The organism is Azohydromonas lata, from assembly GCF_034427735.1.
Lineage (GTDB): Bacteria > Pseudomonadota > Gammaproteobacteria > Burkholderiales > Burkholderiaceae_C > Azohydromonas > Azohydromonas lata.
In genome coordinates this window covers 1-109465 of the sequence record NZ_JAXOJX010000003.1, presented here as the reverse complement: position 1 = coordinate 109465, position 109465 = coordinate 1, and the positions used below count along the sequence as shown (strand labels likewise).

At 67.0% G+C, this 109465-nt stretch carries 116 protein-coding genes and 2 pseudogenes (1 of these 118 cut by a window edge); 53 read left to right on the top strand and 65 right to left on the bottom strand.

All coding sequences use genetic code 11. The features are described from left to right. Positions 1 to 1234, top strand: partial view of a heavy metal translocating P-type ATPase gene (locus tag SM757_RS04010; protein WP_084151202.1) — the 3' portion only. The gene continues 1154 nt to the left of window position 1, outside the view; only the last 1234 of its 2388 coding nucleotides appear in the window; its start codon lies off the left edge, out of view; the stop codon is at positions 1232 to 1234. Between the two features lies 1 nt (position 1235). After that, positions 1236 to 1721: an SRPBCC family protein gene (locus SM757_RS04005; protein WP_238446931.1), complete on the top strand. Its 486-nt coding sequence runs from the start codon at positions 1236 to 1238 to the stop codon at positions 1719 to 1721. Positions 1722 to 1742: 21 nt separating this feature from the next. Here SM757_RS04005 and ftsH (SM757_RS04000) read toward each other — a convergent pair whose 3' ends face one another. From ftsH (SM757_RS04000) to SM757_RS03930, 15 genes and pseudogenes are all read right to left on the bottom strand, one after another. Then, positions 1743 to 3644: an ATP-dependent zinc metalloprotease FtsH gene (gene ftsH / locus SM757_RS04000; RefSeq protein WP_051244362.1), complete on the bottom strand. Its 1902-nt coding sequence runs from the start codon at positions 3642 to 3644 to the stop codon at positions 1743 to 1745. A gap of 99 nt (positions 3645 to 3743) precedes the next feature. Continuing rightward, on the bottom strand, positions 3744 to 4088 hold the full coding sequence (locus tag SM757_RS03995) for a YHS domain-containing protein (protein WP_043461588.1): 345 nt from the start codon (positions 4086 to 4088) through the stop codon (positions 3744 to 3746). Positions 4089 to 4158: 70 nt separating this feature from the next. Continuing rightward, positions 4159 to 4809 carry a DUF6629 family protein gene (locus SM757_RS03990; protein ID WP_066342598.1) on the bottom strand — a complete coding sequence of 217 codons (651 nt, stop codon included), beginning with the start codon at positions 4807 to 4809 and terminating at the stop codon, positions 4159 to 4161. 45 nt (positions 4810 to 4854) lie between these two features. Next, entirely contained in the window at positions 4855 to 5082 is a 228-nt protein-coding gene (locus tag SM757_RS03985; protein ID WP_066342595.1) for a DUF2933 domain-containing protein, read from the bottom strand. 66 nt (positions 5083 to 5148) lie between these two features. Beyond that, positions 5149 to 6509, bottom strand: a pseudogene (locus SM757_RS03980) (MBL fold metallo-hydrolase RNA specificity domain-containing protein). Between the two features lie 20 nt (positions 6510 to 6529). Beyond that, the gene (locus tag SM757_RS03975; RefSeq protein WP_043461583.1) at positions 6530 to 7201 is read right to left on the bottom strand and encodes a methyltransferase family protein; all 672 of its coding nucleotides are present in this window, start codon (positions 7199 to 7201) and stop codon (positions 6530 to 6532) included. Between the two features lie 27 nt (positions 7202 to 7228). Continuing rightward, on the bottom strand, positions 7229 to 9043 hold the full coding sequence (locus SM757_RS03970; protein ID WP_238455988.1) for a DUF3141 domain-containing protein: 1815 nt from the start codon (positions 9041 to 9043) through the stop codon (positions 7229 to 7231). 139 nt (positions 9044 to 9182) lie between these two features. Further along, positions 9183 to 9473 (bottom strand): hypothetical protein, encoded by a 291-nt coding sequence (locus SM757_RS03965; RefSeq protein ID WP_156902151.1) that lies wholly within the window; start codon positions 9471 to 9473, stop codon positions 9183 to 9185. 160 nt (positions 9474 to 9633) lie between these two features. Next, entirely contained in the window at positions 9634 to 10053 is a 420-nt protein-coding gene (locus SM757_RS03960; protein ID WP_156902150.1) for a hypothetical protein, read from the bottom strand. Between the two features lie 927 nt (positions 10054 to 10980). Then, positions 10981 to 11148: a hypothetical protein gene (locus tag SM757_RS03955; protein ID WP_169517159.1), complete on the bottom strand. Its 168-nt coding sequence runs from the start codon at positions 11146 to 11148 to the stop codon at positions 10981 to 10983. A 36-nt stretch (positions 11149 to 11184) separates the two neighbouring features. Continuing rightward, complete coding sequence (gene arsB / locus SM757_RS03950) at positions 11185 to 12258, bottom strand: ACR3 family arsenite efflux transporter (RefSeq protein WP_029001677.1); 1074 nt, start codon at positions 12256 to 12258, stop codon at positions 11185 to 11187. A 19-nt stretch (positions 12259 to 12277) separates the two neighbouring features. Beyond that, positions 12278 to 12781: an arsenate reductase ArsC gene (locus tag SM757_RS03945; protein ID WP_029001676.1), complete on the bottom strand. Its 504-nt coding sequence runs from the start codon at positions 12779 to 12781 to the stop codon at positions 12278 to 12280. 80 nt (positions 12782 to 12861) lie between these two features. Beyond that, on the bottom strand, positions 12862 to 13365 hold the full coding sequence (locus SM757_RS03940) for an arsenate reductase ArsC (protein ID WP_029001675.1): 504 nt from the start codon (positions 13363 to 13365) through the stop codon (positions 12862 to 12864). 11 nt (positions 13366 to 13376) lie between these two features. Then, complete coding sequence (locus SM757_RS03935) at positions 13377 to 13886, bottom strand: ArsI/CadI family heavy metal resistance metalloenzyme (RefSeq protein WP_029001674.1); 510 nt, start codon at positions 13884 to 13886, stop codon at positions 13377 to 13379. A 25-nt stretch (positions 13887 to 13911) separates the two neighbouring features. After that, a complete protein-coding gene (locus SM757_RS03930; protein ID WP_029001673.1) occupies positions 13912 to 14235 on the bottom strand; it encodes an ArsR/SmtB family transcription factor in 324 nt (107 codons plus the stop codon). Between the two features lie 374 nt (positions 14236 to 14609). Here SM757_RS03930 and SM757_RS03925 point away from each other — a divergent pair, with 374 nt between their 5' ends. Next, positions 14610 to 15872: a hypothetical protein gene (locus tag SM757_RS03925; protein WP_029001672.1), complete on the top strand. Its 1263-nt coding sequence runs from the start codon at positions 14610 to 14612 to the stop codon at positions 15870 to 15872. Between the two features lie 22 nt (positions 15873 to 15894). Here SM757_RS03925 and SM757_RS03920 read toward each other — a convergent pair whose 3' ends face one another. Continuing rightward, positions 15895 to 16140, bottom strand: coding sequence for a heavy-metal-associated domain-containing protein (locus SM757_RS03920; protein ID WP_051244359.1), 246 nt, complete (start codon positions 16138 to 16140; stop codon positions 15895 to 15897). A gap of 239 nt (positions 16141 to 16379) precedes the next feature. Between SM757_RS03920 and cueR (SM757_RS03915) the strand changes: the two genes are divergently transcribed. Then, the gene (gene cueR / locus SM757_RS03915) at positions 16380 to 16805 is read left to right on the top strand and encodes a Cu(I)-responsive transcriptional regulator (RefSeq protein WP_169517157.1); all 426 of its coding nucleotides are present in this window, start codon (positions 16380 to 16382) and stop codon (positions 16803 to 16805) included. 32 nt (positions 16806 to 16837) lie between these two features. Here the strand turns inward: cueR (SM757_RS03915) and SM757_RS03910 are convergent, their stop codons facing one another. Continuing rightward, complete coding sequence (locus tag SM757_RS03910) at positions 16838 to 17236, bottom strand: DUF305 domain-containing protein (RefSeq protein WP_064736106.1); 399 nt, start codon at positions 17234 to 17236, stop codon at positions 16838 to 16840. Positions 17237 to 17359: 123 nt separating this feature from the next. Here SM757_RS03910 and SM757_RS03905 point away from each other — a divergent pair, with 123 nt between their 5' ends. From SM757_RS03905 to SM757_RS03880, 6 genes are all read left to right on the top strand, one after another. Further along, on the top strand, positions 17360 to 17770 hold the full coding sequence (locus SM757_RS03905) for a hypothetical protein (protein WP_029001670.1): 411 nt from the start codon (positions 17360 to 17362) through the stop codon (positions 17768 to 17770). 94 nt (positions 17771 to 17864) lie between these two features. Then, positions 17865 to 19157: a TolC family protein gene (locus SM757_RS03900; RefSeq protein WP_029001669.1), complete on the top strand. Its 1293-nt coding sequence runs from the start codon at positions 17865 to 17867 to the stop codon at positions 19155 to 19157. A gap of 5 nt (positions 19158 to 19162) precedes the next feature. Further along, complete coding sequence (locus SM757_RS03895; protein WP_029001668.1) at positions 19163 to 20842, top strand: efflux RND transporter periplasmic adaptor subunit; 1680 nt, start codon at positions 19163 to 19165, stop codon at positions 20840 to 20842. Beyond that, complete coding sequence (locus SM757_RS03890) at positions 20839 to 23988, top strand: efflux RND transporter permease subunit (protein ID WP_029001667.1); 3150 nt, start codon at positions 20839 to 20841, stop codon at positions 23986 to 23988. Before SM757_RS03895 ends, SM757_RS03890 begins: the two co-directional genes overlap by 4 nt. Positions 23989 to 23998: 10 nt before the next feature. Next, the gene (locus tag SM757_RS03885) at positions 23999 to 24622 is read left to right on the top strand and encodes a YqaA family protein (protein ID WP_238446929.1); all 624 of its coding nucleotides are present in this window, start codon (positions 23999 to 24001) and stop codon (positions 24620 to 24622) included. 2 nt (positions 24623 to 24624) lie between these two features. Next, on the top strand, positions 24625 to 25008 hold the full coding sequence (locus SM757_RS03880; RefSeq protein ID WP_043461577.1) for a copper-binding protein: 384 nt from the start codon (positions 24625 to 24627) through the stop codon (positions 25006 to 25008). A 41-nt stretch (positions 25009 to 25049) separates the two neighbouring features. Here SM757_RS03880 and cadR (SM757_RS03875) read toward each other — a convergent pair whose 3' ends face one another. After that, a complete protein-coding gene (gene cadR, locus SM757_RS03875; protein WP_043461575.1) occupies positions 25050 to 25499 on the bottom strand; it encodes a Cd(II)/Pb(II)-responsive transcriptional regulator in 450 nt (149 codons plus the stop codon). A gap of 96 nt (positions 25500 to 25595) precedes the next feature. Between cadR (SM757_RS03875) and SM757_RS03870 the strand changes: the two genes are divergently transcribed. Next, on the top strand, positions 25596 to 27539 hold the full coding sequence (locus SM757_RS03870; RefSeq protein ID WP_084151200.1) for an FTR1 family protein: 1944 nt from the start codon (positions 25596 to 25598) through the stop codon (positions 27537 to 27539). 86 nt (positions 27540 to 27625) lie between these two features. Here the strand turns inward: SM757_RS03870 and SM757_RS03865 are convergent, their stop codons facing one another. Next, a complete protein-coding gene (locus tag SM757_RS03865; protein WP_029001665.1) occupies positions 27626 to 28159 on the bottom strand; it encodes a hypothetical protein in 534 nt (177 codons plus the stop codon). Between the two features lie 192 nt (positions 28160 to 28351). Further along, a complete protein-coding gene (locus tag SM757_RS03860; RefSeq protein ID WP_064736104.1) occupies positions 28352 to 30823 on the bottom strand; it encodes a heavy metal translocating P-type ATPase in 2472 nt (823 codons plus the stop codon). 85 nt (positions 30824 to 30908) lie between these two features. Here SM757_RS03860 and SM757_RS03855 point away from each other — a divergent pair, with 85 nt between their 5' ends. Then, positions 30909 to 31187 (top strand): YnfA family protein, encoded by a 279-nt coding sequence (locus tag SM757_RS03855; RefSeq protein WP_051244348.1) that lies wholly within the window; start codon positions 30909 to 30911, stop codon positions 31185 to 31187. A gap of 151 nt (positions 31188 to 31338) precedes the next feature. On the opposite strand, the gene SM757_RS03850 is transcribed toward SM757_RS03855, so the two are convergent. Both SM757_RS03850 and SM757_RS03845 read right to left on the bottom strand, forming a co-directional pair. Further along, complete coding sequence (locus SM757_RS03850; RefSeq protein WP_029001664.1) at positions 31339 to 32697, bottom strand: heavy metal sensor histidine kinase; 1359 nt, start codon at positions 32695 to 32697, stop codon at positions 31339 to 31341. Further along, positions 32694 to 33380: a heavy metal response regulator transcription factor gene (locus SM757_RS03845; protein ID WP_029001663.1), complete on the bottom strand. Its 687-nt coding sequence runs from the start codon at positions 33378 to 33380 to the stop codon at positions 32694 to 32696. The genes SM757_RS03850 and SM757_RS03845 overlap by 4 nt, the downstream gene beginning before the upstream one ends. Positions 33381 to 33572: 192 nt before the next feature. Here SM757_RS03845 and SM757_RS03840 point away from each other — a divergent pair, with 192 nt between their 5' ends. Further along, positions 33573 to 33887 (top strand): zinc ribbon domain-containing protein, encoded by a 315-nt coding sequence (locus SM757_RS03840; RefSeq protein ID WP_029001662.1) that lies wholly within the window; start codon positions 33573 to 33575, stop codon positions 33885 to 33887. Between the two features lie 304 nt (positions 33888 to 34191). Here the strand turns inward: SM757_RS03840 and SM757_RS03835 are convergent, their stop codons facing one another. Then, a complete protein-coding gene (locus SM757_RS03835; protein WP_169517155.1) occupies positions 34192 to 34536 on the bottom strand; it encodes a CzcE family metal-binding protein in 345 nt (114 codons plus the stop codon). Between the two features lie 308 nt (positions 34537 to 34844). On the opposite strand from SM757_RS03835, the gene SM757_RS03830 reads away from it, so the two are divergent. The 9 genes from SM757_RS03830 (at position 34845) to SM757_RS03790 (ending at position 43389) form a co-directional block, all read left to right on the top strand. Further along, positions 34845 to 35147 (top strand): hypothetical protein, encoded by a 303-nt coding sequence (locus SM757_RS03830; RefSeq protein ID WP_029001661.1) that lies wholly within the window; start codon positions 34845 to 34847, stop codon positions 35145 to 35147. 54 nt (positions 35148 to 35201) lie between these two features. Continuing rightward, positions 35202 to 35540 (top strand): DUF4148 domain-containing protein, encoded by a 339-nt coding sequence (locus SM757_RS03825; RefSeq protein ID WP_064736103.1) that lies wholly within the window; start codon positions 35202 to 35204, stop codon positions 35538 to 35540. A 66-nt stretch (positions 35541 to 35606) separates the two neighbouring features. After that, on the top strand, positions 35607 to 35966 hold the full coding sequence (locus tag SM757_RS03820) for a hypothetical protein (protein ID WP_051244343.1): 360 nt from the start codon (positions 35607 to 35609) through the stop codon (positions 35964 to 35966). A gap of 127 nt (positions 35967 to 36093) precedes the next feature. Further along, positions 36094 to 37350 carry a TolC family protein gene (locus SM757_RS03815; RefSeq protein ID WP_051244338.1) on the top strand — a complete coding sequence of 419 codons (1257 nt, stop codon included), beginning with the start codon at positions 36094 to 36096 and terminating at the stop codon, positions 37348 to 37350. Positions 37351 to 37427: 77 nt separating this feature from the next. Beyond that, a complete protein-coding gene (locus SM757_RS03810; RefSeq protein WP_043461569.1) occupies positions 37428 to 37991 on the top strand; it encodes a hypothetical protein in 564 nt (187 codons plus the stop codon). Next, positions 37988 to 39103, top strand: coding sequence for an efflux RND transporter periplasmic adaptor subunit (locus SM757_RS03805; protein WP_029001659.1), 1116 nt, complete (start codon positions 37988 to 37990; stop codon positions 39101 to 39103). The genes SM757_RS03810 and SM757_RS03805 overlap by 4 nt, the downstream gene beginning before the upstream one ends. Positions 39104 to 39116: 13 nt before the next feature. Further along, positions 39117 to 42236, top strand: a complete 3120-nt coding sequence (locus SM757_RS03800) for an efflux RND transporter permease subunit (RefSeq protein WP_029001658.1) — start codon at positions 39117 to 39119, stop codon at positions 42234 to 42236. 51 nt (positions 42237 to 42287) lie between these two features. Beyond that, on the top strand, positions 42288 to 42680 hold the full coding sequence (locus SM757_RS03795) for a hypothetical protein (protein ID WP_029001657.1): 393 nt from the start codon (positions 42288 to 42290) through the stop codon (positions 42678 to 42680). Between the two features lie 166 nt (positions 42681 to 42846). Next, positions 42847 to 43389 carry a hypothetical protein gene (locus tag SM757_RS03790; protein ID WP_156902147.1) on the top strand — a complete coding sequence of 181 codons (543 nt, stop codon included), beginning with the start codon at positions 42847 to 42849 and terminating at the stop codon, positions 43387 to 43389. A gap of 352 nt (positions 43390 to 43741) precedes the next feature. Here the strand turns inward: SM757_RS03790 and cadR (SM757_RS03785) are convergent, their stop codons facing one another. Further along, positions 43742 to 44206 carry a Cd(II)/Pb(II)-responsive transcriptional regulator gene (cadR, locus tag SM757_RS03785; RefSeq protein WP_051244335.1) on the bottom strand — a complete coding sequence of 155 codons (465 nt, stop codon included), beginning with the start codon at positions 44204 to 44206 and terminating at the stop codon, positions 43742 to 43744. A gap of 188 nt (positions 44207 to 44394) precedes the next feature. Between cadR (SM757_RS03785) and czcI the strand changes: the two genes are divergently transcribed. The 9 genes from czcI to SM757_RS03740 all read left to right on the top strand — a co-directional run bounded on the left by czcI (position 44395) and on the right by SM757_RS03740 (position 55192). Beyond that, entirely contained in the window at positions 44395 to 44748 is a 354-nt protein-coding gene (czcI, locus tag SM757_RS03780; protein ID WP_029001655.1) for a cation efflux protein, CzcI family, read from the top strand. A 110-nt stretch (positions 44749 to 44858) separates the two neighbouring features. Then, the gene (locus tag SM757_RS03775; RefSeq protein WP_051244333.1) at positions 44859 to 46139 is read left to right on the top strand and encodes a TolC family protein; all 1281 of its coding nucleotides are present in this window, start codon (positions 44859 to 44861) and stop codon (positions 46137 to 46139) included. Beyond that, positions 46136 to 47329, top strand: coding sequence for an efflux RND transporter periplasmic adaptor subunit (locus SM757_RS03770; protein ID WP_322464430.1), 1194 nt, complete (start codon positions 46136 to 46138; stop codon positions 47327 to 47329). The genes SM757_RS03775 and SM757_RS03770 overlap by 4 nt, the downstream gene beginning before the upstream one ends. 15 nt (positions 47330 to 47344) lie before the next feature. Continuing rightward, positions 47345 to 50467, top strand: a complete 3123-nt coding sequence (locus tag SM757_RS03765; protein WP_029001653.1) for an efflux RND transporter permease subunit — start codon at positions 47345 to 47347, stop codon at positions 50465 to 50467. Beyond that, entirely contained in the window at positions 50464 to 50799 is a 336-nt protein-coding gene (locus tag SM757_RS03760) for a P-II family nitrogen regulator (RefSeq protein ID WP_029001652.1), read from the top strand. The genes SM757_RS03765 and SM757_RS03760 overlap by 4 nt, the downstream gene beginning before the upstream one ends. A gap of 3 nt (positions 50800 to 50802) precedes the next feature. Further along, a complete protein-coding gene (locus SM757_RS03755) occupies positions 50803 to 51525 on the top strand; it encodes a ZIP family metal transporter (protein WP_029001651.1) in 723 nt (240 codons plus the stop codon). Positions 51526 to 51621: 96 nt separating this feature from the next. Next, positions 51622 to 54267, top strand: a complete 2646-nt coding sequence (locus tag SM757_RS03750) for a heavy metal translocating P-type ATPase (protein WP_084268086.1) — start codon at positions 51622 to 51624, stop codon at positions 54265 to 54267. 31 nt (positions 54268 to 54298) lie between these two features. Then, positions 54299 to 54664, top strand: coding sequence for a hypothetical protein (locus SM757_RS03745; RefSeq protein WP_029001650.1), 366 nt, complete (start codon positions 54299 to 54301; stop codon positions 54662 to 54664). Positions 54665 to 54820: 156 nt separating this feature from the next. Then, positions 54821 to 55192 carry a hypothetical protein gene (locus SM757_RS03740; protein WP_156902146.1) on the top strand — a complete coding sequence of 124 codons (372 nt, stop codon included), beginning with the start codon at positions 54821 to 54823 and terminating at the stop codon, positions 55190 to 55192. 146 nt (positions 55193 to 55338) lie between these two features. Here the strand turns inward: SM757_RS03740 and SM757_RS03735 are convergent, their stop codons facing one another. Beyond that, on the bottom strand, positions 55339 to 55548 hold the full coding sequence (locus SM757_RS03735) for a hypothetical protein (protein ID WP_029001648.1): 210 nt from the start codon (positions 55546 to 55548) through the stop codon (positions 55339 to 55341). On the opposite strand from SM757_RS03735, the gene SM757_RS03730 reads away from it, so the two are divergent. The 4 genes from SM757_RS03730 (at position 55534) to SM757_RS03715 (ending at position 59686) form a co-directional block, all read left to right on the top strand. Further along, positions 55534 to 56331: a hypothetical protein gene (locus SM757_RS03730; protein ID WP_322464429.1), complete on the top strand. Its 798-nt coding sequence runs from the start codon at positions 55534 to 55536 to the stop codon at positions 56329 to 56331. The two genes, SM757_RS03735 and SM757_RS03730, sit on opposite strands and share 15 nt — an antisense overlap. 72 nt (positions 56332 to 56403) lie before the next feature. Continuing rightward, positions 56404 to 58107 carry a site-specific integrase gene (locus tag SM757_RS03725; protein ID WP_028999031.1) on the top strand — a complete coding sequence of 568 codons (1704 nt, stop codon included), beginning with the start codon at positions 56404 to 56406 and terminating at the stop codon, positions 58105 to 58107. A gap of 109 nt (positions 58108 to 58216) precedes the next feature. Then, entirely contained in the window at positions 58217 to 58702 is a 486-nt protein-coding gene (locus SM757_RS03720) for an SDR family NAD(P)-dependent oxidoreductase (protein ID WP_322464428.1), read from the top strand. Positions 58703 to 58729: 27 nt separating this feature from the next. After that, positions 58730 to 59686, top strand: coding sequence for a zinc-binding dehydrogenase (locus SM757_RS03715; protein ID WP_322464427.1), 957 nt, complete (start codon positions 58730 to 58732; stop codon positions 59684 to 59686). Positions 59687 to 59865: 179 nt separating this feature from the next. On the opposite strand, the gene SM757_RS03710 is transcribed toward SM757_RS03715, so the two are convergent. The 4 genes and pseudogenes from SM757_RS03710 to SM757_RS03690 all read right to left on the bottom strand — a co-directional run bounded on the left by SM757_RS03710 (position 59866) and on the right by SM757_RS03690 (position 61919). Further along, entirely contained in the window at positions 59866 to 60084 is a 219-nt protein-coding gene (locus SM757_RS03710) for an OB-fold nucleic acid binding domain-containing protein (protein WP_322464426.1), read from the bottom strand. A 230-nt stretch (positions 60085 to 60314) separates the two neighbouring features. Next, positions 60315 to 61048: pseudogene (locus SM757_RS35515) on the bottom strand (DUF6920 family protein). Positions 61049 to 61377: 329 nt separating this feature from the next. Further along, positions 61378 to 61521, bottom strand: coding sequence for a hypothetical protein (locus SM757_RS03695; RefSeq protein WP_322464425.1), 144 nt, complete (start codon positions 61519 to 61521; stop codon positions 61378 to 61380). A gap of 53 nt (positions 61522 to 61574) precedes the next feature. Continuing rightward, on the bottom strand, positions 61575 to 61919 hold the full coding sequence (locus tag SM757_RS03690; protein WP_322464424.1) for a hypothetical protein: 345 nt from the start codon (positions 61917 to 61919) through the stop codon (positions 61575 to 61577). A 114-nt stretch (positions 61920 to 62033) separates the two neighbouring features. Between SM757_RS03690 and SM757_RS03685 the strand changes: the two genes are divergently transcribed. Then, positions 62034 to 62441 carry a hypothetical protein gene (locus tag SM757_RS03685; RefSeq protein WP_322464423.1) on the top strand — a complete coding sequence of 136 codons (408 nt, stop codon included), beginning with the start codon at positions 62034 to 62036 and terminating at the stop codon, positions 62439 to 62441. On the opposite strand, the gene SM757_RS03680 is transcribed toward SM757_RS03685, so the two are convergent. Both SM757_RS03680 and SM757_RS03675 read right to left on the bottom strand, forming a co-directional pair. Next, the gene (locus SM757_RS03680) at positions 62390 to 62941 is read right to left on the bottom strand and encodes a putative molybdenum carrier protein (protein WP_322464422.1); all 552 of its coding nucleotides are present in this window, start codon (positions 62939 to 62941) and stop codon (positions 62390 to 62392) included. The genes SM757_RS03685 and SM757_RS03680 overlap by 52 nt on opposite strands. 30 nt (positions 62942 to 62971) lie before the next feature. Continuing rightward, positions 62972 to 63358: a surface-adhesin E family protein gene (locus SM757_RS03675; protein WP_322464421.1), complete on the bottom strand. Its 387-nt coding sequence runs from the start codon at positions 63356 to 63358 to the stop codon at positions 62972 to 62974. A 655-nt stretch (positions 63359 to 64013) separates the two neighbouring features. Between SM757_RS03675 and SM757_RS03670 the strand changes: the two genes are divergently transcribed. Beyond that, a complete protein-coding gene (locus SM757_RS03670; protein WP_322464420.1) occupies positions 64014 to 64391 on the top strand; it encodes a hypothetical protein in 378 nt (125 codons plus the stop codon). Positions 64392 to 64509: 118 nt separating this feature from the next. Here SM757_RS03670 and SM757_RS03665 read toward each other — a convergent pair whose 3' ends face one another. Both SM757_RS03665 and SM757_RS03660 read right to left on the bottom strand, forming a co-directional pair. Next, positions 64510 to 64995: a GNAT family N-acetyltransferase gene (locus SM757_RS03665; protein WP_322464039.1), complete on the bottom strand. Its 486-nt coding sequence runs from the start codon at positions 64993 to 64995 to the stop codon at positions 64510 to 64512. A gap of 133 nt (positions 64996 to 65128) precedes the next feature. After that, on the bottom strand, positions 65129 to 65686 hold the full coding sequence (locus tag SM757_RS03660; RefSeq protein ID WP_322464419.1) for an isochorismatase family protein: 558 nt from the start codon (positions 65684 to 65686) through the stop codon (positions 65129 to 65131). Between the two features lie 206 nt (positions 65687 to 65892). Here SM757_RS03660 and SM757_RS03655 point away from each other — a divergent pair, with 206 nt between their 5' ends. Continuing rightward, positions 65893 to 66831 carry an NYN domain-containing protein gene (locus tag SM757_RS03655; protein ID WP_322464418.1) on the top strand — a complete coding sequence of 313 codons (939 nt, stop codon included), beginning with the start codon at positions 65893 to 65895 and terminating at the stop codon, positions 66829 to 66831. Here the strand turns inward: SM757_RS03655 and SM757_RS03650 are convergent. The 5 genes from SM757_RS03650 to SM757_RS03630 all read right to left on the bottom strand — a co-directional run bounded on the left by SM757_RS03650 (position 66753) and on the right by SM757_RS03630 (position 70284). Further along, positions 66753 to 67286 (bottom strand): DUF4145 domain-containing protein, encoded by a 534-nt coding sequence (locus SM757_RS03650; protein ID WP_322464417.1) that lies wholly within the window; start codon positions 67284 to 67286, stop codon positions 66753 to 66755. The genes SM757_RS03655 and SM757_RS03650 overlap by 79 nt on opposite strands. Before the next feature lie 177 nt (positions 67287 to 67463). After that, positions 67464 to 67697, bottom strand: a complete 234-nt coding sequence (locus SM757_RS03645; protein ID WP_322464416.1) for a hypothetical protein — start codon at positions 67695 to 67697, stop codon at positions 67464 to 67466. A gap of 48 nt (positions 67698 to 67745) precedes the next feature. Next, the gene (locus tag SM757_RS03640; protein WP_322464415.1) at positions 67746 to 68924 is read right to left on the bottom strand and encodes a hypothetical protein; all 1179 of its coding nucleotides are present in this window, start codon (positions 68922 to 68924) and stop codon (positions 67746 to 67748) included. Continuing rightward, positions 68921 to 69661, bottom strand: coding sequence for a YaaW family protein (locus SM757_RS03635; RefSeq protein WP_322464414.1), 741 nt, complete (start codon positions 69659 to 69661; stop codon positions 68921 to 68923). The genes SM757_RS03640 and SM757_RS03635 overlap by 4 nt, the downstream gene beginning before the upstream one ends. A gap of 452 nt (positions 69662 to 70113) precedes the next feature. After that, on the bottom strand, positions 70114 to 70284 hold the full coding sequence (locus SM757_RS03630) for a hypothetical protein (protein WP_322464413.1): 171 nt from the start codon (positions 70282 to 70284) through the stop codon (positions 70114 to 70116). Positions 70285 to 70604: 320 nt separating this feature from the next. Here SM757_RS03630 and SM757_RS03625 point away from each other — a divergent pair, with 320 nt between their 5' ends. Continuing rightward, complete coding sequence (locus tag SM757_RS03625) at positions 70605 to 72308, top strand: SEC-C metal-binding domain-containing protein (RefSeq protein ID WP_322464412.1); 1704 nt, start codon at positions 70605 to 70607, stop codon at positions 72306 to 72308. Positions 72309 to 73055: 747 nt separating this feature from the next. Here the strand turns inward: SM757_RS03625 and SM757_RS03620 are convergent. Beyond that, positions 73056 to 73703: a hypothetical protein gene (locus tag SM757_RS03620; RefSeq protein WP_322464411.1), complete on the bottom strand. Its 648-nt coding sequence runs from the start codon at positions 73701 to 73703 to the stop codon at positions 73056 to 73058. Between the two features lie 270 nt (positions 73704 to 73973). On the opposite strand from SM757_RS03620, the gene SM757_RS03615 reads away from it, so the two are divergent. Further along, positions 73974 to 74267, top strand: a complete 294-nt coding sequence (locus SM757_RS03615; protein ID WP_322464410.1) for a hypothetical protein — start codon at positions 73974 to 73976, stop codon at positions 74265 to 74267. Between the two features lie 363 nt (positions 74268 to 74630). Here the strand turns inward: SM757_RS03615 and SM757_RS03610 are convergent, their stop codons facing one another. The 9 genes from SM757_RS03610 to SM757_RS03570 all read right to left on the bottom strand — a co-directional run bounded on the left by SM757_RS03610 (position 74631) and on the right by SM757_RS03570 (position 84136). Further along, positions 74631 to 75698: an IS630 family transposase gene (locus SM757_RS03610; RefSeq protein ID WP_322464409.1), complete on the bottom strand. Its 1068-nt coding sequence runs from the start codon at positions 75696 to 75698 to the stop codon at positions 74631 to 74633. 71 nt (positions 75699 to 75769) lie between these two features. Next, a complete protein-coding gene (locus SM757_RS03605) occupies positions 75770 to 76123 on the bottom strand; it encodes a copper-binding protein (RefSeq protein WP_322464408.1) in 354 nt (117 codons plus the stop codon). Between the two features lie 2 nt (positions 76124 to 76125). Then, entirely contained in the window at positions 76126 to 76749 is a 624-nt protein-coding gene (locus SM757_RS03600; RefSeq protein WP_322464407.1) for a YqaA family protein, read from the bottom strand. Positions 76750 to 76759: 10 nt separating this feature from the next. Then, complete coding sequence (locus SM757_RS03595; RefSeq protein WP_322464406.1) at positions 76760 to 79909, bottom strand: efflux RND transporter permease subunit; 3150 nt, start codon at positions 79907 to 79909, stop codon at positions 76760 to 76762. Next, positions 79906 to 81576: an efflux RND transporter periplasmic adaptor subunit gene (locus tag SM757_RS03590; protein ID WP_322464405.1), complete on the bottom strand. Its 1671-nt coding sequence runs from the start codon at positions 81574 to 81576 to the stop codon at positions 79906 to 79908. The genes SM757_RS03595 and SM757_RS03590 overlap by 4 nt, the downstream gene beginning before the upstream one ends. 5 nt (positions 81577 to 81581) lie before the next feature. Next, positions 81582 to 82808: a TolC family protein gene (locus tag SM757_RS03585; protein WP_322464404.1), complete on the bottom strand. Its 1227-nt coding sequence runs from the start codon at positions 82806 to 82808 to the stop codon at positions 81582 to 81584. 158 nt (positions 82809 to 82966) lie between these two features. Further along, positions 82967 to 83377 (bottom strand): hypothetical protein, encoded by a 411-nt coding sequence (locus SM757_RS03580; RefSeq protein WP_322464403.1) that lies wholly within the window; start codon positions 83375 to 83377, stop codon positions 82967 to 82969. A 100-nt stretch (positions 83378 to 83477) separates the two neighbouring features. Then, complete coding sequence (cueR, locus tag SM757_RS03575) at positions 83478 to 83903, bottom strand: Cu(I)-responsive transcriptional regulator (RefSeq protein ID WP_322464402.1); 426 nt, start codon at positions 83901 to 83903, stop codon at positions 83478 to 83480. Continuing rightward, positions 83870 to 84136, bottom strand: coding sequence for a hypothetical protein (locus SM757_RS03570; protein WP_322464401.1), 267 nt, complete (start codon positions 84134 to 84136; stop codon positions 83870 to 83872). Before SM757_RS03570 ends, cueR (SM757_RS03575) begins: the two co-directional genes overlap by 34 nt. Between SM757_RS03570 and SM757_RS03565 the strand changes: the two genes are divergently transcribed. Further along, positions 84135 to 84377 (top strand): heavy-metal-associated domain-containing protein, encoded by a 243-nt coding sequence (locus tag SM757_RS03565; protein ID WP_322464400.1) that lies wholly within the window; start codon positions 84135 to 84137, stop codon positions 84375 to 84377. The two genes, SM757_RS03570 and SM757_RS03565, sit on opposite strands and share 2 nt — an antisense overlap. Before the next feature lie 17 nt (positions 84378 to 84394). Here SM757_RS03565 and SM757_RS03560 read toward each other — a convergent pair whose 3' ends face one another. Further along, complete coding sequence (locus tag SM757_RS03560; RefSeq protein ID WP_322464399.1) at positions 84395 to 85657, bottom strand: type II restriction endonuclease; 1263 nt, start codon at positions 85655 to 85657, stop codon at positions 84395 to 84397. 243 nt (positions 85658 to 85900) lie between these two features. On the opposite strand from SM757_RS03560, the gene SM757_RS03555 reads away from it, so the two are divergent. The 6 genes from SM757_RS03555 to ftsH (SM757_RS03530) all read left to right on the top strand — a co-directional run bounded on the left by SM757_RS03555 (position 85901) and on the right by ftsH (SM757_RS03530) (position 90311). Continuing rightward, positions 85901 to 86320, top strand: a complete 420-nt coding sequence (locus tag SM757_RS03555) for a hypothetical protein (protein ID WP_322464398.1) — start codon at positions 85901 to 85903, stop codon at positions 86318 to 86320. A gap of 157 nt (positions 86321 to 86477) precedes the next feature. Beyond that, positions 86478 to 87149: a methyltransferase family protein gene (locus tag SM757_RS03550; protein WP_322464479.1), complete on the top strand. Its 672-nt coding sequence runs from the start codon at positions 86478 to 86480 to the stop codon at positions 87147 to 87149. 77 nt (positions 87150 to 87226) lie between these two features. Next, positions 87227 to 87454, top strand: coding sequence for a hypothetical protein (locus tag SM757_RS03545; RefSeq protein ID WP_322464397.1), 228 nt, complete (start codon positions 87227 to 87229; stop codon positions 87452 to 87454). A gap of 45 nt (positions 87455 to 87499) precedes the next feature. Beyond that, on the top strand, positions 87500 to 87868 hold the full coding sequence (locus SM757_RS03540) for a DUF6629 family protein (RefSeq protein WP_322464396.1): 369 nt from the start codon (positions 87500 to 87502) through the stop codon (positions 87866 to 87868). A 91-nt stretch (positions 87869 to 87959) separates the two neighbouring features. After that, on the top strand, positions 87960 to 88304 hold the full coding sequence (locus SM757_RS03535) for a hypothetical protein (protein WP_322464395.1): 345 nt from the start codon (positions 87960 to 87962) through the stop codon (positions 88302 to 88304). A gap of 105 nt (positions 88305 to 88409) precedes the next feature. Then, the gene (gene ftsH, locus SM757_RS03530) at positions 88410 to 90311 is read left to right on the top strand and encodes an ATP-dependent zinc metalloprotease FtsH (protein ID WP_322464394.1); all 1902 of its coding nucleotides are present in this window, start codon (positions 88410 to 88412) and stop codon (positions 90309 to 90311) included. 21 nt (positions 90312 to 90332) lie between these two features. On the opposite strand, the gene SM757_RS03525 is transcribed toward ftsH (SM757_RS03530), so the two are convergent. The 13 genes from SM757_RS03525 to SM757_RS03465 form a co-directional block, all read right to left on the bottom strand. Continuing rightward, positions 90333 to 90818, bottom strand: coding sequence for an SRPBCC family protein (locus SM757_RS03525; RefSeq protein WP_322464393.1), 486 nt, complete (start codon positions 90816 to 90818; stop codon positions 90333 to 90335). A 1-nt stretch (position 90819) separates the two neighbouring features. Continuing rightward, positions 90820 to 93210 (bottom strand): heavy metal translocating P-type ATPase, encoded by a 2391-nt coding sequence (locus tag SM757_RS03520; protein WP_407655735.1) that lies wholly within the window; start codon positions 93208 to 93210, stop codon positions 90820 to 90822. Positions 93211 to 93214: 4 nt separating this feature from the next. Next, positions 93215 to 93487 carry a DUF2933 domain-containing protein gene (locus SM757_RS03515; RefSeq protein WP_322464392.1) on the bottom strand — a complete coding sequence of 91 codons (273 nt, stop codon included), beginning with the start codon at positions 93485 to 93487 and terminating at the stop codon, positions 93215 to 93217. A gap of 131 nt (positions 93488 to 93618) precedes the next feature. Next, complete coding sequence (locus SM757_RS03510) at positions 93619 to 94122, bottom strand: hypothetical protein (RefSeq protein ID WP_322464391.1); 504 nt, start codon at positions 94120 to 94122, stop codon at positions 93619 to 93621. Between the two features lie 141 nt (positions 94123 to 94263). After that, entirely contained in the window at positions 94264 to 94725 is a 462-nt protein-coding gene (locus SM757_RS03505) for a hypothetical protein (protein WP_322464390.1), read from the bottom strand. A 144-nt stretch (positions 94726 to 94869) separates the two neighbouring features. Further along, complete coding sequence (locus SM757_RS03500) at positions 94870 to 95217, bottom strand: copper-binding protein (protein WP_322464389.1); 348 nt, start codon at positions 95215 to 95217, stop codon at positions 94870 to 94872. A 15-nt stretch (positions 95218 to 95232) separates the two neighbouring features. After that, positions 95233 to 95688 (bottom strand): DUF411 domain-containing protein, encoded by a 456-nt coding sequence (locus SM757_RS03495; protein ID WP_322464388.1) that lies wholly within the window; start codon positions 95686 to 95688, stop codon positions 95233 to 95235. Next, the gene (locus SM757_RS03490) at positions 95685 to 96197 is read right to left on the bottom strand and encodes a cupredoxin domain-containing protein (protein ID WP_322464387.1); all 513 of its coding nucleotides are present in this window, start codon (positions 96195 to 96197) and stop codon (positions 95685 to 95687) included. The genes SM757_RS03495 and SM757_RS03490 overlap by 4 nt, the downstream gene beginning before the upstream one ends. Before the next feature lie 26 nt (positions 96198 to 96223). After that, the gene (locus SM757_RS03485) at positions 96224 to 97627 is read right to left on the bottom strand and encodes a multicopper oxidase family protein (protein ID WP_322464386.1); all 1404 of its coding nucleotides are present in this window, start codon (positions 97625 to 97627) and stop codon (positions 96224 to 96226) included. Between the two features lie 38 nt (positions 97628 to 97665). After that, positions 97666 to 99126, bottom strand: coding sequence for a TolC family protein (locus tag SM757_RS03480; RefSeq protein WP_322464385.1), 1461 nt, complete (start codon positions 99124 to 99126; stop codon positions 97666 to 97668). Beyond that, positions 99123 to 99443, bottom strand: coding sequence for a hypothetical protein (locus SM757_RS03475; RefSeq protein ID WP_322464384.1), 321 nt, complete (start codon positions 99441 to 99443; stop codon positions 99123 to 99125). Before SM757_RS03475 ends, SM757_RS03480 begins: the two co-directional genes overlap by 4 nt. A gap of 135 nt (positions 99444 to 99578) precedes the next feature. Continuing rightward, the gene (locus SM757_RS03470) at positions 99579 to 99974 is read right to left on the bottom strand and encodes a hypothetical protein (RefSeq protein ID WP_322464383.1); all 396 of its coding nucleotides are present in this window, start codon (positions 99972 to 99974) and stop codon (positions 99579 to 99581) included. A gap of 201 nt (positions 99975 to 100175) precedes the next feature. Then, complete coding sequence (locus SM757_RS03465) at positions 100176 to 101279, bottom strand: patatin-like phospholipase family protein (RefSeq protein WP_322464382.1); 1104 nt, start codon at positions 101277 to 101279, stop codon at positions 100176 to 100178. 313 nt (positions 101280 to 101592) lie between these two features. Here SM757_RS03465 and SM757_RS03460 point away from each other — a divergent pair, with 313 nt between their 5' ends. From SM757_RS03460 to SM757_RS03435, 6 genes are all read left to right on the top strand, one after another. Then, entirely contained in the window at positions 101593 to 102567 is a 975-nt protein-coding gene (locus tag SM757_RS03460) for a chromate resistance protein ChrB domain-containing protein (protein ID WP_322464381.1), read from the top strand. A gap of 72 nt (positions 102568 to 102639) precedes the next feature. After that, positions 102640 to 104022 carry a chromate efflux transporter gene (gene chrA / locus SM757_RS03455; RefSeq protein ID WP_322464380.1) on the top strand — a complete coding sequence of 461 codons (1383 nt, stop codon included), beginning with the start codon at positions 102640 to 102642 and terminating at the stop codon, positions 104020 to 104022. Positions 104023 to 104037: 15 nt separating this feature from the next. Next, positions 104038 to 104709, top strand: a complete 672-nt coding sequence (locus SM757_RS03450) for a hypothetical protein (protein ID WP_322464379.1) — start codon at positions 104038 to 104040, stop codon at positions 104707 to 104709. A gap of 10 nt (positions 104710 to 104719) precedes the next feature. Next, positions 104720 to 105145: a chromate resistance protein ChrB domain-containing protein gene (locus tag SM757_RS03445; RefSeq protein ID WP_322464378.1), complete on the top strand. Its 426-nt coding sequence runs from the start codon at positions 104720 to 104722 to the stop codon at positions 105143 to 105145. Positions 105146 to 105164: 19 nt separating this feature from the next. Further along, complete coding sequence (locus SM757_RS03440; RefSeq protein ID WP_322464377.1) at positions 105165 to 105770, top strand: hypothetical protein; 606 nt, start codon at positions 105165 to 105167, stop codon at positions 105768 to 105770. Positions 105771 to 106078: 308 nt separating this feature from the next. Then, the gene (locus SM757_RS03435; protein ID WP_322464376.1) at positions 106079 to 106309 is read left to right on the top strand and encodes a hypothetical protein; all 231 of its coding nucleotides are present in this window, start codon (positions 106079 to 106081) and stop codon (positions 106307 to 106309) included. A 265-nt stretch (positions 106310 to 106574) separates the two neighbouring features. On the opposite strand, the gene SM757_RS03430 is transcribed toward SM757_RS03435, so the two are convergent. From SM757_RS03430 to SM757_RS03420, 3 genes are all read right to left on the bottom strand, one after another. After that, on the bottom strand, positions 106575 to 107609 hold the full coding sequence (locus SM757_RS03430) for a YsnF/AvaK domain-containing protein (protein ID WP_322464375.1): 1035 nt from the start codon (positions 107607 to 107609) through the stop codon (positions 106575 to 106577). A gap of 251 nt (positions 107610 to 107860) precedes the next feature. Continuing rightward, positions 107861 to 108061: a hypothetical protein gene (locus tag SM757_RS03425; RefSeq protein ID WP_322464374.1), complete on the bottom strand. Its 201-nt coding sequence runs from the start codon at positions 108059 to 108061 to the stop codon at positions 107861 to 107863. A 205-nt stretch (positions 108062 to 108266) separates the two neighbouring features. Then, a protein-coding gene (locus SM757_RS03420) for an IS630 family transposase (RefSeq protein WP_322464373.1) occupies positions 108267 to 109390 on the bottom strand; the annotation gives its coding sequence in 2 pieces (ribosomal slippage) (positions 108267 to 108961 and positions 108961 to 109390; 1125 coding nt in all). Positions 109391 to 109465 lie beyond the last annotated feature (75 nt).

The window sequence follows — 109465 nt, the reverse complement described above, 5'->3', positions numbered from 1 at the left end:
CTCCAAGGCGCCGATGCAGCGCATGGCCGACCAGGTCGCCGGTTGGTTCGTCATGGTGGTGGTGGGCATTGCGCTGCTGACCTTCTTCGCCTGGGGGCTGTTCGGGCCCGAGCCGGGCTGGGTGTTCGGCTTCATCAACGCGGTGGCCGTGCTGATCATTGCCTGCCCGTGTGCACTGGGCCTGGCCACGCCCATGTCGATCATGGTCGCCACGGGCAAGGCCGCCACGCGCGGCGTGCTGTTCCGCGACGCCGCGGCCATCGAGCGGCTGCGTGACGTGGACACGCTCATCGTGGACAAGACGGGCACGCTCACCGAAGGCAAGCCGGCGTTTGAGCGTGCCGTGCCGGCGCCGGGCTGGGACGCCGACGAGGTGCTGCGCCTGGCCGCGAGCCTGGACCAGGGCAGCGAGCACCCGCTGGCCGACGCCATCGTGGCCGCCGCGCGGCAGCGGGGCCTGGCGCTGGACAAGCCCGAGGAGTTCGAGTCGGGCAGCGGCATCGGCGTGCGCGGGCGCGTGGCCGGCCGTGCGCTGGCGCTGGGCAACACCGCGCTGATGCAGCAGCTGGGCGTGGCGGTGGAGCCGCTGGTGCCGCAGGCGGAAGGGCTGCGTGCCGAGGGTGCGAGCGTCATACACCTGGCCGTGGACGGGCAGCTCGCCGGGCTGCTGGCCGTCGCGGACCCGGTCAAGGCCAGCACGCCCGAGGCGCTGAAGACGCTGCGCGAAGCGGGCCTGCGCGTGATCATGGCCACGGGCGACGGCGTGACCACCGCCCGCGCGGTAGGCGCGCGCCTGGGCATTGACGAGGTGCACGGCGAGGTGAAGCCCGCCGACAAGCTGGCGCTGGTGGACGGCCTGCAGCGCCAGGGCAAGGTGGTGGCGATGGCCGGCGACGGCATCAACGACGCGCCGGCGCTGGCCAAGGCCGACGTGGGCCTGGCCATGGGCACGGGCACCGACGTGGCGATGAACAGCGCCGCCGTCACGCTGGTCAAGGGCGACCTGCGCGGCATTGCGCAGGCGCGCGTGATCTCGCAGGCGACGATTGCCAACATGAAGCAGAACCTGGGCTTCGCCTTCGTCTACAACGCGCTGGGCGTGCCGCTGGCCGCCGGGCTGCTGTACCCGTTCACCGGCTGGCTGCTGTCGCCCATGATCGCCGCGCTGGCCATGAGCCTGAGCTCGGTGTCGGTGGTGGGCAATGCGCTGCGGTTGCGGGGCAGCAAGGTGTGACGTGGCCCAGCCGCTGCGCCTGCGGCACCGCACCGAGGTGCTGGTCAACGCCGACGCACAGCGGCTCTTCGAGCATCTCGACGACCCGCGCCGGCTGTCCGCCCACATGGGCAAGCCCTCGGCCATGATGGCCGGCGCCGCGATGGCCCTGACCACGGATGCTGGCGGCGGGCGCTCCATCGGCTCGGTCTACCGCCTGCACGGCAAGGTGCTCGGCCTGAATCTCGACGTGAGCTCACGGGTCGAGGAGCGCGCACCGCCGCTGCGCAAGACTTGGCACACGGTGGGCGAGCCGCGGCTGCTCGTCGTGGGCCGCTACCGCATGGGCTTTGACATCGCGCCGCTGGAGCGCGGCTGCCGGCTGGGCGTCTTCATCGAATACGCCTGGCCCGAGAGCCGCCCCTGGTTGGGGAGGATCTTCGGCGCGGCATACGCGCGCTGGTGCACCCGGCGCATGGCCATTGATGCTAGAGCGGCTTTTCCTTGAGAAGTGCGTTGCTGGCGGTGTTTACGGCGTCACCGCGCTTGTGACCGGCACCTGAAACACCGGATCGGCCCCCACGCGGGCCAGCACGGTATCCAGCATTGCCCGGTCCACCGTCTCCTTCTCCAGCAGCAGTTTCGCCAACGCTTCCAGTTGCTCGCGGTGCGTCTGCAGCGTGGCCGTCACGCGCTGCTTGGCCTCGTCCAGCAGCTGTCGCACCTCGGCGTCGATGGCCTCGGCGGTGCGCTCGCTGCAGTCGCGTTGCTCCCCACCGCCCGGCACGGCCAGGAAGGCCGAGCGCGGTGCGGTCTCCCAGGTCGCCAGCCCCAGCGTCTGGCTCATGCCGTACTGCGTGACCATGTGCCGCGCCATGTCGGTGGCGCGCTGCAGGTCGTTGGCTGCGCCCGTGGAGATGTCGTTGAAGACGATCTCCTCCGCCACGCGCCCGCCCAGCAGCACGTCCAGCCGGTCCAGCAGCTCGCTCCTGCGCAGCAGATAGCGGTCCTCGGTGGGTGACTGCTGGGTGTAGCCCAGGGCCGCGATGCCGCGCGGGATGATGGAGATCTTGGCCACCCGGTCAGCCGTGGCCCGGTGCTCGGCCACCAACGCGTGGCCGGCCTCGTGGTACGCCACGAAGCGGCGCTCTTCGGGGTTCATGACGCGGTTGCGCTTCTCCAGCCCGGCCACGATGCGGTCCAGCGCCTGCTCGAAGTCATCCATGTCCACGGCGTCCTTGCCGAGCTTGGCCGCGCGCAGCGTGGCCTCGTTGACCAGGTTGGCCAGGTCCGCGCCCGCAAAGCCGGGCGTGCGCGCGGCGACGGCGTCCAGGTCCACGCCGGGTGCGAGCTTCACGCTCTTCACGTGCACATCCAGGATCTGGCGCCGGCCCTTGCGGTCGGGCTTGTCGATGGACACGTGCCTGTCGAAGCGTCCCGGGCGCAGCAGCGCCGGGTCCAGGATCTCGGGCCTGTTGGTCGCGGCCATGATGATGACGCCGCGGTTGCCGTCGAAGCCGTCCATCTCCACGAGCAGCTGGTTGAGGGTCTGCTCGTGCTCCTCGTGCCCGCCGCCGAAGCCGCCCAGCCCGCGCGCCTTGCCCAGGGCATCGAGCTCGTCAATGAAGACGATGCACGGCGCCTTGGCCGCGGCCTGCTCGAACAGGTCGCGCACGCGTGCCGCGCCCACGCCGACAAACATCTCCACGAACTCCGAGCCGCTGAGCGAGAGGAACGGCACGCGGGCCTCGCCCGCCACCGCCTTGGCCAGCAGCGTCTTGCCGGTGCCGGGCGCGCCCACGATCAGCACGCCCTTGGGAATCTTGCCGCCCAGGCGCTTGTAGCGCTCCGGGCTCTGCAGGAACTCCACCACCTCCATCAGCTCCTCGCGCGCCTCGTCGATGCCGGCCACGTCCTTGAAGGTCACGCCGGTTTCCTGTTGCATGTAGACCTTGGCCTTGCTCTTGCCGATGGACATCAGCCCGCCCGCGCCGCCGGCGCCGCCCATGCGCTTCATGAGCAGCCACCAGATGCCGAAGAACACCAGCGCCGGCGCCACCCAGGACAGCAGCATCGCGAACAGCTTGCTCTCGCGCACGCTGCCGTAGCGCACCTTGGCCGCGTCCAGGGCTGGCACCAGGCCGGGGTCGTCGATCAGCACGGTGGCGAAGCGGTGCTCGCCGCCCGCGGCCTTGAGCCGGTCCACCTTCTCCTTGGGCAGCACCTGCTCCAGCCCGTCGGTCTTGAGCGTGCCCGTGGCCATGCCGTCGGCAATCACGAGGTCCTGCAACTGCCCGCCGGCCACGGCCTGCTTGAACTCGCTGTAGCTCAGCGTGAGCGTGTGCCCCTGGCCGAGGTAGTCCTGCAGCAGCGTGATCAGGAACAGGGCGAGAAGCACGTACCAGAGCGAGAAGGTCTGTTTCTTGTCCATCGAAGCCATGCTTGGGTCTTGGTTGTCTGAAGGAGCGGGCCTGCGCCTTTGCCGGGCAGGTCTGGTGTGGGTCGTCGTGGTTCCTGGGGCGCGGGGCTTTCAGCAGCAGCCGCCGCCGTGGCCGCCATGCCGGTGCGCGGTGCCGGGCCCGTGGCGGCCGGCGCCGCCGCGCAGGTAGCGTTCGGGGTCGGACTGGAAGCGCTCCAGCGTCTCGCGCGAGGCGAAGTGGTAGACGCGCCCGCCGTGCTGAGCCGTCAAGGTGCCGTCGCCTGCTGCGGGCTCGCCGCTGACCGGGTCGGTGGACGACCAGTCCACTCCCGGGCTGGCCTGGGGATGCGGGCGGGGTGCGGCGAAGCCTCGACCCACACCGGCGCGTCGCAGCAGGAAGACCAGGGCGCCCAGCACCAGCAAGGCGACGAGCCAGTTGTCGTTGAGCCATTGCATGGCACTCTCCTTTGTCGATAGGGTGGCACGCGCTGTGTGCAGCGTACCGGTGCGGCCTCCACGGGCCCTGTCATGGCCGCGCTCCGGCAAGCCTGTTCGGGTGCTGACTCAGGTGCAGGCACACCACGATGCTGAGGAGGGCGGCGAAGAAACACCAGACGGAGATGAACCAGCGGGCGTAGGCCACGTAGGCCAGGACCGAGGAGGCGAATGCCAGCGCGCCGAACAAGCGCACCCGGCCGTGGCTCGACAGCAGCAGGCTCAGCGTCGTGGCGGCCAGGTACAGCGCCATCACGGCCGGGATGTAGAGGTGGGGCGCGTCGTACTCGATGTGCCGCCCGATCGGGCGTGCCACGATGCCGTCGCTCACCAGCGTGGCCAGCAGGTACAGCCCCACGCTCAGACCCACCGCCACCGCGGCACCCAAGGCTTTGCGCCGGGTGGCTGTGCGCTCCAGCAGCCAGCCGGCCACGGGGACGTAGATGGGCCACAGCACGTGCGAGAACAGCGAGTACAGCATCGCGGCCGCCGTGTTGAGCCGCTCCAGCGCCGGATCGAAGGTGAGCCACACCACGCCCTCGGTCAGTTGCTGGATCGCGAACAGCAGCGGTATGGCGGCGTAGGCGAGTTCCGAGCGATGCCGAACCCTGCGCAGCGTCATCACGCCGACACCGGCCAGGAAGGTGCCGGCTGCAAGGCTTGCGGTCGCCGAAAAGCACATGTCACCCCACCTGGACAGCGCGGTGTTCGCACCCGGTGCTTGCACTCATGGCGGGAACCTGTCGTCGTCCGGGCCGTCGTGCTCGCAGGCGCGCGTGTTCAGGTACAGCAGCAGCACGCAGGCGCCCACCAGCGCGTGCAGCACCCAGCCCAGGACGTGAGCGCGGTGCTCGCTCCAGAGCAGGAACAGCGCGATGACCATGAAGGCGGCAAAGATCCAGCGGCTCCAGGAACGGAAGGCCGGCTGCGGGGGCGGGGCTTGCGACTTGTCCATGAAGGGGTCTCCTGTGGAGCGAAGAATCAGGGGAAGCGGTTGGCGCGGCAGTTTTGCGGTCAGGGCTCAAGCGCCGAGATCCACGCTGCGGCCCAGCAGTGGCACGCTGGCCGACCAGCCCAGCTCATGGCTGATGCGCTGGCGCAGCGCGTCCGCGGCCGCCGGTTCGCCGTGCGTGACGAACACGCGCTGCGGCGGCCATGGCGCCGTGGCGAGCCACTGCACCAGCTGCGCCGCGTCCGCATGGGCCGACATGCCTTCGAGCGACGCCACTTCCGCGCGCACCGGCACGTCCTGGCCGAAGACGCGCAGCGTGCGCTCGCCCCCAGCAGCCGCGCGCCGCGCGTGCCGCCCGCCTGGTAGCCCACCAGCACGACGGTGTTGCGGGGGTCGGGCAGCCGCTGGCGCAGGTGGTGCAGCACGCGTCCGCCCGTGGCCATGCCGCTGGCCGAGACGATCACGGCCGGAAAGCGCGAGCGGCTCACGGCGCGGGACTCGTCAGCCGTGCGCACCATCTGCGCCACGCCGCACATGCCGGCGCACTCCTGCGCGGAGAGACGGTGCTCGGCGCGGTGCCGGTGGTAGATCTCCGTCATGTCGATGGCCATCGGGCTGTCGAGAAACACCGGCAGGTCCGGTATCGCGCCGCGCTGCTTGAGCCGGTAGAGCATGTACAGCAGCGTCTGGGCACGGCCCACCGCGAAGGCCGGCACGACCACGGTGCCGCCGCGCGCGGCCGTGTACGAGATCACCTCGCCCAGCGCGGCCTCGGCATCCTGGGTGGGATGCAGCCGGTCGCCGTAGGTGGACTCCACGACGATCCAGTGCGCCGGCGTCACGGGTGCGGGCGCGCGCATGAGCAGATCGTCCGGGCGCCCCACGTCGCCCGAGAACAGCAGGGTCTGGCCTTCGACGTCCAGGGCCATGGACGCCGCGCCCAGGATGTGGCCGGCGCGGTGGAAAGTGGCCTTCACGCCCGGCACGACCTGGGCCGGCGTGTCGAAGGGCAGGTGCGCCAAGCGGCGCAGCGCCAGCAGGGCGTCGTCCTCGGTGTAGAGCGGCTGCGCCGGCTCGTGCCGCGAGGTGTGGTGCCGGTTGGCGAAGGCCGCGTCCTCCTCCTGGGTGCGCCCGCTGTCGGGCAGCAGCAACGTGCACAGCTCGATCGTGGGCGGCGTGGCCAGCACCATGCCCCTGAAACCCTGGCGCACCAGCAGTGGCAGCGTGCCCGAGTGGTCCAGGTGCGCGTGCGTGAGCAGCACCGCGTCGATGTCGTGGGCGTCGAAAGGCAGCAGCTCCCAGTTCATCTCGCGCAGCGCCTTCCAGCCCTGGAACAGGCCGCAGTCGATGAGCAGCTTGTGGCCGCGGTGTTCGAGCAGGTACTTCGAGCCGGTCACGGTGCCGGCTGCGCCCAGGAAGGTCAGCTTCATGGTCGTCACCCTTTGCGGTTTCACGCGCCGTGGCGGTGCTGCGTATCAGGCCCTGGTCGCCCCAGCCGCGGGAAGAAGCGCGGCGTGCGTGCCGCGTAGCGTGCCCACTCGCTGCCAAAGGCCCGCTCGGACTCGCGCTCCTCGGCCAGCGACAGCCGCACGTACATGAACACCAGGATGGGGAACATGGTGAGCGTCAGGATCGTGGGCCACTGCAGCAGGAAGCCGAACATGATCAGCACGAAGGCGACGTACTGCGGGTGGCGCACCCGCGCGTAGGGCCCTGACGAGGCCATCGTGCCGCGGCGCTGGTTGGCCCACAGCACCCGCCACGCCGCGGACAGCAGCCAGAAGCCGCCGCCGATGAAGACGGTGCTCAGCACGTGGAACGGACCCCAGTGCGGATTGGCCCGCCAGCCGAACATCACCTCCAGCAGGTGCCCGGCATCGTGCGAGAGGAAGTCCACGCCGGGGAAGCGCGAGCCCAGCCATCCCGAGAGCAGGTAGATGGTCAGCGGGTAGCCGTACATCTCGGCGAACAGCGCCACCAGGAAAGCTGAGAAGGCGCTGAAGGAGCGCCAGTCGCGCCGGCTCTGCGGCTTGGCAAAGCTGAAAGCGAAGATGATGAAAACCAGCGAGTTCACCACCACCAGGCCCCACAGGCCGTAGGAGGGGACGGAAGAATGGTCCATGAGCTTTCTCCGAAAGAGATGCCGCGGTCAGCTGCAGTTGGGTGAGGACTCAACCGGGATGGCTGCATCCGTGTTCCTGATTGCCGCAGGGTGGGCAAGCGCGCGGCAGTCGTCTTGAGCAATGTCAAGCCGTCCCGCCGCTTGTCCCAGCGGCGCGGGCGCGTGCAGCAGCTCGAACGAGGCTTCCACCCAGCGGTCGCGCAGCACCCGCCAGGCCGTGATGCCGTGCTCCACGGCAGCGCTGGCCGCACGCTCCAGCTGGAACCAAGGATTCGACGCCCGCGCAGTGTCCTGGGCTCCGGCAGCTTCGAGCGCCTGCCTGGCCGCTGGCAGCACGGCCAGGATGGGCTGCACCTGCTCGGACCAGCCCCGTACCCTGGTGCGCATCGGGTGCCACTGCTGCTGCAGCCGCGCGCCTTGCGGCGTCACCCACAGCCGCACCAGCGGCGACACCCAGGCCGTGTAGAGATCGTCCAGCTCGTTCGACAGCCGGCTCACGCGTTCGAAGCCGGGTCCCGGCGGCTCGAAAGGAAGGTCTTCGATTCGGCGTGGAAGGAACGCGGCGCCGGGCGCCGCGCCTTCAGATGCCGCATCGGTCAGCCGCATCTCGTAAAGCCCGGGCGGCCGCGACTCAATCGCTGCGGCATGGTGCAGGATTGCCCGGTGCTCACGCCGCGCCACGTCGGCCGAGACGAAGATCCCCAAGTGGCCGACGTCCTGGTGCAGCAGGTAGACGATGCGCTGCCCGGCCTCGACCAGCGCCTGTGTCGAGGGGTAGACCGCCTGCAGCCAGCCCAGCGCCTGGTGCGGCGGGGTGATGTTGTCGCCGTGGGAGCTGAAGATGACCAGCGGCGTGTGCACGTGCGCGAGGTTGGCGTGGCAGTGGCCATCGATCACCACTTCGCCGCTCTGCAGCCGGTTGCCAATGAAGAGCTCGCGCACGATGGCCAGGATCTCCTCGCGGCCCAGGAAGTAGAAGGCGTTCCACCAGCGCTCGAATTCGAGAAAGCGGTCGTGCTCGGCAGCGGGATCGGCGAACAGTCCGTCGTACTTCTTCCAGAGCCCTTCCGGGCGCAGCAACTCGAAGTTCTGCACCAGCCACGCACCGTCGAAGCGGCCGGCGCCAAGGTCAGCCAGCCAGTGCGCGGACCACGCACCGCCGGTGATGGCGCCGGACAGCCGCATCGGGTTGACATCGGGCTCCCCGGCCCAGTACGACAGCGGCGAGCCATTGAGCACCGCCAATCCGGCGCGGTGGTTGCAGTGCGACAGTGCCATCGTCGCAGCCCAGCCGCCCTGGCAGTTGCCGTAGACGATGGGCTCAGTGCTGGGATGGCGCCGGGCTACGAAGTCGATGAAGCGGGCCAGGGTCTGGACCACGGCGCCCATGGTCTGCCCTTCGAGCGGCTCGGGATCAAAGACGACGAAGTAGACGGGGTGGCCCTCGACCAAAGCCATGCCGACTTCCGAGTCGCGCCGAAAGCCGCCGATGCCCGGGCCGTGGCCGGCACGCGGCTCCACCACGACAACGGGTGCGGCATCAGGGCGGACGAAGCGTTCCAGGTGGTCACTCCCACAGCGGGTAATGCGCAGCAGGCGGTAGTTGCTTGGCGGCGAGCCGTCCCGGCCGTCAGCCACCTGCTCGGCGTCAAAATGCAGCAGCGGCGGCATGCCCGCCGCCTCGTGCTCGCGCATGCGCGCGGCTCGCTCGCGCAGCGTGTCCATCGTTGCCACCGCACGCCAGGCCGCGTCGGACCAGTAGCGCGCCAGGGCCGGCATGGCGGCGGGCAAGGTCCTCGCCACGGCAAGTCCGTGACCAGAAAACATCGCATCGGGGGGCATGGCAGGCACTCCTCGGGAACCAGGGGCTGGGGAAGGCTGCCTATGGGGGGCAGCTTCCCGTCATGAAGTCCTGGCGGGCACGGCGCCGGACCACGCAGGTGGGTCCGGGACGCCGGGACCGCCAGCAGCGCGCCGGGCCTTACTGGTTCTTGTGGAACTTGGCGTGGTCGTGCTTGCCCGCTGCGGTCTTGGACTTGGCCGGCGCGGACGCCTTGTCGGACGTGGCCTGGGCGCAGCCCATCGACTTGGACGACGGCATGTTGCGATCGGCCCCGTGGTCGTGGCGCGACATCATCTTGGAGCAGTCCTGCGGCATCGAGGCGGACATGGCCGGCGCGGGTGCAGCGTCGGACGGCGCTGCCTGGGCAAGAGCAGCCGTGGCAGCGAGGGTGATGGCGGCGGCGGCGCAGAGTTGGCGGACAAGGGTCATGGATTTCTCCCGGTGAAATGGAGTAGGGAACGGACTGCAGGGACTGCAACGCTCGGTCGAGCCGTACCTGTTGCCGACGGCAACAGGCTCATGGCAGGACACAGCGGAAAAGGCACGGGTGCGGTCGCAGGCAGCGCGAGCTGCCGCGGACACGGCCGCGCTACAAGGCCAACCGCAGGAACGCGATCGGTATGGGAGGCGCACCCGTGCTGTCGGGTGGCAATGCAGTCGAGCGCACGCGTACGGCCAGCGGCGCGGGGATCACCAGGGAAACCAGGACGGCGGGCAGCCAAGCCAGGCTGGCCGCATCGAGCGTGGGCTGCCAGGCCGAGGCAGCCACAGCCACCGCATCACAGAAGTCCAGGCAGTTGGCCTGGGCGGCGTCCGCGCCGTCGTCGTGATCAGGGTCGTCGCCATGATGGTGGTGCCCGGACACGCTCACGTGCTCCACGATCGCGCCGGCACCCTCGGCAGAAAGCCGCACGGCGCAGGCGTTGGCCATGCTCATCACGATGCCGAAAAGCCACGCCGACAGCACCAGGGCTGTCCAGCGGCGCAGCTGTCGGCGGTGAAGGGGCATGGCGTGGAGGGTGCGAGCAAGACGTGTTTGCGCACCAGCATAGACACCACCTCCTGACCATGGTTGACGGGGATCAACCCGGAGCCGGCACCTGCATACAGCCCGCAGAGACACGCACCAGTGGCGGCGCTCGCGCGCAGTGTCTTGGCCGCGGCTCGCGTGCATCCCGGGCGATGCCGCAGCTTGCCCAGGCCGCTCGGCGCAGCGGTCTTGACCTTGCCATGATGTCAAGGCCGCGACTGGCTGCCACCCCTCATCCGCAGCAACCATGAACACCGCCACCATCACTGCAACGACCCCGCCTGCAACGCCATGGGAGTTGCCCATCGAAAGCACATGACCTGCGCCTGCTGTATCGCCTGCGTGGAGTGGGCGCTCAAGCGTGTGCCGGGCGTGTTTGATGCCCATGTCAACCAGTGTTGGCGGCGGTCAGGAAGCGCGCTTTTCCGGCGGTGACGACGCGTTTTTCGGCGGCCAGCTGTGCGCCGGCTGCGCATTGGCTTGGCGCGGCGGATGGGTGGCCGTGAGGGGCGGCCGCAGCCTTGAAGGCGATCGGCTCAGAGGGCGGCGCGCTGGTGAAGGTCGGCTATGTCGCAGCGGCGGCGTCGTGCAGAGCGCTGAGCCGTGCGTTGACCGTGCCAAGTTCAGCAAGGTGACTCTCTTGGCAGGCGGTCAGCTGCAGCCGCTCGGCGTCACCAGCGGCGACCATGCGGTTCCCAAGCGCTGTCTCGATGGCCAGAAGTTCGTGCTCCAGCCAAGCGCAGCGGGCATTCATGGCCAACCGACCGTCCCTGTCCATGCAAGGCAGTTTGGCCGCAGGCATAGCACCGAGGGGGACGGGTATCGCGCTGACAATGGGCTGGCGCATTGCACAGGGCGCCTGGGGGTTGGCTGGGGGCGCCGCGCCGCAAGAAGACGCAACGGCCCTCAGAACGGCTCGTGCAGGTCGGGGGACACGCAGGGCTGCTGCGTTACGCGGCCTTCCCGCACCGCCCGCTGGATCTCAGCTCCGTAGGCAGCCCAGAGCTGGTCGCGCAGCATGTCCAACACCTCGAACACTGCCCGTGCCTGCTCCGGCGTCCAGTGCCTCTCCATCGTGAGCGCCAGACGCACGCAGCGCCTTGAAGCAGCTCAGGCTTTGCATGCGCCGGCCTCGTACCAGCCCTTGCTCTGGTTGACGATGCGCACCACCAGCAGCATCACCGGCACCTCGATGAGCACGCCCACCACGGTGGCCAGCGCCGCGCCGGACTCGAAGCCAAAGAGGCTGATCGCCGCGGCCACGGCCAGCTCGAAGAAGTTGCTCGCCCCGATCAGCGCCGACGGGCAGGCCACGCTGTGCGACTCGCCGAGCTTCCGGTTGAGCCAGTAGGCCAGCGCCGAGTTGAAGAAGACCTGGATCAGGATCGGCACCGCGAGCATCGCGATGACCAGCGGCTGCTTGAGGATCGCCTCGCCCTGGAAGGCGAACAGCAGCACGAGCGTGGCCAGCAGCGCCGTGATGGACCAAGGGCCGATCTTCGCCAGCGTCGCGTCGAAGGCGGCCTGGCCCTTCCTGAGCAGCGCCCGGCGCCAGAGCTGCGCTGCGATCACCGGGATCACGATGTAGAGCACCACCGACGTGATGAGCGTGTCCCAGGGCACCGTGATGGCCGAGAGGCCCAGCAGCAGCGCCACGATGGGCGCGAAGGCGAACACCATGATGGTGTCGTTGAGGGCGACCTGCGACAGCGTGAACAGCGCGTGCCCGTTGGTGAGCCGGCTCCACACGAACACCATGGCCGTGCAGGGTGCGGCGGCCAGCAGGATGAGGCCTGCCACGTAGCTGTCGAGCTGGTCCGCGGGCAGGTACGGCGCGAAGACCTGGCGCACGAAGATCCAGCCCAGCAACGCCATCGAGAACGGCTTGACGGCCCAGTTGACGAACAGCGTCACGCCGATGCCCCTCCAGTGGCCGCGCACCTGGTGGAGTGCGCCGAAGTCCACCTTCAGCAGCATCGGGATGATCATCACCCAGATCAGCAGCCCCACCGGCAGGTTCACCCGGGCCACTTCCATGCGGCCGATGGCCTGGACCGGGCCGGGCAGCATCTGGCCCAGCGCGATGCCGGCAACGATGCACAGGAAGACCCAGACGGTCAGGTAGCGCTCGAAGACGCTCATGGGCGCCGGAGCGGCGGCGCGGGCGGTCAGCGTGGTGTTCATGGATATGCCTCGCGCGCTTTCAGCTGCGGCCGATCTCGGCAAGCGCCACCTGCAGCGCGGCACGGTCCATGGTCCCCAGCGGCAGCGCGAGCAGCTGCAGCATGCGGTAGCCGATGGCCTGGCGCGTGAGCTCGAAGGCGCGACGTTTCCCCTCGTCGCCGCCCTCGGCGTTGGACGGGTCAGGGTAGCCCCAGTGCACCTTCACCGGCTGCCCGTTGCCGCCGAAGAACACCGGGCAGGACTCCGCCGCGGCGCTGTCGCACACCGTGATGACGATGGACAGGGGCGGCGCGCCGTCGGCCGAGAACTCGTCCCAGCTCTTGCTGCGGTAGCCGCCGGTTTCCACGCCGGCGTTGTGCAGCGCCTCCAGGGCGAACGGGTTGATGCGCCCGCTGGGTGCGCTGCCCGCGCTGTGGGCGCGCACGTCACGGCCCAGCCTAGCCGCGAGGTGGTTGAGCATCCCTTCGCTGAGCACGCTGCGCGCGGAGTTGTGGGTACAGAGGATCAGGACGTGAATGGTCATGGCTGCAGGCCCGGCGCTTCCCGGGTGCGTGGAGTCAGTCAAGGGAGATGCCCCGCCAAGGATCCCGGCGGGCTGGAGGATCAGGCGGCGCCGGTCTTGCCGATGCGCTCGATCTCGCGTTGCAGCGACATGCCCGCCAGCGTCTGCAGCGGCAGGGCCAGCATCAGCTCAATGCGGCGCTTGAGCACCAGCGCGGCATCCATGTAGGCGCGCTGCCGCTGCTCGGGCGTGCCTTCGACAGCGGCGGGGTCGGCCACGCCCCAGTGCGCCGTCATCGGCTGGCCCGGCCATAGAGGGCACAGCTCGCCGGCAGCCTTGTCGCAGACCGTGAAGACGAAGTCCATCTGCGGCGCTCCGGGCACGGCGAACTCGTCCCAGGACTTGCTGCTGAAGCCGTCCGTGGGGATGTGCCACTGGCGCAGCGTCTGCAGGGCCAGCGGCCGGATCTCGCCGGCGGGATGGCTGCCGGCCGAGTACGCCTTGAAGCGGCCGCGGCCCAGGTGGTTCATCAGGCCCTCGGCCATGATCGAGCGCGCGGAGTTGCCGGTGCAGATGAAGAGGACGTTGCGGACCTTGTCGCTCATGGTCGCCACCTTCAGCAGCAGGAGGTCGAGGACTTCACCGGGATGCCCAGCGGCTTGCCGCGCGGCGTGCAGCACGCGGCGGGTTCCGGCTCGGCGGCTGGCGTCTGGGCCGGCGTGCAGCAGGCTGCTGCAGCAGCGGCCTCGCCCTCGCGGAACACGGGGATGTTGCCCAGCGTGTGGAAGTGCTCCCAGGCGATGCCCTGCGGGTCCGTGATCCAGTGCTTTTCGCTGCGCGCATAGCAGCAGGTCGTAGCACCTTCATCGAGCAGCGCCATGTCGGCGGCCTGCGCGCGCTCCTTCATGGCGGCCAGCTCCGCCGGGTCGTCGGTCTGAATGCCCAGGTGGTCGATGCCGCTGGCTTGGCCGCGCGTGGAGATGGCGAAGTTCACGGCCGGGTCGTCGAGCATCCACTTGGCGTAGTCGCTCTCCACGCGCGCGGGCTCGGCGGCGAAGAGTCTGGAGTAGAAGGCGATGCTCTTGGCCAGATCATCGACGTGCAGGTGGACGTGGAAGCGCTTCATCGCGGGTCTCCTTTGAAGGGCTGGGTCAGCAGTCGGTACAGGGCTTGGCCGCGGGCAGGCAAGCCACGCCCTGGCAGCAGTTCTCGGTGAGGTAGGCCAGCAGCGCGTTCATCTGTTCGAACGCGGCGCGGTAGATGAGGTTGCGGCTCTCGCGCTCCTGCGTCACCAGGCCCGCGTTGGCCAGCTCCTTGAGGTGGAACGACAGCGTGGACGCCGGCAGTCCCAGCGCCTCGGCCATGGCGCCGGGCGTCAGGCCCTGCTCGCCGGCCACCACGAGGGCGCGAAACGCCTGCAGCCGCGCCGGCTGGGCCAGCGCGGCGAGCGATCGAACAACATCTTTCTCTTCCATGATTCCACTTTACTGGAATCATGACAAAAAACCAAGTGCCGTGGTGCAACTCCAGTCGCTGAGCGCGAGGTGGGATCAGCCGGCGTAGGTCGGCCAGGCCGCTCGCGACAGCGGTTTTCCACAATCGCGACGCCGCATGCAGTTATCCACAGAAGGGAGCCTTGCGGGAACAAAAAAGCGCGCCATCACCGCCGGAAAAGCGCACTTCCTGACCGCCGTTCACAAACCAGGCCAGCGTGGCGGGCAATGCGCTGCTGCTGCGGCGCTGGAGGGAGTTGCGCGCCTGAGCATCGATTGATCTGCAGGGCATCGCCGCAGTCACCGCCTCTTACCATTCCCGGCCTTACAAGACGCACAAGACCTGGACTCCCGCGATGCACGACACCCTGGCGATCCTCATCGAGCACTGGAAAGCCGATCCCCACAGCACCTACAACACCTGGTTCCTCTGGGATGAGCGGCTCAAGAACTTCCGCTCCATCCGCCGCGGCATCGGGCAGGTCGTGCGCGAGATCGAGGCCGGGACCTTCGGCAATGCCTACCGCGGCTCGGCGCTGGAGACGGTGGTCGCGTCCGTCGCCGAGCAGCGCCAGCTCTTCAAGGGCGCGGACCACGCCTTCTTGTGGAAACCCAAGCTGCGCATTCCCGACATCTACGAGAACGCCGCCAACCAGCGGGCCTTCGCGCGGCTGCTGCACAGCTGTGACTGCTGCGACACGGCCGAGGCCGTGGGCGAGGCTATCCAGCGCATCGACGCGCTGCAGATCAAGGGCCTGGGTCCGGCGGTGGCCAACCTGCTGTACTTCATCCACCCGACCCTCGTGATGCCCTTCAACACCGCGATGGTCAGGGGCTACAACGCAGTGACGGGCGGCAACGTCAAGCTCGGACGCTGGGACCACTACCTCTCGATGCGAGAAGGCGCCATCCGGCTCAACCAGGCGCATCGCACGCAGCTCTCCAACGACCTGGGCGCCATCGCCGGGCTGCTCTTTGACATCGGCAGCGGCCGCTATGCCGCGCCGCCACGTGCGGACGATGCGGCGGCCCTCCAGGCCTGGGAAGCCGACCTGCAAAAGGTACGCGAGGAGTCCGCGGCGGCCCAAAAGGCCTGGGCGGCGGAGAAGGAGAACGACACGACCCACACGCAGGTCCAGGGCTGGCTGCGCGACCTGGGCCATGCGCTGGGTTTCAAGGTCTGGATCGCGGCCAACGACCGCAGCCGCGAGTACGCGGGCGGGCGGCTCTCCGACGGGTGCCTGGCGGAGTTTCCACCCACGGCGGGCACGGGGCTGGACGCAGTGCGCCTGATCGACGTGGTATGGATCGATCCGGCCAGCGCGAAGGTGGCCGCAGCCTTCGAGGTCGAGCACTCGACATCGATCTACTCCGGCATCGTGCGCATGCTGGACCTGGCGCTGGGATGCGAGATCGGCGAGGGCAGCGTGCTGTTCCTGGTCGCACCCGACAACCGGCGCGAGGACGTGCGGCTGCAACTGCAGCGCCCGGCCTTCTCGCGCGTGTCGTCGCTGGGCATCCGCTACCTGCCCTACGGCGAGCTGCAGAAGAACCTGGAGCCGATGCGGCGCTTTGGCTCCGGCATGAAGCCGCTGCTGGAGATCTCGCAGCGGCTGTAGTCGCAGCCCCCTTGGCGCCCCTTCAGCGGCAGCCGCAGCCACAGCCGCCGCGCGCAGGGCCTGTGGCAGGGATGGCCGCGGCTGGCTCGTAGCCGGCCTCGGAAAGCGCCTGGGCCAGCGCCTGGCGCTCCAGCGTGCTCTGGACCCTGACCTTCTTGTCGGCCAGGGTCACATCGACCCGGGCCGCCGGATCGGCGGCCTTGAGGGCCTGGGTGATGGCGCCGACGCAGTGGCCGCAGCTCATCTCGGGGACGGTGAACTCGATCATGGTGACCTTCCTGGCTGGTGGGTTGCTGATGCCCGACAGCTTCAACCTTCCCACCATGGGAAGGTCAACACCTGTTCTCTCGAACTGCACCCACCGACATGGACATGGGTCACGATGACTTGACCTTGCCATCATGGAAAGCTTCATGCTGAATGGCGAAGTGTCTGCGCACCGACCCACCCTGCAAGGTGCGCCCAAACCGCCGCCGTCCAAGACAAGCCCATCACGAGGAGCCCGCCATGCCTGCTGCCGCCACCGAGACGCCCGTCCTGAACATCGGCGAGGCCGCCGCGCGCTCGGGCGTCTCGGCCAAGATGGTGCGGCACTACGAGTCGCTGGGGCTGCTGCCGCAGGTGCGGCGCACGGACTCGGGCTATCGTCAGTACGGCGAGCGGGAGGTGCACATGCTGCGCTTCATCCGCCGCTCGCGTGACCTGGGCTTTGGCATGGCGGAGATCGCCGAGCTGCTCAAGCTCTGGCAGAACCGCCGGCGCAACAGCGCCTCGGTCAAGCGCATCGCGCTGGAGCACGTCGCCGACCTGGAGCGGCGCATCGCCGAGATGACGGCGATGAAGCAGACGCTGCAGCGTCTGGCTTCGTGCTGTCACGGCGATGAGCGCCCAGACTGCCCGATCCTGGACGACCTTGGGCAGCTTGGTCGTTAGTAGCGGCAGTGGCCCTGCCGCTCAACCGGGCCTTACTTGCGCGACTGCAGCCACTTGTCGAACTGGCCAATCTCCTTTTGCTGATCGCGCACGATCTTCTGCGCCATCTTCTTGAGCTCGGGCGACTTGGCCTGCTTGAGGTAGGCCTGTGACATCTCGACCGCCTGCTGGTGGTGCATCTTCATCATGGTGGCGAAGTCACGGTCGGCATCGCCCGTGGGCTTCATCTGCTGCATCTGCTCCATGCCGCGCATCATGGTGCCGTGCATGTCCATCGAGCCCGAACCGCCCGATTGCATCGACGAGGAGCCTTGCCCCGAGGAGCCCATTGGCGCCGAAGCCTGTGCATGGGCGGTACTGGCGGCGAGGCTGCCCAGGCAAGACAGGGCAACGGCGCACACGCGCAGGCACAAGGTGCGGTTTGTTTCCATGGCGGTCTTCCGTGAAAAAGGCGCCGCATTCGAGGCAAGCCCCATTCCCGCATGCCGTCCATTTGTTACGGGATCTTGAGCAAGCTCAATTCCGGCCGGCGCCGCGCGCCTAGACTGCCTCCCATGTTCCTGACCGTCCGTCACCGTCGCAGCCTGGCCTCCTGGCTGGCTGCGTTCGTGCTGCTGGTGCAGCTGGTGACGGCCGCCTATGCCTGCCCGCAGGCCAAGGTGCCCTCCGCTCCCATGCCCGCCGACGCCGTGCTCATGCACGACTGCGACGGCGACATGCACGCCACGATGGACCCCGACCAGCCGCAGCTGTGCAAGGCGCACTGCGACCAGGGCACCGCTTCCGTGACACCGCAGCCGGGCACCGAGCCCGGGGCGGCGCTGGCTGCCCTACCGGTGCTGCTGTGGGTGGTGCCGGTCCTGGCCGTTTCGCCATCGGTCGCAGCCCGTTCGCGGCCGCCCACGGACGGCGCCCCGCGCGGCTCGCCTCCCATTTACCTGTCGCACCTCTCACTTCGGAATTGACCTGACGGGTTGCTTCCAGACGGCACGCCGCCATCGGCGTGCGCGCTGGGCTCCCGTCTTTTGTCCTTGGTCACTGGATTTCCGAAGGTCCGCCATGTCTGTCTTCTTCCCGGGTGCGCGCCTCGCGCAACCCGCCGCTGCCGCGCCACGGCAGCCTCGGCTGCGCCGTCTGGCCGCCGCTTGCACCCTGGCGCTTGTCGCCCTCCACGCTCCCATCGCCTTTGCCGCCCTGAGCTTCACTGAAGCAGTGGACCTGGCGCGCCAAGTCTCGCCGGCGCTGCGCGCACAGCAGGCGGCAACCGCTGGCGCGCAGGCCGCGGAGCCCGCCGCCGCGGCGCTGCCGGACCCGCGCCTGTCGGTGGGCGTGGAGAACCTGCCCGTCACGGGCATGGACCGCTGGAAGCTCACGCGCGACTTCATGACGATGCAGCGCGTGGGCGTCATGCAGGAGATGCCCAACCGCGCCAAGCGCGAGGCCCGCACCCAGCTGGCACAGGCCCGCACCGAGCGCGAACGCAGCCTGGCCGCCGTGGCGGAGCTGCAGGCCCGGCGCGAGGCGATGCGCGCCTGGCTCGCCGTGCACTACGCCGAACAGCGGCTGGGCCTGCTGGAGGACTTCCGGCGCGAGAACCGGCTGCTGCTGCAGACCCTGCCCGCGCGCATCGCCGCGGGCGGCGCACAGCCCACGGATCTCACCATGGCGCGGCAGGAAACGCTCGCGCTGGACGACCGGCAGGACGAGTTCCAGCGCGACGTGGCCAAGGCTCGCGCCACGCTGCGCCGCCTGGTGGGCCCGCGCGCCGACGAGCCGCTGGCCGGTGAGCCACCGGCGCTGACCGTGCGCGCCGAGGCCGTGCGGGAGGCACTGCACCGCCACGTCGAGCTGCAGCCCTTCGAGGCGATGGCCGCCATGGCCCGGGCCGAGATCGGCGAAGCCGAGTCGGAAAAGCGCGGCGACTGGTCCTGGGAAGTGGCCTATGCCCGGCGTCCCCGCTATGACGACATGGTGTCCTTCCAGCTGAGTTTCGACCTGCCGCTGCGCCAGGGGCAGCGCCAGGAGCCGCAGGTTGCGAGCAAGCGCCGTGAGCTCGAGCGCGTGGAAGCCGAGCGCGAGGACACGGCCCGGCGCCACGGGGAAGAGGTCGAGATGCAGCTGGCCGAGCTGCAGGCGCTGGATGCGCAGGCACAGCGGCTGCGCACGGACGGCCAGCGCCTGGCCGCCGAACGCGTGTCGCTTGTCACCACCGCCTACCAGGCCGGCCGCAGCGACCTGGGCGCGGTGCTCGCCGCGCGCGCTGCGGCGCTGGAGCAGCGGCTGCGCACGCTGAGCCTGGACGCCGAGCGCGTGGACCTGCGCGTGCGCCTGAACACCCTGACTGCCGAGTGAGCACCATGAACACCCAACCCAAGAAGATTGCCCTGGCCGTCGTGCTGCTCGCCGCCGGCATGGCCGCCGGCTGGGGGCTGGCCACCTGGCGCACGCCCTCGCACATCGGCACCGATCACGCCGGCGCCACGGCGCCGGCCGCTTCCACCGAGCGCCAGATCCTGTACTGGTACGACCCGATGAAGCCGGACATGAAGTTCGACAAGCCGGGCAAGTCGCCCTACATGGACATGCCGCTGCAGCCCAAGTACGCCGACGAGGCCGGCGGTGCGGCAGCCGGTGGCGTGGCGGTGTCGCCGCAGGCCATGCAGGCGCTGGGCCTGCGCGTGGCCACGGCCGAGAAGCGAACGCTTGCCACGGCGGTGGACGCCGTCGGCACGGTGCAGCTCAACGAGCGCGACGTGAGCATCGTGCAGGCGCGTGCCAACGGCTTCGTCGAGCGCGTCTATGCCCGCGCCCCGGGCGACGTGATCGGCACTGGCGCGCCGCTGGCCGACGTGCTGCACCCGGAATGGCTGGCCGCGCAGCAGGAATACCTGGCCGTACGCGCCACCGGCGACGCGTCGCTCACGGCTGCGGCACGCCAGCGCCTGGTGCTGCTGGGCATGCCTGCGGGCCTTGTCGAGCGCGTCGAACGCGAGAACCGGCCCGTGGCGACGACCACCATCACCACGCCCGGCGGCGGCCTGATCGCCGAGCTGATGGTGCGTCAGGGCATGACGGTGGCGCCGGGCATGACGCTGGCGCGCATCAACGGCCTGGGCACGGTCTGGGTCGAGGCCGCGCTGCCGGAGGTGCAGGCCTCCAGTGTTGCCATCGGCCAGCCGGCCAGCGTGCGCCTGGCGGCTGCGCCGGGCGAGGCGCTGCGCGGCAAGGTGCTGGCCATCCTGCCTGAGGCCAGTGCCGAGACCCGCACGCTGCGCGTGCGCATCGAGCTGCCCAACCCGGGCCAGCGGCTGCGTGCGGGCATGTTCGCCCAGGTGCAGCTGCAAGGCGGTGCCCAGGGCGAGGCGGTGACGGTGCCGGCAGAAGCCGTGATCCGCACCGGGCGCCGCGCGCTGGTGTACGTGGTGGACGCGCCGGGCAGCTACCGCCCGGTCGAAGTGGAGCTGGGCCCCGAGGTGGGCGAGCGCATCGCCGTGCGCCGCGGCATCGAGCCCGGGCAGCAGGTGGTGGCCTCCGGCCAGTTCCTCATCGACTCCGAGGCCAGCCTGCGCGGCATCGTGGCGCAGGCCACAGCCGGCACGGCGCCGGCGCCCGCTGCCCTTGCAGCCGCGCCCGGCCATGAAAGCGCCCACGGGGCCGCCCCCGCGGTTGCGGCGACGACCAAGGCTGTCCAGCCCGCGGCTGTCCCGGCCACCTACGAGACCCGCGGCAAGGTGGTCGAGGTCGAGGGCGACACCATCACGCTGGACCACCAGGCGGTGGCGGCGCTGAAGTGGCCGCCCATGACCATGCCCTTCAAGCTGGAGCGGCCCGGAATGGCCAAGGGGCTCAAGGGCGAGGACCCGGTGCGTTTCAGCTTCCGCATGCAGGGTGACGAGGCGGTCGTCACGGCGATCACGCGCGACGGCGCGGCGCCGGCCAGGCCAGCCGCGGCTCCCGTGCCAGCACCCGTGCCACCGCAGGATGCGCATGCCGGCCACGATGCCCACGCCGGTCACGGCACGGGGAGCGGACAATGATCGCCAGCCTCATCCGCTGGTCGGTCGGCAACCGCTTCCTGGTGCTGCTGGCCACCCTGTTCCTTGCCGCCGCCGGCATCTGGGGCCTGCGCACGACGCCGGTTGACGCGCTGCCGGACCTCTCGGACGTCCAGGTCATCATCCGCACCACGCTGCCGGGCCAGGCGCCGCAGATCGTGGAGAACCAGGTGACCTACCCGCTGGCCACCACGATGCTGTCGGTGCCCGGGGCGCGCACCGTGCGCGGCTACTCCTTCTTTGGCGACAGCTTCGTCTACGTGCTGTTCGAGGACGGCACGGACCTGTACTGGGCGCGCTCGCGGGTGCTGGAGTACCTCAACCAGGTGCAGGGCCGGCTGCCCGCCGGTGCCAAGACCGCGCTGGGCCCGGATGCCACGGGCGTGGGCTGGGTGTTCCAGTACGCGCTCGTTGACCGCAGCGGGCGCAATGACCTGTCGCAGTTGCGCGCGCTGCAGGACTGGTTCCTGAAGTACGAGCTCAAGAGCCTGCCGGGCGTGGCCGAGGTCGCCACCGTAGGCGGCATGGTCAAGCAGTACCAGGTGGTGCTCGACCCCGTGAAGCTCGCGGCCTACGGCATCACGCAGGCCCAGGTGCGCGAGGCGCTGATGGCGGGCAATCAGGAAAACGGCGGCTCGGTGCTGGAGCTGGCCGAGGCCGAGTACATGGTGCGCGCCAGCGGCTACCTGACGTCGCTCGACGACTTCCGCAACATCCCGCTGGCCGCGCGGGCGGGCGTGCCGGTCAAGCTCGGCGACGTGGCCACGCTGCAGATCGGCCCCGAGATGCGCCGCGGCATCGCCGAGCTCGACGGCCAGGGCGAGGTCACGGGCGGCATCGTCATCCTGCGCTCGGGCAAGAACGCGCAGGAGACCATCCACGCCGTCAAGGCCAGGCTCGCAGAGCTGCAAAAGAGCCTGCCCCAGGGCGTCGAGGTCGTCACGACCTACGACCGCGGCGCGCTCATCGAGCGGGCTATCGACAACCTCAAGGACAAGCTTGTCGAGGAGTTCATCGTCGTGGCGCTGGTGTGCGCGGTGTTCCTGTGGCACCTGCGCTCGGCGCTGGTGGCCATCATCGCGCTGCCGCTGGGCGTGATGGCTGCCTTCCTCGTGATGCGCTGGCAAGGGATCAACGCCAACATCATGTCGCTCGGCGGCATCGCCATCGCCATCGGCGCCATGGTGGACGCGGCCGTGGTGATGATCGAGAACGCGCACAAGAAGCTCGAAGCCTGGCAGCACGCTCACCCGGGCCAGGAGCTCAAGGGCGACGAGCGCTGGAGCGTCATCACCAGCGCAGCGGAGGAGGTAGGCCCCGCGCTCTTCTTCTCGCTGCTCATCATCACGCTGAGCTTCATCCCGGTCTTCACGCTCGAAGCCCAGGAGGGGCGGCTCTTCGGGCCGCTGGCCTACACCAAGACCTACGCCATGGCCGCGGCCGCGGGCCTGTCGGTGACGCTGATCCCGGTGCTCATGGGACTGTGGATTCGCGGGCGCATTCCTGATGAGCAGAAGAACCCGATCACGCGCGTGCTCATCGCGGTGTATCGCCCGGTGCTGGAGTGGGTGCTGCATCGGCCGCGCACGACGCTCGCCCTGGCGGTGCTGGTCTTTGCCAGCACGCTGTGGCCGCTGTCGCGCCTGGGTGGCGAGTTCCTGCCGCGCATCGACGAGGGCGACCTGCTCTACATGCCCTCGGCCCTGCCGGGCCTCTCGGCCCAGAAGGCCTCGGAGCTGCTGCAGATCACCAATCGCATGATCCGCACCGTGCCCGAGGTGGAGATGGTCTTCGGCAAGGCCGGCCGCGCCGAGACCGCCACCGACCCGGCGCAACTGGAGATGTTCGAGACCACGGTGAAACTCAAGCCCCGCGAGCAGTGGCGCGCGGGCATGACGCCCGAGAAGCTGGTGGAGGAGCTGGATCGCACGGTGCAGATCCCGGGCCTGGCCAACATCTGGGTGCCGCCCATCCGCAACCGCCTGGACATGCTGGCCACCGGTATCAAGAGCCCCATCGGCGTGAAGGTCACGGGCGGCAGCCTCGCCACCATCGACCGCGTGGCGCTGGACGTCGAGCGCATCGCCAAGGGCGTCCCCGGCGTGTCCTCGGCCCTGGCCGAGCGGCTCACCGGCGGGCGCTACATCGACGTGCAGATCGACCGCGCCGCCGCAGCGCGGCTGAACCTGAGCATCGCCGACGTGCAGGCGGTGGTGGCAGGCGCCATCGGCGGCGAGAACGTGGCGGAGACTGTCGAAGGGCTGGCGCGCTTTCCGATCAACCTGCGCTACCCGCGCGAGTGGCGCGACTCGCCCGAGCGACTCTCCAGCCTGCCCATCCTCACGCCCATGGGTCAGCAGATCACGCTCGGCACGGTGGCCAAGATCCAGGTCACGGACGGCCCGCCGCTGCTCAAGAGCGAGAACGCACGGCCCTCGGGCTGGGTCTACGTGGACGTGCGCGGGCGCGACCTCGCAGCGGTGGCCAACGACCTGCGCGCCGCGGTCACCAAGGACGTGAAGCTGGAGCCGGGGATGAGCCTGGCGTACTCGGGCCAGTTCGAGTACCTGGAGCGCGCCAACGCCCGGCTCAAGGTCGTGGTGCCGGCGACCCTTCTGATCATCTTCGTGCTGCTGTACCTGACCTTCAAGCGCTTCGACGAGGCGCTGCTCATCATGGCCACGCTGCCCTTTGCGCTCACGGGCGGCATCTGGTTTCTGTGGGTGCTGGGCTACAACATGTCCATTGCTGCGGGCGTGGGCTTCATCGCGCTCGCGGGCGTGGCGGCCGAGTTCGGCGTGGTGATGCTGCTGTACCTCAAGCACGCGCTGCAGGATCGGGCCGACCAGGGCCTGGCGCCCAGCCGCGACGTGGTGCTCGACGCCATCCGAGAGGGGGCGGTGCTGCGGGTGCGGCCCAAGGCCATGACGGTGGCCGTGATCCTGGCGGGCCTGGTGCCCATCGTCTGGGCCACGGGCACGGGCTCCGAGGTCATGAGCCGCATCGCCGCGCCCATGCTCGGCGGCATGGTCACGGCGCCGCTGCTGTCGCTGTTCGTGGTGCCGGCGGCCTACGTGCTCATGCGCGCCAGGAAGGCACGCAGCGCGGCACAGCCCCGGCACCCGTGACGCGCACGCCGTGGTGTTGCGTCCCACGCTGGAGACCGGGCTGCTGCGCAGCCTGACGCGGCACGCGCAGCACCGGGGCTTCCCGGTGGTGGTCGCCGGCATGGCGCTGGCGGCCACCTTGTCGATGAGCGTGCCCTTCGCCTCGATCCTCGTGGCCGCCGTGCTGCTCGCCCCCCGGCGCTGGTTCGCGCTGGCGCTGGGCGGCAGCCTGGGCTCCGCCGCGGGGTCAGCGCTGCTGTACCTGGTGTTTCACCATTTGGGCTGGGCGCGCTTCTTCGACAGCTATCCCGAGGTCGTGCGCTCGGCGGCCTGGCTGGATGCAACCCGGTGGCTTGGCGCCTACGGTACCCCGGCGCTGCTGCTGATCTCGGCATTGCCGCTGCCCCTGACGCCGGCGCTCATGTTCGCGGCCATCTCGCGGCTGCCCGTGGCCCAGGTCATCCTGGCGCTGTGGGCCGGCAAGCTGCTGAAGTACGTCGTCTATGCTTGGCTCGCAGCGGCGTTTCCGGCAACGAGGCTGCGCACCCGGCAGCGCCAGCTCGACGCCCTGGGCGCGGCTCTCAGCCACGCGACGTCGCAGCGCGAGGCGCCGGAGACTTCGCAGGGCAACGAGCAGCCTGCTTCAAAAAGGTGAGCATGCGAGCAAGATCAACGAGCATCCCTTTCGCAGCCGTGGCACTGTGCGCGGCTGTCATGGCGGCTCAGGGTGCCGAGCCAGCGCCGGCTGCCGCTACTGCTGCCACTGCGAAAGCATCGACGGCTGCGCCGGCCACGTTCCAGGGCAGGGGCAAGCTACTCGACCTCGATGTCCCCGACCGGCTGATCACCGTGGACCACGACGACATGCCGAGCCTGGGCATGCCGGCCATGACGATGGACTTTCCGGTGGCTGCCTCGGTTGATATGGGCACCGTTACCGCCGGGCAGACGGTGAGCTTCGTGTTGACGGTGATCAGCGGGATACTGACGGTGACGGAGCTGCGGCCGGTTGGAAACCTTCAAGGCGGCACGAAGCAGTGACATGCCCCCTGACGCCGCCCCAGGTAGCTCTGCCCTGGCCTTCAGTGGCAACCTTTGACGTGGCTCGACCGATGCGAACGCGATGAAGGCGCCTGGTTGGCTGCCTGCGTGAGTTCGTTGAGAATGCCGCAGTCCCGTGCTTGCTGGCCCTGGTTGCACTGCTGGCGCAAGTCCTTGAGAGCCTTCTCCAGTGAGCGCAACTCGCGGATGCGCTGTGCCACATGCCCGATGTGCTGGTCCAGCAGCGCATTGACCTCGCCGCAGTTGTCCTCGGGCGCGTCCTTGTAGCGCAGCAGCACCCGGATCTCGTCGAGCGTCATGTCGAGGTTGCGGCAGTGGCGCACGAAGGCCAGTCGCTCCACGTGCGCCGCCGTGTAGACGCGGTAGTTGCCCGCCGTGCGTTCAGGCTCGGGCAGCAACCCCTCGCGTTCGTAGAAACGGATGGTCTCCACGGCCGTCCCCGTCTGGCTGGCCAGTTCGCCGATCTTCACGTTGCCTCTACCGCCATGCAGGCCATTGAATGAACAGCGCTTGACTCTACACCCGCTATAGGGTTTCCAATACAGGGAACGATAATCATTCCCATCATGAAGAACGTCCTTGTCCGACTCCTTGGCACCTTGCTGGCGCTGTGCCTGTGGTGCAGCCTCGCTGCAGCCAACGACACCCCTTCCGAAGCCTCCGTCAGGCAGGTGTGGCAACTGCTGGACTACGTGGGCGTGGACTACGGTGGTGCCGTCGCCGATGGCAAGGTCTTGAGCGAGGCGGAGTACGCCGAGATGCGCGAGTTCGCCGCCAACGCGCTGCGGCAAGCGCAAGCGCTGCCCCCGAACACCGCGCGCGAGCGCCTGGTGGCGGCGGTGGCGGCCGTGCAGCAGGCGGTGGAGCAGCGGGTGCACAGCACCGAGGTGGCCGCGCTGGCGCGGCAGGCCGGCGACCAGCTCCTGGCGGCGTACCCGGTGCCGGTGGCGCCCAAGGCATTGCCGGACCTGCAGCGCGGCGCGGCGCTGTACCAGGCGCAGTGCGCAAGCTGTCATGGCGCCGGTGGCCACGGTGACGGGCCCCTGGCGGCCCGGCTCGACCCCAAGCCGGTGGCCTTCACCGAGCGCGAGCGTGCGCGCTCGCGCAGCGTGCTTGCGCTCTACCAGATCGTCACGCAGGGCGTGGGCGGCACGTCCATGCCCGGCTTTGCCAGCCTGCCGGAGTCCGATCGCTGGGCGCTGGCATTCTTCGCCGGCGGGCTGTCGTACGACGCGGCCATGCGCGAGCGCGGCCAGGCGCTGTGGAAGAACAGCTCGGCGGCCAGGACGCAGTTCGGCGACCTCGCCGCCGTCACGACGACCACGGAAGGCGCAGCCGCCACGGCCCTTGGTGCCGACGAGGCCCGGGACGTGGTGGCCTACCTGCGCTCGCAGCCGCAGGCCGTTGCCCAGGGCAAGCCCACGGGCGTGGCGCTGGCGCGCGCGCAGCTGCAGCGCAGCGTCGCCGCGGCACGCGCGGGCAACTTCCCGGAGGCGACCCGGCTGGGCCTGTCCGCCTACCTCGATGGCTTCGAGCCGCTGGAGCCGACGCTGTCCGCGCGCAACAAGGATCTGACGGCACAGGTCGAGGCGCGGATGCTGAGCTATCGCGGGGCGTTGGCCTCTGGTCGGGCCGAGGAGGCCGCGGCGATGGCTCAGCAGCTCGACGGCGTGTTCGCGCAGGTGGAGTCCGAACTGGGCAAGGGCGCAGCCGACCCCGTGACCACGTTCCTGGGCGCGCTGACCATCCTGCTGCGCGAAGGCGTCGAGGCACTGCTCATCATCGTGGGCATGCTGGCGTTCCTGCGCAAGGCGCAGCGCCACGACGTAGTGCGGCATGTGCACGCGGGCTGGATGAGCGCGCTGGCCGCCGGCGGCGCAACGTGGGGCGTGGCCACCTACGTGGTGGGCATCAGTGGCGCCAGCCGTGAGGTGACGGAGGGGGTTTCCTCGCTGTTTGCCGCGCTCGTGCTGCTGGCCGTGGGGCTGTGGATGCACCAGAAGAGCAGCGCGGGGCGCTGGCAGGCGTACCTCAAGGACAAGCTGTCGTCGGCGATGTCGCGCCGCTCGGCCTGGGCACTGTTCGCGCTGGCCTTCATCGCGGTCTACCGCGAGGTGTTCGAGACAGTCCTGTTCTACTCGGCGCTGGCCGTCGAGGGCAACGGCGCCGCACTGCTGGGCGGGCTGGCGGCCGGGGTGGCGATCCTGGCCGTCATCGCCTGGGCGCTCATGCGCACGAGTGCGCGCATGCCCATCGGCAAGTTCTTCTCGATCAGCTCGGTCCTGGTGGCCCTGCTGGCCGTGGTGCTGTGCGGCAAGGGCGTGGCGGCCCTCCAGGAGGCCGGCTGGCTCTCCGCGAGCCCCATTCCTTCGCCGCGCATCGAGCTGCTGGGGCTGTTTCCTTCGCTGGAGACCGTGACGGCACAGCTCGTCGTGCTGGCCATCGCGCTGGTCGGTTTCCGGCTCAACGCGCTCTCAGGCCGGCGTGCCCAGCCACCGCGGGCGGCTTGAGTAGCCGCAGCCAGGGAACCTCGTCGCCCGGGCAGGCGCAGCGCACTGCCGGGCGCGTGGCCGCCAGCGGCGGCCGTCCTTCCTGGCTACTTCGCCGGTGCGGCAGCCGGCGGATTCATCATCCACTGCTGGTGCCACATCATGTGGTCCATCATCATCTGCTGCATCGGCATGTACTGGTCCGTCATGTACTGGCGCTGGCGAATCTGCTCGGGCGTGAGGCTGGAGTAGTAGCCGCGCATGTGGTCCCAGCCCATCATCGGGCCGCGCATCATCCCGGGGCCACCCGTCATGTTGCCCGCGCCGCCCATGCAGCAGGCCATGGCGCCACCGGGTCCCCACATCGAGTGCATCGCGGTCATGGCGGCCTGCATGCTGCTCCAGTGCTCCTGCATCAGCTTCTGGCGCTCCTGGGGGTCCTGCGTGGAGCGGATGCGCTCCATCTGCGCCTGCATCTGGCGCATCTGCGCCTGCACCTGGGCCATCTGCTTGTCGAACTCGGCCGGATTGGGCGCCGCAGGCTGAGCCTGTGTGCTGCCGCTGGGTGCCCCCCCTTGCTGTGCGCATGCCGGCAAGACCAGCGCTGCGGCAACTGCCATGGCAAGAACTCGCTTGTTCATCACGGACCTCCAGGGTCACGAACGCAATTGGCCTGGCTGATGACTGCCCAAGCCTCGACACCGCTCTTGGCGGAATGCTTGGAAGATTCTTGACCTGATCCCGTCCAGCGCATTGATGCCCGTCAAGCCCGCAAGCTGTCCATCCAAGCGCTCCTGCACCAGGGGTGGGCCGGCGCGGGCCGGCCGGCGCAATCACCGTGCTGCTGGCGAAAGCCGCTCCGGTGCGGCGGCGCCAGGCGCTGGTGAACGGTCCGACCAGGCCAGCAGCCGCAAGCCGTTGAACACCACCAGCAGGCTCGCGCCCATGTCGGCAAAGACGGCCATCCACATCGTGGCCTGGCCGGTGAAGGTCATCACCAGGAAAACCGCCTTGATGCCCAGCGCCAGGACGATGTTCTGCACGAGCACGCGGGCGGTTGCGCGCGAGAGCCGGACAAAGGCGGGCACCTTGCGCAGGTCGTCGTCCATGAGCGCGACGTCGGCCGTCTCGATGGCGGTGTCGCTGCCCGCGGCCCCCATGGCAAAGCCGATGTCCGCGCGCGCGAGTGCCGGCGCATCGTTGATGCCGTCGCCCACCATGCCCACGTGCTGGCCGCCACGGCTGGCCTCCTCGACGAAGCGCAGCTTGTCCTCGGGCAGCTGGTGGCCGCGGGCGTCGTCGATGCCCACCTGCGCCGCGATCGCGCGGGCCGTGTGCGGGTTGTCGCCCGTGAGCATCACGGTCCGCACTCCCAGCGCCTGCATCTCGGCCACCGCGCTGCGGCTGCTGTCCTTGACGGTGTCGGCCACCGCGAAAAGGGCGAGCACCCGGCTCTGGTCACTCAGCAGCACGAGCGTCTTGCCCTGCTGCTCCAGCGCCTGCATGCGCGCTTGCTCGGCCTGCGAAGGGGGGCCGAAGCGCTGCTCTGTCCAGCGCGGGTTGCACAGCTGGTACGTGGTGCCGTCCACGCTGCCCTGCACGCCGTAGCCCGGCAGTGCGGAGAACGCCTGCACGTCGAGCACGGGGAGGGTGTCGCGCCGCGCAGCGCGCGAGATCGCCTGCGACACGGGGTGATCCGAGCGCGACGCCAGGCTGGCGGCGATGCGGCGCAGCGGCCCCTCGTCGCCGCCCAGGGCCACCACGTCGGTCTGCTCGGGCTTGCCGTGGGTGAGCGTGCCGGTCTTGTCCAGGGCGATGGCCGTGAGGCGGCGCCCGGCTTCCAGGTAGGCGCCGCCCTTGATGAGGATGCCCTTGCGGGCCGCTGCCGCAAGGCCGCTGACGATGGTCACGGGGGTGGAGATGACGAGCGCACAGGGGCAGGCCACCACCAGCAGCACCAGGGCCCGGTAGACCCACGTCAGCCACTCGGCGCCCAGAGCCAGCGGCGGCACCACGGCCACGGCCAGTGCCACGGCGAAGACGGCCGGCGTGTAGATGCGCGCAAACTGGTCGACGAAGCGCTGGGTGGGTGCGCGCGCACCCTGGGCCGACTCCACGGCATGGATGATGCGCGCCAGCGTGGAGTCGCCGGCGCGGGCCGTGACCCGGTACTCGAAGGAGCCGGACTCGTTGATGGTGCCGGCGAAGACCTTGTCGCCCGCAGCCTTCTCCACGGGGATGCTCTCCCCGGTGATGGGCGCCTGGTTGACCGTCGAGCGGCCCGAGACGATCTGGCCATCGAGCGCGATGCGCTCGCCGGGCTTGACGCGCACCTGGGCGTCGGGCTCGACGCTGGAGGCCAGGACGTCCGTCCAGTTGCCGTCGGGCTGCAGCACGGTGGCCTTGTCGGGTGCCAGCTCCAGCAGCCCGCGAATCGCGTGACGGGCGCGGTCGAGCGACTTGGCCTCGATGAGCTCGGCCACCGCGAAGAGGAACATCACCATCGCGGCTTCGGGCCAGTGGCCGATGAGCATCGCGCCGGTGACGGCGATGGACATCAGCGCGTTCATGTTGAGGTTGAGGTGGCGCAGCGCGATCCAGCCCTTCTTGTAGGTGGACAGCCCGCCGCTGCCAATGGCCACGAGCGCGAGCGCGAGCACCAGCCACGAGCTGTCAGGCTGCAGCCATTCCACCGCCTCGGCCGCGAGCGCCGCGGCGCCGGACAACGCCAGCGGCCACCAGGGCTCGCGCTCGCCTGGCAGGTCGTTCACGTCGCGCGCTGCGCCGGCGAGCGCCGCACCGGGGTCGGGCTCATCGGCGCCCAGCCCGATGGCGCGCAGCGCCGCCAGCGCCTGCGGCAGCGCCTGGGCGCTGTGGTGCAGCGTGAGCTTGCGCTGCATGAGGTTGAACTCCAGGCCGAGGATGCCGGGCATGCCCTGCAGCTTGCTGCGGATCAGCGCCTCCTCGGTGGGGCAGTCCATCTTGGAGATGGTCAGCACCGAGGTGCGCGCCTGCGCCTCGTCGCGGGGCTGGGCTTTCATCCCGATGGAAGCCAGGGCCGCCTCGACAGGCTGCGCCGTCGCCAGCGCGTGGTGCACGTCGAGCGTGCGCTGCATCAGGTTGAAGTCGAGCTGCTGCACGCCCTCGACCCGGCCCAGGCGGTCGCGGATGAGCGCCTCCTCGGTGGGGCAGTCCATGTTGTCGATGCGGTAGCGCGAGACGCGAAGCGCAGGTGCGGCTGGCACCGCAGCCGCTGCGGAGCAGCCGCAGTGACCTTGGCAGGAGGAAACGTTGGTCTTGTCCATGAGGGTTCGATGCTTGCTTCAGGCTGGATTGCAAACCCTGTAGCCGCTGCAGAGTCAAGGACAGGTGCCCAGGTGCCTCAGGGACATGCAGGCCGGCGTCCAGCGTGCGCATGTGAATCTGCGGCGCAACGCCAAGCGCCGGGCACGGCATCCCAGGTGCGCAGGCCCCACGCGGCAGTGGCCGCAACCTTGGAGTGACCACGCCCAGCGCTTCGCGGACCGCTTCTCCCAGGTTCGCGTCTATGCGGCTTACGGCGGCGCCTACATCGACGTGGCGCTGCTGTGGCTGTGGGCCGTCGATCAACTCCGTCCGCCGGCCTGGGACGGGGCTGGCGCGGCCGTGGCCCTGGCTGGCATGGGGTAGTTCCAGCCCGCGCGATACACTGCCGTCCGTGACGGCCGCCTTTGGCGCTGTTGTGACGACCTTTGATGTGGTTCGGACCGCGCCAGCGCCAGTGCGCGGGCGATGATGGGCAACGACGGCAGCGACCCATCGGTACTGGGTGAGGCTCGTGTCAAAGCTGGCGACTTGGTGAGCTCGCTACCGCTATAGCGGGCAGGCGAAGGCCTATGCTTGTACGGCCGGAATGGGAGTCCACGAAGGTCTGGCCGTCATGCATTCGCGCGATTGCGGCCACGATGGCCAATCCCAGGCCATGATTGACGTCGCTGTGCTCGCGCGACGCTTCCACCCTGTAGAAGCGATCGAACAGGCGAGGCAGGTGCTCGCGCCCAATGTCCTTGCCCGTGTTGCTCACGACCAGCTGCAGGAGGTCATGGGAAGGCATTGTGATGTCCACCTCCACGGTGGAGCCCGGGCTGGCATAGCGGGTGGCGTTGGCCAGCAGGTTGGACAGCCCACGGCGTAGCAACGCCGCGTCGAAAGCGCCCGAGGCATCGCCCGTCAGCCGGACCTGGAGACCGGCTTCGTGCAGTGCCGCGTCATGAAACTCCACAACTTCGTTGACGATCCTCGCAACGCTGGGTAGGGGCAGGCGGCGTGCCCTGGCACCGCGGTCCGCCTTGGACAGGAACAACATGTCGTTGACGATGCCCGAGAGCCGCCGCAGATCATCGAGGTTGTTCCCGATGACTTCCTGCAATTCCTGCACGGAGCGATGCCGGCTCAGGGCAACCTCGCTGTGGCCGATGAGCGCCGCCAAAGGCGTGCGCAGCTCATGGGCCACGTCAGCGTTGAACGCTTCGAGCTGCGCGTAGGCCTGCTCCAGCCTTTGCAGCAGTGCATTGAACTGCTCCACAACGGGTTGCAGTTCCTCAGGCTGGTCAATGCCGTCAAGCCGTCCGTGCAGACCGGCAGGCCCGATGGAGCGGATCTGACGCGACAGCGCCAACACGGGCATGAGGCTGCGGCGTACGAGCACGGAGCCGGTCAGCGAAATCAGCGTCGCACCCCCCAGCGCGCTGACCACCAGGATGGCCGCCAGGCGTTCCAGCAAACTGTCGTCCAAGGACGTGTCCAGCGTCAGTGCACCACGGATTGAGCCCTGGAAATCCAATGGCCAACGCTGTTCGAACCTTGCTGCCCGCGTGTGACCGTGGTTGCCTTGCATCGCGCGCTCGTACAGCGGCTTGCCATCGGGCAGCTCCAGACGCAGTCCAATGCCCGTCGTGCTGACGAAGAAGTCGTCAAGCTTGTGGCGCAATGTCACCAGATCGGCATTGGCAATGGCTTCCTCGATCAGATGTTCGACCACGGCCTGGCGTTGTTCCAGCGTCTCTTGCTCCCGGATGGAAAGGCTCCAGGCGGTGGCAAGGTAGACCCCCATCGCCACTAGCGTCAGCCCCATTAGGCTTTGGAGCGCCGACCAGACCGACAGGCGCCATACCAGCGACCGCGCCGGCGCCCGCTTCAAGGTATACGGTCCTCAAGCACGTAGCCCATGCCGCGCACGGTGTGCAGCAGCTTCGTCTCGAAGGGGTCATCGAGCTTGCTGCGCAATCGCCTGACTGCAACGTCCACCACGTTGGTGTCGCTGTCGAAATTCATGTCCCAGACCTGCTCGGCAATGACGGTGCGCGAGAGCACTTCGCCGCGGTGGCGAAGCAGCATGGTCAGCAGCAGGAATTCCTTGGCAGTGAGGTTCAGGCGCTGCCCAGCTCGGGTGGCACGCCGGCGTACCAGATCCAGCTCCAGGTCCGCCAGGCGCAAGCGGTTGGCGTCCAGCTCCGCGTGCTGCTGCGTGCCACGGCGCAGCAGCGCCTGCACCCGGGCCAGCAACTCCGAGAACGCGAAGGGTTTGACGAGGTAGTCGTCGGCCCCTTGCTGCAGGCCGTGCACACGGTCGTCCACCGCATCGCGGGCCGTGAGCATCAATACCGGCGTGGCACGCACTGCCCGCAAGGCGCGCAACACGGCAAAGCCGTCGATGCCCGGCAGCATCACGTCCAGCAGCACCAGGTCGTAGCTGCCCTCGAGCGCCAGATGCAGGCCGTCCGGCCCGTTGTGCGCCAAGTCCACGGCGTAGCCATTCTCGGTCAGACCCTTGTGCAGGTACTCGGCCACCCGTTTCTCATCCTCGACCACCAGTATTCGCATGACGCGATTGTCGCCATTTCATGTCCTGGGGAAGATGACGAAATTGTCATGCTGTCGTTCGCCGAGCGTCGAGCACGGGTGCCTACAGTGACGACATGGCGGCTGTCTCTACAGCCTTGGTTGACGTCCAACGATTTCGGCTGTCGGCGGCAACGTGGAGTTCAAGTACCTTGAGATACAGGAATCCGAAGCATGGGAATTTTCGATCGCCTCTTCGACGGGCACCACGGCCGCAAGCACCAGGGTGGTGGCCATCACAGCGGCGGCCGTCACGGCCGCAACGACAACTCCAGCACATTTGCCGACAGTGGCCAGCGCTGCGTCCTTGCCCCGGTGCCGCAGGCTGCTGCGGGCCAAGCCTGCCTGAAGTGCAGCGCGACCACCCCCGCCGGCAGCAAGTTCTGCCCTCAGTGCGGCACGTCGCTGAATGTCGCGTGCATGCAATGCGGCAAGGGTTTGCAAGTGGGCAGCCGGTTTTGCGGCCAGTGCGGCAAGCCGGCGCCCTGATCCGGGCCGGTGCCCTGAGCAACTGCACCAACTGAGCTGGGCAGTTGCGCCATGGCCATTCTCAAGGCTCATGGAGCCTTGCGCAACAGTCGCGGCGCACGACGGCAACTGTCGATGGCAGCGGTTGCCGATTCGCGGCCCTACTGTCTCCATGGCTCAAAGCGGCCGGCACGCCATCCTGACGTCCCACGGCTCCAGCCACCACCGTGAAGCTTGTTGCAGTGACGCGTCGCGGTTCGGCGGCCTTGAATTGCGCATGCTGCACGACCGCCATGGCGGCCGCCGGCGCTCAGCCCTCAGAAAGTCAGTTGCGCTCCATGTCGTTGGTTGCGACGTGAATGCGCAGCGGCTTGTTGGCGAAGCCTGCCGGAGCGATGCTTTGCAAGTCCACGTCGCGGTGGCCGATCACGTCGAATTTCCATGCAAAGGTCTTGTCCGCGTTGCGGAACGCAACGACGTCGCCGCATGACACGTTCACGGCTCCGGTCGTGGCGACATTCACTTCCTTGATGGCGGTCCTGGCATCGACGGGTGTTCCGTACATGGACTTGCCGTTGGACAGCCTTGCGTCATTCGCTGCCATTGCCGCGCTGGCGATCAACGCCATGCTGCCGACGAGCGTGATCGTCCTGAAAGCTCGCAAGCTCATGCTGTTCTCCTGGTTGCACGGGATGCAGCCGATGCGGGCCCTTTGCCCTTTCGTCATCCCGCCGTCCAGTTTGAATGGCGCGGGGTTACGACAGGCGTGCGGACTGATGACGGTTTTGCAATCCAGGACGGCATGCCTACAGCACATCAACCGCAGAACGACGCGGCGTTGGTCCGAAACAGCCTTGCCTGGCCCGAGAGGAGATGACGAAATTGTCATCTGCGTGACGCCGTCGTGTTCCGGTCCGGTTTCTACAGTGCTTTCACGGTCGCTGATGTAGCGGCCAATGTCACGAAAGGAAGCACCTCATGAAGACCCGCAAGCTCTCCGCCGTCGCGACCCTGTCCGCGGTGCTCTTGGCGCCGGCTGTTTCCATGGCGGATTCGCCCTGGGTACCGGCCAACAACAACCAGGGCTACCGGTACCAGCCCGATCACGGCAGCACGAGTACGGGGGCTGGGGGTCGCAGTGCCGCTGGTGTCTCCACGCCGGACGCGGCAAGCACAGCGAGCGCGACGACAGGCAAGACGCGCGAACAGGTACGCAACGAGTACCTGAACATGTCCGCCGCTGAACGGCAGCGCCTGCAGGAGATGTTTCGCGGTCCCTGACCACGCCTTTCGATTCCCACGCAACTCCCTCACTTTTCGAGATTCGAGAACCTCATGAGCTTGATGAAAGCCCGCTCCCATTGCACCGGCCTGCTGATAGGCGCAGCGCTGCTGGCCCCGGCCCTGGCCATGGCCAATGCCGAATGGCACCAGGAAAACACGGACCAGGGCTTGAGCTATCACCCGGAGCACGCCCAGAGCACGTCGACCCGAGCGCAGGTGCAAGCCGACGCGCGCTCAGCCGCACCGGGCCTGATCGTCCGCGAAGGCCCGCCGCTGGACACGTTCCCGGCGGCCACGCAGACCAAGACGCGTGAGCAGGTGCGCCATGAACGGCTGAGCCAGTCCCCCGAGGAAAAGCAGCGCCTACAGTGGACGACGCAGGGCAGCTGACCAGGAAACCGACCTGCCGCAGACATATATGGGAGGCCGGCATATTGGTGTTGATACACTTGCACAATGCGCCGCTTCGTGCTTGTCCTGCTGATTGCGTTGCTGCCGTTCCAGTCGATCTGGGCGGCGGCAGCGAACGCCTGCGGACATGAGCGCGTGAGCGGCAGCCAAGCGCATTTCGGCCACCACGAGCACGTGCACGAGGTCGCAGCGGCAGCCATGGATCGTGACGCTTCCGACGACGGCGCTGCGGACTGGTCCTGCGGCGCCGACTGCTCGACATGCCAGGGCCACGGCTGGTCGATGGCTTTGCTGGACTGGTCCACGTCGTTGACCCAATCTGGGCCCGATCTTGTGCCCGGCATCTGCCAGCACTTCATCCCGCAGCGTGATCCCGACAATCCGCTGCGCCCCCCTCTCGCGTGACTGATCTGATCTCTGGACGGAAGAGGCCGGCCGTGACCGGCTGACGCGCCGCATGAGCGGCCTGTTGCTCCGTCCCTCCTGACCAGAACAACGCGGGCCGCCGCCCGCTTCGCTTGCGAGAGACTTCATGACATTCGGACCCTGGGGTCGGGGTGCGGGCCGAGCCGCATCCGCTCTGGCATGGGCCTGCCTGCTGGCCATCGCGCCGGGCGCCCATGCCCAAGACGCCACCGGCACTTCCATCACGCTGCGGCAGGTGTTCGACAGCGCCTGGCAACGGCAACCCGAGGCGCGCGGCGCCACGGCGCGGCGCGACGCCACCGATGCTCGGCTCGAAGCGGCACGCAGCTGGACGCCCGAGCCGGCAGCGCTGGAGCTGTCGGGCCGCAGCGACCGCCTGATGCGCAACAACGGCCGGCGCGAGTACGTCGCCGGCGTGGCCGTGCCGCTGTGGCTGCCCGGCGAGCGCTCGCGCACGCAGGCCGTGGCCGAGGCCGAACGCCAGGCCGTGGACAGCCATGTGCTGGCCGCGCAGCTGCGACTGGCCGGCCAGGTCCGCGAGGCCTGGTGGACGGTGCACCGTGCCCGTATCGAGGCCACCCTGGCGCAGGCCCGGTTGGCCAACACGCAGCAACTCGCCGCTGACGTCGCACGCCGCGTGAACGCGGGCGATCTCTCCCGGGCCGACCAGCACCAAGCCGAGGGAGCGGCAGCCGCGGCGCGGGCCGGACTGGCTGAAGCTGCCGCGTTGCAGGCGCAGGCACTGCAGGCGCTCAGGGCGCTTGCGGGCATCGAACTGCCCCAGCCGCTGCCCGACACAGCCGAGGCCATGCCCGCCCCCGGCACCAACTTCTTCCACCCTCTGCTGGTCGAGCTGCAGGATCGTGCCGAAGTGGCGCGGCGCAGCCAGGCGCTGGCTAGCGTGCAGCGGCGCGCCAACCCCGAGATCGCCCTGGCCTCCACGCGCGAGCGCGATGTGCTGGGCGAGGCCTACGGCCAGTCGCTCACCGTCGGCGTGCGCATTCCCTTCGGATCGGACAGCCGGCATCGCGCCCGCGTGGCGGCAGCCGGCGCGGAACGGATCGAGGCCGAGAGCGCGCTGGCCGTGGAGCAGCAGCGCCTGCAGGGCGAGCTTGCCGCAGCCCAGGCCCGTATGGACGGTGCGAGCCAGGTCGCTGAAGCGGCCGCGCAGCGCGCGGCGCTAGCTGAGCAGACGCGCGGCTTCATCGACAAGGCCTTCAGGCTTGGTGAAGCGGACCTGCCGACCCGGCTGCGCGTCGAGCTGGAGGCCTTCGAGGCCGAGCGGCTGCAGGCGCGCGCGCGCATTGAGCTGGCACAGGCACTTTCGCAATGGCGCCAGGCCATGGGCCTGCTGCCCGAGTGAGGTGCTGCGACATGCACCCGTCACAACACTCCCCTATCCGCACGCACTCCCCGCAACGATATCCCGGGACTTCCGTCATGTACGCCCCTCGAATCCACAAGTCTGCGGCTGTCCTCGTGGCAGCCCTTGCACTGCTGGCCGTGCCGGCCGCGCAGGCCGGCGACGGCCATGACCATGGCGATGCACCGCCCGCGGCCACCGGTCCGGCCTTGCCGCGCTTCGCCGCCGTTTCCGAAGATTTCGAGCTGGTGGCCGTCGTCAACGGCACGCACCTGACGCTCTACCTGGACCATGCCGACAGCAACAGCCCAGTGAAGGACGCCCAACTGGAAGTCGAGATCGGTGGCCAGAAGATCAAGGTGCAACCCCATGCCGAAGGCGAGTTCGAGGCGACGCTGGCGCAGCCGCTGCAGCCCGGCGCCACCCCGGTAACGGCCACCGTCACGGCGGGCGCCGTGACGGACCTGCTCGCCGGCGAGCTGGACCTGCACGCCGACGAGCATGCCGAGCAGGGCAATGCCAGCCACTGGCAGAGCGCCTCCGGCTGGGTGGCCGGGGTGCTGGGCGCCCTGGGCGCCATGGCTTGGGGCTGGCGGCGCTACGCCACCGGCCGTCGCAGCCGTACCGGAGCCGCTGCATGAAGCGCATCGCCCGCATTCACTCCGCACTCGTGCTGCTGACGCTGGCGCTGGCCGCATCGCTGGCACGGGCTGGCGACGGACACGACCACGGTGACGCTGCTCCAGCCATCAACGCCAGCGGTCCCCAGCGCCTTCCCGACGGGAGCGTCTTCCTGCCCAAGCCCGCGCAACGCCAGATGGCCGTGCGCACGGCGGTGGCCCAGGCCGGGCAACTGCCCCGTGCGCTGGAGCTGGCGGGCCGCGTGCAGATGGACCCCAACGCCGGAGGCATGGTGCAGGCCCTGGTGGCCGGGAGGCTGGAGCCCGGCCCGCGCGGGCTGCCCTCCGTGGGCCAGCCAGTGCGCAAGGGCGACGTGCTGGCCTACGTCGTGCCCTCGGCCAGCGCCATCGAGCGCTCCAACCAAGCGGCGCAGCTGGCCGAACTGCGAGCCGGCCGCGATCTGGCGGCCAAGCGCCTGGCTCGCCTCAAGGAGCTGGCCGACACCGTGCCGCGCAAGGAGATCGAGGTGGCCGAAAGCGAGGTGGCCAGCCTGGGCGCGCGCATGGCAGCCATCGGTGGCGGCCTCTCCGGGCGCGACGCGCTGCTGGCTCCCGTGTCGGGCGTGATTGCTTCGGCCAACGCCGTCAGCGGCCAGGTGGTGGACGCGCGCGAACTGGTGTTCGAGGTGGTGGATCCGTCTCGGTTGCGCGTGGAAGCCCTGGCCTTTGACGCCGCAGTGGCCTCGGACGTGGACACGGCGTTCCTAATGGCTGGCGGGAAGACGGTGCCGCTGACGTTCGTCGGCGCATCGCGCTCGCTGCGCGAGCAGGCGCTGCCCCTGATGTTCCGTGCCGAGGGTGCCGCACTGTCCGCGCTGGCGGTCGGGCAGCCCGTGCAGGTGGTCGTGCAGACCCGCAGCCGTGTCCAGGGCGTACCCGTGCCCGCGGACGCACTGGTCAAGAACCCCTCGAACCAGAGCATCGTCTGGGTCAAGGCGGCGCCCGAGCGCTTCGAGCCCAGGGTGGTGACGGTGCAGCCGCTCGACGGCGCCACGCTGGCGGCAACGACGGGGCTCAAGGCCGGCGATCGGGTCGTGACGCAAGGCGCGACGCTCGTGAACCAGGTCCGCTGACGGAGCGCCGCGCATGTTCAAGTGGCTTCTCAACAGCAGCCTGGCCAACCGGCTGTTGGTGATCATCGCGAGCCTGGTGTTGATGGCCTATGGCGCCTTCACGCTCTCGCGCACCCCGGTGGACGTGTTCCCCGACCTCAACAAGCCCACGGTCACGATCATGACCGAGGCCGGCGGCATGGCCGCCGAGGAGGTGGAGCAACTCATCAGCTTCCCGCTGGAGACCACCATGAACGGCCTGCCGGGGGTGGAGTCGGTGCGCTCCACTTCCAGCGCCGGCCTGTCCTTCCTCTACGTCACCTTCGACTGGAGCACGGAGATATTCCGGGCACGGCAGATGGTGTCCGAGCGCCTGGCGTCCATGGAGGAAGGGCTGCCCGCCGGCGTGGTCCCGCGCATGGGGCCGATCAGCTCGATCATGGGCGAGATCATGCAAATCGCCATCCCGATCGACCCGTCCAGGATCACGCCCATGGCCGTGCGCGAGTACGCCGACTGGGTGCTGAGGCCGCGGCTGATGGCGATCCCTGGCGTGGCGCAGGTCATTCCCATCGGCGGCGAAGTGCGGCAGTTCCAGGTCCAGCCCGACACGCGCCGCATGGCGGATCTGGGCATCTCGCACGACCAGCTCGAATCGGCTCTGAGGAACTATTCAGCCAACACCTCGGGCGGCTTTCTGGAGCTCAACGGGCGCGAGTACCTGATTCGCAACCTGGGCCGCACCTCCAGCCTGGATGACCTCATGAACCTGGCCCTGACGGCCAGGGACGGCCAGCCGATCCTGCTGCGCCAGTTGGCGCAGGTGGCGTTCGCACCGGCAATCCGGCGCGGCGACGCGGGCTTTGAGGGCCAGCCCGCCGTCATCCTGGGCATCCAGAAGCAGCCCACCGCCGACACGATCAAGCTCACCCGCTCGATCGAGACCGCGCTCGACGAGATGAAGCGCTCGCTGCCCGCAGGCATGCAGGCGCCGCGCGTGACGTTCCGCCAGGCCAGCTTCATCGAGTCCTCCATCAACACGCTGCAGGGCAAGCTCATCGCCGCCTCGGCCTTTGTCGCGGTGATCCTGTTCCTCTTCCTGGGCAACGTGCGTACGACGGTGATCGCGCTGGTGGCGATTCCGGTGTCGATCTTCATCACCGCGCTGGTGTTCCGCTACTTCGGGCTGTCGATCAACACCATGACGCTGGGCGGCCTGGCCATTGCCATCGGTGGCCTGGTGGATGACGCGGTCGTGGGCATCGAGAACGTGATGCGTCGGCTCAAGGAGGATCGCAGCCGCCATCACGAGCACCGGCTGCATCCCATCGAGGTGGTGGCGCGTGCAACGATGGAGGTGCGCTCGGCGATCCTGTACGCCACCGTGATCATCGTGCTGGTGTTCGTGCCGCTGTTTGCGTTGCCCGGCATGGAGGGGCGGCTGTTCGTGCCGCTGGGCATCGCTTTCATCGTCTCGACGCTGGCCAGCCTGGTGGTGTCGGTGACGGTCACGCCGGTGCTCTCGCTGTATCTGCTGCCGCGCATGAAGTCGCTCGACCATGGCGACACCCGGCTGCTGGCCTGGCTCAAGCGCCGCTACGGCAACGCGCTGCAGAAGGTCCTGAACCGGCCTCGCGCTGCGGTTGCCGCGGGTGCGGTGGCGGTCCTGGCTGCGGCAGTGGCCGTGCCCTTCTTCGCGACCACCTTCCTGCCGCCGTTCAACGAAGGCACGCTGCTCATCGGCATGCGCCTGAATCCCGGCGTGACGCTGGCGCAATCCACCGACATCGCGCGCCAGGCCGAAGTGCTGGTCAAGCAGGTGCCCGAGGTGACCCACGTCGGGCGCCGCAGCGGCCGGGCCGAGCTTGACGAGCACGCCGAGGGCGTGCACGTGAGCGAGCTCGACGTGGGCCTCAAGCCCGTGGGCGAGATCAAGCGCAGCATGCAGCAGATCCAGGCCGACATCCGCTCGCGCCTGGTAAACCTGCCCGCGGCCATCGCCATTGGCCAGCCCATCTCGCACCGCATCGACCACATGCTCTCGGGCGTGCGCTCGCAGATCGCCATCAAGATCTTCGGCGAGGACCTCGACACGCTGCGCGGCCAAGCCGACGTGCTGCGCAACCGGCTGGCGTCGATCCCCGGCATCGCCGATCTCGAAATCGAGAAGCAGGTGCTCGCGCCCCAGATCAAGGTGCGCCTGGACTATGCGGCGGCAGCCCGCTATGGCGTTCCGGCGCCGCAGGTGCTCACGGTGCTGCAAAGCCTCGTGGAGGGCGAGAAGGTCACGCAGATCGTCGAGGGCGGACGGCGCTTTGCGCTGGTGGTCAAGCTGCCCGAGGAGGCGCGTTCCACGCAGGGCCTGCAGGACATCCTCATCGAGACGCCATCGGGGCGCATCCCGCTGTCCAAGATTGCCTCCATCGAGGATAGCGACGGTCCCAACCAGATCAGCCGCGACGATGGCAAGCGCCGCATCGTGCTGTCGGCCAATGCCCAGGGCCGTGCCTTGTCGGACATCGTGACCGACATCCGCCGCGTGGTGGCCGAGACCAAGCTGCCCGAGGGCTACTTCGTGACGCTGGGCGGACAGTTTCAGGCCCAGGAGGAGGCCTCCCGCCTGGTGGGGCTGCTGTCCATCGTGTCGGCCGTGCTGATGTTCGTCGTGCTGTTCAGCCGCTACAAGAGCTCGAAGCTGGCCCTGCTGATCATGGCCAACATCCCGCTGGCACTGGTGGGCGCCGTGGTGGGGCTGTGGCTGGCCGGACAGCCGCTGTCGGTAGCGGCCCTGGTGGGCTTCATCACGCTGGCGGGCATATCCGTGCGCAACGGCATCCTCAAGGTCAGCCACTACATCAACCTCATGCGCTTTGAGGGCGAGGACTTCGACCACCGCATGATCCTGCGCGGCTCGCTGGAGCGGCTGAGCCCCGTGCTGATGACGGCGCTGGTGACGGCCTTCGCGCTGGCGCCGCTGCTGTTCGAGGCCGAGCAGCCCGGCACCGAGATCCTGCACCCGGTGGCGGTGGTGATCTTCTCGGGCCTGATCAGCTCGACCTTGCTCGACACCTTCCTCACTCCGGCCATGTTCTGGCTCTTTGGACGCCGCGACGCCGAGCGGCTGGTCGACGACGGCAATGCCGAGGCCTTCTGAGCTTGGTGGCCTTTTCATTCTTCATCCCTGCGCTCAACGAAAGGACTTCTCATGAAACTCAACCGCATCTGGGCCGCTGCTGCCTTGCTGGCCTGCCTGGGCACCGCCGTGGCGGCACAGGAGCACGAGCACGGTCATGGCCACGAGCCGATGCATGGCGGCGTCGTCGTCGAGGCCAGCGACATGGACTTCGAGCTGGTGGCCAAGGCCGATGTCGTCATCCTCTACGTGCGCGACCATGGCAAGCCCGCAGCCACGCAAGGCGCCAGCGGCAAGCTCACACTGCTCAGCGGCAGCGACAAGACCGAGACGACGTTGGCGCCTGCGGGGGACAACAAGCTCCAAGCCCAGGGCAACTTCAAGGTAGGTGCCGGCACCAAGGCCGTGGCCACGGTCACGCTGCCGGGAAAGAAGGCCGTCAACGTGCGCTTCGCGTTCAAGTGACCGCTGGAGGCTGACATGTGCAGGTCTGCTGCGGCCAGCAGCAGTCGTCGGAACGGGCAGCCGTCGGAACGGGGCAGCCGCGCGGGCCGGCGTGGCCACCTGCCGGGGCACTGTCGCCGCACGCCAGCGCCAGCCGCCGTCACGGCGCAACAAGGAGTCCCTCTCCATGACCTTCCAACGCACGGGCACGTTTGCAGCGCTGTTGGCCGCGGCGACATTGCTGGTGGGATGTACCTCGCCACAGCCCAGGCACATCGACGCATCCGGCAGGTATTGCTTCCGAGCCAGCGAGAGTCCAACATCCACCTGCACATTGCACGCCATTCCGTCCGAGCAGGTGGAGGCTGACGTCAAGCGATTCGAACCCGAGCCCGGCGCACTGACGCTCCTCATCGTTCGAAACCGATGGGCGGATGCCGTGAACCAGGTGGACGTCAGCGTGGATGGTGCCGGTCCGATCACGACGGTGCCCGAGAGTCTCGTGCAGGTCCGGCTGCCTGCCGGCAGGCACCGGCTCGCCCTGTGGTGGGATGCAACGCAATCGAACCTGGACATCGATGGTGCAGCCGGCGACGTGCGCTTCGTCGAGATTCAGGGCTCCACATGGTTTGTGGGCAGCCGTTACCGATGGTTCACGGGCGATGAGGCTGGCGCGCGGTCAAGGGCGCTTTCGAGCCGCCTGATCGCCGTCATGGATCTTGCGCGCTGACGGCACCGAGGCATGGTTGCCGACACGAATGCTGCCCGCAGGGCTGTAGCACGCCCGACTGTTGGTCGCACGGGCCTCGCCTGCGCTCGTGTGCGCCACCGCGCTGACCCGCCTGGAATCATGCGCAGGCAGCGAACCCGAACGGCATGGCGCCAAGATCCTGGGCTGTCGCTTGCCCCGTCTCCAGCCCACGCGGGGACGGATTGCCCGGCAGCTTCGTTCCAAGGCGCTGCGCCTGGGGCCGTTCGCGTGGAGGCCTGCATTGCACGACTGGGTCGCCGTATGGAGCCAGCATCGATCAACGCGAATCACGTGGGTACGGCACGGTCCGACGCAGCGCACAGCAGGCAAGTCATTCGCGCGCTCGCTTGTGAACGTCAGCCAAGGCGCTGTGCGGCCGTGGCCGCGGCTTGGGTGCAGGACTGTTGGCCTGGGCAAGGCTGTTGAGAATCCCGCAGTCGCCTGCAGGCTGAGCCCGGTTGCAGCGTTGGCGCAACTCTCTCAGGCGCTTTTGCAGCACGCGCAGCTCGCGGATGCGCTGGTCGACATGGCCGATGTGCGCCTCCAGCAAGGCATTCACAGCGCTGCAATCGTCCTGCGGCGCATCCTTGGAGCGCAACAACACCTGTATCTCGTTCAGGGCCATGTCGAGGTTGCGGCACTGCCGGATGAACTCCAGCCGCTCGACGTGCTCGGGACCGTAAACGCGGTAGTTGCTGGACGTGCGCGCAGGCTGCGGCAGCAGGCCTTCACGCTCGTAGTAGCGGATCGTCCCCTCCTGCGTGCCGGTGGCTTGGGCCAGTTCACCGATCTTCATGTCTGACCATTACAGGCATTCCAAATGCTCATTGACTCTACACTTGCTACAAGCTTTTTAATGACAATGCCGCCAGAAGACGTGCGGACAATCCAGGCTCATTCCGCGGGTGCTGCTATCAAGGGTGGCACGGTAGCGCGGGCACGCCGCATGCCCGCGTCAACCCTGTAGTCTCTATAATCAATTTCATGCGCCGCCGCCTTGTCATCATGCTGTTGATGCTGCTGCCGCTCCAGTTCGTCTGGAGCGCGGCCGCGGCCTACTGCAGCCACGAGACGGCGCCAACGGCCCAGCATTTCGGCCACCACGTGCACGTGCACAAGTCGGCCCAGGCCGATGACGGCGCAAAGTCCCAGGCCGATTCGGGCATCGCCGACAACGACTGCCCGGTCTGCCACCTGGGTGGCCCGTCGCTGCCGCCTGACGTGGCCGTCTTCGTCTGCGCGCATGCAGCGCCGCCCCAGCATCCCGCTGCCGGCGTGCCTTACTCATCGGCTCCGCCCGGAACACCCGAACGCCCCAACTGGCTGCTCGCCGCCTGATCCGGCGAGCAGCTGCGTTTTTTCCTTGTCCAAGGCACAAGGCCTCTTGCCCTAGGCACTCGCTCGCCGGATCCGTCCTGTTCCTGGTTCATCCCTGACTGGAGGATTCGATGCGATACAAGACGCTGGCGCTGGCCGCCGCGTTGTGCCTAGCACCTGGCTGGACCCTGGCGCAAGAAGCCATGCCCACGACAGCTGCGGCCGGGCGAAGCCTGACGCTGCAGGAAGCTCTCGCGCTGGCCCAGGCCGGCAACCCTGTGCTCAGGGCGAGACAGGCGCAGCTCGCGGCGGCTGAAGGCCAGGCCAGCGACGCTGCGGCGTTGCTGGCAAGCAATCCCCAGGTCTGGACCGAGCGCACGCGCCGCCGCGTGAGCGCGCCACCCGGCGCGCCGCGGCAAAAAGAATGGACTGCCGGCATCGAGCAGTCGCTGGAGATTGCAGGGCAGCGACGCCACCGGCGCGAGGCCACGCAGGAAGCGCTCGCGGCGGTGCGGCTGGAAATCGACGATGCGTCGCGTCAGCTGCGCGCCGAGGTGTCGCAACGCTTCTACCGCGTGCTGGCACTGCAGCGCCGCGTCGAGGTGGAAGCCCAGGCGTTGCGGCTGTTCGAGGACACGGCCCGCGCCATCGAGCGTCGGCGTGCCTCAGGCGAGGACACGCGGCTCGATGCCAATGTGGCCGTGGTCGAGGCCGAGCGTGCGCGCAACTCGCTGGGCGGCATCCAGGAACAGCTGCTGCAGGCGCGCGCCGATCTGGCCGCCGGACTGCAGCTCGATGCGGCCGAGCTGCCGCAGGCTGCCGGAGAGCTGCAGCTCACGCCCCTGGCGTACACGCGCGACGAGCTGCTGCAGGCCGCGCTGTCGCAGCCGCGGCTGCAGGCGCTCCAGGCCCGTGAGCAAAGCGCCCAGGCGAGGCTGCGGCTCGAACGTGCCGCGCGCTATCCGGACGTCACCGTCGGAGTCAACGTCGGCCGCGAAGGGCCGCTGGATGCGCGCGAGCGGTTGACCACCGTCACGTTGTCCGTGCCCTTGCCCCTGTTCAAGCACAACGCCGCGGGCATCGGCCAGGCCAGCACCGAGCTCGCTCAGGCGCAGGTGGAACGCCGCGCCGCCGAGCGTGACGCTCCCGCCCAGGTCCAGGCGCTGTGGTCTCGGCTGCAGAGCCTGCAACTCCGCGTGGAGCGGCTGCAGCGCCTGGTGCTGCCCACGCTGGCCGACAACGAGCGCCTGGCGCTGCGCTCGCGCGAGGTAGGCCAGATCGGGCTGCTGGAGCTGCTGGTCACGTCCCGGCAATCCCTGGACGCTCGCCGCGACCTGATCGACGCATTGCTGGACTACCACGCCACCCGGGCCGAGCTGGAAGCCACCGCCGGCTGGACGAGCCAGCCTTGAGAAAGAAGACCATGAAGAACCTGATGCAACCCGGTGGTCGCCGAGCGCTCGTTGCGCTGGCCGCGGCTGCCCTGCTGTCCGCCTGTGGCGGCCCCAAGAACGAGCAGCCTGTCGTGAAGGACGAGAAGGCGCAGGCGCAGGCCGAAGAAAGCTCCTTGATCAAGCTGTCGGCCGAGGAGGCGCAGCGCGCCGGGCTGCAGGTCCAGGCGCTGCAGCCCCAGGCCCAGGCCGACGTCGTCACCGTCACCGCCACCATCCGCGCCAACCAAGACCACTTCGCCCACGTCGCGCCCCGCGTGGAAGGCCGCCTCACGCAGATCGTGGCCAAGCTCGGTGACCAGGTGCGCGCCGGGCAGACTCTGGCCGTGCTCGACAGCGTGGCCCTGGGCGAAGCGCAGTCCGCCTACCAGCAGGCCCAGGCTTCGCACCGCGTGGCACAGAGTGACTTCGACCGCGCCAGCAAGCTCGTGGCCGAGGAGATCATTCCGCAGAAGGACTACCTGCGCGCGCAAGCCGAGCTGGAGAAGTCCCGCGCCGAGTTGCGTGCGGCCGAGGACAAGCTGCGGCTGCTCGGCGCGTCGCCACAAGGCGCCGGCCGGGCCAGCGCCAGCTTCGAGCTGCGCTCGCCGCTGGCCGGCACCGTCATCGAGAAGAAGGCGACCATCGGCGAGCTCGCCGGGCCCGGCGATGCGCTGTTCACCGTGGCGGACCTCTCGCGCGTGTGGATCGAGGCCAACCTCTCGGAAGACCTGCTGGCCAGGGTGCGCGTGGGCGCGCCGGCCAGCGTCACCGTCACGGCTTATCCGGGCGTGCGCTTTCCCGGCAAGGTGAGCTTCATCGCCGGCGCGCTCGACAAGGACACGCGCACCGTGGGCGCGCGCATCGAGGTGGACAACCAGGATGGGCGGCTCAAGCCCGAGATGTTCGCCACGGCCAGCATCCAGACCGGACAGACCAGGCAAGACGTGCTCAGCGTCCCCGACGCCGCTGTGCTGCTGCTGCAGGGGCAGCCGACGGTGTTCGTGCGCGAGAAGGACGGCTACGAGCCGCGGCCGGTGGAGCCCGGCGACAAGCTCGGCGGCCGCACGGTGCTCAAGTCCGGCGTGCAGCCCGGCGACGAGGTCGTCACGGCCGGCGCCTACGCGCTCAAGGCCCGGCTGCTGAAGTCGCAGATCAGCGACGAGCATTGAGGAAGGCGTCAGACCATGCTCAATGCGATTGTCGATGCCTCGCTGCGCTACAAGGTCCTGGTGCTGGTCGCCTTTGCGGTGATCGTGGGCCTGGGCGTGCGGGCCTTCCAGCAAGTGCCGGTGGACGCCTTCCCGGACGTCACGCCGATCCAGGTCAACGTCTACACCGAGTCACCGGGCCTGGCGGCCGAGGACGTCGAGAAGCTGCTCACCGCGCCCATCGAGGGCGCGATGGCCGGCCTGCCCGGCGTCGAGGAAGTGCGCTCCGTCTCGCTGTTCGGCCTGTCCTACGTCGGCGTCTACTTCAAGGACGACGTGGACATCTACTTTGCCCGGCGCCTGGTGGGCGAGAAGCTGCAGGAGGCCAAGGAACGGCTGCCCCAGGGCTATGGCGAGCCGGTGTTGGGCCCCAACAGCTCGGGCCTGGGCCAGGTGTTCTGGTACACGATCGATTCGGCCGACAAGAAGCTCTCGGCGATGGACCTGCGCACGCTGCACGACTGGACGGTGCGGCTGATCGTGCGCACCGCGCCCGGCGTCGATGACGTCATCTCCTGGGGCGGCCAGGAAAAGCAGTTCCAGGTGCAGATCGACCCGCGAAGCCTCATCAAGTACGGGCTGTCGTTCAAGGAGGTGATGGAGCGGCTGGCGGCCAACAACCGCCAGGTTGGCGGCCAGTACCTCAACGTCGGCGCCGAGCAGTACCTGGTGCGAGGCCTGGGTCTGGTCGCCAGCGTGGCCGACATCGAGTCCGTCATCGTGGCCGAGCGCAACGGTGCACCGATCCACGTGCGCGACGTGGCGCAGGTCAAGGAGGCGCCGGCCATGCGCTTTGGCGCCGTCACGCGCAACGGCGAGGAAAGCGTGCTGGGCATGGCGCTGGCGCGGGTCAACGAGAACGCCAAGAACGTGGTGGACGCGGTCAAGGCCAAGCTCGCCACCGCGCAGGCCGCGCTGCCCAAGGGCGTGACCCTGAACCCCGTCTACGACCGCACGGAGCTGGTGGAAAAGGCGCTCAAGACCGCCGAGAGCTCGCTGGTCGAGGGCTCGTTGCTGGTGGCCGTGATCCTGTTTCTGTTCCTGGGCGAGATCCGCTCAGCGGTGGTCGTGATCGTCACGCTGCCGCTGGCCATGCTCATCGCCTTCGTACTGATGCAGCAGTTCGGCCTGTCGGCCAACCTGATGTCGCTGGCGGGCCTGGCGATCGGCACCGGGATGATGGTCGACGGCGCCGTGGTGATGGTGGAGAACGCCTTCCGGCTGCTGGCGCACACGCGCGAGTCGGGCCGGCCGGTGCACAAGACGCAGCTGATCCTGCAGGCCGCGCGCGAGGTGGTGAACCCCATCGCGTTCGCCATCCTGATCATCATCGTCGTGTTCCTGCCGCTGTTCTCGCTCAGCGGCCTGGAGGGCAAGCTGTTCAAGCCCATGGCGCTGACCATCACCTTCGCCATGGCCGGCTCGCTGCTGCTGTCGCTCACGCTCGTGCCGGTGCTCGCGGCGCTGATCCTCAAGCCCAAGCAGGAGCGTGACACCTTCCTGGTGGCCCGGGCCAAGCGGCTGTACCTGCCGCTGCTGGATTGGGCCCTGGAGCGCAAGCGCCTGGTGGTGGGCGCAGCCGTCGTGCTGCTGCTGGCCTCGCTCGCCCTGTTCCCGTTTCTGGGCAAGGAGTTCATGCCGCAGCTGCAGGAGGGCTCGATCATGTTCCGCATCACCGGCATCCCCTCCACCTCGCTGGAGGAGTCGATCCGGGTGTCGAAGGCGGTGGATGCGGAGCTGCGCCGGCAGTTTCCGCAGGTCAAGACCGTGCTGGCGACCATCGGCCGCGCCGAAAAAGGCGAAACCGCCGACGTCAACTACATGGAGGTGCTGCTGGAGCTCAAGCCGCAGAGCGAGTGGCCGGAGAAGCTTTCCTACACGGGGCTCGGGCGCCAGATGCAGGAGTCGCTGGAGGAGACCGTGCCCACGGCGGTGTTCGGCGCGACTCAGCCGATCCAGATGCGCGTGGAGGAGCTGATCTCCGGCGTGCGCGCGACGCTGGCCCTCAAGCTCTACGGCGAGGACCTGGGGACGCTGGACCGGCTCACCAGCCAGATCCAGTCCGCGCTCAAGACCGTGCCGGGCGTGGCCGACCTCTCGGCCGAGGCCAACAAGGGCAAGCCGCAGCTCGTGGTCAAGGTGGATCGCCCCGCGGCGGCACGCCTGGGGCTCAATGCCGACGACATCCTGGAGGTCGTGCAGTCGGGCATTGGCGGCAGCACCGTCTCGACGCTGATCGAAGGCACGCGCCGCTTCGACATCGCGGTGCGCCTGGCCGATGAGTACCGCTCATCGCCTTCGGCCATTGCCGCGATTCCCATCCGCACCAGCAGCGGCGCCCTGGTGCCGTTCTCGCAGGTCGCCACCATCGAGCTTGACGAAGGCTACTCTTTCGTGCGCCGCGAGGCGCTGCAGCGCTACGCGGTGCTGCAGATGGACGTGCAGGGCCGTGACGTGGACAGCTTCGTCAAGGAAGCGGACGCCAAGCTCAAGCAGGTGGTGAAGCTGCCTGCGGGCTACTGGATCGAATGGGGCGGCGCGTTCGAGAACCAGCAGCGCGCCATGGCCCGCCTGGCGCTGATTGTGCCGCTGACCATCGGGCTGATCTTCATCCTGCTCTACACCGCCTTCAACTCGGTGCGGCATGCCACGCTGATCATCGCCAACGTGCCCTTTGCCGTCATCGGCGGCGTCGTCGGCCTGTTCGTCTCCGGGCAGTACCTGTCGGTGCCCTCGGCCATCGGCTTCATCGCGGTGTTCGGCGTGGCCATGCTCAACGGCATCGTGCTGGTGTCGTTCCTCAACGGCTTGCGGCAGCAGGGCCTGGCGCTGCGCGACGCGGTGCGGCAAGGGGCGGCGCTGCGGCTGCGGCCCGTTCTGATGACGGCTTCCGTCGCCATCCTGGGCCTGGTACCGATGCTGCTGTCCACCGGCGTCGGGGCCGAGACGCAGCGGCCGCTGGCAACCGTGGTGGTGGGCGGGCTCTTCACCTCGACGGCCCTGACCTTGTTGCTGCTGCCCCTGATGTACGAATGGGCCGAAGGTCGCGCCGAGCGGCGTGCCGGCGCTGCGACCACGGCGCAAGGAGAGACCAAATGAAGGAAATCAAGGCCTATGTGCACGCACACCGCATCGGCGAGGTCATCGCCGCGCTCAAGGCCTCGGCGGCCTGGGGCGCGGCCGACGGCGGGCAGCACAACCTCACGGTCTACGTCGTCAAGGGCTCGCTGGTGCCGATCGACGAACGGGAGAAGCACTACTCGATCGAGATCGGCGACGAGGTGGTCAACGAGTACAAGCTGGAGTTGCTGTGCGAAGAGCCCCACGTCGATGAGCTGGTGGCCATCATCCGGCAGGTCGGCCGCACCGGGCAGCCGCGCGCGGGCTGGGTGTACGTGACGGACGTGCAGCAGGCCCTGCCCATCGGGTGAGCCATGCATCCCGCGTTGCTTGTCCTGCTCTACACCCTACCGGCGCTGGCGGTGGCCACGGCGGGCGGCGCGTGGGCCGCTTGGCGGCCACCTTCCGAAGCGCTCACGGCCGTCATCCAGCACTTTGCCGCAGGCATCGTCTTCGCGGCCACGGCGCTGGAGCTGCTGCCCAAGGAACGGACCGAGGCGGCGCTGCCGGTCGTGATCGGCTTCACGCTGGGCATCGCGCTGATGCTGCTGGTGCGCCGGCTGGCCGGCGCGATCGAGAAGCGCGAGCAGGCGCGCCGTTTCCCAGCAGGGATGCTGGCCATCACGGCGCTGGACCTGCTCATCGACGGGCTGGTGCTCGGCATGGCGTTCGCAGCAGGTGAGAAAGCCGGTGTCCTGCTCGCCATTGCGCTCACCCTGGAGGTGCTGTTCCTGGCGCTGTCGGTCAGCGCGGCGATGTCCCGCTCGGGCGCGGGCCGCGCGGCTGCGCTGGCCGCGGCGCCGGGACTGGCGCTGATCCTGTGCCTCGCCGCAATGCTGGGACGCCTCTTCTTCGGTGCCTTGCCGCCGTTTGCGTTTGCCGTGTTGCTGGGCATCGGCATCGTCGCGCTGCTGTACCTGGTGACGGAAGAACTGCTGGTTGAAGCCCACGAGGTGGCCGAGACACCGTGGTCGACCAGCGCCTTCTTCGTCGGGTTCTTGCTGTTTCTCGTCATCGAGATGGCGGTGGAGGCATAGATGAGCCAGTGCCCACGCAATTCAACGGCCGCACCGCGCCGCGGCGCGGTGCGCGTCGTCACACCCGTGCAGTCGTCATGAAGTCAGGAAATCAGGATGTCTGAAACGCTCAAGCTCAAGCTGGACCTGCCATTGCTGCTGCCCGAGGTGCCGCAGGTGAGAGATCGCTGTGTGACACAACTGGTTGACACGCTCAAGGGCAAGGACGGCATCAGCGAAGCGCACATCACCGAAGCGGACAACACGCCGCAGCTGTGCATCCACTACGACCCGAAGGTCATCGCATTGCCGCGCGTGCGCGAGCTGGCGCGGGCCACGGGCGCGCAATTGACCGACCGCATCGGGCATCTCGTGTTGCAAACGAGCTCGATGCATGCGCGCGCGGCCCGCACCCTCGCTGCCAGGGTGCAGGCGCTGGAAGGGGTGCTGGAAGCCGAGGTGACGCCTACCGGCGCGGTGCGTGTGGAGTTCTACAGACAGCGTTTGGAGGAACCGGCGTTGCGGCAGCGGCTCCAGGCACTGGGCATCGAGGCTGAAACGCCTCACGCTCCTGGGAAACCTCATGCTCACCGTGAGGACTACGGCCACGGACACGGACACGGACACGGCCACGGGCACGGGCACGGGCACGGGCACGGGCACGGGCACGGGCACGGGCATGGCCATGCCAGCCATGGCGCCGGACAACACGCCGGGCACACGCATGAGCACGAGGACAAGGCGCATGGGCATGCGGGGCACGCGCATGGTGGACCTCTGGGTGAAAAGTCCGAGTTGATCTTCGCCCTGTTCGCCGGTGTGGCGGTGTTCGCCGGGTGGGTCGTCGAGCATTGGCAACTGGCTGGCACCGCCACCAGCACTGCCTGCTACGTCGTGGGCTATGTCCTGGGCGGTTGGTTCACGTCGCGCGAGGCCATCGAGAACATCCGGGCCAGGCGCTTCGAAATCGACACGCTGATGCTGGTGGCCGCGGCCGGCGCCGCGGCGCTGGGCAAGTGGGCTGAAGGCGCACTGCTGCTGTTCCTCTTCAGCCTGGGGCACTCGCTCGAACACTACGCCATGGGCCGGGCACGCCGCGCCATCGAGGCCCTGGCCAAGCTCGCACCCGAGCGGGCGCTGGTCAAGCGCGATGGCGCCACCGTGGAAGTCGATGTCGCGGACCTCAAGGTGGGCGACGTGGTCGTCGTGCGGCCCAATGAGCGGCTGCCAGCAGACGGCTTTGTGGTGGCGGGTCAGACCAGCGTGGACCAAGCACCCGTCACAGGCGAGAGCATGCCCGTTGACAAGCGAGCGGTGCCGGATGCGCAGGCGGCGCTGAGCGCCTTCGACAAACTGCCCGCGCAGCACCGTGTGTTCGCCGGCACAATCAACGGCGCCGGTGCTATCGAGGTGGTGGTGGCCAGGAAGGCCAGCGAGTCCACCATGGCCCGCGTGGTCCGGCTCGTGACGGAAGCCGAATCCCAGCGCTCGCCGACGCAAAACTTCACCGAGCGCTTCGAGCGGATCTTCGTGCCGGTGGTGCTGGCCACGGTTGCGGTGCTGCTGTTCGCCTGGGTGGTGGTGGACGAGCCTTTTTCCGCCAGCTTCTACCGTGCGATGGCAGTGCTGGTAGCGGCCAGCCCTTGCGCGTTGGCCATCTCGGTGCCCAGCGCGGTGCTCAGCGGTGTGGCGCGCGCCGGGCGCGGTGGCGTGCTGATCAAGGGCGGCGGACCGCTGGAGAACCTGGGCACGCTGACCGCTATGGCCTTCGACAAGACCGGGACGCTCACCGAAGGCAAGCCGCGCCTGACCGACGCGGTTCCGGCCGAAGGCGTGCCGGCGAAGGAACTGCTGGCTGTGGCCCTGGCCATTGAGGAGCACAGCGACCATCCGCTGGCGGCCGCGGTGGTCGTTGGCGCGCGCAAGACACTGGGTGCCGGGCATGCAGTGCCTGCCGTGCAGGGACTGCAAAGCATCACCGGCCGCGGCGTCACCGGCATTGTCGATGGGCGCCAAGTTCACATCGGCAAGGCCGCGCTGTTCGAGGACATCGGTGGCACGGTCGTGCCCGCCGAGCTGCGCGAGCACAACGAGCGGCTGATGGCTCAGGGACGCACCACCATGCTGGTGCGCCATGGCGACCGGTATCTCGGGGTGCTGGGTGTCATGGACACACCGCGCCCGGCGGCGCGTGAGGTCACGGCCGCGCTGCAGCGGCTGGGCATCAACCGGCTCATCATGATCTCGGGAGACAACCAGCGCGTTGCCGAGGCCGTGGCACGGGAGGTTGGACTCACCGAGGCGCATGGGGACTTGATGCCCGAGGACAAGGTCCAAGCCATCCAGGCGCTGCGCGCCAACGCCGGGAAGGTGGCGATGGTGGGCGACGGCGTGAACGACGCGCCCGCCATGGCCAACGCGACCGTCGGCATCGCGATGGGCGCAGCCGGCTCGGACGTGGCGCTGGAAACCGCTGACGTTGCGCTGATGGCGGACGACCTGTCCCAGCTGCCCTTTGCCGTCGGGCTGTCGCGCCAGACCAGCCGGATCATCCGGCAGAACCTGTGGCTGAGCCTGGGCGTGGTGGCGGTGTTGATCCCGTTGACGATCCTGGGCCTCAACATCGGCACGGCGGTGCTGTTCCACGAGGGATCGACGCTCGTGGTCGTGATTAACGCGCTGCGCCTGCTGGGCTTCAAGCAGCCGGCAACCAATTCCGAAACAACGGTGTCGCAAGCCTTTGTACGTCCAACGAGTGGTTGATTGCACAGCTCTCCCAAAGAAGGAAAAGACCATGTCCATGACCATATTCGGCGCTTCGCGTCAACCTACAGCAGTGCTTGCGGCGCTCGCCGCTGCGCTGCTTCAAGGCTGCTCGGCCATTCCTGCAGCGAAGGACGCCTATGAACAGGGCTGGCGCGAGGCCCGTGTCGTGGATGCAAGCATCGGCGACGAAGCCATTCGGAGCCTCGCGAACGACTGCCGTACGCAGGCCTCCGTGACCGAGTCGAGAAGATTTGCGCTGTTGTCGTATCGGGATGGCACCCAAGGTTTTGCCCGCTATGTCGCTGCCGTGCCGCAAGATCAGGCGGTCAAGGTCGAACGCATCTACCAAGTCAACGTGAAGGACTGCAGTTCCAGGTGGTACCGGGTCCGATAGCGCGCACGCGCAGACTCCAGTGGACCCGTGGCCTGGTGCAGATCAGAGGCATTGGGCTTCAGAGAGCACCAGACAGGCGAAAATGTCCTGCGCCTGGTCGCCCGGATCCGGCCGCCTGGGATGTATTGCGTGATCTTGTGCGGAGCCTCGAACTACATGAATACGTCCGCCAATTCGCGCTCATCGCGCTGGCTTGCCATGCTTCGAGCGTGCATGGCATTGGCACTGCTGCATGGCTGCACGGACCCGCCCGCCATGAAGGACGCCTTTGACCGGGGATGGCGCCATACGCGGGTGGTACAGGCCAAAGTCGGTGCGGAGCCGATCCCGCACATCGTCAAGGACTGTCGTACCGAGTTCGCCGCTGACACGCAAAGGCGCTTTGCAGTGGTCTCGTACAGCGATGGGGGACACCAATTCGTCAATCGCTACGTCGCGCTCGTGCCGCCAGGCTTGGCCGTTGACATGGGTGCTGTGTATCAGGTCAACATCAACGACTGCAGTTCCGCCTGGTACCGACTCCGATAACGACCTCCGTCATCACCGCAAAGGACGCCTGCCTTTCTTCTTCTGGGCGCGTCGCTGCTCGCGACGCTCGCGTTTGAGCCTGCGGTCGCGGACTTGCAGGTAGGCGCCGTAAACCATGGCCACGATCAAAACGATTGCACCGGAAATCAGCAGGTATACAAAAGGCCGGTCATGTGGATCAGACATTCGCCGATTTTCGCAGCGGTATCGACGAAGCCAAGTTGCAGGATTGAATCCCAATCTCGGTGGTTCTGCTCTATCACGACGTCGCCGCGCAGTTGGACACAACTCCAATCACGAATCGCTGTCGCGGTCGTACTTGACATGGATCCCAGCGCCGCTTGCTCGATGAGCATGCCGCTGCCTGGATACTGTCAACGCTCTGGCCGCGCCGTCATGATGGCCTACACAGGCGTTGCCGACTGGAACGCAACTGCTGCAGCACCTTGGCGCTGTGCACAGGAGCCGCTACCATTGATGCCGACTCTTGCGCGTGCTTCATGGGCATTGCCGCTGCCGGCACCGCGATGTGCGTGCCTCCTGGGTCTGACAAGTTCCAGCGCCGGCACGTGGTCACGCAAGCCCAGGACACCGTGCTTCGCGCCTGCCAGGGGCCTTGCCTGACCTGGTCCGACCGGGACGGTTGGTTCGTCGCGCCTTCGCGCTCGCCTGCGCACGGCGCCTTCAAGCGCCGTCGGCTACTGGGTATTGCCCAAGCACGGCCGCACTTCTGGCTCTTCACGTTGGCGGACGACACCGTTGTCGCAAGGCATTGCCAAGTCGCGATGCAGGCCCTGGGCAACACGCCCGCACAAGTCATCGAGGCGCTGCGCGTTGCTGTGCGCAACCACATCAAGGTCTACGGCAGCGCCGACCATGAGCCGCGCCGGCATGTGATGCCCGTGACACCGCGGCCCGTGGAGCTCTCGGGCACCCAGCGGCTGCATGAGGAGATGCCGCGCATTCGCGAGAGGCTGGGCTTCTGGTCCGCCAGCAGCTGGCTCAAAACCGAGTTCTTCCTCAACGACGCAGGACTCAACATCAGCGCGGCCCGGCACCACGAGCGGGAGTCGTTGTTCGCATCGGTGGATGCGGCTGTGCGGCAATCACCATGGCACCCGTGGAATGTCCGCGCCTGATGCCAATCGACGCCATGCAGGAAATAATTCTGCTTATCGGATCAGCACCGTCGCAGGCCTAAACTGACTGGCGTGAAAACGCGCCGGTCCGCCGCAGAGCCCGCCCAAGAGCAGCCGCTGCTGGAGCTGCCCGACGCCGCGGCGCTGTCCGCCCTGCGGGCCTGGCAAGAAGGCCTGTCCTCGCGCGAGGCCGTGGGGCGCTTCATCCCTGAGCGGCGGCCGGCGGGCGGCTCATCGCGCTCCATGATCGGCCACATCCGCCGGCAGCTCGCCGCCTTCGCGGCCAGCCGCCAACGCGAGGACCTGGCGCGGCACTTCACGGGCACGGCGCGCAAGGGCGCTGCAGCCGCGCGCGCCGTCGCGCAGGCCGTCGAGGCACTGCGCAGCACGCCCACCCCTCAGCCGCTCATTGGCGACGACGTGGGCCGCTGGCTGCCCCCGCGCGTGGCCGCGGTGCTGCGCAAGGCGGGCATCCGGACGCTGGCCGAGCTCACGCTGCGGGTGCCGCGCCGCCGGCGCTGGTGGACAGCGGTCGCCGGTCTGGGTCCGGCCATGGCCACGCAGGTCGAAGCCTTCTTCGCCTCGCATCCCGAGCTCACCGAGCGTGCCCGCGCCCTGGTGGCCGTGCCGCAGCAGGGTGACGTGCGGCCCTGGGAGCACATCGCCGTGCCGGCCGATGTCGATGGCACCCAGGGCGCCTTCCGTGCGCCGCGCGCATCGTGCTCGCTGCGAGCCAACAACGACTACGAGGCCGTGCAGTCGTGGCTGGCGTTGCACGAGGCACCAGCCACGCAGCGTGCGTATCGCAAGGAGGCCGAGAGGTTGCTGCTCTGGGCCATCGTCGAGCGCGGCGTGGCGCTGTCCTCGCTCACCACCGAGGATGCCGTGGCCTACCGCGCGTTCCTGCGCCATCCGGCACCACGCTCGCGCTGGATCGCCCCCGCCACGGCGCGCTCCTCGCCGCTGTGGCGCCCCTTCACCGGCGGCCTCTCGCCGCGCTCCACGGCCTACGCCCTGTCGGTGCTGAGCGCGATGTTCCGCTGGCTCATCGACAAGCGCTACGTGCTGGCCAACCCTTTCGCCGGCATCCGGGTGCGCGGCATGCGAGCAGCCGGGATGGACACGACGCGAGGGCTCTCCGGCGCCGAGTGGGGCCTGGTGCGCACCGTCGCCGATGCGCTCGAATGGGCGTACGGGTGGGAGCCGCGCGCGGCGCAGCGCATGCGTTTCGTGCTGGACTTCGGCTTCGGCACCGGGCTGCGCGCCAGCGAGCTGGTCGGGGCGACGTTGGGCAACATTGAAACCGACGCCGGCGGCGATGCCTGGCTGCACGTGGTCGGCAAGGGCAGCAAGGCCGGCAAGGTGGTGCTGCCCCTCATCGCGCGCGGCGCGCTGGAGACTTACCTGGTGCAACGCCGACTGCCGGTGAGCCCGGCGAAGTGGGACCCGCGCACGCCGCTGCTGGGCAGCCTCAACGGCGAGGCCGGCATCACGGCCAGGCGGCTGTGGGCGGCGATGAAGCGCTTCTTCTCGACCGCGGCCGCGGTGCTCGCCGACGTCAATCCGGCGCTGGCCGAGAAGCTGAACCGGGCCTCCCCGCACTGGCTTCGACACAGCCACGCCTCGCATGCTCTTGAGGCCGGCGCGGATCTGACCACGGTGCGCGACAACCTGCGCCACGCGTCGGTGTCCACCACGTCGCTGTACCTGCACGCTGACGACGAGCGCCGCGCCAGGCAGATCGGCGCGGCGTTTTCTGGCCGCCGTCAGCGCTGATATTCCCACTCAAAACGCACCGATTTGCACGCCGAAACTGGCTTTGCCGTAATTCAAATTTTTGTAAGTTCTTGTCCCGCAACGGGTTTCAGACCCAAAGCGCACCTTTTTGCACAAGGAGTCCGTCCACCCCATCACCGGTGTCGTCGGAGACCCGGCCGCTGACCTACAACAGTTCGAGCGTCAAATCGACATCAACATCAAGGGCGTGGTGACGGCGGTTCGCACCGCTGCTCCGCTGCTGAGCCAGAACGGTCGCATCGTGTCCATCGGCACCACCGGGGCAACCCACATCCCGTTTCCTGGCGTGTCCGATTACGTGGCCTCCAAGGCTGCTGTCGCCGCCTACACCCGCGGCTGGTCTCGCGACCTCGGTGGTCGTGGCATCACCGTGAACGTTATCCAACCAGGCGCCATCAACACCGAGATGAACCCGCAGGACAGCGCTTTCGCCGACACGCTGCGCGCAATGAGCTCGCTGGGTCGCTACGGTCAGCCCGAAGAAATCGCGGGCGCGGTCTCGTTCCTGGTCGGCCCGGATGCTCGCTACATCACCGGCGCGACCCTGAACGTCGACGGCGGCCAAATCGCCTAACCACCTGTAGAGCAGAGGAGCGCAATCATGAGCAACGCAGTCGTCATCCGCGAGAACGGAGATGCTTCGGTTCTCCGCTACGAGGCCACCTCTACGGGCGACCCCGACAGCCGGGAAATCCTGGTCCGCCAAGAGGCCGTTGGCGTCAACTTTGTTGATTCCCTGGTCCGTTCAGGCCAGTTCGGCGTGCAGTTGCCGGCAGTGATTGGCTTCGAGGCCGCCGGCATCGTCGAGCAGGTCGGCTCCGACCAGGTGTCGTTCAAAGTCGGCGACCGTGTTGGCTACTTCTACGCTCAAGGTGCCTATGCGGACTACAACCTGGTGGACTCCAACTCGCTGATTGCGCTCCCGCCGGACATCTCGACCGTTCAAGCCGCGGCATTCTTGGCCAAGGGGCTGACAGCCTGGATGGGCCTTCGCGCGATGCACAAGCTAAAGGCTGGCGACGTCATCCTCGTCCAGGGTGCGTCGGGCAGCGTTGGCTCCATTGTTTCGCGCTGGGCCAAGCATTGTGGCGCAACGGTTATCGGCGTTGCCGGCTCCAAGCAGAAGCTCGCGCAAGTTGCAGCAGGCAGTACGCTCGCTCTGGCTGCCGACGATGCGTTTTTTATGAACAAGGTTCGGGCATTGGCACCACAAGGTGTTGACGTCGTGTACGACTTCGTTGGCGATGCAACCGCCAAGCTGTCCCTGGCCGCGGTTCGCGACGGCGGCAAGATTCTGACCATCGGAGCCGCTTCCGGCCAAGCTCGGTTCGATCGCGCTGAGCTGGCTCGCCGCTCGATTCAGATCCTCGGTGGTGGAACTCCTCAGTACGTCAACACGACCAACCAAGCGGCTGCGTCCGCCGAACTGTTTGACGTGATTCGGGCCGGAGTGTTCGCAGACCTGGAAATCACGAAGCATCGCCTGGACACCGCAGCCGACGTGCATAGGGCTTTAGACGCCCGGCGACTGAACGGACTACCCGTGCTCATTCCTTGAGCGTGGCGCCGTCCAGGCAAGCATGTCTCGAGCCTCAAGCGGCAGGTTTCTGGTCGCTGCAGACGTTCCACCGCAGAGTCTGGCCGACCACACCCAGCTTTGAACAGCCCGCCGTAAAAGCAGCCCCGTCCGTCCGCAACTGGCCGAAAGCCGGTATTCACCCAAAGCCTGCTGCCAAATCAATTGAGATCCCGGCTTTCAGTCGCTAGCCGCCCCAGCAGCAGCGTGAGATCGTGCAACCGCCGGGCGATGAGGTGGCACACCTCGCCCTCGCGCTGCCACACGCCGTAGACGGCCAAGAGCCGCGAGTGCAGCAGTTCCCGGCGTTGTTGCTCCCGCAGCGACCGCCACACGATGACGTTGACCATGCCGGTCTCGTCCTCCAGCGTGACGAACACGACACACGTTGGACGTGCTGGGCCGCTGGCGCATGGTCACAATGCCGCAGGTCTGAGCCAGCCGGCCACTCGGAAACTTCTTCATTTGCGCGGCGGTGAGCCGCCGCCGCTGGGCAAGCTGCGGCCACAGCAGCGCCAACGCGTGGCTGCGCAGCGTCAGGCCCACCCTTTGCGACATGCACAACGGAATCCTGACCAGGGCTTCAGGAGGATGACCGCGCGATGCATGTCTACTCCACCAACCGAAGCGAGCGTACCTGCCCCGTCCAGACCAGTTCGAGGCTCGTGCCTCGGTACCATCCCACTTCGCCTCGCGTGGGCACCAGCACGCCCGCATGCCGCTCGTACTGACCGAAGTGGCCTTCCCAGGGCACTTGCCGGAAGCCGTTGGGAAACCTACCCCAGCGCCCTGACGAGTAGATGCCTGTGATCTGGCCGTCGGCGGCGAAGCGAAACTCCAGCGACACCGTGGTGCCGCCGTCCACCAGCGTGGCCATGGCGCGGCTATTGTCGATTCCGGTCCACGTCAGCCGTTCGCTGGGCAGCAGCGCCCACGGATACCAGGGCGCTTCGGCCAGGTAGCGGTGCAGCGCGCCGGCTTCATTTCCAGGCGGCCGTGCTCGTGCCCCATGCGCACGGCAGACAGCAGCAGCGCCTCGCCGGCGCCGATATCGTCCACCAAGGAGTCCATGACGTGCAGGTGCAGCCCCGGCGCCATACTGACTTTGGCATTCCACAGGAAGGCAGGGCTTCGAGGTGACGCGGTGTGCGTGGCCTGGAAGGGCCACCAGCGCGAAGAGCGCGTATCGGTGCGCAGCACGCCGGTCTGCTCCAGCACAACCAAGCGCGGTGCTGCGAGATGGCTCCCCAACGCCAGCTCCAGATACCGGGCTACCGGCGCGGGAAGGTTGCCAGCGGCGACCGGAGAATTCCAGGTGCTCTTATGCGCATGGGCGGCCCGCACGCTGAGCCGACGCAGCAGGGCGCGCGCGGGAGTGATGCCAGGCGTGCATGCCGCCGAAGGCACCAGCAAGCGCAAAGAATCCAGGCAACAGAACGGGAGCTATAGTGGACAAATGCTAAAGCAACATACCTGAAACTAAACAACACTACTGAACCCATTCACCCTCCTCCTGAATCCCCCTTAACCCACCTCCAAACGCACCACCACAGACCAAGGACAGAAGGCGAGAAGAGAAACTCGCGTATGTTGTTTTTGGCGGCAGTTCAGCTCTTGATCTGTGCACTGCCCAGCTCATCCGTACAGCCGCTCGTCAGAACAGACGTGGCCTATTAACCTCTGGTCTTGGCCAGCAGCGCCACCGAGAAGTCCAACATGTCCTGCACCGACGGCTGGCCCCAGGTATCGAGCGCCAGCCAGTTCATGAACGCCACTTCCGAAATCTTCGTGATCCGGCTCTTGATGCGCAGCTGCACGAGGTCCTGCTGGGCGTTGTAGCGATTGATGAGCGCCTTCTTCTCCTCCGCGCTTAGCTCGCCGAAGTAGGCACGGGCCTCCTCGCGCCGATGCTGCTCAAACTCGGCCTGGATGTCGAAATGCTTTTCCGGCTTGGCGCCTGCGGCGCCTGGTCTTCGCGCCGGCCGTATCCCTGCTCCAAGGCTTTGCGGAAGTAGGCTGCGGGCTGCTCCAGCAGAGCCTGTTTGGCGTCGGCCTGGCGCGTCTCGGTATACCTGAACGCGTCGAGGATGCTCTGCGCCGGGTACCTGGCCGCGAGCCGTTTGGCTTCCGTACCCGGCAGGCCCAGGGCCTTCATGCGCTCGAGCATGCGCTGCGCATCGCCGCCGACCGCGGCCGCCCTGCCCTTGCTGCGCACCAGGAACTGGATCGATTCGACCTTCTTCCCGCTCTTGTGCTCGATCAGTTCGACTTCGTGGCAGGGCTTCGCAGTGGTGGCCTCGGAGATCAGCGCCAGCGGCAGCCGTGAGGGGTGGCTGACGTCATCGGCTTTTGCGCCAGCTGCTCGGTACTGGTAGAGGCCAAGGCCAGCAGGCGCAACTTCCTGGCCGACCGACTCAAGCCGGAGCGCCGCGACAAGTGCCGCAGCCTGGACCTGTACCGGTTCTACCTAACACCGCCCGACGTGATCGGCCTGGCTGACCTGCCGCCGGGCTGGGGGCTGCTGCACGCCCAGGGTGCGCGCGTCATTGATGTGCTCAGGCCGCTGGGCAACATGTGGCCCGGGGCTGGCTTCGAACTACGGGGCTGGACGGAGTTTCAGCACCCAGTCAACGAGGTGGCCGAGCGCGGGGTGCTGTTTTCCATCGCGCGGCGGCTGGCCGAGGCTCAACCACGCAGGCCGGGCGGGCCGCCGCTAACGCCGCAGTCGTTGCCCTGAACCAGGCCGGCGTCCAGGCGCGAGCCACGAACCGCCGCCATGGCCGCCAGGGCATCGAGCGCCTGGGCCGTGAACAAGCCGATGGCCGGCGCGCCGCTGGCGCGCGGCCCGGCGACGTTGAGGGTAGCGATGCTGGTGGCCTCGATCCAGGCCCGCAGCGCCGAGCGCCAGTCCATGCCCGGGTGCAGGTGCAGCCAGGACTTGGCGAGCTGCCTGGCAAAGATCATCGTCTGGCGGTTGCCGCCGGTGAGCTCGGGCGCGATGGACAGGAGCAGGGTTGCGTCCGAGTCGCGCACGTTGGCCTTGGTGCGCTGGCGGTAGCCGCCGCCGTCGGGCATCTCGGTGAGCTGATACCGCGGCGGGATGGTGCCGTCCTCCGCGATCCGTCCGGTCGGACACCAGCCGCCGTGCGGGACGCCGCGGGCCAGCGCCCAATCCAGCGCGGCCCGATCCGCACCGGTCTGCCCTCCTGAAACAACGCGCTCGATCACCACCGTCACGGTCCTGCCCTGTTATTGCTGTTGCGGCGCTCAGCCGCGGTTGCACACCGCCTTGCTCAGGCTGCTGCCCACCGTGCCCGGTGCGATGGCCATCCAGTCGCCGAACATCATCCCGCCGCGCGTGGGCTCGCCGCCGCCCATGCGGCCCCGGTAGCTCTGGTGCTGCAGCAGCCGCTGGCGCCGGCCCTGGCAGTCAACTTCGACGAGAAACAGCTTGGAGAGGTCGAAGTCGATTTCCGGCTCGACCATGTCCTTCATCGCCCAGACCTCCCGCAGTGCGCCCGTAGTGCGCATGGAGTCTGGATCGACATACCAGACCGCCTTGGACTCGTCCTCGCCGAAAGCCGTCCAGTGGCCCCAGGCCGGCGCCGCGGCCAGGATGGCGACACCCATCAGCAGTGCTCCGCTGCCTTTCATTGTTTTCTCCCCGCAGTGCCAAGCCATTGTTCGCGGCGGCCTGCGCAGCTGGGAAGGCGGGAAAGTCCTTGGCTGTGGCAGCTCTGGAATTGCTCACCGCGCGCGCCATCATGCCGGGTGGCCACGCCAGCACGCGGTGGCTGGCATGTGCCGGCTTGAGCAGGGCATGCGCACCAGCACCTGGGCGGGCCCGGTCAAGAAAAAGGCCCGCGTACAGCAGCGGGCCGGGAAAAACACGAGACGCCACGGGAGGGAGTTGAGCGGCGCCTCGTGCCCACCATAACGCAGGTGCCGCCGTCGGCGGCGGCCGTGTGCATGAATGGCTTGGCGGGTCCGTGGCACCGGGCCTCGGCCGCGCGTGACGCCGGGGGCCGGTGAGGCGGCTGCCTTCGCCGCTTCAACCGCCGCGGCGCTTGACCAGTTCCAGCACGGCATTGAACTGCGGGTGGCGGCAATGGCGCACCCACCAGCCTCCATGCCACTTGCCAGCGTGGATGCTGCAGCACAGACGGCCCTGCAGCCTTGCCAGGAATCGCAGGGGCGGTAGCGTGGCCGGCATGCTGCAGCCCAACGGCTTTGCGCTTGTCTCTGAAGACGCGTGCTCCCTTTCAGGCCAGGCCGTGGCCGCCATCCCAGCAAGCAATCAAGGACGCTGATGAACGTCACCACCGTCATGCTCTTCGACGAGCAGCGCAACACGCTGATCGGCGCTGCCACGAGCGCCCGGGAACAGGCTGTGGCATGCGCGGCAAGCCTGCGCCTTGTGCCGGCATTGGCCGCCGATTACCGCGGGCGTGCCGCCGCGTTGGGCAACGCCCTGGCGGCGCTGGATGTCAACGCGCGGGCCGGCAATCTCGCTGCGGAGCTCGGAGAGTTGCAGGAGCGGCACGCACGGCTGCAGCGCCAGCTTGAGGTGGAGAAGGCCCGCGGCGACGAACTCGCGGCTGCACTGCACAACGCCCTGGAGCGGTTGGGCCCGGCTTCGACCCCGGCCAAGGGCGAAGCGGCACGCGCGCTCGCCTCGGACACCTAAAGGCCCGTTGCCCACGCGGTAGGCCGCAGCCGGCTCAATCGCAACGTGCCGACCGGCCAGGATGCCGGCCACGGCGTCAGGCCGGCTCGCGCTGCCGCCGTGCAGGGCGACGCGCCGCTCAGAGCGCCTTCACATAGACGGCAACGCGCTCGCCGTCGTGAACCACGACTTCAAGTGGCATCCACCCCTGACGCCGCAGCAGGCCGTGTGCGGTGCTGGTGGCGCAATGGATGCGCTCGAACCCCAGCTCACGCGCTTGCTCCTCCACCGCACGCAGCAGCGCCGCGCCAATGCCCCGGCCCCGCATGCCGGGATCGACAAGCCCTGCAGCCGCCCAAGGACACAGGTGAGCGTGGCTTGCGATGGACTGCGCCTTGAGGGCGGCGACGCCGCAGACGCGCCCGGCCTGCAGCGCCACCATCCCGATGGGCAGGCTGCCCAACCGGGCGCAGGCCTGGAGGTCCTGCAGTGCCGACCCCCTGCCCCCGGCGCCGTAGTAGTCCGGCCACTGCGCCTCGAACCACTGGCGCAGGATCTCGATCGCGTGCGGGTGCCACGCCAGTGGTTCGACGGCAATGTCCCCGGGTAGATGACTGTGCTGCACGGCGCTTTCCTCCTGGGCTGCGGTCAGCCCAGGTATCTACCCTGCACGCGCCCTTGACCATCCGCAGAGCTGGCGTACAGGTGTGGGACATTCGCGGCCACGCTGCCCGCCGGTGTCAGCACTTTTCGCCACTTCAACCGCCGCGGCGCTTGACCAGGTCCAGCACGGCCTTGAACTGCGGGTGGCGGCAATGGCGCACCCACTCGAAGAGCACCATTTCGTCGCTGACGACGGTGGCGCCGGCTTCGCGCAGGCGCTGCATGGCCGCTTGCTTGTCGGCAGCGCGGCGCGAGCCGCAGGCCGTCTCGACCACCCAGGTCCGGAAGCCGCGCTCCAGCAGCCCCAGGGCGGTTTGCATCAGGCACACGTGCGCTTCGCAGCCTGCGATCACGACCTCGGGCCGGTCGCCTGGCGCACGGCCCTCGGTCAGCAATTCCGCCAGCCCGTCGCTACAGGCGTCGAAGTGCATCTTGGACAGCGTCACGTCGCAGCGCCGGCGCACGGCTTCGTCGTTGCGGCCGAGCCCGTCCGGGTTCTGCTCAGTGCCCACGATTCGGATGCCCAGCGCGCGCGCGGCGTCGGCCAGCACAACCGCGGCCTCAACCACGGCCGGGGCGCCATGGATCGCCGGCATGAGCCGCCCCTGGTAATCGACCAGCACCAGCACGCTGCAAGCGTCCATCTTCAGCATGGCCCGTTTCCTTCCCGTTGACGGAGTGTGTTGCGGCAAGGATAGGCGGGCGCTCTGGCCAGTGGAGGCCACGTGAGCTTGCGCGTATCGCAGGCGTACGATCCCGCTGGCGCCTGCGTTACGCCGGCCGCCTGTCCCGGCCCATGCCGGACAGGCCATCCCGGCCAAGTCACACCTATCCAATTACTCGGATTCAGATAGCTTTCATGCAGTCCACCAGCCACAAGCTCCTGCGCATCGGCGTCTTCTATGACGGCGAGTATTTCCGTCGCGTGAGCAACTACTACGCCGGCACCCACCCGCGAAAGGCCCGCATCAGTATCGAGGGGCTGCACAACTTCATCCGTGCCCGTGCCGCCGCCGCGGAAGGCACCGGGCTCAAGCTGGCGCAGATCGTGGACGCGCACTATTTCCGCGGGCGCATGAAGGCGCGCGCGGCTGAGGAGCGCGACATCCTGTTCCAGGAGCGCGCCTTCGAGGACGTGCTCATGTACGAAGGCGTGACCACGCACTACCTGCCCAAGGGGCCGGAGGGCGAAAAAGGCATCGACGTCTGGCTGGCGCTGGAAGCGTTCGAGATGGCGATCTACAAGCGCTACGACGTGCTGGCGCTGATCGCGGGCGACGGCGACTTCGTGCCCCTGGCGCGCAAGCTCAACACCCTGGGCACGCGCGTGATGCTGCTGGGCTGGGATTTCAGCTTCTCCGACAGCGCGGGCAACCTGCGCGAGATGAAGACATCCCAGCTGCTCTACGGCGAGGTGCCCTACGCGCTGCGCATGGCCGAAGTCATGGATGCGTCGCGCGAAGGCGGTGATCCGGCCTTGGACGGGCTGTTCCACCGCCCGGAATACCGCCCCTCCTCTATCCCGAGTCCGCTGACCACCACCATCGGCGTGTTGACGGCGCCGCCAGAGGTCGGCTCCACGCAGCAGGGCCACATTCTCAATCTCCGGGATACCTACGGCTTTATCCAGCCCGATGCCGGCGGGGACAATATCTTTTTCCCCTTCAGCTCATTGGCGCCGGGTGAAGCGCAGCGGTTGCAACCGGGTATGCGTGTGTCCTATGAATACAGCCGCGGCGAGCGCGGACCAATTGCGCCGAGGGTTTGGATATTGCCCGGCCCGATATTGCCGGCCTGAAGCTGGGCATCGAGGGGTTCGACGAACGGTCCAGGCTTGAAGCCGCCAGGTGGAAAGCCAAACGCGCGGGGAAACCAGATCGCGAGTTGGCGGCCCACCCTCAGTGCAGCGAGCGCATCGCGCTGTTCGCCGACGAAATCGTGCGCTGCCGCATTGCCCTCCTTGCGCAGCAGATGCAACAAGCCTGCAATGTCGCGGTCGATGAAGTCGCGACGCTGCACCTCGGCCAAACGATCTATTTGCTTGCTGCCCCGGGCGTCTTCTTCGATGCCCGCGAGGGCAAAAAGGTGGCGGGCAACGGCTTCGCCGAACTGCCTAAGTTTCAGCAGGCAGGTATTCGGATCGTTTGCGTAGTGCTGCTCGGCAGACGAGGCCAGCGAAAAAAGCGGCGGCTGATGAGGCGGCTGTTTCAGAAACGAGAAATTGCTGGCTTCTTCAATTGCGCTGACTGCCATAGGAGCGAAGGGCACAACCTCTTGTGCCTCCGAAGCCAAAGAAGAGCCGGAGGTGGCGCATAACGGAATGTTGCCTTCTTTATACCTGACCAGACCGGCACTTGAAGTGCTGCTGCGCAGCGAGCAACGCAAATTGGCCCAATTTGGTGAGAAGGCCCTTGCCGCGTCGCAGCTTAGCTAGGCGCCGCCTTTCGCATCCTGGCGTCCGGCTTCACGCATGTATTGGCCATGCCAGCGCCAAATATTGGCCGCCAGTATGCCAGCGACGAAAACAGCAGCATAGTCCGTGAGTTGCTGCATTGGAGTTGAGCTATTGGTACACATGGCTGGGGTTTGGTTATTCGCAAAAACAAAAACATGGGGAACAGCGGGTGAGCAGCGCAGGGCCGTGGCGTCGATGCGTTTCTGCATTTCAATTGCAACGGCACGCCTGGTACAGCTCAATGGTCGGTCACCTTGTTATTCGACCAATCGCGGCAGCAATGCAGCCTCTTTTACTTTCCCTGCTTGATCAAATGAAATGGCAACTTTGATCATTGAATTCCGACCCAAGAGCGTACCGGCTTGTTTTTCTATCCTGCTGATCATGTCTTCGTGCGCCGACTGTTGTTGGTAAGCGGCCTTCAAATGAACAACCTGCCGAAGCTGAATGCTTTGACGCCTCAACTTAAGCGTACTGTCAGAGTTCAACACTGCACTGGTCAAGTGCTCCTTGGCCTTTTCATTCAAAGCTTCACTGTAGCGCTGCATGCGTGCACGCCACATCTCTCCATCCAGTTTGGGCCTGGAAAACTCCTTGCCAAGAGGGTCCAGGTAAGAAACTATGAAGTTTATAAGTCCGAAAAGATGAATTACAAGCTCATGCCGAGCCAGAAGAGGCTGCAAGGCTTCGGCATGACTCATGATGGCATTGAAGGTGTTTTCGGTACCACCAAAAGAATCAATGTCAGCCTGATTGTTTATCTCTTTGATGAGGCTGTCGGCATCCTCAAACAACTTGTCCCTGAATACGTATGCGTCGCGCGAAATACTTTCCACAACATATTTCATGTTGGTTGGTACTTCTTCCGGACCCTTTAGATTTTTCATGAAGGCTACGATACCTTCAAGATAGCTGATGGACCCTGACAGGTTTGATCGGTCGGCCGCTTCAAGCTTGTCCGCCAAACGGGAAATTCCACCCTTGATCGTCGCCAAACTTTTTTCTATGTCGGCCAAGTGCGATTGCGCGACGGCAATGCTCACCAGTTGAAATGCACCGGCCGCCAACTGGCGAAACTTGCCTGCCTCGACCACCCGTCCCTTGCCGACAATGATACCCGCCTTGTTGACGGCGTCGGCGAGAACTTCGCCTTCTTTGGTTCGCATCATGGTGTAGACACCGTCCCGCAACCCGTCCTGCACCTCTTTCTTGAAGGCGATTTCTATGGTTTTGCCAGGGACACTGATCGCTCCATTGAGCAAATCCATGGCAAGTTGAGAAGCTTGCTTCACCATATTGCTAGACTTGTCGATTTTGAGCGACTTGGTCGGGAACGCAGAAATTTCCGAGCCGCTGGCCACTACAGCATTTGATTCGTCACAAATAACAACGTCAGCCACAATCAGTCCTTGGTTTGTTGGTGGGTTGAGTTTCAAGACGCTTTGGTTTCCTTGCTCCTTTGCCGCAAATAGGCAATTTGCAGCACGCACGGCACGGTCACCCGGTAGGCCGGACTGGCCAGGTCGAAAAGTGCCCATATGACCGTCACAGCCCACCCTATGGGTCCGGCAAATGCGCCAATGCCTCGCATCAGTGCACCGTTGGCTGCCAAAACTAAGCCGCGGCCAAGCAGCTGCTCGGCCGCGCCGTTGGCAACGGCAGCAGCCAACATATAAGTTCCATAGCCACCCGCCACCACCGCCGCCTGCAATGCATCAATAACACCCGGGCCTGCGCCTACCACCCTCCCGCCTGAAATCTTCGAAGCGAAATCCCGTTGTTCAGTAGGCGACATCTTTTCCATGGCCTTGACCGCAACGGCAAGGAGAATTTTGGTTTCTAGGCTTTCAGTAGACTCGGTTTTATCCGCCTTGACCTTGAAATGGCTGGCGACATCTTCAACAATTTCCGGGTAGGGAACCCCCTTGCCGCGAAAGAAATTCATGATGGTATTGCCACCAAAATCCTGAATTTCCTTAGCAAGCACGTTTATGTTTTCGCTTAGGGCATTTGACTGTCTGCAAACCTCCAGATAGGCGCGCACGGATGAGTCTAGGGAAATACGCCCCTTGCCACTGTCAGTGATGTAGTCGGAAATGATAGTCAAATCACTTTCCTCCGCGGTCTGAAGAACGCCGATCAAATCCAGGTCGGTGGTGATGTATTTGCTCATGATTCTATCTATTGGCGGTGACGAGCATTTCAGCTCTGAGCGACTTCGCGGTTACCCAGCATTGTCGCCAGTGCGGTGGCCTGTATTTTCTTTCCCTTGCCCTGCTTGCGAACAGCGCCTTGGGCCATGGCCGTCATGGCTAGGATGCCGACTTGCTGTCGGCTGTTGATATCTAGGGAGTAATCCTCGCCCTGCAATGTTTCGACAAGCTTAGAGGAACAGTCCAGTCGTGCTACACACGCGGCGCCCAGAAGCCTGGGACCGTTAACTTTTACCGAATCCTTGCGTAGATAAGCACCTTGTTGAGCAAGAGCAGATTGCGGTACAAATGCTCCCAGCCTAATTCAGCGCACTTCTCTTTGCGGGACGGCTACCTGTGCGTCTCGACCGCTCGCAGAATTACTGAATCCGGCTATTTGAATTACTGGACTTCAACAGGCATTGATTTACCCTTAGGCAACTTGATGCTGAACGCTCTGCACCAGTGCCTGGCCTTCAGCCAGGGAGAGGCCGAAGTCTGCCGGTGTAGCGCCATCGACGCGGCGCCTGAAGGTGCCGACGACCACAGGCTCGCAAGCTGTGCCTCCTTGCTGCTGCACCAATACCGTCCATTGGTGTTCCATGGCGGCCTCCGGTGTCGCGATGTCAGGCAGCGCAGCCTACGCCGTCGGTAGCCAGACTCCTCCACATTCTTTCCACTCCCACGATTAACGGACTTCAACATCTCGAGCGCCAATAGCCCGGAGTTGGACGCCGCATACGTTGAATACTGCTTTGACACAAAGAGTTGTTTCATTGGCATAAGCGACACTAGGGATGTGCTGAACAATTCGCTTTTTCTCGCTGAGCGCGTTGCAAGCTGTTGATCCGCAGTGGTCCGGCGATCGACAACTTGAATTGATCAGCGTTTCCCTAGCGCATCAAGAATCCTCATTCTTATCCCATGCTCGACACTGATTTAGCCGATGCCCTCTCTCCTCAAATAGGCCGTCATTACCGTGAAGCCCTTACCCACATCGAAGCCGTTCCTGCCCACGCTTTGTCGCAACTACGAGCTTGTGCACATTTAATCTGCGATTCATTGGCTAAAGGCATCTCGTTGCCTGCGTCTGCTGCCCGCGATCTTGGCCGTAAGATTGAATACTTGCTACAGCGCGGCGTCATAAATACATCCATTGAAAACCTGCTGGAGACCTTAAGAATTAATGGGAACAAAGGTGTTCACCCTGAGAAATTTGTTTTGGCGCCACAACAGTTGGGGGAACTGGCGCACGAGTCGTTGAGTGCAGCACAACGTCTACTTGAAATATGTTTCCGACGCCACTATCCAAATCAGATTCTCGCTAAAGTCGAAAATTCAAATCTAAAACTAATCAACATTCAAGGCATAATATATCAAGCTGCGGTTGAACGAGATCCCGAATCTTGCTATATAGCAGGCAAGTGGTTGCTCTCAAAAATCAAAGAGCATGCCCCGGCAATTGACGCGAACGATTACACTGAAACAATAGATCAAATGCTATCTAATCAAGCGCTTCGAGAACAAGCCATTTTATGGCTAAACCACGGCTCCTCTGCTCAGCACATGCCTTCGACTTATGAATATGGTCAACTTCTGGCTCAATGCTTTGCTGGCGAAGAAAAAATTAGCTTGGGAGAGGGTCTTATATACAAAGCCGCTCAAAAAGGGCATGTCGAAGCTCAAAATCAGATGGGAGCCTACCATTTGTATGGTTCAAAAATATTTGAGAAAGACTTAGTTGAGGCACGTAAATATTTTGAGCTGGCCGCATCCGATGACAATCCTATGGCATTGGCTCAACTGGGTTATATGTACAAGCATGGCTGGGGTGGTCCAAAGGATGAGATTGCGGCACTCGAATGCACCAAAAAATCTGCTGAAGCTGGTTACCCGCAAGGTCAGTATAATTTTTTTGTACATTTATGGGACGATGGGCTGTCTACTGAACAAAATTCAACAGCTTTTTCTTGGCTTCAAAAGGCTGTAAAGCAGAATTTCCCGGAAGCACTGTTAACCATGGCCAATCTTATTAGATCGAATATGATTAATGGCAAAAACTTCTCTGACGCGGAAAAACTATATGAGCAATGCTTACATTACCCAGAGACAAGCAGCAAAGCAAGAGTGGAACTTGCTAAGCATTACTTTTATTCCAGTCGCGAATTTAAACACTTGCTTATCGCCGCAGCATTAATTCAAGAGTGTTATGAACGTGAAAAAGGCGAAGGCAAATTATCACAGGAGTGCTTAAGTATCTCACCAAGTCTGATAACAAAGATCAGAAACGAGCTTGCAGGGTTTGCGCTTGACCATAAAACTTTTGAAAACGCCTTTCTTGTCCTTCAATATTTTGATCAAAATGGTCGCCCATGTCTTAACCGGATGACGAAAAGTCGCGAAATTTATAACAATATAATGAATATTTCGAAAAAAATAAGGTCGAAAAATCACCCAATACAAAATGACCCGGGAATTTTGCTTCAGAACTTCACCAATCTGCCAACAGTAAATTTTTTGAATCACTTTAAAAATATTAAAGAGCACTCACTGTATACCAAAGTTGGTCGAAATGAGAAATGCCCATGCAATTCAGGCAAGAAATACAAACACTGCTGCAGTGGATAGCAATCTTGATAAAAGACCTATTTAGATACTCTCTGCGTAAAGGCGCGGCAAGCGTGCTGAGCGACATCCTAGTCATGAAGCAGGGTGACCTCGGGGGTGTCGGACTTTCGATGCATTTTGGTGCGCTTGACCCCGATTTCTTCTTTCACGACAAGCACTTGCAAAACGTTGTACGACTATCATTGAGGTAGCCACTGCAAGCAACGCAAAACGTTGACTTCACAAACTTTTTTCACTCAGGCGCACCAAAATGCACCGAAAATCCGAGAACCCCGAATACAGCCGCGGCGAGCGTGGGCCGATTGCGTCGAGGGTTTGGATATTGCCCGGCCAGACATTTCCAGCCTGAAATTGGGCATCGGAGCATTATGTGAAATGCATCCAGAGCATGGCATTCACAAACAAGGTAACTTTTTAATTGTCAGCAGCGTCTGAGTATTTCAACTGAATATATCCTCAGTTCAGCCTGGAAATGTGCTCGCCGCTCGATTTTAGGTAGCAATGAAGTCAGGTGTTAATTGACAAATTGAAGGCATCCTAGAATACGGAAGCCAAATCACTTTTAAGGTATTGCTGCCAACCGTCGTCCTTCGTTACGAGTCCCATACCGCTCTCCGGCGCAGTACTGACTTCTTAGACTCGGCCAAATGGGATAGGTTCTAATTTGTGGCTGGCCAAATATCAATTTTCAGACCTGAATCCGTGACTTGGATGGTAGCTGGTCAATTCACGGATTCAGGTCAAAGGCTACCGACAAGCATCGTCGCGGCCCGCTTGTCGGCGACGCCATACCGGGCCCACGAAAATCAGCGCAAAAGTCGCCAGCAGCCAGGCGGGGGGTTCGGGAACCTGTGTCGGAACGCCATGGAGCCGGTAGGTGAGGTCGAAGAATCCGGGCGTGCCTTGAATATGGTTTCGGTCCAACTGGCGCACCCCTTGCGCGGCCGGGCCCTCCGCAGCGATGGAGAGCCATCCGATGTCCTGGTTTGTTCCAGACACCCCAATCCAGTAATTACCCGCGCGCAGGAATACCGGATTAAGATCGATTTCCGCCCGGCGAATTTCGGTCGATTCATCGACCGCACGATCTATTTGGTCCTGGAATTCATGCCAATTATTCCGCCCCGGCTGGCCTTGAAAATCCCTTCGGATTTTTATCGTCACCGCGCTGCCCGGCTCGCCGAGAAATGGGGAGGTGTAAAGATCGAAGCGTGTCAGGCGGCTGTCCTGAGCCAAGTCCAAGTGGACCAGGAAATTTTGCCCGTCAGACCGGTTTTCAGGGCCGCCGGCCAGTTTGTCCACCACTGGCGGCTTGTCCACCAGCAGGATCGCGTGGCCCACTCCGCTCCACGAGGTCAACGCGGCCATAGCCAGCCATACGGCAGAACATCTCATTGTTGCTCTCCTTCACGGCCCGCCGCGCGGCGCGCGCCTGGGTCGCAAGGTGAAACATGGCACCACAACGGCCGCTGGACCAGGAAGCAGTTGCTACGTCTGCTACAGACTGGTGCACCGGCCCGACCGGAGCATTCAATTGCAGACGGGTGCGCGTGAATCCCGGCCATTCCCTTTTGTGTTTTTTAGCTTGAGCCATCGACCTGTCTTAAAGCGGATCGGTCTTGCGAAGGTGCTTCATTATAAAAATCAGGCAGCCAATGAACTATCATGGCAGGATGCTTAGATAGTCATCAAAATTCAGCTGTCAGCAATATGGATTGCCATCATATAATTAGGCTTGCTGTACTGGCTTTGTCGCTATTGAATTCTGATTATTATAATATATTTAAATATGTCACAGGAAATATTAATTGTTTTGACAAGATTCAAGCAAACGCAACTCTTCAAGAGTTGGGGCAGTGGAGTGTATTTTTAATAGGAGTTCAAGGGAGTGCAATTGCAGTCATGGGGTTCTTGTTTGAAAAGGTTAGCGTTAAGCAAGCGGGTAAAAAATTCAACTGAGTGATTGGCAAACAACCCTTACAACCGCAGCAATACTATTCTTTGGCATATCAATTTTATTGGCAACCTGACTTTTGGTTGCAATACCTTCAATTGGAACCTATCCCATTTGGAGATTGGTTCGTCAAACAAAAATGCCGCAAGCCAAATGCAGCATGACCAACTAAGTATCGACTCGCTTTTCCCAACGTACCAGAGGTTGTCAGACTTTCGGTCCATTTTGGTGCGCTTCGATCCCAAAAAACAACGGATTCAATAACTCGCGTCGCTGCTGACAGTCACCACAACAGTCGTCGTACAACGTTTTACAAGTGCTTGTCGCACAATAAGAAATTGGCAGCAGGCGCATTATCAACCCGGCAATTAAAAAGAGTACGTGGCCCGTGAGCTGGCGTACACGGCCTGCTCGTCTTCGAAATAGCCCCTGACACGCTGTGGCATGTCGCTCAGCGCCTCCATGAAACGCAGGGCAATGCGCTTGAGAGTGCTACGGTCGCTGCTGCCAGGGCGCATGCGCAGTTCAGTCTTGAGGTCACGGTTGACGAGTTCGTCGGGGTTCATCTGCGGCGAATGCGGTGGCAGGTAGAACAGCTCGATGTCGTCCTTCCTGGCCTGCGCCCACTGCCGTACTTTTTCGGCGCGGTGCACGGCCAGGTTGTCCACGATGAGAAACACTTTGGCCGGCGAGTCGTGCACCACATCGGCCATAAAGTCGATGAAGCGCTCGGCGTTGATGGCGCCATCATGAAAGCCAAAGCGCAGCAGGCCCTGGTTGGTAAGCGCCGAGATCATCGTGATGCCGGGCGTAGGGCGCCGTGCAGCGTGCTCGATCACGGGCGTGTGGCCTTTGGGTGCATAGCCGCGCAGCCAGGCCGTATCCTGGCGCACGGCCGTCTCATCCGCCCAATGCACCAGGGCCCTTTCGACCTTGGCACGCCGCACAATGGTTGGATACTCAACCTCCAGCCATTGCCGAACTTGCTCGGGTCGCTGCTCCAGCGCCCGCTTGGCTGGGCGCTGCGGCGTGAAGCCCCAGCGCCTCAAGTACTCGCCTACCGTGCGGACAGGCATGTCAATACCAAAGTCGAGCTTGATGGCCTCCTGCACGGCCTTGCGGCTCCACAGCGCATAGGGCAGTCCCAACCGCGCCGGGCTGCCGCCCACGATCTGCTCGCGCAGCCGTCGCTCGTCTTCGAGCCCGAGTGTGCGCTTGTCGCCCAGCAGCCGGCCGCGGCGCGTCGAAGCCACGTCTGCGGGCTGCTGCTCATTGAGTCGGTAGCGGTTCACCCAACTCATGACCGTGGAGCGGTGTAGCCCCACGATGGCTGCGATCTCGTCCCACGTCTTGTGCGCCTGTCGCAACCGGTGCGCCTGACGACGCAGTAACTGCAGCGATTCCTCGGAAAGTTTGCGACCGTCGGGCTTGTCCATGAGTACAAATTAGGCGGTCGGGTCTCTTATTGCCAGGTTAATAAGTCTGCCGCAATCGATCGTTTTTCGCTCTATGGGCTGTCAAGCAATCGCAACTCGGTCACGGTCAATATTCCATCAATCAACGTCAGCACGAAGCTCACCGTCTCCCCTGCCCTGACGACGGTCATATCAACCGAGATGGCCACCGGAAAATCCATGGTCATCGCCGGCATGCCCAAGCTTGGCATGTCGTCGTGGTCCACCGTGACGAGCCGGTTAGGGACATCGACGTCCAATAGCTTGCCAATCCCCCTGAACGTGGCCGGCGCAGCCGCCGATTCCTTTGCAGGGCTGACCGGCGCAGGCTCAGCGGCCTGCACCGCGATGACCGCCGTGCACAGTGCCGCGGCTGCAAAAATGATGCGGGTCAGTTTCAATTGCATGCTCACCTTCTTGAAGCAGGCTGCTCGTTCCCATACGGAGCCTTGCGCGCATCGCGCTCCGACGTCGCATGGGTGAGCGCCGCGCCCAGGGCGTCAAGCTGGCGCTGCCGGGTGCGCAGCCTTGTCGAGGGGAACGCCGCTGCGAGCCAAGCATAGACCACGTACTTCAACAGCTTGCCGGCCCACAACGCCACGATGACCTCGGCCACCGGCAGCCGCGAGATGGCGGCGAACATGAGCGCGGGCGTCAGCGGCAGGGGCAGTGCCGAGATCAGTAGCAGCGCTGGCGTCCCGTAGGTGCCGAGCCACCGGGTCGCGTCCGCCCACGCCGCCGAGCGCACGACCTCCGGGTAGCTGTCGAAGAAGCGCGCCCAGCCCAGGTGGTGAAACACCAGGTACAGCAGCGCCGCGCCCAAGGCCGATCCCACGCTACCGCCTAGCGCCAGCATGAACCAGCGTCCGGGTGCGAGCAACACGGCCGCCACCAGGATCGACGCGAACGGCACGCTCATCGACAGCGTGGCTGCCGTTGCCATTGCGGCGACTACCAGCGGGAAGCTGTGGCGCTGCGCGTGCCGCGTCAGGGCGCGCAGCAGCCCGGTTTCCAGCGTGGGTCGAAACACCACGGCGCGCGCGTCAGGCGGGCTGGGCCCGCGCCGCGCCTCGCGGCTTGCGGGCGCGCATGAGCACGTAGGCCGCTGGCACGACGAAAAGCGACAGCAGCGGCGCCGTGACCATGCCGCCGAGCATGGGTGCGGCGATGCGGCTCATGACCTCGGAGCCCGTGCCCGTGGCCCAGACGATGGGCACCAGGCCCGCCAGGATCACGGCCACCGTCATGGCCTTGGGGCGCACGCGCAACACGGCGCCTTCACGGATGGCGTCCAGCACCACGTCGCGGCTGGGCGCCAGGCCACGGTCCGCGCGGTCCTGCAGCGCATGCTTGAGGTACAGCAGCATGACCACGCCGAACTCGGCCGCGACGCCCGCGAGGGCGATGAAGCCCACGCCCGCGGCGATGGACATGTTGTAGCCCAAGGTCCACAGGAACCAGATGCCGCCCGTGAGCGCGAACGGCAGCGTGGCCATGATGAGCAGCGCCTCGTCGAAGCGCTTGAAGGTGAGATAGAGCAGCACAAAGATGATCAGGAGCGTCGCCGGCACCACGACCTTGAGCCGCGCGTTGGCACGCTCCAGGTACTCGAACTGGCCCGAGTACGCCAGGCTCATGCCCGGTTCCAGCTTCACCTCCTTGGTGACCGCCGTGCGCAGGTCGTTGGCCACCGCCGCCAGGTCACGCCCGCGCACGTCCACGTAGACCCAGCCCGAGGGGCGCGCGTTCTCGCTCTTGAGCAGCGGGGGCCCGTCGGTCACCTGGATCTTCGCCACTGTGCCCAGCGTGATCTGCTGCCCCATGGGCGTGAGGATGGGCAGGCTTGCCAGGCGCGCGGGCGAGTCGCGCCACTCGCGCGGGTAGCGCAGGTTGATCGGAAAGCGCGCCAGCCCCTCCACGGTCTCGGCCACGTTCTCGCCGCCGATGGCGCCGGCCACCACCGCCTGCACGTCGGCGATGCTCAGGTTCAGCCGCGCGGCGGCGGCGCGGTCGATCTGCACGTCGATGTAGCGCCCGCCGGTAAGCCGCTCGGCCAGGGCCGAAGAGACGCCGGGCACGCCCTTGGCGATGCGCTCGACGTCCAGCGCCACGCGGTCGATGGCCGCGAGGTTGCCGCCGGTGACCTTCACGCCGATGGGGCTCTTGATGCCGGTGGCCAGCATGTCCAGCCGGTTGCGGATGGGCGGCACCCAGATGTTCGCTAGGCCGGGCACCTGCACCGTGCGGTCGAGCTCCTCGATGAGCCTTTCCGGCGTCATGCCGGCGCGCCACTGCTCGCGGGGCTTGAGCTTGATGGTGGTCTCAAACATCTCCAACTGCGCCGGGTCGGTGGCCGTCTCGGCGCGGCCGGCCTTGCCGAAGACCAGCTCCACCTCCGGCACCGTGCGGATCATGCGGTTGGTGACCTGCAGCAGCTCGGCGGCCTTTTGCGCCGAGAGCCCCGGCAAGGCCGAGGGCATGTAGAGCAGGTCGCCCTCGTCGATGCGCGGCAGGAACTCGCCGCCCAGGCGCGACAGCGGCCACAGCGTGCTGGCGAAGACCAGCACCGCCAGGGCCAGCGTCGTGCGCGGCCGGTGCAGCACCCACTCCAGCGCCGGGCGGTACACCGCGATGAGCACGCGCGTGATCGGGTTCTTCTGCTCGTCCGGGATGCGGCCGCGAATCCACAGGCCCATGAGGACGGGAATGAGCGTCACCGACAGGCCCGCGGCCGCCGCCATGGCGTAGGTCTTGGTGTAGGCCAGCGGGCCGAAGAGCCGGCCCTCCTGAGCTTCCAGCGTGAAGACCGGGATGAAGGACAGCGTGATGATCAACAACGAGAAGAACAGCGCTGGCCCGACCTCCTCCGCGGCGCTGGTGATGACGTTCCAGCGCTCATCGCCTTCCAGTTGCTGCCCCGGGTGCGCGTGCTGCCAGGCTTCGAGCTTCTTGTGCGCGTTCTCGATCATCACCACGGCCGCGTCCACCATGGCGCCGATGGCGATGGCGATGCCGCCCAGCGACATGATGTTGGCGTTGATGCCCTGCCAGCGCATCACGAGGAACGCGGCCATCACGCCGAGCGGCAGCGCGATGATGGCCACCAGCGCCGAGCGCAGGTGCCACAGGAACACCGCGCACACCAGCGCCACGACGATGAACTCCTCGACGAGCTTGTCCCTGAGGTTGAGAACAGCGCGCTCGATGAGCGCGCTGCGGTCGTAGGTCGTGATGACCTCGACGCCCTGGGGCAGGCTGCCTTGCAGCTCGGCGAGCTTGGCCTTGACGGCGTGGATGGTCTCCTGCGCGTTCTTGCCCGAGCGCAGGATCACGATGCCGCCCGTGACCTCCCCCTGGCCGTCGAGCTCGGCGATGCCGCGGCGCATCTCGGGGCCGATCTGCAGCGTGGCCACGTCGCCCAGCTTCACCGGCACGCCGGCGCGCGCGGCCAGCGGGATGTTGCGGAAGTCGTCGAGCGACTTGAGGTAGCCGCTGGTGCGCACCATGTACTCGGCCTCGGCCAGCTCCAGCACCGAGCCGCCGTTTTCCTGGTTGCCCGCCATGAGGGCTTCGCGCACCTGGGCCTGCGTGATGCCGTAGGCCGCCAGCTTCACCGGGTCCAGCACCACCTGGTACTGCTTGACCATGCCGCCTACGGTGGCGACCTCGGCCACGCCGGGCAGGCTCTTGAGCTCGTACTTGAGGAACCAGTCCTGCAGCGCGCGCAGCTGCGACAGGTCGTTGTGGCCACTGCGATCCACCAGCGCGTACTGGAACACCCAGCCCACGCCCGTGGCGTCCGGGCCCAGCGCGGTCTTGGCACCGGCGGGCAGGCGGCCCTGCACCTGGTTGAGGTACTCCAGCACTCGCGAGCGGGCCCAGTACAGGTCCGTGCCGTCCTCGAACAGCACGTAGACGAAGCTGTCGCCGAAGAAGGAGTAGCCGCGCACGGTGCGCGCACCGGGCACCGACAGCATCGTGGTGGCCAGCGGGTACGTCACCTGGTTCTCCACGATCTGCGGCGCCTGGCCCGGCAGCGTGGTGCGGATGATGACCTGCACGTCCGAGAGATCGGGCAGCGCGTCCACCGGCGTCGTGCGCAGGCCCCAGATACCGGCGGCAGCGAGAAACAGGGTGGCCAGCAGGACCAGGAAGCGGTTGCCGACCGACCAGCAGATGAGCCTGGCGATCATCGTTCGCTCCCCGTGCCGTGGCCGGCGTGGGAATCGTGGCCGGCGTGCGCGTCCTGTGCCGGCACTGGTGCCGCGGCCGGCTTGGCCGGCGCGGCGCCGTCCCGCGCAATGGCGGTGACGACCGCCTCGTCACCCTGCATGCGGAAGCTGAAGCGCACCGGATCCTCGCCCTTGAGGCCGCGGGCCAAGCCGGGCCGCTCCAGCTTGAAGGGCATGGTCATGGGCGGCCACTTCAGCGCCGGCACGGCCTGGTGGTCCAGCGTGATGGTGTTGCCGTCCACCTCCACCACCTTGCCACGGGTCTCGTAGCTGGGCGCAGCGGCTGCGGGCTGGGTGGCCTTGGGCGTCGCCGCGGCCATCGGAGCCGCGCCGTGCGCGCCTTCATGGCCGGGTGGCGCCGCTAGCGCAGCCGGCGCCGGCGCCGTGCCGGCCGCAGCTTGCGCCACGATGCCGCGCAGGCTGGCTTCGGAGTCGATGAGGAACTGGCCGGAAGCCACCACCTGCTGGCCGGCTTCAATGCCACGGCGCACGGCGATGCGCTCACCCACCTCGGGCCCCAGCTCCACTTCCACCGGCCGGTAGCGCCCGGGCGCGTCCACCACGTACACCAGCGCGCGGCGCCCGGTACGGATCACGGCCTCGGCCGGCACCGTCACGGCTTCGCCCTGCGCGCCGCCCTGCAGCTGCACCTGGGCAAACATGCCCGCGCGCAGGCGCTGGCCCGGATTGGGCAGCTCGATGCGCACCCGCAGCGTGCGGGTCTCGGCGTTGGCTTCGGCCAGCACGGCCAGCACCTTGCCGCGCAGCGCCTCGCCCGGTGCGGCCGCCAGGCGCACGCTGGCCGGCTGGCCGATCACGACGCTGGATGCCTGCACCTCCGGCAGGGCAGCCTCGACCCAGACAGTAGAGAGGCCGTTGATGCGTGCCAGCGTCATGCCCGGCGCCACGGTCATGCCTTGGCGCACCATCAGCTCGGCAATGAGGCCACCGCCGGGCGTGGTGATGGTGGTCGTTGCCACGGGACGGTTCTCGCGCTCGACACGTTCGACCAGGCCCGCAGGTATGCCCAGCAGCACCAGGCGCTGGCGTGCCGCGGCGGTGAGCGCGGCGTCACCCGTGGCCCGTACGGCCAGGTATTCCTGCTGGGCGGCCAGCCATTCCGGGTGCAGCACATCGGCCAGCGGCGCGCCGGCGGCTATCACGTCGCCCGGGGCGCGGGCGTAGACCCGCTCGACGAAGCCGTTGGCCCGCGCCTGCACGATGCTTACGTCGCGTTCGTTGAGCTGCACCGTGCCGACGGCATCCACCGTCGTGGCCAGCGTTTGCTTTTCGGCCGTGGCCACGCGCAGGCCCAGCGCCTGCACGGCCTGCGGCGACACCGCCACGCCGCCAGCCGCGGCCCCGCCGCCGGCCTCGTCGGCGTACTTGGGCTGCAGCGGCATGTCCATGTAGGGCGACTTGCCCGGCTTGTCGAACTTCATGTCCGGCTTCATCGGGTCGTACCAGTACAGGACCTGGCGCTCGGCGGAAGCGGCAGGCGCCGCCGCGGCGGCGGCGTCGGTGCCGGTGTGCGAGGGCGCGCGCCAAGTGGCCAGCCCCCAGCCGGCGGCCATGCCGGCAGCAAGCAGCACGACGGCCAGGGCGATCTTCTTGGGTTGGGTGTTCATGGTGCTCACTCGGCGGTCAGGGTGGTGAGGCGCACGCGTAAATCCGCACGCTCGGCGTCCAGGCCCAGGGCACGCAGCCGCAGCTCCAGCGCCGCGGCGCGGGCGGCGAGCACCGCGCCCAGGTCGCCGCGGCCGCCCTGGTAGGCGCTGGTGGCCAGTGATACGCGCTCGGCGGCCAGGCGCTGGCCGTCCGTACGCAGCCGCTGCGCCTGCGCGTCCAGCGCCTGCAGCTCGGCCAACTGCATCTCGACCTCCTCGCCGTGGCGGCGGGCCGTGTCCTCGCGCTCGGCTTCGACGCGTTCGAGCTCGCGGCGCTTGCCCGCGACCTGCGGCTCCTGGCGCTGGCCCTGCCGCAGCGGCAAGTCGATGCTCACCTGGAAGGACACCATGTCGTCATAGCGCGGGCGGCGGGCATAGGCCACTTCCCAGGCCCAGTCGCCGCGCTTTTCACTCTCCGCTTCGCCGATCTCGGCGCGGGCCATGGCAGCCATCGCCTCGAAAGGCTGCAGCTCGACGTGGCGGTGCAGCGCCTCGCGCACGGCTTGGGTGCGCACTTCCAGCGCGGGCGCCTCGCCGGCCAGCGGCTCGTCGGCGCGCGGCCCCACCAAGCGGCGCAGCGTGGCGCGGGCCTTGGCCACGTCGCGCTGGAACTCGTCCTGGCGGTCGTCGAGCGCCAGCGCTTCCTGCCTCGCCATGGTCATTTCCGCCGGTTGGGCGCCGCCCGCGGCGACGCGCGCGGGCAGGGTCTGCAGCAGCAGCCGGTTCTCGCGCCGGAAATCCTCCAGCAGTCCCAACCGCTGTTCGGCGTAGTGCACCGCGAGCCAGGCGCGCATCGTCTCGCGCCGGGTCTGTAGTTCCGCCACGGCGGCCAGGCTGCGCTCGCGCTCGGTGCGGGCTTGCGCCAGCTGGGAGCGGGCCTCGCGCTTGGCGCGGTTGGGCACTTCCTGCATGACGCCCACGCGCTGCATGGTCATGAAGTCGCGCGTGAGCTTCCAGCGGTCCATGCCCGTGACGGGCAGGTTGTCGACGCCCACCGACAGGCGCGGGTCCGGCAGCGCCGCGGCCGCGGGCTCGGCCGCTTGCGCGCCGGCGACGGCGGCCTCCTGCGCGCGCAGCGCCGGCGAGGCTTGGCGCGCGAGATCCACCGCCTCGGCGAAGCCCAGGGTAGCGAAGGCAGCGGGAGCGTGGACGGCGGCAAGCGCCAGGGCGCAGCTGGCGACCAGACGGCGCAAACGGAGCTGCCGTGGCGCGGCAGGAGCGGGTTGCGCAAAGCGCACACCCGGGAAGGAGAAAGGCATGGCGGACCTTCGGAAATCCAGCAACCAGAAGCAAGGACAGGAACCCGGCGCGCACGCCGATGCGGCGTACCACCCGGGAGCAGCCCGTCAGCTCAATTCCGAAGGGAGAGGTGCGAGAGGTAGAGCGGCGGCGAGCCGCGCGGGGCGCCGTCCGTGGGCGGGCGCGAGCGGGCGGCCACCGATGGCGGCATGGCCAGGGCCGGCACCACCCACAGCAGCACCGGCAGCGCGGCCAGAGCCGTCCCGGGCTCGGGGCTGGGCTGCGGCGTCACTGACGCCGTGCCCTGCTCGCAGTGCGCCTTGCACAGCTGCGGCTGGTTGGGATCCATCGTGGCGTGCATGTCGCCGTCGCAGTCATGCATGAGCATGGCATCGGCGGGCATGGCCTCGGTGGAGGCCTGGGCCTGCGGACAGGCATAGGCGGCCGTCACCAGCTGCACGAGCAGCACAAACGCAGCCAGCCAGGCGGCCAGGCTGCGACGGTGACGGACGGTCAGGAACATGCCGGGAGTCTATGCGCGGCGCGCCGTCCGGAATTGACGGGCCTCAAGCGTGTAACAGCCGGGCAAGGCGGCCGTCGCACACATGGCCGCTGGGGAGCCTCTAGTGGCCGTGCTGCCCAAGGTCGTCCAGGATGGGGCAGTCTGGACGCTCGTCGCCGTGGCAGCACGAAGCCAGCCGCTGCAGCGTCTGCTTCATCGCCGTCATCTCGGCAATGCGCCGCTCCAGGTCCGCCACGTGTTCCAGCGCGATGCGCTTGACCGAGGCGCTGCTGCGCCGGCGGTCCTGCCAGAGCTTGAGGAGCTCGGCGATCTCGGCCATGCCAAAGCCCAGGTCGCGCGACCGGCGAATGAAGCGCAGCATGTGCACGTCCTTTTCACCGTATTGGCGGTAGCCCGATGCCGTGCGCTTTGCCGCAGGCAGCAGCCCAAGCGATTCGTAATGCCGCACCATCTTGGCCGAGACACCGGAGCGCGCGGCGGCCTCGCCGATGTTCAGGCTGGGTGTCTCGATGGTGGCGGCAGGCATGGCGGTCTCCTGGTGAAAAGCTTGTCCTTGAAAGCATCGGCTTGGCGCAGCGTTGGGCGATGCGCAAGCAAGTCGCCTTTCAGCATGAAGCTTGCCACGATGGCAAGGTCAAGGTTCCACGGCCCATGCCCTTGCCGGTGGAAGCGAATTGGAATGGCAGGTGTTGACCTTCCCACGATGGGAAGGAAGAAGCTGCCGTACATCAGCCACCCATCAGCAAGGAAAGTCACCATGATCGAGTTCACCGTCCCCGAGATGAGCTGTGGCCACTGCGTCGGCGCCATCACTCAAGCCCTCAAGGCCGTCGATCCGGCAGCCCAGGTCGATATCACCTTGGCCGACAAGAAGGTCCGGGTTCAAAGCGCGCTCGAGCCCCAGGCGCTAGTACGGGCGCTTGCCGAGGCCGGCTACGCGCCGGTTGAAGCCACCCCGGCGAAGTCGCCTGCCCGCGGCTGCGGTTGCGGCTGCCACTGAAAGCCCGAGATCTGCGCTTACAGCCGCTGCGAGATCTCCAGCAGCGGCTTCATGCCGGAGCCGAAGCGCCGCATCGGCTCCAGGTTCTTCTGCAGCTCGCCATAGGGCAGGTAGCGGATGCCGAGCGACGACACGCGCGAGAAGGCCGGGCGCTGCAACTGCTGGCGCACGTCCTCGCGCCGGTTGTCGGGTGCGACCAGGAACAGCACGCTGCCCTCGCCGATCTCGGTGCCCAGCGCCAGGTCGAGCATGCGCACGATGCCGGAGTAAATCGACGTCGAATGCTCGACCTCGAACGCGGCTGCGACCTTGGCACTGCCCGGGTCTATCCACACCACGTCGATGAGCCGCACCGCGTCCAGCCCCGTGCCGGCCGTGGGCGGAAATTCCGCCAGGCACCCGTCCGAGAGACGGCCGCCCGCGTACTCGCGGCTGCGGTCGTTGGCCGCGATCCAAACCTTGAAGCCTAGCGCGTGGCCCAGGTCGCGCAGCCAGCCCTGGACCTGCGTGTGCGTCGTGTCGTTGTCCTTCTCCGCAGCCCACGCCTTCTGGGCCGCCGCCGATTCCTCGCGCACCTTCTGCAAGTCGGCTTCCCAGGCCTGCAGCGCCGCCGCGTCGTCCTCGCGTGGAGGCGCGGCGTAGCGGCCACTGCCAATGTCGAACAGCAGCCCGGCGACGGCGCCCAGGTCGTTGGAGAGCTGCGCGCGGTGGGCCTGGTTGAGCCGGATCGCGCCCTCGCGCATCGAAAGGTAGTGGTCCCAGCGGCCGAGCTTGACGTTGCCGCCCGTCACGGCGTTGTAGCCCCTGACCATCGCCGTGTTGAAGGGCATCACCAGGGTGGGATGGATGAAGTACAGCAGATTGGCCACCGCCGGCCCCAGGCCCTTGATCTGCAGCGCGTCGATGCGCTGGATGGCCTCGATGACCGCTTCGGCCGTGTCGCAGCAGTCGCAGCTGTGCAGCAGCCGGGCGAAGGCGCGCTGGTTGGCAGCGTTCTCGTAAATGTCAGGGATGCGCAGCTTGGGCTTCCACAGGAAGGCATGGTCCGCACCCTTGAAGAGCTGGCGCTGCTCGGCCACCGACCGGACCACCGTCTCCAGCGCCGAGTCGCGGTAGGCGTTGCCGAAGGTGCCGGCATCGATCTCGCGCACAACTTGGCCGATGCCGCGGCGGATGGAGCGGAAGTTTTTGAGCCGCTCCTCCCAGAGGAACCAGGTGTTGTAGGTGCTGTGCGGGTCCGCCTTCCAATGGTCGATGAGGATCGGCAGGGTGTCGTGCATTGGGAGGGTCCGGTCGTTGTGGGTTCTTCGAGGAGCCGGACATGGTAGGCGGCGGCTGCCGTGCCCATGCCCCAAGCAGATCAAGCGGGACAGCGAAGCCGCTGCCTGCCTGGGCGGTTCACCGTTAGACGGCCTCGGAGATCGCCGCCCGTGGGAGCGGCTGCGGGTTGATCCACGTCAAACGGACGTGGGGCTCGGTGCCTATCCTGGCTGCAAACAGGTCTCGCTCGCGCCTTCGACACCATGCGTCTTCACCGCCAACAGCTGCGCCGCTGGACAGCCCTGGTGCTGTCAGCGTGGCTCTTCGGCATCGTGATGAGCGTGGCCAACGCCTGTGCCGTGCGGCTGCCCGCCGTGGCTGACGGCGCCATCGTGGAGCACGCTAGCGTGTCCGGCCATCACCATCATGGCGACGACCATGACCGCGACGGTGGCAAGGACGCCGCCAAGGCCAACTGCTTGGACTTCTGCGACGCGCTGGCCGTGGCTGCCAAGGCTTGGCAGCCCACGCTCGACGCGACCAGCCTGGCCTGGCTACCTGCTTTCCTCATCTCCCTGGTGATGCCCGCGCCGCTGACCGTGCGGGCGCGCCCGTCTGCCTCGCCACCCGATAGCCCGGGTGCGCCTCCCATACCGATCGCTTTCCTGCGCCTGGCCTTGTAGTGCGCGGGTGCGTGGCGGCACAGGCCGCCCGCGATCGTCCGCATGCCTGCGTGTCCCTGCCGGCCGTCCTTACGGTGCCGGGCGCATGCAATTCGACGGTTTGGTTGACGCTTCATCCATGCCGCCTCAACCGCAGTACCTCTTCGAAAGCAAGCTCATGGACCATTCTTCCGAGCCTTCCTACGGCCTGTGGGGCCTGGTGGTGGTGAACTCGCTGGTCTTCATCATCTTCGCCTTCAGCTTCGCCAAGCCGCAAAGTCAGCGCGACTGGCGCTCGTTCAGCGCGTTCTCGGCATTCCTGGTGGCGCTCTTTGCCGAGATGTACGGCTACCCGCTGACCATCTACCTGCTCTCCGGGTGGCTGGGCTCGCACTTCCCCGGCGTGGACTTCCTGTCGCACGATGCCGGGCACCTGCTGGAGGTGATGTTCGGCTGGCGTGCCAACCCGCACTGGGGACCGTTCCACGTGCTCAGCACCGTCTTCATCGGCGGCGGCTTCTGGCTGCTGTCGGCGGCCTGGCGGGTGCTGTGGGCCAACCAGCGCCGCGGCACGCTGGCCGCGTCGGGGCCCTACGCCCGGGTGCGCCATCCGCAGTACGCCGCCTTCGTGCTGATCATGTTCGGCTTCCTGCTGCAGTGGCCCACGATCCTGACGCTCACCATGTTCCCCATCCTGGTGTTCATGTACGTGCGCCTGTCGCTGGCCGAGGAGCGCGAGTCCGAGCGGGCCTTCGGCAGCGAGTGGGCACGCTACGCGGCACGCACGCCGCGCTTCTTCCCGCGCCTGGGCCATCCGCGCTCCGACGCCGATTCCCACCACCATGCGTGAGGCGAATACACGCGCATGCCTCATGACTCCCACGCCAGCCGATTTTCCTGATTCTTCGCACCACGGGAGGCACTTTCATGGACAAGTCGAAAGCTCCGCTCCAGCGGCATTCCTTCCATTCCTGGAGCCGCTGGATCTTTGCCGCCTTCATGAGCATCGCGCTGTTCCTACTCTGGAGCGAACACCGCGCTCACCTCCTGGGCTGGGTGCTGCACGCGCTGGTGGGCGTGTGCGTGCTGCTGTTGTACCTGAACACGCGCGCCTGTGAGTACGACGGCCCGGACGACGACAGGCCCCGGCCATGAGCGCAAGCACCGGATGTGGGCACTGCGCTGTGCGGGTGGGGTGACATGTGTTTTTCGGCGAACGCAAGTCTTGCCGCCGGCACATTCCTCACCGGTACCGGCGTGATGGCGCTGCGCATGGTTCGGCATCGCTCGGAATTTGCCTACGCATCGATACCGCTGCTGTTCGCCATCCAGCAGCTGACTGAGGCCGTCGTGTGGTTCACCTTTGATTCAGCGCTGGAACGAATCAACACGGGAGCCGCGATGCTGTATTCGCTGTTCTCCCACGTGCTGTGGCCCATTTACGTCCCCGTGGCTGCTTGGCTGCTGGAGCGCACAGCTACCCGGCGCAAGGCCTTGGGCGCCGTGGTGGCAGTGGGTTCTGGTGCTTCTTTGCCGCCTTGCTCAGCATCGTGGTGTGCCTGCATCTGAGTCAGTACCCGAACCGGCTCGCAAGGACGCAACCTTGAATCGGTGCCATGAGTGAACTGACTGCCTTGCCCATCTCAAAAAGGAAAACGCCATGCAATGGCTCACTGACAACTGGCTCGTCGCCTTGCTGGCGCTGGGCGCTCTCGTGTTCCTGCTGCGACGTGCAGGCATTCGGCTTGGCTTCGCCACGGCAGCCCGCAAGCGTCAGCGAACCAGCCCTGAGGTCGATTGGTCGTCCACCGACCCGGTCAGTGGTGAACCCGTGGCACCCGGCGGCACTTTGTCGGTCCAGCACGGTGGGCGGATCTATCGCTTTGCCTCGCGTGAGACGCTGGAGTGCTTCCAGTCCGACCCCGAGCGCTACCTGCGCGGGGGCGCCGGCCGGCATGGGCCAAGCACCGCGCACCGGCACGGCGGCCACGGCGGCTGCTGCTGAAGGCGCCCAAGTCCCGCAAGCACCACGACTACCTGCTCCTGGCCAGCCCGCCAAGGGTGCAGGTTGCTACCACCCTCGAGCCAACAAGAACCCGGCATGCCTTCAATGGACAAGAAACAAGCCTTTTCGCTCTGGTACGTTTTCGGAGCGATCTTCCTCATCACCCTGCTGCAGGACTACCTCGGCCAGGGCCACACGCTCACGCTGAGCTACAGCGAGTTCAAGCAGGCCGTGGCCGGCGGGCAGTTGCAAGACCTCGTGATTGCCGACGGCATGGCCACAGGCACGCTCAAGACGGACGGCCTGGAGCAGGTGCTGCCCAAGGAAAAGGTGGATCGGCTCAAGGAGGCAGGCGGCGAGCACCGCTTCGCCACCGTCCTGATCGACGATCCCGGCCTGGTGCCCGCGCTCGACGCGGCCAAGGTGCGCTACGGCAGCGTGCGTGAAAGCAAGCTGTTCGCGATGCTGCTGTCCTGGGTGGCGCCCGCGCTGGTGTTCTTCGGGATCTGGTGGCTGCTGATGAAGCGCATGGGCGGCGCCGGCGGCGCGGGCGGGCTCATGTCCATCGGCAAGAGCAAGGCCAAGGTCTACATGCAGCAGGAAACCGGCGTGACGTTCAAGGACGTCGCGGGCATCGACGAGGCGCGCGAGGAGTTGATGGAGGTGGTGGAGTTCCTCCAGAGCCCGGACCGCTACAAGCGCCTGGGCGGCAAGATCCCCAAGGGCGTGCTGATCGTGGGTGCGCCGGGCACGGGCAAGACGCTGCTGGCCAAGGCGGTGGCGGGCGAGGCCGGCGTGCCCTTCCTCTCGCTCAGCGGCTCGGAGTTCGTGGAGATGTTCGTGGGCGTGGGTGCGGCGCGCGTGCGCGACCTGTTCGAGCAGGCCGCGGCCAAGGCGCCGTGCATCGTCTTCATCGACGAGCTCGATGCCTTGGGCAAGGCGCGCGGCATGGGCGGCATGACCGGCGGGCACGAGGAGCACGAACAGACACTCAACCAGCTGCTGGTGGAGATGGACGGCTTCGACGGCAACCACGGCGTCATCATCATGGCCGCCACCAACCGGCCCGAGATCCTGGACCCGGCGCTGCTGCGCCCGGGACGCTTCGACAGGCATGTCTCCATCGACAAGCCCGATCGCAAGGGCCGGCGCCAGATTCTGGACGTGCACGTCAAGAGCGTGAAGCTGGCACCCGGCGTGGACTTGGACTCCGTCGCCGCACGCACGCCGGGCTTCGCTGGCGCGGACCTCGCCAACCTGGTCAACGAGGCCACGCTGCGCGCGGCCAAGCTGGGCAAGGATGCGGTGGACATGGGTGACTTCGAGCAGGCGCTGGACCGCATCGTGGCCGGGCTGGAGAAGCGCAACCGCGTCATGAACCCTGAGGAGCGCCGTTTCGTGGCGTACCACGAGGCAGGCCATGCACTGGTGGCCGAGCACCGGGCCACGGCCGACCGGGTGGCCAAGATCTCCATCATTCCGCGCGGCATCGCGGCTCTGGGCTACACCCAGCAGTCGCCCACGGAAGACCGCTACCTGCTGCGCAGGAGCGAGCTGCTGGACCGGCTCGACGTGCTGCTGGGCGGGCGCGTGGCGGAGGAACTCGTTTTCAATGACATCTCCACCGGTGCGGCCAACGACCTGCAGCGCGCCACCGACATGGCACGGCACATGGTCACGCAGTACGGCATGAGCCAGACACTGGGGCTGGCGACCTGGGAAACCGGGCCGCGCTCGGCCTTCCTGGCTGTGCCGGGAGGCTCGGAGCAGCGCGACTGCAGCGAGCGCACCGCCGAGGCCATAGACGCCGAAGTGCGGCAGTTGCTGGACGAGGCAAGGCAGCGCGTGACGGCGACCCTGCAGACGCACCGCGAGCAACTCGAAGCGCTGGCCAAGCTGCTGCTGGAGAAGGAAACGGTGGACCGCGCCATGCTGAACATCGTGCTGGCCAGCGTAGGCGCCCGTGCGGCGGTTCAGGATCCGGTCACGGGTGTTGTGACGCCGTAGGCAGCGCCTGCAACGCCCTTCTCACGGGAAAGCCGCTTTCGCATCGAAGGCCATGCGCCGGGTGCACCACCGCGCGTAGGCCGCGCCGAACAGCCGCCCCAACCAGGGATGGCGAGCGGGCCAGGCGTATTCAATGAAGACGCCCAGCCGGCAGCCGCGCTCCAGCGGCGTGATGTCGAAGCCCATGCGGTAGCGGCCAACGACGAGCAGCCGCGGCTCGCCCACCGTGCGCCAGATCTTGCGCCATGGCGGCTCGCGCTCCTCGACCCGTGAGCTCACGTTAAGCTCCAGGCCGAGCACCTTGCCGTACAGGCGGTAGACCGAGCCGATGGAGCGCCCGCCGCCGTCATCCGTGGTCAGCACCATTGAGGCGCCGGCCATCATGGCCGAGGGCTTGGCCATGTGCGCGGACAGCCGGCGCGGGTCGTCGAGATGGTCGAAGAGCCGCTGCGCGTCGGTGTCGACCAGCACTTCCGTGCGGTGCCGCAGGTGCAGCGGCTGATCCATGTCACACCTTGCTGCCCCGAAGCCGCAGCGCATTGCCCACCACCGACACCGAGCTCAGGCTCATGGCGAGTGCCGCGATCATGGGTGAGAGCAGCCAGCCCGTGAACGGGTAAAGCAGACCGGCCGCCAGCGGCACGCCCAGCGCGTTGTAGACGAAGGCGAAGCCCAGGTTCTGCTTCATGTTGGCAATCGTCGCCTGCGAGATCACGCGCGCCTGCGCGATGCCGCGTAGGTCGCCCTTGACCAGCGTGACGGCGGCACTGTTCATGGCCACGTCGGTGCCCGTGCCCATGGCCAGGCCCACATCGGCCTTGGCCAGCGCCGGCGCGTCGTTGATGCCGTCGCCGGCCATTGCCACCACCTTGCCCTGCCGCTGCAGGCCGTCCACCAGCGCCAGCTTGTCGGCGGGTTTCACTTCGCCGTGCACCTCGTCGATGCCCAGGCGCGCGCCCACGGCACGCGCGGTGGTCACGCCGTCGCCAGTGGCCATGACCACGCGCAAGCCCGCGTCGCGCAGCGTCTTCAGTGCCTCGGGCGTGCTGGCCTTGACCGGGTCGGCAACAGCCAGCAGCCCGGCCAGCTGACCGTCCACGGCCAGGTGCATGACGCTCGCACCCTCAGCCCGCAGCGCCTCGGCCTGCGGCACCAGCGCCTCCACGGCCACGCCCAGCTGTTGCATCAGCGCGGTGTTGCCCAGCGCCAGCGCGCGGCCGGCCACGCGCCCGCGCACGCCGATGCCGCTGCTCGATTCGAACTCCTCGGGCTTGTCCAGCGCCAGGCCTCGCTGCCGCGCAGCGGCCACGATCGCGTCGGCCAACGGGTGCTCGCTGCCCTGGTCCAGGCTGGCGGCCAGGTGCAGCACCTCGTCGGCCTCCCAGCCTGGCGCAGGCACAGCGCGATCGAAGGCGGGACGCCCTTCAGTGAGCGTGCCGGTCTTGTCCACGATCAGCGTGTCCACGTCGCGCAGCCGCTCGATGGCTGCGGCGTCGCGGAACAGCACGCCATGCGTGGCGGCCTTGCCGGTGGCCACCATGATCGACATCGGCGTGGCCAAGCCCAACGCGCAGGGGCAAGCGATGATCAGGACGGCCACCGCGTTGATGAAGCCGAACACCCAGCCCGGTTCGGGGCCAAAGAGGCCCCAGGCGAAGAAGGTCAGCAGCGCGATGCCTACCACCACCATGACGAACCAGCCGGCGACCTGGTCGGCCATGCGCTGCATCGGCGCCTTCGAGCGCTGCGCCTGCGCCACCATCTGCACGATCTGCGACAGCATCGTCTGCGCGCCCACGCGCTCGGAGCGCATCACCAGCGCCCCGCTGGTGTTGAGCGTGGCGCCGATGAGCTTGTCCCCGGCGCGCTTGCTCACGGGCACGGGCTCGCCGGTGAGCATGGACTCGTCCACGGCGCTGGCGCCTTCGACCACTACACCGTCCACCGGCACCTTCTCGCCGGGGCGCACGCGCAACAGGTCACCCACGTGCACGTGCGTGAGCGGCACGTCCTCCTCGCCGCCATCGGGGCGGATGCGCCGCGCGGTCTTGGGCGCCAGGCCCAGCAGCGACTTGATCGCGGCCGAGGTCTGCGAGCGCGCACGCAGCTCCAGCATCTGGCCCAGGAGGGTCAGCGAAATGATCACGGCCGCGGCCTCGTAGTACACCGCCACGCGCCCCATGGCGAAAAAGGACTTGGGGAAGACCTGCGGCGCCACGGTGGCCACTACGCTGTAGAGGAACGCGGCTCCGGTGCCTGTACCAATGAGCGTCCACATGTTGGGGCTGCGGTTGGCGAGCGAATGCGCCCAGCGCACGAAGAAGGGCCAGCCCGCCCATAACACTACCGGGGCCGAGAGCGCCAGCTCGATCCAGCTCTGGATGGCCATGCCGAAGAGGCCCATGCGGTGGCCGATCATGGCCAGCAGCGTCACGACCACCGTCAGCGGCAGCGTCCACCAGAAGCGCCGCGTGAAGTCCTCCAGCTCAGGATTGCGCTCCTCGGCGTCAAGGTCCGGCAGCAGCGGCTCCAGCGCCATGCCGCACTTGGGGCAGTTGCCGGGATGGTCCTGCCGGATTTCCGGGTGCATCGGGCAGGTGTAGACCGTGCCGGCCGGTGTCGGGGCGGCCGGTACTGCGGCGGGCGTGGTGTCCGCGACGGCGTAGCGCTGCGGCTCGGCGGCGAACTTGTCCTTGCAGCGGGCGCTGCAGAACCAGTACGGCCGCCCGGCATGCTCCAGGCGGTGCGGCGAGGCCTCGGTCACGGCCATGCCGCACACCGGGTCCTTCAGCGCGGCGTGCGCGCCGTGGTGGTGATGGTGCTCATGGTCATGCCCCTGCCCTGCACCCGGCACAGGGCCGTGGCCCGCGTGGGTATGTTGGTGCACATGCTCGTCCATGGCGTCACCACTTGCCGTCTGGCGAGGAACCATTGCGGCTGTTGGAACCGCCGTGGTGATGGCCGTGTCCGCCATGCCCGTGGCCGAACAAGTGCATCAGCGGGCAGCCCAGCAGCAGCAGGTACGGCCACAGGCCCGCGACGTGGCCCCAGTGCTCGCGCAGCAGGTAGAAGCCGCCGATGAGCAGCAGCATGACGATGACCGCGTTCCAGGGCCTGCGCTGCGGGCCGCTGCCCTGGCCGGCGCCAGACATGTCATGGCGATGGGAGGTGTCCATGTTCCGGCTCCTTCTCGGACACCGGCTCAACAAGCCGGCTTCAAGTGAAACTTAGACCTTCCTATCGTGGAAAGGTCAAGGCCTTGGCAACCGCACGCCTCTTGCTCGCATGAGACGTGCGCCCGCTGGCGTCAGGGCTTGGCTGCAGGGGCCGGCATGCGGTCCATCATCATCTGCATCATCGACTGCATCATGTCCATGCGCTGTTCCAGCGCCTGCATGCGTGCCGCGGGCGTGGCAGAGGCTGGTGTGGCGGCGCCCTGGGGCGCCATGCCGCCCATGCTCTTCATGTTGTCCATCATGGCCATGCCTTCCTGCATGAGCTTCATGTGCTCGGCCATCAGCGCCTCACGCTCCTTGGGGGTGCGCGCCTTGGCCATCTTCTCGTGCATCTCGCGCATGGCCTGCACGTGCTTCTGCATGTCGGCGGGCTGACCAGGCATGCCCATGGCGCCTGCCGGGCCGGCGCCGGGCACTGTGGCCGCAGGCGGTGTGCGAAGTGCCGGGGCGGCCGAGGCAGGCGCGGAGGCGCCTTCAGGGTGGTGCGCGGCGTGGTCCTCGGGATTGGTCTGGGCGTGCAGGCCGAGCGACAGCGCGGCCAGGACGGCGGCAAGAGCGAGGGGGCGAAGTGCCATGGTGCAGGTCCTCCAGGTGGAATGACGTGTGGGAAAACCGGGGTGCGGCGGCGGCTGACGGCCGCGCCAGGTTCAGCGCCCGGACCGCCTCAGCGCAGGCCATTGCGGCGTGCTTGCGGCGCACGGACGGCAGGCGAGGCTCTAGATCGTGAGCCGCAGGAACGCGATGGGGATGGGCGGCGGCGCGGGCAAGGCGCCGGAATCGGGACGCGGCACGCGCATCACCACGGCGGCGGGCAGGATGACGCAAGCCCCGGTCGCCACAGTGGCCAGAGCAAGGGTTCCCGGCGTGTCGCCCGAGCTGTTCTTGACCACGGCGCTTTGCTCGGCGTCGCACAGGCTCTTGCACGCCGGCTGTCCGAGCGGCGCCTCGTCGTCATGCCCGTGGTCGTCATGCGCAGCGCCGGTAGCCGCATCGTGGTGATGGTGGTGCCCGGCAGCAGTAGCCGCGTGCTCATGCGCGGCGGCATGCGCCGCCGTGGCCGCCAGCGGCATCTGCAGGATGCAGGCGTTGGCTGCACCGGCCAGCCAGCCGAACAGCAGCACCCAGCACATCAGCCGCGCGATGAGGCGGTTCAGGTGGGGCCGCAACGCTGGACGCATGGAAGATTGCGAGAAAGCCAAGCGTGTTGAAAGGACAACTTAATGCTACGGCAGCCGACCCTCGCCGGATTGATCCGCGTCAATGGGTCGGCCACCACTCGCGAAGTGGCCGGGCACACCAAGCGGCGTCCAGCCCGGGCAGCCTCACTGGGCCGGCTGCAGGTCCGTGACGACGAAGGCGCTGCCCTGCTTCTCGACGTGGAAGCGCACCTTGTCGCCCACCTTGACGGCGTCGAGCATTGCGGCGTCCTTGACCTGGAACACCATGGTCATGCCCGGCATGTCCAGGTTCCTGATCTCGCCGTGCTTGAGGGTGACCTTGGCATTGGCCTTGTCGATGCGCCGCACCTCTCCATCGGTCAGGTCGGCAGCCGGTGCGGCCGACGCGGCCGCGGCGGGATGGTGCGCCGCGTGGTCGGCGTCGGAAGTCTGGGCGACCGCAGGCAGGATGCCGGCAGTGCCCAACAGCACGGCGAGGATGAGCTTGTTCATGAATCGGTTCCTTCTTCAACGGTAGGTTTGGTAGGTGACGGCCGTGCCGTCCTTGCGCAGCAGCAGCACGTCATAGGGGTCCTTCTGGCCGCCGTAGTCCGGGCCATCCATGCCGGGCGACCCCACGGGCATGCCGGGTACAGCCAGTCCGATGGCGGCGGGTCGCTCCTTGAGCAGGCGCTGGATCTCGCGCGCCGGCACATGGCCCTCAAGCGCGTAGCCGCCCACGAGCGCCGTGTGGCACGAGCCGTATTTCACGTCGATGCCCATACGGCTGCGCATCGCGGTGTTGCCGGTTTCGTTGACCTTGGTCGCGAAGCCGTTGGCCTGCAGGTGCGCAATCCAGTCCTTGCAGCAGCCGCAGGTCGGGCTTTTCCAGACCTCTACAAGCGGCGCGCCGGCGGCGTGTGCCAATGCGGCAACAGGCAGCGCGGCCAGGATCAGCAGCAGACGGCGTCGTTGCGTTTTCATCGTGTGGTGACCTCGATGGTGCCCACCATGCCGGACTGGTAGTGGCCGGCGATCAGGCAGGCGAACTGGAAGGTGCCTGGGCGGTTGAAGGTCCAGACCATTTGAGCTTGCTTGCCCGGCGCCACGTGCGCCATGTAGGGCTCGTCATGCTCCATGTCGGGAAACTTCACCATCAGTGCGGCATGCTCGGCGTTGGCCTTCTCGTCGCCGATGACGAACTCGTGCATCAGCTGGCCGCGGTTGCGGATGACGAAGCGCACGGTCTCGCCCTGGCGCACCTTGATGGCGCTAGGCGTGAAGCGCATGTCGTCGCCCATGGACACGTCGATGCCGCGGCGCGCCTCGCGGGCTTCGCCAGCGATGCCCCAGTCCTTTTGCTCCTTGCGGATGGGACCGGCGGACCTGGCGTGTTCCTGGTCGCCATGCGCCTGCGCCGGGCTCCAGGCCAGGCACGCGCCCAGGGCAAGCGCCAGGGCCATGCTGCAAAGGGCCTTATGGGATGTCGTCATGGGGACTGCCTCGTGTGTGAATGTCATCAATGGCCGCTGTGGCCGCTGGGCTTGCGCACCTGCACTTCAGTGGGCGCCGCGCCCTTGTCGGCGCGTGGCATGGCACTGCGCCCGGCGTCACTGGAGCGGGCGGGCTCGGCCAACTGGCCGGTCCACTCGTAGGCCACGGTGCCTGCTGGGTGCTTGAACCAGCCCGGGTCTGAGTAGTCACCGGGCTTCTGGTCGCGGCGCACCTTGATGACGCTGAACATGCCGCCCATCTCGACGCCGCCGAACGGGCCCTCGCCCGTCATCATCGGTACCGTGTTGTCGGGCAGCGGCATAGTCATCTCGCCCATGTCGGCCATGCCACGCTCGCCCATGACCATGTAGTCGGGGATGAGCTTGCTGATCTTCCCGGCCACGCCGCTGTGGTCCACGCCGATCATCGTGGGCACGTTGTGGCCCATGGCGTTCATCGTGTGGTGGCTCTTGTGGCAGTGGAAGGCCCAGTCGCCCTCCTCGTCGGCAATGAACTCCAACTGCCGCATCTGGCCCACGCCGATGTCGGTCGTCACCTCCTGCCAGCGCGTGCTGAGGGGGGTGGGCCCGCCATCGGTGCCGGTAATGGCGAACTCGTGCCCGTGGATGTGCATCGGGTGGTTCGTCATCGTGAGGTTGCCGATGCGCAGCCGCACCCGGTCGCCCTTGCGCACGTTGAGCGAATCGATGCCGGGGAAGACGCGGCTGTTCCACGTCCACAGGTTGAAGTCCAGCATCGTCATGATCCGCGGCGTGTAGCTGCCCGGGTCGATGTCGTAGGCCGAGAGCAGGAAGCAGAAGTCGCGGTCGGCCTCGCCGATGAGCGGGTGCTTGGCCTTGGGGTGCGTGACCCAGAAGCCCATCATGCCCATGGCCATCTGCGTCATCTCGTCGGCGTGCGGGTGGTACATGAAGGTGCCGGGTCGGCGCGCCACGAACTCATAGACAAAGGTCTTGCCCGGCGCGATGCCGGGCTGGGTCAGCCCCGTGACGCCGTCCATGCCGTTGGGCAGGCGCTGGCCGTGCCAGTGCACGCTGGTGTGCTCGGGCAGCTTGTTGGTCACGAAGATGCGCACCCGGTCGCCCTCGACCACCTCGATGGTCGGCCCCGGCGACTGGCCGTTGTAGCCCCACAGGTGCGCCTTGAAGCCCGGCGCCATCTCGCGCTCCACGGGCTCGGCCACCAAGTGGAACTCCTTGACGCCGCCACTCATGCGCCAGGGCAAGGTCCAGCCGTTGAGCGTGACCACGGGGTTGTAGGGCCGACCGGTACCGGGCACGAGCGGCGGCATGGTGTCGGCCTTTGTCTGGATCACGGGCTCGGGCAAGGCGGCCATGGCCACCTTGCTGACCGAGGCGGTGGCTACGGCGGCCGACCCGGCCAGAAAGCGACGTCGATTCGTCGTCATGGAAAGACTCCAGGGAATGTCGTGGGCATGGGTGGCACTCAATGGCCGCCTGCGCTGCCGCCGCCGGTCGCGGCCGGCGCGGCTTGCAGGGAGAGGCCCGCGGTGGCAGGGCGTCCAATGAGCGCGGACTGCAGCGCCGCGTCGGCGAGCCAGAAGTCGCGCTGGGTGTTGAGAGCCTGGGCTACGGCCGCGACCTGATCGCGGGCGTCGGCCAGCAACTCGAACACGCCAATGAGCATGCCGTTGTAGCGAAGCTGGTTCTCCTCCGAGATGGTCTTGCGCAGCGGCACGATCTCGTCGCGCCAGTGGCGCGCCAGATCGAACGCAGTGCGGTAGGCACCATAGGTCTCGCGTACTTGCGAGGCGGCGTCCACGGCCAGCTGCGTTGTGCGGTGGACGGCCGCCATGTAGCGCGCCTGGGCGGCGCCTCGCGTCGCGTCGCCGGCGTTGAAGATGGGCAGTGGCAGCGCCAGCTCGTAGCCACGCTGATGCGGTCGGCCGGTCTCGCTGTTGCGCACAGCGCCCAGCTCGAAGTCGCCCACCACGCTGGTGACGGTCGTGATGCCCTGTGCACGGGCCGAGGATTCCAACTCGGCGCGGGCTTGGCGCAGGTCCAGCCGCTCGTCGAGCGCGGCTTGCATCACGGCGCCTTCCTCGCGTGGCGCAGCGGGCAGGTTCGGCAGCCGCTCAGGCAACTTCAAGGCCTGCGCCTGGGCTTCGTTCAAGCCCAGGGCGCGCACCAGGGCCTCGCGGCTGGCCAAGGCTTCTTGTCGCGCGCGGGCCAGCTGGGCCACGGCCTCGGCGCTGAAGACCTGCTCACGGGCGCGCTGCAAGCGGTTGAAGTTGCCGGCCGACTGCATGCGGCGCGCCAGCTCGGCGCCCGCGTCGGCCGTCTCCTTGACCTGCTCGAAATAGGCTTGCGCCTGCGTGGCCGCCACGGCGCGCACCCATGCCTGGCGCGCCTGCGTTGCGGCCTGGACCACGTCGCCGGCCATGCGCAGGCGGATCTGCTGCTGCTGCGCGTTGGCGATGCGCGTGCGCGCCGGCAGCAGCAGCAGGTCCAGCAGCGGGAAGCTCAGCGCCCGCCCGATCTCTAGCTCCCGCTCGCCACCTTCGTTGCGTACCAGGCGCTCGAAGGCGAACACCGGGTTGGGCAGCCGGGCCAGCTGCGTCGTCTGGTAGGAGGTGGCCGCGGCGTCCGACAGCAGCGCCTGCACCGAAGGGCTATAGGCCAGCGCGATGCGCACCGCGTCGTCTCCCGAGAGCGGCTGCTGCAGCAGGCGATCCACGTCGGCGCCGGCCTCCTGGCGAGCCTCATCCGTGGTCAGCCACTTCAGGGGCGCGCCCAGGCGCTGGCTGGCCACGTCCTGCGCGAGCCCCAGGTTCTGTTGGACGGCGGTGCTGGCGCAGCCGCCCAGTGCCAGCGCCAGCGCGGCGATGGCCAGGCGCTTGCGCGGCCAGGCGCGCATCGTTGGGTTGGTCGTGGATGCTGTCGTCATGGCTTGGCCGGGGCGTGGTGGTTCGAGTGCGCCCCGCCGGCGGCAGCGGGCGCGGGCGCGCTGGCGCTGGCCGCAGCGGGCCGGGCGTCAGGCGCCTGGCTCTCGCGGGCGTACGCTTTCCAGCCGCCGATGCGGCCGACGGTGTCGTTGGTCTCGCGCCAGGGGCGGACCGGTTCGTCAGTAAAAGGCCGGTAGCCCTCGAAAGCAGAACGGTAGACAGGTTGCGGCGCTGCCGGCGTGGCAGCGCCTTGCGCCGCAGCCAGGGCTGGGACGGCAATGAGCACCGCGACTGCGGCGGTGCAGGACCATGAGGCCATGAGAAAGCTCGCTGGACGGGCCCGATGCGGCCGCGTCGAGCGGCCGGTGGGGCAAGGTCGTGGACGGCGGCGGACTTGAACTGCCTGTGCCGTCGGACGACGGGCAGAGCAGCCTGAACCCGCGCCAGGGACGCGTCAGGCGAGCAGGAGCCGGGGCGGTCGCTCGGGGCCGTCCGTCAGAAAAACCGCCGGGCTGTCGGCGAGGACCGGCGGCGGGGCGGCGGCATCGACAACCGCTTCAAAACGCACCACCGAGGCCGGCAACGCCGCCGTGACGCAGCAGGCGGCGCAGGCGCTGCACTTGTGTTGTGCGTTCTGGTGCAGGTTCTGCGTAGCGGTGTCGTCATGGGCAGACGCCGCAGCGGCGTCGTGGTGATGCGCCGCGTGATCGTGTTCCACGATGACAGCGGCGGCCACGGCCATGCGGTCATGGCCCGGGCCGCACACGCGCAGCGTGGCCGCGACACTGCCCTGCAGGGGCAGCGCGACGGCCAGCAGCCACATCATCGCGATCCGGAACAAGCGCCACATGAGTTCAGTTTAGGTCATGCCCATCGGATTGGACGCCAGGCCTGGTGTCCATGTGCGGCCTCTTCTGACCACGCGGAACCAACCCAGCCATGCCACTGTGGACCTTCCTACAGTGGCAAGGTCAAGCAGTTCCTTGCCAATCTTGATGGCGGGATTGCAGCGCGCAGCCGCCGCAGGGCCGGTGTCCGCCTGGCCGGGTCTTCAGGCAAAGCAATCCTCCATGTCGATGCTGGAGCGCTTGCCGACATCCTGCGCATGGTTTGTGAGCCAGGCCGCGGCATGCTCGCGCCCCTGGTCGTGCAGCAGCTGAAGGTACGGCATGTGCGCCAGCAGCCTGGTTTCGGGCCGCCGCATGCTGGCGCACTGTCCCGGCTCGATCATGTGAAAGCGCATTGCCCGAAGCTTTCGCTCCAGCGGGCCGCTGCTGACAAAGGAAGGAGCCGCACTGGCCATGGCACGTGTGAACAGTTGCATCTCGCGCATGAAATGGGCATGGAAGCCGAGCTCCGAAATCCGCTCGCGGATCTCGATCGATGTATGCGGCGTGCCCTCGCGCTCCAGCGGGTTGAGCAGCACGAGCAGCACGTCGGGCGAGTCGCATTCATAGAACAGCGGGAATACGGCCGGGTTGGCCGAATAGCCGCCGTCCCAATACGGCTGCCCGTCGATTTCCACCGGGTGGTGGAGCCGGGGCAGGCAGGCCGAGGCCAGCAGCATGTCCACCGTGAGCTCATGCTCACGGAACACCCGCAGCCGCCCGGTGTTGGCCTGCGTGGCGCCGATGAAGAGCTTGAACGGACAGTGCTGACGCAGGTCGTTGAAATCGACCATTTCCAGCAGCAGCTCCCGCAGCACGTTCATCGCCATCGGGTTGAGCTGTGCGGGGCTGAACTGCGTACTCCAACTCACCAGCAGCTTGCCCGTGGGCGACAGCCGCATGTCCTCGCCGCTGCCCTGGGCCATCAGCGCTGCGGGAACCATCTGGCCGATGGCCGACCAGAACCTTGAAAGTGCAGCCCTGGCACCGTCGCGTCCGCCACGGACCCAGCCCTGAGCCATCACTGCGGCGTTCATGGCACCTGCACTGCTGCCGCTGATCCCTTCGAAGTCCAGCCGTCCGTCTTCCAGCAGCGCGTCGAGCACGCCCCAGGTGAAGGCACCGTGAGCGCCGCCTCCCTGCAGCGCCAGGTTGAGTCGCTGCGTGCGTGCCTTGCGCCGCCAAGCGCCAGACCGCGCATGGGCTGTTTCCTGCAGACCAAGGCGCTGGAGCCGTTGGAGAACGGGAGCGATGAAGTGGTGTGTCATGGGCATTCCTCCTTGCTTGGCACGTGTTTCCGCCCTGGGCGCTTAAGGCTTGTTACCCCGGCCACCCTGGCGGAAAGGCTTGGAACAACCACTAGGCGTTCCAAACGGGGTCTTGCTGCATCGCAGCAATCGATGGGCCAACTTAAGGGTTAACCCTGCAACAGATAGGTTGTGTTTGCTTAGCGAGTGGAGAAGCGCACCGGCTATAGAGCGAAGCAGGCCTGCGGGTAGAGCCGCACCACGCTTCGCACAGCGGCTTGAAGAGATGACGACATGCACGTAGCATCCACGACATGTCAGTATTATTCGCGACATGAATGTAGATACTGCTACACCAATTTGGCTACTTTTGGTGGTGTCTTTGCCCACGGCCAGCGCCACGGCGCGCATGCGTATCTGGCGTGCCCTCAAGAGCCAGGGCTGTGAAGCGCTGCGCGACGGCGCTTACCTGATGCCCGCAGGGGGCGAACGCGCGGACGCCCTGCAGGAGCTGGCCCAGGAATGCACGCGCGAAGGCGGCACGGCATGGCTGATGGCCGTGCAGCCGCGCTGGCCTAGCGAAGATGAGGCCTGGCAGGTGCTCTTCGACCGCAGCGAGGCCTACGCCGGGCTGCGCAAGACGTGGAAAGAAACCGCAGCGACGTTGGCCAACCTTTCGCCACAGGAGCTCACGCGGCTCCAGCGGCGCCTGTCCAGGGAGTACGAGGCGGTGCGCGTCATCGACTTTTTCCCTGCTGACGCCGCAACCGAAACCCAGGCAGCGTGGGCCGAGCTGGAGCGGCGCATCCAGCGCGTGCTCGCGCCTGACGAACCGCACGAGACGGCCGGAGCCATTCCGCGCCTGGACGCTGGCGCCTACCGCGGGCGCACCTGGGCCACGCGCCGGCGGCTGTGGGTGGACCGCGTGGCCAGTGCCTGGCTGATCCGCCGCTTCATCGATCCGGCCGCGCGCTTTCTGTGGCTGGCGCAGCCCGGCGACTGCCCTAAGGATGCGCTGGGCTTCGATTTCGATGGCGCCGCCTTCACGCACGTGGGCGAGCGTGTGAGCTTCGAGACGCTGCTGGCGAGCTTTGGCCTGGAGGACGATGCCGCGCTCGTGCGGCTCGCAGCGATGGTCCACCAGCTCGACGTGGGTGGTGAGCCCGTTCCCGAGGCCGTTGGCTTTGAAGCGGTGATGGCAGGAGCCCGCGAGCGGCTCGATGACGACGATGCACTGCTGGCCGAGATCGGCACGGTGCTGGATTCGCTGTACGCGCATTTCAAGCGCGCGGCAGTAAAAGAAAAGTGAGTCTTGCAGGAGTAATGCCGTGATGGCAGCCCGTACCGCCGGCTTGAAGCCTTGTCCAAGCAGAGTGAACCCATGAGCACCACGACCACTGCAACGCCGGTTGGCGCTGCCGCAGCGGCCAAGCCGCCTTCCCCGGTCTCGTTCGCCGAGGCCTTTCGCTTCTGGCTCAAGCTGGGCTTCATCAGCTTTGGCGGCCCGGCCGGGCAGATCGCGATCATGCACACCGAGCTGGTGGAGCGTCGGCGCTGGATCAGCGAGAAGCGTTTCCTGCACGCGCTGAACTACTGCATGCTGCTGCCCGGCCCCGAGGCGCAGCAGCTCGCCACCTACATCGGCTGGCTGATGCATCGCACGTGGGGCGGCATCGTTGCGGGAGCTCTCTTCGTACTGCCCTCGCTGTTCATCCTCATCGCGCTGAGCTGGATCTACGTGCGCTTTGGCAACGTGCCGGTAGTGGCTGGCCTGTTCTACGGCATCAAGCCGGCAGTCACGGCGCTGGTGTTGCACGCGGCACACCGCATCGGCACGCGGGCACTGAAAAACGGCTGGATGTGGGCCATCGCGGCGGCGGCCTTCTTGGCGATCTTCGTCTTCGACACGCCGTTCCCGGCCATCGTGCTGGCGGCCGGCCTGATCGGCCACTTCGGCGCGCGGCGCTGGCCGCAGGTGTTCGCGCTGGGTGGGGGCCACGGCGGCGCCAAGCAGGGTTACGGTCCCGCGCTGATCGACGACGACACGCCCACGCCTGCTCATGCGCGCTTTTCGCGTGGCCACCTGGCCAAGATCCTGCTGGTGGGACTGGGACTATGGGCACTGGCGATGGCCGCTCTGGTGGCCGTGCAGGGCGTGCACGGCACGCTCACGCAGATGGGCTGGTTTTTCACCAAGGCCGCGATGCTGACCTTCGGCGGGGCCTATGCCGTGTTGCCCTATGTCTACCAGGGCGCTGTCGAGCAGTACCAGTGGCTCAGCGGGCCGCAGATGATCGACGGCCTGGCGCTGGGCGAAACCACACCGGGGCCGCTGATCATGGTCGTGGCCTTTGTCGGCTTCGTGGGTGGCTGGTTCAAGGAAGTGCTGGGTCCCGAAGCCCTGTTCCTGGGCGGCACGCTGGCCGCCACGGTGGTGACGTTCTTCACCTTCCTGCCGTCCTTCGTCTTCATCCTCGCGGGCGGCCCGGTGGTCGAGGCGACGCACGGCAAGCTCGGCTTCACCGCGCCGCTGTCGGCTATCACCGCGGCGGTGGTGGGCGTGATCCTCAACCTGGCGCTGTTCTTCGCCTACCACGTGCTGTGGCCGCAGGGCTTCCAGGGCCGGTTCGACGCCGTGTCCGCCGTCATCGCGCTCGCAGCGGCCGTGGCGCTGTTCCGCTTCAAGGTCGGCGTGATGCCGCTGCTGGCTGCCTGCGCGGCCGTCGGATTGGCGGTGACGCTGGCCGCACCGATGCTGCGCTGAAAGCGCTCAGGCCCCATGGACAACCCGATTGAGCTTGTCCGGCTCCCGCGCCGAGGCACGCTGGCGGCTCCCATCCTCACCGGGCTTGTGGCGCTGCTGCTGTCCAGCGGCACGTTGGCACAGGCCGACGGCTTCGAGCGTGATGCGGTCGGTGCCTCACCACCGGCGGGATGGCACTGCGGCGTCACTGGCCAGGGCCAGCCCCGCTGGGCGGTCACTGCCGATCCTGGCGCACCGAGCCCGAGTCGCGTGCTGTTGCAGGACGGCGCGGGCACCTTCCCCTGGTGCGTGAAGGACAGCACCGCGCTGGCCGACGGCTTCGTTGAAGCGAAGTTCAAGCCCATTGCCGGCCGCGAGGACCAGGCCGGCGGCGTGGTTTGGCGCTGGAAGGACGGCGACCACTACTACGTCGCGCGCGCCAATGCGCTGGAGAACAACGTCTCGCTCTATTACACCGAGCGCGGCACGCGCAGGACGCCGAAGTACCTGAACACGCCGGTGGCGCGCGGCGCCTGGCACACGCTGCGCGTGGAGTTCACCGGAACGCACATCGCGGTGCCCCTGGACGGCGAACAGCGCATCGAGATGGATGACCGCCACATCACGGGACCAGGGGCCGTGGGCGTGTGGACCAAGGCCGATAGCGTGACGGCGTTCGATGACTTTGCCCATGGGGCGCGACCGTGAAGGAGGAGCAATGAAATGGATCACCCGCGAGCGGCCCAAGATCGACCGCATTGCCTGTCCCTGGCTGATCGCGCGCTTCATCGACGAGGCGCCGGAGTTCCTCTACGTGCCGGCCGACCAGGTGCTGCCCATTGCCAATGAAACGGGCGCCGTGCCTTACGACGTCCCCGGCGTGGAGATGGGGCACGTGGGCGAGCTGTGCAGCTTCGACGCCTTCGTCCGGAAGTACGAGCTGGCCGAGCCGGCGCTGCAGCGGATGGCATTGATCGTGCGCGGCGCCGACACCTCGCGCCTGGAACTCACACCGCAGTCCGCGGGCCTGCAGGCGATCTCGCTGGGGCTGTCGCGCAGCTTTGCCGACGACCACGAGATGCTGCGCCACGGGATGGTGCTGTACGACGCGCTCTACGCCTGGTGCCAGGCCGAAACCGCATGACCGTCAAGGAGCAACCACGATGACCACGCCTGCTGCTTTCCAGAGCCAGACCGAGCTCAAGCCCTTGCCCTTCGATCCTTCAAAGCTGGAAGGACTCTCGGAGCGGCTGATCCGCTCGCACTGGGAGAACAACTACGGCGGCTCGGTGAAGGCGCTGGCCCAGGTCAAGGCGCGGATGGCGCAGGCCGCCGGTGACCCGGAGGTGCCGCCCTACGTCTATAACGACCTCAAGCGCGAGCACCTTATCCGTACCGGCTCGGTGGTCCTGCACGAGCTCTACTTCGAGAACCTGGGTGGCGACGGGCAGCCGAGTGCGATGGAGCGCGAGGCCATCGCGCAGGCCTTCGGTAGCTTCGAGGCCTGGGAAGCTGGCCGGCGTCAACTATCTTGGCCGCTCTCATCCAGATTGACGCGCGGCAGTTGCGTACCCATGCCAACAGTCCTGGCGCCAGTACACGCTCGGCCAGGGGCCGAAGCGACACAGCAAAGCGTGCCATGGCGTGCCAATGCACAGCCGGGAGAACGTCGCTGTCCAGCACGGGGCGGTGGTCCCGTAAGGCTTGCAGCCTGTCTCGCGTGGCGGCAGCAACGGCATCGGCAGCGCCCACTCTTCATTCGACGTTGAACACCGAGCCGCTGACATCGGACTAGCGGCGCAATCCATAGCTCAGGGATCTACTGGCCTGAACACGGTTGCTTTTCGACATTACTTTTCTGTTGTGCATCGCCGCATATCTCACGCATCTTGCACTGCCGAGCCGCCCACCGCTGCGACTTTGCCGCTGGCTGTGCAGCACCGCTGCCGCTCGAGTGCGGCGCAAGTACCTGGAACTGTTGGCCTCCACAACTGGCCGTGCTCCTAGGGCAAATTGACTATCTGCGGCCGCCGATTCATCACTTTCCGGTCTGTGCCAGAGTTCGTAAGTTCGCCCCATGGACAACGATGACGACATGCCGGACGTGGCCCCCACCCTCTGGCAGCAAGACTTCACCGCGGGCGCGCAGTCTCCAGCATGCGCATGCCCGTCCCCGAAGCGCACCCGTCAAGCCACGAGCTGGCTGCTGGGCTGGGAGAAAAGCATCCAGCGGCTCCTGGCCCAGAATCGCCGTGGGGAGCAGACCAGGCTGGCCGCTGTGTCGGCGCTGCACGTGCATACGGGCTAGGTTCCCGGCCGCCTCTGATGTTGCGACACAGTAGCTGTACTGCGCCGAACTGGCCACGACCTGTACTGTTGCAGCAACCTGTGCATCAGCCGCAGTGCGCTGCCAAGATCCGCCGGAAGTAGCTGCGCACGGTGGCACCTATGACCAATCGTGAGCGGCCATGGGTTGCCGGCTTGCCGTCCTGCAAGCGGGCGTTGGGTAAGCTGGCATGGATATGGAAAGGGGCGGCCTAGCCGTCCCTTTCCATAAAGGATGCCTGTCTGGATTACGAGCTCACGCGCTCCCAGCCGCGGCGCACGGCGGCCTTCATCCGGTCCCAAGCGCCAGCGCTGCCGGGATTGCGTACCTCCCAATCCTTGCGCGCATCAGCCTCGAACTCGTCCCAGCTGCGGCCAGCGTAGCGCGGGTCGTCGCGCAGATCGTGGCCGTAGCGGTAGGCCGGTTCGTAGTCCTCGTAGCGACCGCCCTCGGCCGCGAAGCGGGCGTTGAAGTCGTTGCGGTAGTAGTCCCTGTCGAACGTACCGACGGTCGTAGTGCCCGGAATGTGCTCGACCTCGACCTCGGTGCTGCGCACCGTGTCGCTGACCTGCTCGGTGCGCTGCTCCACTGTCTTGCCCACGCGCACTTCCTCCACCACGCGCGCGGTTTTCTGCACCACTGCCTGCTCAGCGGTCTCGACCACTTCAATGGTGCGGTCCTTGAGGTCGGCGAGGTCCGCAGCGGTGGCCGGGCGGTCCACCGGACGGCGCTCGACTTGGACATGCTCCTGGCGCAGCTGCACCGTCTCGCTCACGGGCGTCTCGACGGTGCGGGCGTACACCCGCAATCCGCCGGTGCTGACCACGCGCTTGCCAACCCGGAGCTCCTCCTGCACCACCGGGATCACGCCTTCGGAGGATTGGACGGCTGCCGTACCCGCGCTGTCAGTCCAGCCCTGCGCACGCCATGCTTCCATGCGCTGGTCGATGTCCACGGCACTGGCTGTCGTGAACGCTTCGCGCACATCGTCGAGCTGTGCATCGTCGTCGATCTCGACCTTGAGCAGGGCACCACCGCGGCGCACCGCCTCGGCATAGTGGCCGACCTCGCGCTCGTCGGCGGGGTCGAACATGTCTGAGAAGAAGCCCCGTACACGGTTCGCCGTACCGGCGTCGGCCTGCGTGGCCGAGTCGGCACTGAAGGCGTCTTCGGCGTGGGTGATTTGAACGTGGCTTGGATCGGTGCCTTTGGCGGTGAGTATCTGCAGCGCGCGTTGCGCGTCTGCCTCGGAGTCAAACAACCCAACGACAGTCTGTTTCATGCTGAAGTCCTGCTGGTTTAGACAGCCCACGATGGCAACCGGGATGCCATTGCTGTGGAGGCAGCAGTACGGGTGTGTGCAGCTTGCTCAAGCCGCTTGGCTGCCGTGGCTGCCTTGGACTGAAGGCAATGGCACCCACCGAGCGTCTGCACCGGCACCAGTGCCAGTGCGTAGCAACCGTGCGCTGGCGCGACGCGGTCAGAAAACCAGGCTTGTTGCAGAGCCTCGGGTCAACCTCAACCTACACAGAATCAGCCGTGGAAACGCATTGCCCATTGCGTCAGAAAAGCGGCATCAAGTCCGAGCCGCTTGCGCAACTGAAGGATTTCCCGCCTGGCCTGTGCCAGTGTCAGCTCGCCCAGATCCGCCCGACGCTGAAGGTCATCCATGGTCGCCTCGTACTCCGGCGGGGGACTGTTCTTGGAGGGAATTTCTGACGAGTTGATGTGCATGGCTTTGGCCTTGTCGGTGGGGTGTGCCCTGAGAGGCGGGTGAGGCAGCCAGGCGCCTTGTGGGCGCAACATCTGTCGAAATGCTGCACCGCAGCAATCGTCGTCCCTTTTGAGGAATTCGGCTACTGTGGAGATTGCGTAAGGCTGCATCGTGTAGTTGCGCTCAAGCCATGCTGGCGGCCCGTAGTGCAAAGCTAGTGCTCCGTCACGGTTGCACTGCTGGGTAAAGACGCTTGAGTTTGATACGGGCGTCGGCGGTGGTGAAGCGCCAGTCGATGGTGGCATGACTGGCGTTGCGGCGATCTTCCCAGGCGGCAACCTCACTGGCCAGATGAGAGCGGCTGTCCATGCGGTCGCTCAGGCACTGGCGTGCCAGGATGCTGAGCTCTAACTCCGCCCTGTCGAGCCAGCTACCGTGCTTGGGCGTGTAATGGATTTCCAGCTTGGCCGCCAGACGCCGTGCCTCAGGTGGGGCAAAGGCCTCGTACAGAGAGGCCGGGCCATGGGTGTTGAGGTTGTCCATGACCAGCACGATGCGCAGGGCCTGTGGGAAGTGCACGTCCACCAAGTCTTTGATGACATGGGCAAAGTCCACCGCGGTGCGCCGCTCGGTGACATCGACATGGCGCCAGCCCTCCAGCGGCGCGTAGAGCATGAACATGTTGGCTGTGCCGTGGCGCTCGTATTCGCAGTCCTGGCGGCAAGGCGCGCCCGGCTGCAGCGGCAGCGGTGCACGCACCTCGCCCAGCAGTTGTTTGCTGGCCTCGTCCAAGCACACCAGGGGCTGTGCCGGGTCGTGGGGCCGCTGATACACGTCGAGCACGTCCTCCATGCGGCAGACGAACTCGGCATTGGCCTTGGGCGGGATGCACCAGCACCTCTTCAGCCACGGCTTGAGAACGTTTTTTTGAGCGTGCGGCGCACGGTTTCCCGAGAGATGGCGTCCACAACATGCAGCTCGATGAGGCGCTGCTTGAGCAGCATCAGGCTCCAGCGCTCCTGGCCACGGGGCGGCTCGCTGCAAGCCAGGGCAATGAGCTGCGCTTCGCCTGCGCCATCGAGCGCGCGGGCCTTGCGATGCGCCTGGGGTCGGCGAAACACCGCCGCCTGCCAGCCTTCTTCAGCGCAGTGCTGGCGCACTCGGCGAACCGTCGCCACGCAGCTGCGCAATGCTGCAGCAATGGCTGCATCCGTAGCCCCGTCAGCCGAGTGCAGCAGGATGCGCGCATGCAGCCGCTCCCGCGTCGAGCGTCGGTACGAGCGCGCCACGCGCTCCACTGTCGAGCGGTCCTCGGCACTGAGTTCCACTGGATGCTGCTTGGCTGACATGACTGTCTCCCGGCTGCTAGACCCAGCTCAGACCCCACTGCGCAGCAAACGTTTCATTGCTACGGCGGCAGAGCA

Excerpts from the sequence above, each read along its gene's own strand:
- ftsH (WP_051244362.1), bottom strand. The coding sequence starts at position 3,644 with ATGGACAAGAAACAGACCTTCTCGCTCTGGTACGTGCTTCTCGCCCTG.
- SM757_RS03995 (WP_043461588.1), bottom strand. The coding sequence starts at position 4,088 with ATGCAATGGCTCAACGACAACTGGCTCGTCGCCTTGCTGGTGCTGGGC.
- SM757_RS03990 (WP_066342598.1), bottom strand. The coding sequence starts at position 4,809 with ATGTGCTTTTCGGCGACCGCAAGCCTTGCAGCCGGCACCTTCCTGGCC.
- SM757_RS03985 (WP_066342595.1), bottom strand. The coding sequence starts at position 5,082 with ATGGACAAGTCGCAAGCCCCGCCCCCGCAGCCGGCCTTCCGTTCCTGG.
- SM757_RS03975 (WP_043461583.1), bottom strand. The coding sequence starts at position 7,201 with ATGGACCATTCTTCCGTCCCCTCCTACGGCCTGTGGGGCCTGGTGGTG.
- SM757_RS03970 (WP_238455988.1), bottom strand. The coding sequence starts at position 9,043 with ATGCCCCCCGATGCGATGTTTTCTGGTCACGGACTTGCCGTGGCGAGG.
- SM757_RS03965 (WP_156902151.1), bottom strand. The coding sequence starts at position 9,473 with ATGACCCTTGTCCGCCAACTCTGCGCCGCCGCCGCCATCACCCTCGCT.
- SM757_RS03960 (WP_156902150.1), bottom strand. The coding sequence starts at position 10,053 with ATGCCCCTTCACCGCCGACAGCTGCGCCGCTGGACAGCCCTGGTGCTG.
- SM757_RS03955 (WP_169517159.1), bottom strand. The coding sequence starts at position 11,148 with ATGGAGAGGCACTGGACGCCGGAGCAGGCACGGGCAGTGTTCGAGGTG.
- arsB (WP_029001677.1), bottom strand. The coding sequence starts at position 12,258 with ATGAACACCACGCTGACCGCCCGCGCCGCCGCTCCGGCGCCCATGAGC.
- SM757_RS03945 (WP_029001676.1), bottom strand. The coding sequence starts at position 12,781 with ATGACCATTCACGTCCTGATCCTCTGTACCCACAACTCCGCGCGCAGC.
- SM757_RS03940 (WP_029001675.1), bottom strand. The coding sequence starts at position 13,365 with ATGAGCGACAAGGTCCGCAACGTCCTCTTCATCTGCACCGGCAACTCC.
- SM757_RS03935 (WP_029001674.1), bottom strand. The coding sequence starts at position 13,886 with ATGAAGCGCTTCCACGTCCACCTGCACGTCGATGATCTGGCCAAGAGC.
- SM757_RS03930 (WP_029001673.1), bottom strand. The coding sequence starts at position 14,235 with ATGGAAGAGAAAGATGTTGTTCGATCGCTCGCCGCGCTGGCCCAGCCG.
- SM757_RS03925 (WP_029001672.1), top strand. The coding sequence starts at position 14,610 with ATGCACGACACCCTGGCGATCCTCATCGAGCACTGGAAAGCCGATCCC.
- SM757_RS03920 (WP_051244359.1), bottom strand. The coding sequence starts at position 16,140 with ATGATCGAGTTCACCGTCCCCGAGATGAGCTGCGGCCACTGCGTCGGC.
- cueR (WP_169517157.1), top strand. The coding sequence starts at position 16,380 with ATGCCTGCTGCCGCCACCGAGACGCCCGTCCTGAACATCGGCGAGGCC.
- SM757_RS03910 (WP_064736106.1), bottom strand. The coding sequence starts at position 17,236 with ATGGAAACAAACCGCACCTTGTGCCTGCGCGTGTGCGCCGTTGCCCTG.
- SM757_RS03905 (WP_029001670.1), top strand. The coding sequence starts at position 17,360 with ATGTTCCTGACCGTCCGTCACCGTCGCAGCCTGGCCTCCTGGCTGGCT.
- SM757_RS03900 (WP_029001669.1), top strand. The coding sequence starts at position 17,865 with ATGTCTGTCTTCTTCCCGGGTGCGCGCCTCGCGCAACCCGCCGCTGCC.
- SM757_RS03895 (WP_029001668.1), top strand. The coding sequence starts at position 19,163 with ATGAACACCCAACCCAAGAAGATTGCCCTGGCCGTCGTGCTGCTCGCC.
- SM757_RS03890 (WP_029001667.1), top strand. The coding sequence starts at position 20,839 with ATGATCGCCAGCCTCATCCGCTGGTCGGTCGGCAACCGCTTCCTGGTG.
- SM757_RS03880 (WP_043461577.1), top strand. The coding sequence starts at position 24,625 with ATGCGAGCAAGATCAACGAGCATCCCTTTCGCAGCCGTGGCACTGTGC.
- SM757_RS03870 (WP_084151200.1), top strand. The coding sequence starts at position 25,596 with ATGAAGAACGTCCTTGTCCGACTCCTTGGCACCTTGCTGGCGCTGTGC.
- SM757_RS03865 (WP_029001665.1), bottom strand. The coding sequence starts at position 28,159 with ATGAACAAGCGAGTTCTTGCCATGGCAGTTGCCGCAGCGCTGGTCTTG.
- SM757_RS03860 (WP_064736104.1), bottom strand. The coding sequence starts at position 30,823 with ATGGACAAGACCAACGTTTCCTCCTGCCAAGGTCACTGCGGCTGCTCC.
- SM757_RS03855 (WP_051244348.1), top strand. The coding sequence starts at position 30,909 with ATGCAGGCCGGCGTCCAGCGTGCGCATGTGAATCTGCGGCGCAACGCC.
- SM757_RS03845 (WP_029001663.1), bottom strand. The coding sequence starts at position 33,380 with ATGCGAATACTGGTGGTCGAGGATGAGAAACGGGTGGCCGAGTACCTG.
- SM757_RS03840 (WP_029001662.1), top strand. The coding sequence starts at position 33,573 with ATGGGAATTTTCGATCGCCTCTTCGACGGGCACCACGGCCGCAAGCAC.
- SM757_RS03835 (WP_169517155.1), bottom strand. The coding sequence starts at position 34,536 with ATGAGCTTGCGAGCTTTCAGGACGATCACGCTCGTCGGCAGCATGGCG.
- SM757_RS03830 (WP_029001661.1), top strand. The coding sequence starts at position 34,845 with ATGAAGACCCGCAAGCTCTCCGCCGTCGCGACCCTGTCCGCGGTGCTC.
- SM757_RS03825 (WP_064736103.1), top strand. The coding sequence starts at position 35,202 with ATGAGCTTGATGAAAGCCCGCTCCCATTGCACCGGCCTGCTGATAGGC.
- SM757_RS03820 (WP_051244343.1), top strand. The coding sequence starts at position 35,607 with ATGCGCCGCTTCGTGCTTGTCCTGCTGATTGCGTTGCTGCCGTTCCAG.
- SM757_RS03815 (WP_051244338.1), top strand. The coding sequence starts at position 36,094 with ATGACATTCGGACCCTGGGGTCGGGGTGCGGGCCGAGCCGCATCCGCT.
- SM757_RS03810 (WP_043461569.1), top strand. The coding sequence starts at position 37,428 with ATGTACGCCCCTCGAATCCACAAGTCTGCGGCTGTCCTCGTGGCAGCC.
- SM757_RS03805 (WP_029001659.1), top strand. The coding sequence starts at position 37,988 with ATGAAGCGCATCGCCCGCATTCACTCCGCACTCGTGCTGCTGACGCTG.
- SM757_RS03800 (WP_029001658.1), top strand. The coding sequence starts at position 39,117 with ATGTTCAAGTGGCTTCTCAACAGCAGCCTGGCCAACCGGCTGTTGGTG.
- SM757_RS03795 (WP_029001657.1), top strand. The coding sequence starts at position 42,288 with ATGAAACTCAACCGCATCTGGGCCGCTGCTGCCTTGCTGGCCTGCCTG.
- SM757_RS03790 (WP_156902147.1), top strand. The coding sequence starts at position 42,847 with ATGACCTTCCAACGCACGGGCACGTTTGCAGCGCTGTTGGCCGCGGCG.
- cadR (WP_051244335.1), bottom strand. The coding sequence starts at position 44,206 with ATGAAGATCGGTGAACTGGCCCAAGCCACCGGCACGCAGGAGGGGACG.
- czcI (WP_029001655.1), top strand. The coding sequence starts at position 44,395 with ATGCGCCGCCGCCTTGTCATCATGCTGTTGATGCTGCTGCCGCTCCAG.
- SM757_RS03775 (WP_051244333.1), top strand. The coding sequence starts at position 44,859 with ATGCGATACAAGACGCTGGCGCTGGCCGCCGCGTTGTGCCTAGCACCT.
- SM757_RS03765 (WP_029001653.1), top strand. The coding sequence starts at position 47,345 with ATGCTCAATGCGATTGTCGATGCCTCGCTGCGCTACAAGGTCCTGGTG.
- SM757_RS03760 (WP_029001652.1), top strand. The coding sequence starts at position 50,464 with ATGAAGGAAATCAAGGCCTATGTGCACGCACACCGCATCGGCGAGGTC.
- SM757_RS03755 (WP_029001651.1), top strand. The coding sequence starts at position 50,803 with ATGCATCCCGCGTTGCTTGTCCTGCTCTACACCCTACCGGCGCTGGCG.
- SM757_RS03750 (WP_084268086.1), top strand. The coding sequence starts at position 51,622 with ATGTCTGAAACGCTCAAGCTCAAGCTGGACCTGCCATTGCTGCTGCCC.
- SM757_RS03745 (WP_029001650.1), top strand. The coding sequence starts at position 54,299 with ATGTCCATGACCATATTCGGCGCTTCGCGTCAACCTACAGCAGTGCTT.
- SM757_RS03740 (WP_156902146.1), top strand. The coding sequence starts at position 54,821 with ATGAATACGTCCGCCAATTCGCGCTCATCGCGCTGGCTTGCCATGCTT.
- SM757_RS03735 (WP_029001648.1), bottom strand. The coding sequence starts at position 55,548 with ATGCTCATCGAGCAAGCGGCGCTGGGATCCATGTCAAGTACGACCGCG.
- SM757_RS03715 (WP_322464427.1), top strand. The coding sequence starts at position 58,730 with ATGAGCAACGCAGTCGTCATCCGCGAGAACGGAGATGCTTCGGTTCTC.
- SM757_RS03675 (WP_322464421.1), bottom strand. The coding sequence starts at position 63,358 with ATGAAAGGCAGCGGAGCACTGCTGATGGGTGTCGCCATCCTGGCCGCG.
- SM757_RS03670 (WP_322464420.1), top strand. The coding sequence starts at position 64,014 with ATGAACGTCACCACCGTCATGCTCTTCGACGAGCAGCGCAACACGCTG.
- SM757_RS03660 (WP_322464419.1), bottom strand. The coding sequence starts at position 65,686 with ATGCTGAAGATGGACGCTTGCAGCGTGCTGGTGCTGGTCGATTACCAG.
- SM757_RS03655 (WP_322464418.1), top strand. The coding sequence starts at position 65,893 with ATGCAGTCCACCAGCCACAAGCTCCTGCGCATCGGCGTCTTCTATGAC.
- SM757_RS03650 (WP_322464417.1), bottom strand. The coding sequence starts at position 67,286 with ATGGCAGTCAGCGCAATTGAAGAAGCCAGCAATTTCTCGTTTCTGAAA.
- SM757_RS03645 (WP_322464416.1), bottom strand. The coding sequence starts at position 67,697 with ATGCAGAAACGCATCGACGCCACGGCCCTGCGCTGCTCACCCGCTGTT.
- SM757_RS03635 (WP_322464414.1), bottom strand. The coding sequence starts at position 69,661 with ATGAGCAAATACATCACCACCGACCTGGATTTGATCGGCGTTCTTCAG.
- SM757_RS03630 (WP_322464413.1), bottom strand. The coding sequence starts at position 70,284 with ATGGAACACCAATGGACGGTATTGGTGCAGCAGCAAGGAGGCACAGCT.
- SM757_RS03625 (WP_322464412.1), top strand. The coding sequence starts at position 70,605 with ATGCTCGACACTGATTTAGCCGATGCCCTCTCTCCTCAAATAGGCCGT.
- SM757_RS03620 (WP_322464411.1), bottom strand. The coding sequence starts at position 73,703 with ATGAGATGTTCTGCCGTATGGCTGGCTATGGCCGCGTTGACCTCGTGG.
- SM757_RS03615 (WP_322464410.1), top strand. The coding sequence starts at position 73,974 with ATGGCAGGATGCTTAGATAGTCATCAAAATTCAGCTGTCAGCAATATG.
- SM757_RS03610 (WP_322464409.1), bottom strand. The coding sequence starts at position 75,698 with ATGGACAAGCCCGACGGTCGCAAACTTTCCGAGGAATCGCTGCAGTTA.
- SM757_RS03605 (WP_322464408.1), bottom strand. The coding sequence starts at position 76,123 with ATGCAATTGAAACTGACCCGCATCATTTTTGCAGCCGCGGCACTGTGC.
- SM757_RS03595 (WP_322464406.1), bottom strand. The coding sequence starts at position 79,909 with ATGATCGCCAGGCTCATCTGCTGGTCGGTCGGCAACCGCTTCCTGGTC.
- SM757_RS03590 (WP_322464405.1), bottom strand. The coding sequence starts at position 81,576 with ATGAACACCCAACCCAAGAAGATCGCCCTGGCCGTCGTGCTGCTTGCT.
- SM757_RS03580 (WP_322464403.1), bottom strand. The coding sequence starts at position 83,377 with ATGTTCCTGACCGTCCGTCACCGTCGCAGCCTGGCCGCCTGGCTGGCT.
- cueR (WP_322464402.1), bottom strand. The coding sequence starts at position 83,903 with ATGCCTGCCGCCACCATCGAGACACCCAGCCTGAACATCGGCGAGGCC.
- SM757_RS03565 (WP_322464400.1), top strand. The coding sequence starts at position 84,135 with ATGATCGAGTTCACCGTCCCCGAGATGAGCTGTGGCCACTGCGTCGGC.
- SM757_RS03570 (WP_322464401.1), bottom strand. The coding sequence starts at position 84,136 with ATGGTGACTTTCCTTGCTGATGGGTGGCTGATGTACGGCAGCTTCTTC.
- SM757_RS03560 (WP_322464399.1), bottom strand. The coding sequence starts at position 85,657 with ATGCACGACACCCTGCCGATCCTCATCGACCATTGGAAGGCGGACCCG.
- SM757_RS03555 (WP_322464398.1), top strand. The coding sequence starts at position 85,901 with ATGCGTCTTCACCGCCAACAGCTGCGCCGCTGGACAGCCCTGGTGCTG.
- SM757_RS03550 (WP_322464479.1), top strand. The coding sequence starts at position 86,478 with ATGGACCATTCTTCCGAGCCTTCCTACGGCCTGTGGGGCCTGGTGGTG.
- SM757_RS03545 (WP_322464397.1), top strand. The coding sequence starts at position 87,227 with ATGGACAAGTCGAAAGCTCCGCTCCAGCGGCATTCCTTCCATTCCTGG.
- SM757_RS03540 (WP_322464396.1), top strand. The coding sequence starts at position 87,500 with ATGTGTTTTTCGGCGAACGCAAGTCTTGCCGCCGGCACATTCCTCACC.
- SM757_RS03535 (WP_322464395.1), top strand. The coding sequence starts at position 87,960 with ATGCAATGGCTCACTGACAACTGGCTCGTCGCCTTGCTGGCGCTGGGC.
- ftsH (WP_322464394.1), top strand. The coding sequence starts at position 88,410 with ATGGACAAGAAACAAGCCTTTTCGCTCTGGTACGTTTTCGGAGCGATC.
- SM757_RS03525 (WP_322464393.1), bottom strand. The coding sequence starts at position 90,818 with ATGGATCAGCCGCTGCACCTGCGGCACCGCACGGAAGTGCTGGTCGAC.
- SM757_RS03520 (WP_407655735.1), bottom strand. The coding sequence starts at position 93,210 with ATGGACGAGCATGTGCACCAACATACCCACGCGGGCCACGGCCCTGTG.
- SM757_RS03515 (WP_322464392.1), bottom strand. The coding sequence starts at position 93,487 with ATGGACACCTCCCATCGCCATGACATGTCTGGCGCCGGCCAGGGCAGC.
- SM757_RS03510 (WP_322464391.1), bottom strand. The coding sequence starts at position 94,122 with ATGGCACTTCGCCCCCTCGCTCTTGCCGCCGTCCTGGCCGCGCTGTCG.
- SM757_RS03505 (WP_322464390.1), bottom strand. The coding sequence starts at position 94,725 with ATGCGTCCAGCGTTGCGGCCCCACCTGAACCGCCTCATCGCGCGGCTG.
- SM757_RS03500 (WP_322464389.1), bottom strand. The coding sequence starts at position 95,217 with ATGAACAAGCTCATCCTCGCCGTGCTGTTGGGCACTGCCGGCATCCTG.
- SM757_RS03495 (WP_322464388.1), bottom strand. The coding sequence starts at position 95,688 with ATGAAAACGCAACGACGCCGTCTGCTGCTGATCCTGGCCGCGCTGCCT.
- SM757_RS03490 (WP_322464387.1), bottom strand. The coding sequence starts at position 96,197 with ATGACGACATCCCATAAGGCCCTTTGCAGCATGGCCCTGGCGCTTGCC.
- SM757_RS03485 (WP_322464386.1), bottom strand. The coding sequence starts at position 97,627 with ATGACGACGAATCGACGTCGCTTTCTGGCCGGGTCGGCCGCCGTAGCC.
- SM757_RS03480 (WP_322464385.1), bottom strand. The coding sequence starts at position 99,126 with ATGACGACAGCATCCACGACCAACCCAACGATGCGCGCCTGGCCGCGC.
- SM757_RS03475 (WP_322464384.1), bottom strand. The coding sequence starts at position 99,443 with ATGGCCTCATGGTCCTGCACCGCCGCAGTCGCGGTGCTCATTGCCGTC.
- SM757_RS03470 (WP_322464383.1), bottom strand. The coding sequence starts at position 99,974 with ATGTGGCGCTTGTTCCGGATCGCGATGATGTGGCTGCTGGCCGTCGCG.
- SM757_RS03465 (WP_322464382.1), bottom strand. The coding sequence starts at position 101,279 with ATGACACACCACTTCATCGCTCCCGTTCTCCAACGGCTCCAGCGCCTT.
- SM757_RS03460 (WP_322464381.1), top strand. The coding sequence starts at position 101,593 with ATGAATGTAGATACTGCTACACCAATTTGGCTACTTTTGGTGGTGTCT.
- chrA (WP_322464380.1), top strand. The coding sequence starts at position 102,640 with ATGAGCACCACGACCACTGCAACGCCGGTTGGCGCTGCCGCAGCGGCC.
- SM757_RS03450 (WP_322464379.1), top strand. The coding sequence starts at position 104,038 with ATGGACAACCCGATTGAGCTTGTCCGGCTCCCGCGCCGAGGCACGCTG.
- SM757_RS03445 (WP_322464378.1), top strand. The coding sequence starts at position 104,720 with ATGAAATGGATCACCCGCGAGCGGCCCAAGATCGACCGCATTGCCTGT.
- SM757_RS03440 (WP_322464377.1), top strand. The coding sequence starts at position 105,165 with ATGACCACGCCTGCTGCTTTCCAGAGCCAGACCGAGCTCAAGCCCTTG.
- SM757_RS03435 (WP_322464376.1), top strand. The coding sequence starts at position 106,079 with ATGGACAACGATGACGACATGCCGGACGTGGCCCCCACCCTCTGGCAG.
- SM757_RS03430 (WP_322464375.1), bottom strand. The coding sequence starts at position 107,609 with ATGAAACAGACTGTCGTTGGGTTGTTTGACTCCGAGGCAGACGCGCAA.
- SM757_RS03425 (WP_322464374.1), bottom strand. The coding sequence starts at position 108,061 with ATGCACATCAACTCGTCAGAAATTCCCTCCAAGAACAGTCCCCCGCCG.